At 62.1% G+C, this 93,895-nt stretch carries 79 protein-coding genes and 2 pseudogenes; 26 read left to right on the top strand and 55 right to left on the bottom strand.

Features of this window, described 5'->3' with window-relative positions:
• Positions 1–27: 27 nt before the first annotated feature.
• Together H7C86_RS20740 and H7C86_RS20735 are read right to left on the bottom strand one after the other, a co-directional pair.
• Positions 28–798 (bottom strand): hypothetical protein, encoded by a 771-nt coding sequence (locus H7C86_RS20740; protein ID WP_182262161.1) that lies wholly within the window; start codon positions 796–798, stop codon positions 28–30.
• Between the two features lie 47 nt (positions 799–845).
• Complete coding sequence (locus tag H7C86_RS20735; RefSeq protein ID WP_030535686.1) at positions 846–2,402, bottom strand: acyl-CoA synthetase; 1,557 nt, start codon at positions 2,400–2,402, stop codon at positions 846–848.
• A 189-nt stretch (positions 2,403–2,591) separates the two neighbouring features.
• On the opposite strand from H7C86_RS20735, the gene H7C86_RS20730 reads away from it, so the two are divergent.
• On the top strand, positions 2,592–3,623 hold the full coding sequence (locus tag H7C86_RS20730) for an ABC transporter substrate-binding protein (protein WP_182262160.1): 1,032 nt from the start codon (positions 2,592–2,594) through the stop codon (positions 3,621–3,623).
• A gap of 56 nt (positions 3,624–3,679) precedes the next feature.
• Here the strand turns inward: H7C86_RS20730 and H7C86_RS20725 are convergent, their stop codons facing one another.
• Positions 3,680–4,156: a MarR family winged helix-turn-helix transcriptional regulator gene (locus H7C86_RS20725; RefSeq protein WP_020905958.1), complete on the bottom strand. Its 477-nt coding sequence runs from the start codon at positions 4,154–4,156 to the stop codon at positions 3,680–3,682.
• A gap of 119 nt (positions 4,157–4,275) precedes the next feature.
• Here H7C86_RS20725 and H7C86_RS20720 point away from each other — a divergent pair, with 119 nt between their 5' ends.
• Both H7C86_RS20720 and H7C86_RS20715 read left to right on the top strand, forming a co-directional pair.
• Positions 4,276–5,889, top strand: coding sequence for a DHA2 family efflux MFS transporter permease subunit (locus H7C86_RS20720; RefSeq protein WP_029254323.1), 1,614 nt, complete (start codon positions 4,276–4,278; stop codon positions 5,887–5,889).
• Between the two features lie 92 nt (positions 5,890–5,981).
• The gene (locus H7C86_RS20715) at positions 5,982–6,650 is read left to right on the top strand and encodes a DUF6891 domain-containing protein (RefSeq protein WP_182262159.1); all 669 of its coding nucleotides are present in this window, start codon (positions 5,982–5,984) and stop codon (positions 6,648–6,650) included.
• 5 nt (positions 6,651–6,655) lie between these two features.
• On the opposite strand, the gene H7C86_RS20710 is transcribed toward H7C86_RS20715, so the two are convergent.
• The 3 genes from H7C86_RS20710 to H7C86_RS20700 all read right to left on the bottom strand — a co-directional run bounded on the left by H7C86_RS20710 (position 6,656) and on the right by H7C86_RS20700 (position 10,007).
• The gene (locus H7C86_RS20710) at positions 6,656–8,422 is read right to left on the bottom strand and encodes a cholesterol oxidase substrate-binding domain-containing protein (RefSeq protein WP_182262158.1); all 1,767 of its coding nucleotides are present in this window, start codon (positions 8,420–8,422) and stop codon (positions 6,656–6,658) included.
• 96 nt (positions 8,423–8,518) lie between these two features.
• Positions 8,519–9,322 carry a metal-dependent hydrolase gene (locus H7C86_RS20705; RefSeq protein ID WP_007732353.1) on the bottom strand — a complete coding sequence of 268 codons (804 nt, stop codon included), beginning with the start codon at positions 9,320–9,322 and terminating at the stop codon, positions 8,519–8,521.
• Positions 9,323–9,542: 220 nt separating this feature from the next.
• Complete coding sequence (locus tag H7C86_RS20700) at positions 9,543–10,007, bottom strand: hypothetical protein (protein ID WP_029254320.1); 465 nt, start codon at positions 10,005–10,007, stop codon at positions 9,543–9,545.
• Between the two features lie 167 nt (positions 10,008–10,174).
• On the opposite strand from H7C86_RS20700, the gene H7C86_RS20695 reads away from it, so the two are divergent.
• Both H7C86_RS20695 and H7C86_RS20690 read left to right on the top strand, forming a co-directional pair.
• Entirely contained in the window at positions 10,175–10,879 is a 705-nt protein-coding gene (locus tag H7C86_RS20695) for a response regulator transcription factor (protein ID WP_182262157.1), read from the top strand.
• Entirely contained in the window at positions 10,876–12,255 is a 1,380-nt protein-coding gene (locus H7C86_RS20690; RefSeq protein WP_030535690.1) for a sensor histidine kinase KdpD, read from the top strand. Before H7C86_RS20695 ends, H7C86_RS20690 begins: the two co-directional genes overlap by 4 nt.
• On the opposite strand, the gene H7C86_RS20685 is transcribed toward H7C86_RS20690, so the two are convergent.
• The 8 genes from H7C86_RS20685 to H7C86_RS20650 all read right to left on the bottom strand — a co-directional run bounded on the left by H7C86_RS20685 (position 12,152) and on the right by H7C86_RS20650 (position 20,778).
• Positions 12,152–13,141, bottom strand: coding sequence for an LLM class F420-dependent oxidoreductase (locus tag H7C86_RS20685; protein ID WP_020723628.1), 990 nt, complete (start codon positions 13,139–13,141; stop codon positions 12,152–12,154). The genes H7C86_RS20690 and H7C86_RS20685 overlap by 104 nt on opposite strands.
• A 6-nt stretch (positions 13,142–13,147) precedes the next feature.
• Entirely contained in the window at positions 13,148–13,834 is a 687-nt protein-coding gene (locus H7C86_RS20680) for an HAD family hydrolase (protein WP_030535692.1), read from the bottom strand.
• A gap of 269 nt (positions 13,835–14,103) precedes the next feature.
• The gene (locus tag H7C86_RS20675; protein ID WP_019746589.1) at positions 14,104–15,555 is read right to left on the bottom strand and encodes a catalase; all 1,452 of its coding nucleotides are present in this window, start codon (positions 15,553–15,555) and stop codon (positions 14,104–14,106) included.
• Positions 15,556–15,586: 31 nt separating this feature from the next.
• Complete coding sequence (locus H7C86_RS20670; protein ID WP_019746588.1) at positions 15,587–16,141, bottom strand: Fur family transcriptional regulator; 555 nt, start codon at positions 16,139–16,141, stop codon at positions 15,587–15,589.
• A gap of 288 nt (positions 16,142–16,429) precedes the next feature.
• Positions 16,430–17,077, bottom strand: coding sequence for a hypothetical protein (locus H7C86_RS20665; protein WP_021334227.1), 648 nt, complete (start codon positions 17,075–17,077; stop codon positions 16,430–16,432).
• Positions 17,061–18,776 carry a GMC oxidoreductase gene (locus H7C86_RS20660; protein WP_070385879.1) on the bottom strand — a complete coding sequence of 572 codons (1,716 nt, stop codon included), beginning with the start codon at positions 18,774–18,776 and terminating at the stop codon, positions 17,061–17,063. The genes H7C86_RS20665 and H7C86_RS20660 overlap by 17 nt, the downstream gene beginning before the upstream one ends.
• Entirely contained in the window at positions 18,773–20,257 is a 1,485-nt protein-coding gene (locus H7C86_RS20655) for an NAD(P)/FAD-dependent oxidoreductase (RefSeq protein ID WP_020905936.1), read from the bottom strand. Before H7C86_RS20655 ends, H7C86_RS20660 begins: the two co-directional genes overlap by 4 nt.
• Positions 20,254–20,778: a TetR/AcrR family transcriptional regulator gene (locus H7C86_RS20650; protein ID WP_020968240.1), complete on the bottom strand. Its 525-nt coding sequence runs from the start codon at positions 20,776–20,778 to the stop codon at positions 20,254–20,256. Before H7C86_RS20650 ends, H7C86_RS20655 begins: the two co-directional genes overlap by 4 nt.
• Before the next feature lie 183 nt (positions 20,779–20,961).
• Here H7C86_RS20650 and H7C86_RS20645 point away from each other — a divergent pair, with 183 nt between their 5' ends.
• The 5 genes from H7C86_RS20645 to H7C86_RS20625 all read left to right on the top strand — a co-directional run bounded on the left by H7C86_RS20645 (position 20,962) and on the right by H7C86_RS20625 (position 24,745).
• The gene (locus H7C86_RS20645; protein WP_182262156.1) at positions 20,962–21,666 is read left to right on the top strand and encodes a LuxR C-terminal-related transcriptional regulator; all 705 of its coding nucleotides are present in this window, start codon (positions 20,962–20,964) and stop codon (positions 21,664–21,666) included.
• A 166-nt stretch (positions 21,667–21,832) separates the two neighbouring features.
• Positions 21,833–22,099: a response regulator transcription factor gene (locus H7C86_RS20640; protein WP_019746582.1), complete on the top strand. Its 267-nt coding sequence runs from the start codon at positions 21,833–21,835 to the stop codon at positions 22,097–22,099.
• Positions 22,042–23,298 (top strand): sensor histidine kinase, encoded by a 1,257-nt coding sequence (locus tag H7C86_RS20635; RefSeq protein WP_259349257.1) that lies wholly within the window; start codon positions 22,042–22,044, stop codon positions 23,296–23,298. The genes H7C86_RS20640 and H7C86_RS20635 overlap by 58 nt, the downstream gene beginning before the upstream one ends.
• Positions 23,295–24,392: a hypothetical protein gene (locus H7C86_RS20630; RefSeq protein ID WP_021334222.1), complete on the top strand. Its 1,098-nt coding sequence runs from the start codon at positions 23,295–23,297 to the stop codon at positions 24,390–24,392. Before H7C86_RS20635 ends, H7C86_RS20630 begins: the two co-directional genes overlap by 4 nt.
• A gap of 47 nt (positions 24,393–24,439) precedes the next feature.
• A complete protein-coding gene (locus H7C86_RS20625; protein WP_182262155.1) occupies positions 24,440–24,745 on the top strand; it encodes a hypothetical protein in 306 nt (101 codons plus the stop codon).
• 6 nt (positions 24,746–24,751) lie between these two features.
• On the opposite strand, the gene H7C86_RS20620 is transcribed toward H7C86_RS20625, so the two are convergent.
• The 4 genes from H7C86_RS20620 to H7C86_RS20605 form a co-directional block, all read right to left on the bottom strand.
• Positions 24,752–25,663: a hydroxymethylglutaryl-CoA lyase gene (locus H7C86_RS20620; protein WP_182262154.1), complete on the bottom strand. Its 912-nt coding sequence runs from the start codon at positions 25,661–25,663 to the stop codon at positions 24,752–24,754.
• 1 nt (position 25,664) lies between these two features.
• A complete protein-coding gene (locus tag H7C86_RS20615; RefSeq protein WP_019746577.1) occupies positions 25,665–26,879 on the bottom strand; it encodes a CaiB/BaiF CoA-transferase family protein in 1,215 nt (404 codons plus the stop codon).
• A gap of 36 nt (positions 26,880–26,915) precedes the next feature.
• On the bottom strand, positions 26,916–28,574 hold the full coding sequence (locus H7C86_RS20610; RefSeq protein ID WP_259349258.1) for a multicopper oxidase family protein: 1,659 nt from the start codon (positions 28,572–28,574) through the stop codon (positions 26,916–26,918).
• A 164-nt stretch (positions 28,575–28,738) separates the two neighbouring features.
• Positions 28,739–29,578: an alpha/beta fold hydrolase gene (locus H7C86_RS20605; RefSeq protein ID WP_029537443.1), complete on the bottom strand. Its 840-nt coding sequence runs from the start codon at positions 29,576–29,578 to the stop codon at positions 28,739–28,741.
• Between the two features lie 65 nt (positions 29,579–29,643).
• On the opposite strand from H7C86_RS20605, the gene H7C86_RS20600 reads away from it, so the two are divergent.
• Positions 29,644–30,420 (top strand): TetR/AcrR family transcriptional regulator, encoded by a 777-nt coding sequence (locus H7C86_RS20600; protein WP_182262153.1) that lies wholly within the window; start codon positions 29,644–29,646, stop codon positions 30,418–30,420.
• Positions 30,421–30,469: 49 nt separating this feature from the next.
• Entirely contained in the window at positions 30,470–31,780 is a 1,311-nt protein-coding gene (locus H7C86_RS20595; protein WP_182262152.1) for an HNH endonuclease signature motif containing protein, read from the top strand.
• Positions 31,781–31,861: 81 nt separating this feature from the next.
• On the opposite strand, the gene H7C86_RS20590 is transcribed toward H7C86_RS20595, so the two are convergent.
• Both H7C86_RS20590 and H7C86_RS20585 read right to left on the bottom strand, forming a co-directional pair.
• Positions 31,862–32,794, bottom strand: coding sequence for an oxygenase MpaB family protein (locus H7C86_RS20590; protein ID WP_133728600.1), 933 nt, complete (start codon positions 32,792–32,794; stop codon positions 31,862–31,864).
• Between the two features lies 1 nt (position 32,795).
• Positions 32,796–34,577, bottom strand: a complete 1,782-nt coding sequence (locus H7C86_RS20585) for an acyl-CoA dehydrogenase (RefSeq protein ID WP_182262151.1) — start codon at positions 34,575–34,577, stop codon at positions 32,796–32,798.
• 159 nt (positions 34,578–34,736) lie between these two features.
• On the opposite strand from H7C86_RS20585, the gene H7C86_RS20580 reads away from it, so the two are divergent.
• Entirely contained in the window at positions 34,737–35,378 is a 642-nt protein-coding gene (locus tag H7C86_RS20580; RefSeq protein ID WP_020905924.1) for a TetR/AcrR family transcriptional regulator, read from the top strand.
• A 43-nt stretch (positions 35,379–35,421) separates the two neighbouring features.
• Positions 35,422–35,763 carry an Imm51 family immunity protein gene (locus H7C86_RS20575; RefSeq protein WP_021332919.1) on the top strand — a complete coding sequence of 114 codons (342 nt, stop codon included), beginning with the start codon at positions 35,422–35,424 and terminating at the stop codon, positions 35,761–35,763.
• A gap of 62 nt (positions 35,764–35,825) precedes the next feature.
• On the opposite strand, the gene H7C86_RS20570 is transcribed toward H7C86_RS20575, so the two are convergent.
• Genes H7C86_RS20570 through H7C86_RS20555 form a run of 4 tightly spaced genes read right to left on the bottom strand, consistent with a single transcriptional unit; the run spans position 35,826 to position 39,500 of the window.
• Entirely contained in the window at positions 35,826–36,860 is a 1,035-nt protein-coding gene (locus H7C86_RS20570; RefSeq protein ID WP_019746568.1) for an aspartate-semialdehyde dehydrogenase, read from the bottom strand.
• A 6-nt stretch (positions 36,861–36,866) separates the two neighbouring features.
• Entirely contained in the window at positions 36,867–38,132 is a 1,266-nt protein-coding gene (locus H7C86_RS20565) for an aspartate kinase (protein ID WP_019746567.1), read from the bottom strand.
• A 49-nt stretch (positions 38,133–38,181) separates the two neighbouring features.
• Positions 38,182–39,135, bottom strand: coding sequence for a hypothetical protein (locus H7C86_RS20560; RefSeq protein WP_182262150.1), 954 nt, complete (start codon positions 39,133–39,135; stop codon positions 38,182–38,184).
• The gene (locus tag H7C86_RS20555; protein WP_182262149.1) at positions 39,135–39,500 is read right to left on the bottom strand and encodes a hypothetical protein; all 366 of its coding nucleotides are present in this window, start codon (positions 39,498–39,500) and stop codon (positions 39,135–39,137) included. Before H7C86_RS20555 ends, H7C86_RS20560 begins: the two co-directional genes overlap by 1 nt.
• Positions 39,501–39,770: 270 nt before the next feature.
• On the opposite strand from H7C86_RS20555, the gene leuA reads away from it, so the two are divergent.
• Both leuA and H7C86_RS20545 read left to right on the top strand, forming a co-directional pair.
• Positions 39,771–41,579, top strand: coding sequence for a 2-isopropylmalate synthase (leuA, locus tag H7C86_RS20550; RefSeq protein WP_019746565.1), 1,809 nt, complete (start codon positions 39,771–39,773; stop codon positions 41,577–41,579).
• A 248-nt stretch (positions 41,580–41,827) separates the two neighbouring features.
• A complete protein-coding gene (locus H7C86_RS20545; protein ID WP_020968226.1) occupies positions 41,828–42,205 on the top strand; it encodes an SHOCT domain-containing protein in 378 nt (125 codons plus the stop codon).
• A gap of 95 nt (positions 42,206–42,300) precedes the next feature.
• On the opposite strand, the gene H7C86_RS20540 is transcribed toward H7C86_RS20545, so the two are convergent.
• The gene (locus H7C86_RS20540) at positions 42,301–43,194 is read right to left on the bottom strand and encodes a LysR family transcriptional regulator (RefSeq protein ID WP_070385886.1); all 894 of its coding nucleotides are present in this window, start codon (positions 43,192–43,194) and stop codon (positions 42,301–42,303) included.
• Positions 43,195–43,284: 90 nt separating this feature from the next.
• Between H7C86_RS20540 and H7C86_RS20535 the strand changes: the two genes are divergently transcribed.
• The 3 genes from H7C86_RS20535 to H7C86_RS20525 are packed head-to-tail and all read left to right on the top strand — an operon-like array spanning position 43,285 to position 46,211.
• Positions 43,285–44,226, top strand: coding sequence for an EamA family transporter (locus tag H7C86_RS20535; RefSeq protein WP_182262148.1), 942 nt, complete (start codon positions 43,285–43,287; stop codon positions 44,224–44,226).
• Between the two features lie 25 nt (positions 44,227–44,251).
• Positions 44,252–45,505 carry a MurT ligase domain-containing protein gene (locus H7C86_RS20530; RefSeq protein ID WP_003943457.1) on the top strand — a complete coding sequence of 418 codons (1,254 nt, stop codon included), beginning with the start codon at positions 44,252–44,254 and terminating at the stop codon, positions 45,503–45,505.
• Positions 45,498–46,211, top strand: a complete 714-nt coding sequence (locus H7C86_RS20525) for a type 1 glutamine amidotransferase (protein ID WP_019746560.1) — start codon at positions 45,498–45,500, stop codon at positions 46,209–46,211. Before H7C86_RS20530 ends, H7C86_RS20525 begins: the two co-directional genes overlap by 8 nt.
• 6 nt (positions 46,212–46,217) lie before the next feature.
• On the opposite strand, the gene H7C86_RS20520 is transcribed toward H7C86_RS20525, so the two are convergent.
• The 11 genes from H7C86_RS20520 to H7C86_RS20470 form a co-directional block, all read right to left on the bottom strand.
• The gene (locus H7C86_RS20520) at positions 46,218–47,381 is read right to left on the bottom strand and encodes a low temperature requirement protein A (protein WP_020905917.1); all 1,164 of its coding nucleotides are present in this window, start codon (positions 47,379–47,381) and stop codon (positions 46,218–46,220) included.
• Positions 47,382–47,447: 66 nt separating this feature from the next.
• Entirely contained in the window at positions 47,448–48,575 is a 1,128-nt protein-coding gene (locus tag H7C86_RS20515; protein ID WP_182262147.1) for an acyl-CoA dehydrogenase family protein, read from the bottom strand.
• Position 48,576: 1 nt separating this feature from the next.
• Complete coding sequence (locus tag H7C86_RS20510) at positions 48,577–49,782, bottom strand: acyl-CoA dehydrogenase family protein (RefSeq protein ID WP_182262146.1); 1,206 nt, start codon at positions 49,780–49,782, stop codon at positions 48,577–48,579.
• 17 nt (positions 49,783–49,799) lie between these two features.
• A complete protein-coding gene (locus H7C86_RS20505) occupies positions 49,800–52,010 on the bottom strand; it encodes an acyl-CoA dehydrogenase (RefSeq protein ID WP_182262145.1) in 2,211 nt (736 codons plus the stop codon).
• 27 nt (positions 52,011–52,037) lie between these two features.
• Complete coding sequence (locus tag H7C86_RS20500) at positions 52,038–53,168, bottom strand: steroid 3-ketoacyl-CoA thiolase (protein ID WP_182262144.1); 1,131 nt, start codon at positions 53,166–53,168, stop codon at positions 52,038–52,040.
• On the bottom strand, positions 53,165–54,001 hold the full coding sequence (locus H7C86_RS20495; protein WP_019746554.1) for an SDR family oxidoreductase: 837 nt from the start codon (positions 53,999–54,001) through the stop codon (positions 53,165–53,167). Before H7C86_RS20495 ends, H7C86_RS20500 begins: the two co-directional genes overlap by 4 nt.
• Before the next feature lies 1 nt (position 54,002).
• Complete coding sequence (locus H7C86_RS20490; RefSeq protein WP_113683513.1) at positions 54,003–55,211, bottom strand: DegT/DnrJ/EryC1/StrS aminotransferase family protein; 1,209 nt, start codon at positions 55,209–55,211, stop codon at positions 54,003–54,005.
• A 32-nt stretch (positions 55,212–55,243) separates the two neighbouring features.
• Positions 55,244–56,425: a lipid-transfer protein gene (locus H7C86_RS20485; RefSeq protein WP_182262143.1), complete on the bottom strand. Its 1,182-nt coding sequence runs from the start codon at positions 56,423–56,425 to the stop codon at positions 55,244–55,246.
• 4 nt (positions 56,426–56,429) lie between these two features.
• On the bottom strand, positions 56,430–56,834 hold the full coding sequence (locus H7C86_RS20480) for an acyl dehydratase (RefSeq protein WP_182262142.1): 405 nt from the start codon (positions 56,832–56,834) through the stop codon (positions 56,430–56,432).
• Entirely contained in the window at positions 56,831–57,259 is a 429-nt protein-coding gene (locus H7C86_RS20475) for a Zn-ribbon domain-containing OB-fold protein (RefSeq protein ID WP_003943933.1), read from the bottom strand. Before H7C86_RS20475 ends, H7C86_RS20480 begins: the two co-directional genes overlap by 4 nt.
• On the bottom strand, positions 57,256–57,834 hold the full coding sequence (locus H7C86_RS20470; RefSeq protein ID WP_041814552.1) for a MaoC family dehydratase N-terminal domain-containing protein: 579 nt from the start codon (positions 57,832–57,834) through the stop codon (positions 57,256–57,258). The genes H7C86_RS20475 and H7C86_RS20470 overlap by 4 nt, the downstream gene beginning before the upstream one ends.
• Positions 57,835–57,899: 65 nt before the next feature.
• On the opposite strand from H7C86_RS20470, the gene H7C86_RS20465 reads away from it, so the two are divergent.
• Entirely contained in the window at positions 57,900–58,613 is a 714-nt protein-coding gene (locus H7C86_RS20465; protein ID WP_182262141.1) for a TetR/AcrR family transcriptional regulator, read from the top strand.
• On the opposite strand, the gene H7C86_RS20460 is transcribed toward H7C86_RS20465, so the two are convergent.
• From H7C86_RS20460 to H7C86_RS20445, 4 genes are all read right to left on the bottom strand, one after another.
• A complete protein-coding gene (locus tag H7C86_RS20460) occupies positions 58,600–60,072 on the bottom strand; it encodes an MFS transporter (protein ID WP_182262140.1) in 1,473 nt (490 codons plus the stop codon). The two genes, H7C86_RS20465 and H7C86_RS20460, sit on opposite strands and share 14 nt — an antisense overlap.
• Positions 60,073–60,158: 86 nt before the next feature.
• On the bottom strand, positions 60,159–60,728 hold the full coding sequence (locus tag H7C86_RS20455) for a TetR/AcrR family transcriptional regulator (RefSeq protein WP_007731538.1): 570 nt from the start codon (positions 60,726–60,728) through the stop codon (positions 60,159–60,161).
• Positions 60,728–61,348 (bottom strand): recombination mediator RecR, encoded by a 621-nt coding sequence (gene recR, locus H7C86_RS20450; RefSeq protein WP_003943917.1) that lies wholly within the window; start codon positions 61,346–61,348, stop codon positions 60,728–60,730. Before recR ends, H7C86_RS20455 begins: the two co-directional genes overlap by 1 nt.
• Positions 61,349–61,360: 12 nt before the next feature.
• Positions 61,361–61,699, bottom strand: coding sequence for a YbaB/EbfC family nucleoid-associated protein (locus H7C86_RS20445; RefSeq protein ID WP_003943929.1), 339 nt, complete (start codon positions 61,697–61,699; stop codon positions 61,361–61,363).
• Positions 61,700–61,808: 109 nt separating this feature from the next.
• On the opposite strand from H7C86_RS20445, the gene H7C86_RS20440 reads away from it, so the two are divergent.
• From H7C86_RS20440 to H7C86_RS20430, 3 genes are all read left to right on the top strand, one after another.
• Positions 61,809–62,609, top strand: coding sequence for an Rv3717 family N-acetylmuramoyl-L-alanine amidase (locus H7C86_RS20440; RefSeq protein ID WP_047888073.1), 801 nt, complete (start codon positions 61,809–61,811; stop codon positions 62,607–62,609).
• 84 nt (positions 62,610–62,693) lie between these two features.
• The gene (locus tag H7C86_RS20435) at positions 62,694–62,990 is read left to right on the top strand and encodes a hypothetical protein (RefSeq protein ID WP_020905903.1); all 297 of its coding nucleotides are present in this window, start codon (positions 62,694–62,696) and stop codon (positions 62,988–62,990) included.
• A complete protein-coding gene (locus tag H7C86_RS20430; protein WP_182262139.1) occupies positions 62,990–64,501 on the top strand; it encodes an alpha/beta hydrolase in 1,512 nt (503 codons plus the stop codon). Before H7C86_RS20435 ends, H7C86_RS20430 begins: the two co-directional genes overlap by 1 nt.
• Before the next feature lie 54 nt (positions 64,502–64,555).
• Here H7C86_RS20430 and H7C86_RS20425 read toward each other — a convergent pair whose 3' ends face one another.
• Complete coding sequence (locus H7C86_RS20425) at positions 64,556–64,990, bottom strand: SRPBCC family protein (protein ID WP_019746544.1); 435 nt, start codon at positions 64,988–64,990, stop codon at positions 64,556–64,558.
• A 338-nt stretch (positions 64,991–65,328) separates the two neighbouring features.
• Between H7C86_RS20425 and H7C86_RS20420 the strand changes: the two genes are divergently transcribed.
• A complete protein-coding gene (locus H7C86_RS20420) occupies positions 65,329–66,732 on the top strand; it encodes an FAD-binding oxidoreductase (RefSeq protein ID WP_019746543.1) in 1,404 nt (467 codons plus the stop codon).
• Entirely contained in the window at positions 66,729–68,030 is a 1,302-nt protein-coding gene (locus H7C86_RS20415) for a class I SAM-dependent methyltransferase (protein WP_003943932.1), read from the top strand. The genes H7C86_RS20420 and H7C86_RS20415 overlap by 4 nt, the downstream gene beginning before the upstream one ends.
• A 23-nt stretch (positions 68,031–68,053) precedes the next feature.
• Here the strand turns inward: H7C86_RS20415 and H7C86_RS20410 are convergent.
• The 7 genes and pseudogenes from H7C86_RS20410 to H7C86_RS20380 form a co-directional block, all read right to left on the bottom strand.
• Positions 68,054–69,126: pseudogene (locus H7C86_RS20410) on the bottom strand (hypothetical protein).
• An 87-nt stretch (positions 69,127–69,213) separates the two neighbouring features.
• The gene (locus H7C86_RS20405; protein ID WP_003943799.1) at positions 69,214–71,355 is read right to left on the bottom strand and encodes a 3-hydroxyacyl-CoA dehydrogenase NAD-binding domain-containing protein; all 2,142 of its coding nucleotides are present in this window, start codon (positions 71,353–71,355) and stop codon (positions 69,214–69,216) included.
• 45 nt (positions 71,356–71,400) lie between these two features.
• Positions 71,401–72,615: an acetyl-CoA C-acetyltransferase gene (locus tag H7C86_RS20400; RefSeq protein WP_003943886.1), complete on the bottom strand. Its 1,215-nt coding sequence runs from the start codon at positions 72,613–72,615 to the stop codon at positions 71,401–71,403.
• A gap of 222 nt (positions 72,616–72,837) precedes the next feature.
• Positions 72,838–74,715 (bottom strand): multicopper oxidase domain-containing protein, encoded by a 1,878-nt coding sequence (locus tag H7C86_RS20395; RefSeq protein ID WP_182262138.1) that lies wholly within the window; start codon positions 74,713–74,715, stop codon positions 72,838–72,840.
• A gap of 88 nt (positions 74,716–74,803) precedes the next feature.
• Complete coding sequence (locus H7C86_RS20390) at positions 74,804–76,390, bottom strand: hypothetical protein (protein WP_182262137.1); 1,587 nt, start codon at positions 76,388–76,390, stop codon at positions 74,804–74,806.
• Positions 76,387–82,497, bottom strand: coding sequence for a type I polyketide synthase (locus H7C86_RS20385; RefSeq protein WP_182262136.1), 6,111 nt, complete (start codon positions 82,495–82,497; stop codon positions 76,387–76,389). The genes H7C86_RS20390 and H7C86_RS20385 overlap by 4 nt, the downstream gene beginning before the upstream one ends.
• 677 nt (positions 82,498–83,174) lie before the next feature.
• Positions 83,175–85,421 carry a DNA polymerase III subunit gamma and tau gene (locus tag H7C86_RS20380; protein ID WP_182262135.1) on the bottom strand — a complete coding sequence of 749 codons (2,247 nt, stop codon included), beginning with the start codon at positions 85,419–85,421 and terminating at the stop codon, positions 83,175–83,177.
• Positions 85,422–85,583: 162 nt separating this feature from the next.
• On the opposite strand from H7C86_RS20380, the gene H7C86_RS20375 reads away from it, so the two are divergent.
• Entirely contained in the window at positions 85,584–86,897 is a 1,314-nt protein-coding gene (locus tag H7C86_RS20375; protein ID WP_003943791.1) for an ammonium transporter, read from the top strand.
• Positions 86,898–86,903: 6 nt separating this feature from the next.
• Here the strand turns inward: H7C86_RS20375 and H7C86_RS20370 are convergent, their stop codons facing one another.
• The 7 genes and pseudogenes from H7C86_RS20370 to H7C86_RS20340 all read right to left on the bottom strand — a co-directional run.
• Entirely contained in the window at positions 86,904–87,275 is a 372-nt protein-coding gene (locus tag H7C86_RS20370) for a carboxymuconolactone decarboxylase family protein (RefSeq protein ID WP_020905896.1), read from the bottom strand.
• A gap of 8 nt (positions 87,276–87,283) precedes the next feature.
• Positions 87,284–88,873 (bottom strand): long-chain fatty acid--CoA ligase, encoded by a 1,590-nt coding sequence (locus H7C86_RS20365; RefSeq protein ID WP_092765401.1) that lies wholly within the window; start codon positions 88,871–88,873, stop codon positions 87,284–87,286.
• On the bottom strand, positions 88,866–89,489 hold the full coding sequence (locus H7C86_RS20360) for an alpha/beta hydrolase (RefSeq protein WP_019746533.1): 624 nt from the start codon (positions 89,487–89,489) through the stop codon (positions 88,866–88,868). The genes H7C86_RS20365 and H7C86_RS20360 overlap by 8 nt, the downstream gene beginning before the upstream one ends.
• The gene (locus tag H7C86_RS20355; protein ID WP_133728617.1) at positions 89,489–90,850 is read right to left on the bottom strand and encodes an MFS transporter; all 1,362 of its coding nucleotides are present in this window, start codon (positions 90,848–90,850) and stop codon (positions 89,489–89,491) included. The genes H7C86_RS20360 and H7C86_RS20355 overlap by 1 nt, the downstream gene beginning before the upstream one ends.
• Positions 90,851–90,946: 96 nt before the next feature.
• Complete coding sequence (locus H7C86_RS20350) at positions 90,947–91,999, bottom strand: 3-keto-5-aminohexanoate cleavage protein (protein ID WP_182262134.1); 1,053 nt, start codon at positions 91,997–91,999, stop codon at positions 90,947–90,949.
• A gap of 51 nt (positions 92,000–92,050) precedes the next feature.
• Positions 92,051–92,950: a TauD/TfdA family dioxygenase gene (locus H7C86_RS20345; RefSeq protein WP_020905892.1), complete on the bottom strand. Its 900-nt coding sequence runs from the start codon at positions 92,948–92,950 to the stop codon at positions 92,051–92,053.
• Positions 92,951–92,980: 30 nt separating this feature from the next.
• Positions 92,981–93,841 (bottom strand): annotated as a pseudogene (locus tag H7C86_RS20340) (quinone oxidoreductase family protein); the annotation flags it as partial.
• Positions 93,842–93,895: the final 54 nt, after the last annotated feature.

The raw sequence follows: 93,895 nt of genomic DNA, 5'->3' as shown, positions 1-93,895 counted from the left end.
AGCATCGGGACGATCTCGGCGACCGCGCTACACCACTATCCGGGACTCAACTTCGTCCTCCGTTTGCAACTCCTTCGACAGCAGTTGCGCACGGTCGAGGACATTGAGCTCAGCAAATTCCGCGCTGCTCACACCCGGCAGCTCCTTCTGACGAATTGCCTCGAGCAGGCTGTCCCATGACGGCAATCCGGCGGGAATGCTAACTCCCGCACCCAATAACAAGGAGGCTTCACCAGTTTGCAACCTATCTGCCAATTGCTGGACCTGTGGAGGGATGCCTGCACTCAACAAATGCCCCCGCCGAATCGATTGATACGCGGCGTAATCGGCAGCATTGGCAACTACAAATGCGATGTCGAAGTCGTATTTGTCAGCACATTCCACCGCAGTCTCGATCAACGCCTTGATGACATGGCCACGAACCATCCCCTGCCCACCTGAGCCGACCCCGAAGGTCGGCAAAGCAACGAGCGGTTTGACTCGACGACCTCCAGGTCGAATATCGGCAGATGCGATCGCGTCGAGAACCTCGTAAACGCCGTCCACCAGCCAGGACACCGATATGCGAGAAGCAACATTCAACAGCCATGCTGGCCGCCCATCCTTCGGAAATGAGCGCACCCTGTTGCCACCTGCCGGTGCACGTTCCACTGGACTCGTGAGGCCGAGCGCCGGCCACCAATGCTCACGAGGCACGAAGTTGCCGCTCGTCGACACGACCGCCGCATCCCAGTCCACTGATTCGAGACGTCCACGGACGACAAAAACATGACCAGCACCTGCATCATTCCCAGTCACACACACTCCCCACTCGTACCCATTACAGGTTCCGGGACACTACATGCTCACACTCCCGCTACGGTTTCGCGAGCCCAACGGTAGTCGGCCTTCCCACTGGGCGAGCGGAGGATGCTGGGTACCAGCACGATCGACCGGGGGATCTTGTACCCAGCCACGTGGGTGCGGCAGTGCTCCGACAATGATTCCGTCGCAACATCTTCGAACCCCGGTCGAACCTGCACGACAGCGGCAACCTTCTCACCGAATCGTGCGTCGGGCGCGCCCGCTACCAAAGCGTCGAAAACTGCCGGGTGAGTTTTGAGCGCCTGCTCCACTTCTTCGGGGTAGACCTTCTCGCCGCCGGAGTTGATGCACATCGAACCGCGCCCGAGCAGCACGATGGTTCCGTCGGCTTCCATCGTGCCCATGTCCCCGAGTACCGCCAGACGCACCCCGTCGACGACAGGAAAAGTTGCAGCAGTCTTGGCGGGGTCGTCGAAGTAGGCCACGGGGACATGGCCGGCCCTGGCGATGAAACCGGTTGTGCCCGAGCCTGGTTCGATGCGACGAAATTCGTCGTCGACAAGAATCATGTTGGGGTTGGATCGAATTCGCTTTGAACCGTCCTCACCGAATTCGACGACGCCGTCGTTGCCGGATTCCGAAGCACCGAAGGCATCCTTGATCACCAGTCCCGGTAATCGGGTTGTCAGTTCTGCCTTCAGGTTCGGGGAGAACAATGCGCCACCCGACCCGATCAGTTTGAGAGTCGAAAGGTCGTAGCGCCCTTCGCTTGCAGCGATGGCGTCGGCGATCGGCCGAGCAATCGCATCGCCGACGACGGTGATTCCGGTGATCTTCTCGGCCTCGACCAGTCGCAGCACTTCCATCGGATCGAAGCTGCGGGTCAACACTCGGGGCGCTCCCATGAGGAAAGCCGTGAGCAGTGAATAGATCGCGGCTCCATGCATGAGCGGCGGGATGAGTAGCAGCACAGTCGGATTGATGTTCGCCACCGCCGCATCCACAACCTCTTCGAGACTCCGACGCGGCGGCCCGCTGAGGTTCGCTCCGGACAGCGCGGCGAAGAAGAAGTCCTCGTGCCGCCACACCACGCCCTTGGGCATTCCGGTCGTGCCGCCGGTGTAGATGATGAAATGGTCGTCGTTGCTCCGCGGGCCGAAGTCGCGAGTATCAGTCTGCGCGGCAAGGGCGTTCTCATAGTCGTCGCCGACGATCAGCACGTGGGAGATCTCCGGACACTGCGGAACCACGGCCAATGCCGTCGGCGCGAATTCCTCTTCGACGAGTAATGCCACCATTTGAGAGTTGGTGTAGATGTACAGGAGTTCTGCATCGGTATAGCGGAAGTTGACGTTGATCGGCACTGCTCTGATCTTCAAGCAAGCCAGGAGCGCTTCGACGTACTCGACGCAGTTACGCATGTGAATACCGACGTGCTGCCCCGGCTCGACGCCGACGGACTGCAGATGATGTGCGAGTCGGTTCGATCGCAGTTCGAGTTCGGCGTAGTTCAACCGCGCGTCTTCCAGAATCAAGGGAACCCGATCGGGGATCGCATCGGCAACGGCCTCGAACAGATCGGCAATGTTCAGGGTCATCGAAATCCTCACTACACGCGTCTTCGCTTACCAGTACAGGTCTTTCGCGAAGCTAACACGTTGGTCGCACCCTGTAGTCCGAATTGCGTAGCGGTCCCGCTGAGCGAGACCTGACGCGCTGCTCACCTGGCATCAACGGTGCGGATACCTCTCTGACCAAGCCCGATAGCCGGAAGGTAGGGTAGCCTAATGCATTCACGCACCACTCTCCGGAGCCGCACGTCGGTCCGGGTCGCCATGCTTGCCCTGGCGACTGTTTTTGCCGCTACGGCCTGCGGTTCTTCCGACGCCGGCGGCAACGCAAACGGCAACACCGATGTCGCAACCGGCGGCAAGCTGTTCAGCACCGCCGACACGGAAACCGCGAAGCTCGGCAGCGATGCTGCGCCCGGCGAGTTCCCACGCACCATCACCCATGCTCTGGGCGAGACCACCCTCGAGGCCAAGCCGACCCGCGTCGTCGTCCTCGACAGTGGCGAACTCGACGAGGTCCTCTCGCTCGGGATCACCCCGGTCGGCATCGCCAGCCCGGAAAGTGCCGCCGGTCAGCCGTCGTACCTGGCTGACAAATTGGTCGGCGTCCCCGATGTCGGCACGACCAACAACCTCAACCTCGAGGCGATCACCGCACTGCAGCCAGATCTGATCCTCGGCAGCAAGTTGCGCCAGGACAAGCTTTACCCGCAGCTCGCGGCAATCGCGCCGACGGTCTTCAGCATCCGCCCCGGCTTCCCGTGGAAGGAGAACTTCCTCCTTGCCGGTGACGCACTCGGCGAGGAGACCAAGGCCGAGCAGGTTCTCAACGACTACCAGACGCACGCGGATCAGGTCCGCGAGTCGATCGACGGCTCCCCCACCATCTCACTGGTTCGCTTCATGTCCAGTCGGCTACGCCTGTACGGCAACCTGTCGTTCATCGGCGTCATCTTGAAGGACGTCGGCCTGCCACGCCCGGCGATCCAGGACATCAACGAGTTGGCCGTCGAGGTCAGCCCGGAAACGATCACCGAGGCAGAGGGTGACCGAATCTTCTACTCCAGCTACGGAAATCCCGCCGACACCGGTCAGACCACCGTTGTCGCCGGTCCGCTGTGGGCAAGCATGGACGCAGTCAAGGAAGGCCGCGCCACCGAGGTGAGTGACGAGACCTGGTTCCTGGGCCTCGGCCCGACAGGCGCAGGCCTGGTTCTCGACGACCTGCAGGCCAAGCTCGGCAAGTAGCCGTCACCGACACAGAAAACGCCGCCCGACTCTCCGGAGTCGGGCGGCTTTTTTGTTCAGCGGTTGTCCTGCTCGAGGTGTTCGTTCATCGTCGAGTGCAGGTCGACGAGAAATTCCTCGAATCGACTGAGCAGTTCGGGCGGGTATTTCTCCATCATGGCGTCGAGTCGCACGGCAAGTGGACCGAAGAACTCGTCCGCGAGGTCCTGCACATGCGCACTGCTGTGCAGCGTGACCACGCGACGGTCTGCATTCTCACGGGTCCGGACGATATGTCCCGCCTTCTCCAGGCGGTTGAGCAACGCGGTGGTTGCGCCCGACGTCAGCGAGATCCGCTCTCCGAGGCGGGCGGGCGAGAGCGGCGCCCCCTTCTCCTCGGCAGCTGTGATTTCCATCAAGGCAGTCGCGTCGGTGGAATGCAGGCCGAGCCACGACGCAAATCGATGACTGAATTCGGTGAACGTCCCACCGTACGCGCGGAATTCGTCCATCAGCCGCTCCCGCTCCACGGAGATGTCGCGCGGTGCTTCCACCCCGTGATCCCACCTTTCCTGTGCCAGACGGCGGCCGGTCGAGCCCAGCGCGCACGTTGACAACTTACCGCCTCAAATATACCTTCACTGTGAAGTTACTTCACAATGGAGGTTTATTCGTGAACATCTCACCCACCACTCGCAAGTGGTTGGGCCTGATCGCCATCGCACTCGGCGTGGCACTGATCGTCGTCGACACCACTATCGTCAACGTCATAGTTCCCTCGATCATCGAAGATCTCGGGATCAACTCCGTTCAGGCTCAATGGATCCAAGAGTCCTACGCAATCGTGTTCGCGGCGCTCCTGCTATTGGTCGGCAGAGTTGCGGACCTGGTCGGCGCCCGTCGTATCTTCATCGCCGGTGTCGTCGTGTTCGGCGCAACGAGCCTACTGGCCGGACTGGCACCGAACGGCGGCCTGCTCATCCTGGCGCGATTCCTGCAGGGCGCCGGCGCGGCCATGATCCTGCCCACCTCACTGTCGCTTCTGAACGCGATGTTCACAGGCAAAGCCCGCGGCCAGGCCTTCGCAGTCTGGGGTTCCACCATCGGTGCTGCCTCCGCCCTCGGCCCACTACTCGGCGGCTGGCTTGCCGAACATGCCTCATGGCGTTGGGCATTCGGCATCAATATTCCGCTTGCTGCGCTCATTCTGATCGGCGCGGTGCTGTTCATCGCGCCCTCACCCCGCACCGCTGGACGCATCGACGCCACCGGAGCGGCACTGTCCATCGCCGGCCTTGGCCTGCTCGCCTTCGGCCTCGTCGAGGGACGTACGTACGGGTGGCTGACGACGAAGGAACCCTTCGATCTGTTCGGCCTGTCGTGGTCCAGCGGACCGTCGCCGGTTCTGGTGGCGTTGGTTCTCGCCGTTCTGTCGCTCGGTGCGTTCGCCTACCGTCAAACCATGCTCACCCGCAGCGACGATCCGTCGCGGGCGCTGATGGACGTACGGCTGTTCTCCATCTCGTCGTTCCGCAACGGCAACATCGCGACGCTGATCATCGGGCTCGGCGAGTTCGGAATCGTTGCGGTGCTTCCCCTCTGGCTTCAGTTCACGCTCGGGTACAGCGCACTCCAGGCAGGGCTCGCGCTGGTTCCCATTGCCATCGGCAGCTTTGTCGCCAGTGGTGCGAGCTTCGGAATGGCGTCGAAGGTCTCGCCGTTGGGCTTGGTCCGTATCGGTTTGGCCCTCGAAGCGCTCGGTCTCGCCGGTCTCGGATTCATCGCTGCAACAGACAGCCCCTGGTGGACTATCGCCGCAGTGCTCTTCTTCTACGGCATCGGTGTCGGTTTTGCGACTGCGCAGGTGACCAACGTCGTGCTCGAGGAGATTCCCGAGCAGAGCGCCGGTCAAGGCTCCGGCATTCAGAGTGCGTTCCGCCAACTCGGATCCGCACTGGGCATCGCTGTCCTCACCACGGTCTTCTTCAGCACTCTCAATTCCACGCTGAACAACGACCTCACCGAGTCCGGTGTCGACCAAGCTCAGGCTGATCAGTTGACGCGTGCTGTCACCGACAGCGCGGGCGCCGCCATCGACTCGCTGGCCGGGTCACCGAGCACCGCTTTCGTCGCCGACGCTGCACAGTCTGCAATGACTCACGGGATCACACTCGGCGGATACCTTGCGGCCGGATTTGTCGTGGTCGGCCTGATCGCCACCGCGCTCATCCCGAACAAGCCTGCCCCGTCGACCGAGGAGGAAACAAAGGCAGCAGCCGACGCCTGACGGCCGGATCGGTGCAGTACGGTGCCGGTATGCGATTGCCCTGGTCACGGTCAGCACCGTCACGGTCAGCACGGTCACGTCAGCCTGCAACGGTGCTCAGCGCGGCCGACATCGTGGCCGTCCGTGAGCAAGCACGCGAATTGGTAGTCCCCGGGTTCGCGACGTTCGATGAAATCTGCGAAGCCGCCCGAGACTGTGTCGAGGGCGGTTTCGAGAACGATGAACTCGGCAGACAGATCGACGCAGTAGCGCGTGAGGTCTGGGACCGAAGGCTCGGGGAGCAGACCCAGTGGACGGGTCCCGGCGACTTCGAGCGCGTATCCGCCGCCTTCGCAGAACTCGAGCGCAACGGCATCGTGGCCCGCATGAACTTCACCTGCTGCATGCAGTGCGGCACTACCGAAATCGACGACGAACGCACGCCGTCCGAACCGGACGAGAACGGGTATCCCTTTGCTCAGTGGGCGTACACGTTCTTCCACATGCAAGATGCGGAGCGTCTCGGCGACGAGCCGTCCGATCTTTACCTGTCCTACAGTGCTTTTCGTCCAGCCCACGATCTCGATCCCGCGCTGGTCTCCGCCGCGTTCGGCGGCAACGAAACCGCCAAGGCACAGATGATCGCGCACACCGATCAGACCGTTGGGCGCCAGGTAGCCGACGCACTCCGAGCCCAGGGACTGAGCGTCGACTGGAACGGTGACAACAATCAGCGCATCCGCATCTCCGACGTGCGCTGGCGCAAACCACTACCGCAGTAAGAGATTCAGCTGGGTGGCAATACGCGGTCGATGAACGTATTGCTGAAGACGCGGTGCGGGTCGTGTTCGTCCAGAGTGGCGAGAGCGAAGTCCCAGTTCCCGTCGCCACCGGCACGGAAGGTGGCAGGCACTGTGCTGGTGAGGAATTCGTCGTCCTGGTACGCAGCTTGATCGGTGAATGCCCATCCCTTGGACCACTCCGGACGGAAAGTCGCGTAATCGCCGGAGTAGTTCGCGACCATCCACCGTTCCATCTCGCGAAGGAACGCGGGCAATCCCGCGGTGCCGGGAATCGAGACCACGTTCATCCAGATCGCCGTATCCCAGTCCTGACGATCTGCCCGGGGCCGCACCGCTGACAGATCCGGCACGCCGGCGCTGTCGACAAGGACTTCGCCACTGTCATCGACACCACATAGACGCACTTCGAACGGCATGTTGACGGGATACTGCCCCAGCGACGCGTAGTGCGTCATTCGCTCGTTCAACCAACTCGTCATCTCGTGGACGACTCGGCCGATGTTGGACCGCTTGGTGATCACCGCGCCGCCGCCCGCTACTACGCGCAACGTCGTGTGCCGCAGGTAGAACAGAACATCTTTTGACCAGCCCCACAGATCGTCGGTGTCGGTCAGCGCCAATCCTGCTGCTACAGCTCCGAACTGAGAGGCGCCGAACAGCGGTGTCGCAGCTTGAAGGCCCTGCGCCACCATCCCCAACGGGGTGGTGACTTCTTCGGGAATCGCGTCGGAGAAGAAGTAGTTGTACGGCCCGCTCACCTCTCGGGACTCCGGTGGTTTGACCGGGGTCGGCGTCCAGACCTTGAGCCACGGTGTTTGCGTGAACGGGAACCAGATCGCCTCCACCCGTCCGGATTTCTCGACAAAACTCTCGTAGGTACGCCCTGGCGAACCGGGAGCAGCAAAGAGTTCTTGCCACGGAATGTCGGTGAAACTCTGGCACCGCAGCCGATAATTCTCCCCGGCTTGCAGTGTCACGGGGGTGACGAAGGTTCGGCCCAGGTGAGTCAGGAAAGCCGTGATCTCGTCATCTGATCGGTGAAAAGTCTTAAGCCCGTATCGATTGCGGCCTTCGTCCCACGCCACCACCGTGATCTCGGTGATCAGATTGCTCAGCGAACCATACGATTGACCAGGGGTGATCGTCTCCCCCACCGCCGGATAGGTTGCCCCGTGAGCGCCGATCGCCAGCGCGCCGGCGATGGACAGCTCACCGATCGCCGGAGCGTTGGCCCAGCCGAGCCCCTCGCGCTCGAGCGCTGTCAGAATCGCTTCGATACTGGCGCCGGCGCCCGCCGTGACGGTTGCGGGCGTGCCGTGCTGCACCACAACCGAATTCAAGTTCGCCATCGTATCGACCAGCAGAACTCGATCCGAAGGCGCGCCGGGCACCACCGTCAACGGACTCCACCCGTGCATCGTTCCCTTCGCACGCACTGTGTACCCGTTGTCGAACGCCCAGTTGGCGAGGGTGACGACGTCGTCGCTGTGACGCGCCGTCGCCGTCCACACACTCTCGAGCATGATTTCTCGCGACCAGTTCGCGTATGCCTGCTGCGACAACGGAATGTCCGACGGAAATCCGGGCGGTGGCGCGATGGTCGATGCCGAGCCCCAGGGAACAGCTCCCGCCGGTGCCCAGGAAATACCCGCGAGAGCAGCTGCGCCGACACTCGCTGCGAGAAATCCGCGCCGGCTCACACCGTCTTCTCTCGAGCTGTGCTCCGCCTTGCGCTCTGCTTGATGCACCACTGCTCACTCCGTCAGCCGACTCGGTTCATGTCAGGGACGAACGTAGAACAAATATGATTACGATGCCAGTGGTTCCGTAATAAAAGATTTAGATGCTCACTGCACCATCGGAGCGAAGACGGCGTAGATCGCTTCCGGGGCGCCGTCGAAGGCACTGATGATCAACCAGGCAGTCAGGACCGTCAGCGCCGGCCCGATTAGAATCTTCTCGAGGTTCCCACCTGCGCGGATGGACAGAAATGACGGCAGCCGTTGTTCCCACCACCGCTTGCCGCCGAGCGGAATCAGGGGCGCGAGAAACGGCACCCCTTCCTTGGTGATCGCATCGCCGAGACAGTGTGTGGCGCAGCCCAGTGCCACTGCAACACCTAGCCCGGTGGATCCGGCCTCACTCGGATACCACTGCCAAGTGAGGGCCGAGAGCACCAACGCAACGGCGGAGACCGCGAGCCAACCCTTCTCCTTGGCCAATTCACCCGCCAATCCTCGGATCGCCAACCCGAGGCAGAAGAACAGCGTGATGATGATGGCGGGCTTCCCGAACTGAACAACCAGCGCCGAGACCCCGGCACCAAGACCGGCGGCAAACAGTGCGGTGTGCGTGAGCGTCCGATGCCCACCACGACGCTTGCCGTCCTTCTTGCCTTTGGTGATGCGGTAGAAGGTCACCGAAATTGCGTCGATACCTTTGGCCAGCGCTTTGCTGAGCGGACCGAATGATCGGGAAACCGTCGACTGACCGGTATCGAGGTCGGGAAGCAAGGCGGCTCCCGCGCACACACCGGCAAAGGTCAAGGTTTCAGCGGTGGATGTGGGCCCTCCCCAATCGAGAGGCAACAACTCTGCAACCACCAACCCCACAGCAGCACCGGACATCGCGTGGGTGGGGCCCATGACCATGAAACACAACACCTTTCGAAACGCGCCCCGCATCAGGCCGTACCGGACCCTCTGCAAGACACCACACACATGACGCCGTCGGCGACGGCCCCGGCATGCTCGCCGAGACCGCCCCGAACGTAGCAAGTGCTACCGACAGGGTTGACCAACCTCCGGACCCGGTTGAGTACGGCCGTACCGTTCCAGGTCAAAGCGGTTCATGCGGAGCTTTTTTCGCTCGTCAGCCCGCAGCAACCGCGCATGACAGGGCAACGCCTTCCTCCAGCGGAGCGACGCCTGCCATGTTGAGCACCTCTGCCGGAACACCCTCGATCGCCGGAGCCCATTCGACGGTCGGCAACGCCGGCACCCCTTCACGCGCAATGAATGTCGCGGCGTCGCCAGGGACTTCGATCGTGATTGCGGCTGTACCCGCCTCCTCGGCGCGCACAACCTTGCCCTCGTCGATGAGCTTCTGCAGTTCCTCGTCGGAAATCGGCGTCGCGGCACCACACGCTACTTCCGGTGCCACACCCGCCTCTGACGGAGCGGTCGCGATCGATCGCACCGCCACCGGCGACCCTTCGGAAATCGGGTTGGAAGCCCAGGCGATTCCCGGCGCCACGGCCATACCGAGGACCGCCACCGACGCCACCACCACACCGGTCCGGCTGGCCCGCTTGCCGTTCACTTTCAATCGCGTCATCGTTGTTCTCCTTGATCGAACGTTCTCGAATTCTCGGCGCGGTCGCATCCGAGAAACCCGAGGTTATGAAGCCAACACTGCAGATCTGTTGTCGGTTTCTTAGGAGTTGATGAGAATGCGGCGGCCCTCGCTCCGAGCGAGGCCCCAGGTCGCAATCCGGTGGCACCATGGCTGGAGTGAGTACACGCGAGCGCATCCTGATCGTTGACGACGACGCGAAGGTTCTGAATTCGCTCGAACGTGGACTCCGATTGTCGGGCTTCGACACGGCAACTGCCGTCGACGGACGATCGGCCTTGTCATCGGTGAACAAGCAATGCCCGGCCGCACTCGTTCTCGACGTCAACATGCCCGGCCTCGACGGCGTCGGGGTGGTAACCGCCCTGCGCGCAATCGGCAACGAAGTGCCGATCTGCGTACTCAGCGCCCGAAGTTCCGTGGGTGACCGCATCGCGGGGCTGGAGGCGGGCGCCGACGACTACCTCACCAAGCCCTTCGAATTGGCCGAGCTCGTCGCCAGACTGCGCGCATTGCTACGACGCACGACGCGAGCCACTCCGTCGGTCGACCATCCGATCACGGTGGGACTGCTGACGGTCGATCTCCGTGGCCATCGAGCGCACATCGGCGGTAGGCGAATCGAACTCACCAAAAGAGAATTCGACCTGTTGTCGGTACTCGCCGAGCATGCCGGTGTCGTACTCAGTCGCGCACAACTCCTGCGACTCGTCTGGGGTTACGACTTCGCGGCCGACACCAATGTCGTCGACGTCTTCGTCACCTACCTACGCAAGAAACTCGAAGTCGACGGGGCGCCCCGCGTGATCCACACGGTGCGCGGAGTGGGCTTCGTCCTGAGGGCCGAACGATGAAGCGGCCGCTGTCACTTCAGACCCGGGTAGCCATCGCCTCGGGCCTGGCCGCCGGAATCGTGATTGCCGCGATCGGAATTGCGTTCGCGGTCTTCTTGCGCGTCAACGGATCCGAACAACTCGAACGCACTCTCGATTCCGTCACCCTGGGCGTCGCAGCGAGTGCGCCGAGCCCGCTATTCATCGAAACACCAACTGCAACCACAGAACCATTCGTGGTCAGCCCTGGATTCAATGCCACAACCGTGAGTGCCTTGGCTACCACCGATGTTCGCAGTCGGGACGTTCTCGTGCCCGGCGACAGCGGCGCCGCACTGGCCGTCAGCATCCCTGAAGACCCACTGACCCAGGCAATCCGTGAGCAGCAGTTCCAAGTGGCTGCTGCGGCAGTGGTCGCCATCCTTGCCGCGGCCGGGCTCGGCTGGTTCCTCACAGGCCGAGCCGTCCGGCCTCTACAGCAATTGACCGAGACCACCAGTTCGATCGGCAACAACCTCGACGTCGAAGGACTCTCGCGCCGGGCACCGTCGGTTCGTGGAACGCGCGAAGCCGAAGAACTGTCGGAGGCAATCCACAGCATGCTCAGTCGCATCGAAACCGATAGAAGCCGCACCGAAGAGGCGTTGGAGTCGGCGCGCGATTTCGCTCGCGTCTCCGCCCACGAACTACGCACACCTCTCACATCGATGCGTACCGATCTCGAAGTTCTCGCAACACTGGATCTCACGGAAAGCCAACGCCGCGAACTGTCCAGCGAGTTGTTGGAGGCGCAGCGCCAGATCGAGCGCACCCTGACCGATCTCGAGACGCTCGCCCTGGGTGAAGTGGCCGATCCGGAGGATTGTGCCGACGTCGATCTCGTGGAGGTTGCCGATCGTGCCGTCGCTGACGCAGGCCGTCTGCACCCTCAGGTCGACGTTCGTTTGAAAGCACCGGAAGAACTCTCGGTTCAGGCCTTTCCCGCGGGCATCCGTCTGGTGTTGACCAACGCCGTCACCAACTCCGTTCGGCACGGCAATGCCGACGAAGTCGAGATCACCGTCCGATCAGGGGCTGCCACCGGTTCGGCGACGGTATACGTCGACGACAACGGCACCGTGATCGCGCCGTCGGAACGCGAAGCGATGTTCGAACGATTTGTTCGTGGTACCGGCACCGGCGACGCCGGAAGCGGTTTGGGGTTGGCCCTCGTCGCGCAGCAGGCGCGACTGCACGGCGGTAGCGCGCGACTCGACGCGAGCCCCCTCGGCGGAACTCGATTGATTTTCTCGATCAACCCAATTCGACGTGCAGAGCCTCGAGCAGTGGCTTGGCTGCCTCGTCGAAGAATCGGTCTTGGGTATCTCCACCGATCTGTACCAGCGCCACATCGGTGAACCCGGCATCGGTGTACGCCTTGACTGCCTCCACGATGACATCGAGATCAGGACCACACGGAATACTTTCCGCCACATCCTCTTTGCGCACGAACTGAGTCGCACCTGCGAAACTCGCCGGTGTGGGTAGTTCGGAGTTCACAGACCACCCTCCACCGAACCACCGGAACTGCTGATGAGCGCGAGCGATCGCCGTGTCGCGATCAGGATCCCACGAGATCGGAATCTGACCGATGGTCCGGCCTGCTGGCGCCAACCCGTACGCCCGGCCGTGAACATGCTTCCACTGGTGCACCAGATCCGAATCCGGTTGCACGGCAATCAGGTCATCGGCCATCGGACCGAAACGCTCGACGGACTTGTCGCCGGACATGGCCAGCGCCAGGGGAACCGGGTTCTCCGGGAGATCCCAGATCCGCGCGGACTGAACGTCGAAGTACTCCCCCTTCCAGCTCACCAGATCTCCGGCAAGCAGTGCACGAATAATGCTCACTGCTTCCTGCAGCATGTCGTGCCGGGTGTCGACGGACGGCCACCCCTCACCGACCACATGCTCGTTCAGGCTCTCGCCACTTCCCAATCCCAGTGTGAAGCGCCCGTCCGCGAGGATCTGGATCGTCGCGGCTTTCTGCGCGACCACGGCAGGGTGGTACCTGACGGTCGGACAAGTCACATACGTCATCAACCCGACTCGCTCGGTGGCATGGGCAACTGCTCCCAGCACCGACCATGCGTAAGGCGCATGCCCCTGCTCGGTCAGCCACGGCGAGTAATGATCACTCATCACTTCGAAGTCGAAGCCGACTTCTTCGGCCCGAACTGCATGGCGGACCAGTTCTTTCGGGCCGGCCTGTTCGGTCATCAAGGTATAGCCGAATCGTGCCATCACTGATCAACTCCCGGTATCTTGGCCTGAAACGAGTTCGGAAATCACACTGCCGTCGAGGTGGTCGAGAAGGTCGCGGGCGTCGTCGTACACCTCCGCCGCACCCGCGCCGTCGAGTTCGTCGGTCGACATGCCGCCGCTGCGCACTCCCACAGCGACAACGCCTGCCGATGTCGCCGCCTTCATGTCCCAGACGGCGTCTCCGACCATGACCGCATCGCCCGCGTCGACACCTGCCTTCGCGAGCGCGATTTCGATCAGGTCCGGATCAGGCTTGGCCTCGTCGACGGATTCCGAAGAGGTCGCGGCGTAGATCATTTCGTCGATGTCGAGCGTCTGGCGCAACAACTCCAGTTCGTCGTCGGGCGCCGAGGTAGCGAGCACGACGTGCAGTCCGAGCGAGTGAACTCGGCGGATCAACTCTCGCGCTCCCGGCAGTACTCGGAGACGGTCAGCCGACTGCCGGTAGTACTTGGTGTGAAGTTCCTTGGCCCGAGGCCCGCACCCGTCGATGTCTTCGCCGAGCAACGTCTCCAGTAGTTGGTCTCCGTCCATGCCGATGCAGCGGTGCACCCGCCACGCGTCAACCGGGCGACCCACCTCGAAGAAGGCTCGCGACCACGCTTCTACATGCAGATAGTTGGAATCGACGAGCGTTCCGTCGATGTCGAAGAGAACTGCACCTGTTGCCATGGGAATTGACTGCCCAACACCTCGGTTCGCGAAACTTGTGCCCCGAGCATTCTCCGCTCGAGAAGCGGATCATGGAGAGTGCGGACAGCAGAAGTGCACGTCGAACAGGGGTGTCGTCATGGAGTCAGTGGTTGTGTTCCTTCTCGCATGCTTCGTCTACTGGTTCGCACTGCTGTAGTTGGGCAGACAAAAACGGACCGCTGCCGGGAAGTGATTTCCCTTGCAGCGGTCCGCATTCGGTAAACCTAGGCGATGCTCATGTCAGCGGGTCACTGACCTGCGCGTACACCTTCTTCGACGCGCTTACCCAAATCTGCGTCGACGTTCTTCCAGTACTCGAAGACACGCAGTAGAACTTCTTCGCTGACGCCGGCAAGGGCGTGGCCGACGATGTTGCTCACCAGGCGCTCACGAGCTGCGTCGTCGAGAACTTCACGGACCAGCGTTCCGGCCTGCGTGAAGTCGCCGTCCTCGGCGTGCTCGATGTATCCGGCGCGCACTGCCTTGCCGTCGAACGACCACAGGCCTTCGTCACCGGCAACAGACGGATCGGCGTGAGGTCCGCCGTACGAGTTGGGTGCGTACACCGGCGTCGACGGGGAATTGAAGCTGTACCGCATGGCGCCCTCCTTGGAGTAGGAGTTCACCTCGTTCTTCGGGGCGTTGACCGGCAGGTCGGCGTAGTTGGTGCCGATGCGGTAACGATGTGCGTCGGCGTAGGAGAAGACGCGGCCCAGAAGCATCTTGTCCGGGCTGAATCCGATGCCGGGCACCACGTTCGACGGCTCGAAGGATGCCTGCTCGATCTGCGCGAAGAAGTTCTCCGGGTTACGGTTCAGCGTCCACTTACCGACCTCGATCAGCGGGTAGTCCTTCTGGGACCAGACCTTGGTGAGGTCGAACGGGTTGAAGCGGTAGCCTTCGGCCTCGTCGACCGGCATGATCTGAACCTTGAGGGTCCAGCTCGGGAAATTACCGGCCTCGATGGCGTTGTACAGATCCGCGCGGTGGTAGTCGGGATCGCTACCGGCGAGGCTGTCTGCTTCTGCCTGTGTCAGGAACTCGATGCCCTGATCGGTCTTGAAGTGGTACTTCACCCAGAAGCGTTCACCCGCAGCGTTGACCCACTGGTAGGTGTGCGATCCGAAGCCGTCCATGTTGCGCCAGGTCTTCGGGATACCGCGGTCACCCATCAACCAGGTCACCTGGTGAGCCGTTTCGGGACGCAGAGTCCAGAAGTCCCACTGCATGTCGTGGTCACGAAGACCGGAGCCTGGCAGTCGCTTCTGCGAACGGATGAAGTCGGGGAACTTGATGGCGTCCTTGATGAAGAACACCGGGGTGTTGTTGCCGACGAGGTCGTAGTTTCCCTCTTCGGTGTAGAACTTCATCGCGAAACCGCGCGGATCGCGCCAGGTGTCCGGGCTGCCCTGCTCACCGGCGACGGTGGAGAAGCGGACGAGCGACTCGGTCTTCTTACCCGGCTGCAGGAACGCGGCCTTCGTGTACTTGCTGACGTCGTGTGTGATGACGAGTTCACCGAAAGCGCCGCCGCCCTTGGCGTGGACGATGCGCTCCGGGACACGCTCGCGGTTGAACTGCGCGAGCTTCTCGATCAGGTAGTGGTCGTGAAGGAGCACCGGCCCCTGAATACCCGCGGTCAGCGATTCGTCATCACTTGCGACCGCGATACCGAAATTGTTGGTGGTGGGCTTGGTCATGGCGAAGCCTCCTAGCGTTGTGGGCTGGGCGTCAGAGGAGCGGGGCTGCATCCGAGCCGAACGCATGGGCTGCATGCGAAGGGGCTGGCTCGGAGGTTCTGGACGCATCAATTCGATTCTGCGAGACCGTGTCCGACGCGGTGTCGGATTCGGCAGAATTCTTCAGGCAATCTTCGCAACGGCCCCAGAACACGACCTCGGCTTCGTCGATTTCGAAGCCGTGATTATCGGAAGGTTCGAGGCAGGGAGCTTGGCCGACAACACAATCGACGTCGACGACCTTGCCGCAGCCGCGACAGACGAGGTGATGGTGGTTGTCACCAGTTCTCGTCTCGAACCGTGCGGGTGAACCCGCCGGCTCGATGCGTCGCAGCAATCCTGCGTTCACGCATGCCTTGAGCACGTCGTAAACGGCCTGTGTGGATACCGATCCGAGCTGCTGCCGCACGAGTGCTGCAACAGAATCGGCGTCTGAATGCGGTTGGGCTGTAACCGCATCCAGCACGGCGAGGCGCGGAGCAGTGATCCTCAACCCGACGGCGCGAAGTTGCGCTCGGGGGTCGAAGTCATGCTCTCCGTCTCGCATGTTTCCCAGTATGCCGCTTTTCTGGAATTAGTCAAGAAAAGGATTGCCTAAGTTGAATCGAGACCGGCGTCATATACCCGGGACGGGAACAAATCCGGGGAGACCACCGTTGAACACCCTGTCGGCGTCCGAACAAGCCCCGGGCCCCACCCCTTTTGTCGCTGCGAGCGACCACCCGCCGAGAGGCGCCTGTGGGACGTCGACACCTAACTTTTTACACAACACGAGCAAGGCCGCCCAATCACCGACTGGGCGGCCTTGCTCGTTCTTTCGCAGGTCAACCCCCTGCTACCTGTGCTTGGCTGCTCCCGTAGTCATTTTTCCGCCCAGAATCACGGCGCCATGATGAGTGCCCGATGCCAACCAGTTCGGCAGTGTCGGCCCCTCTGCCTCGACGCTCACGCGCGCATATCGGAACGACCCCGTCAGTCTGGCCGACGCGATCGCCAGACCTCCACCGGATTCCGGCTGCGCAAATCCCAACGCCCCGGCAATCGGCAGACGCGGCCCGAGCATCCGCGTGTCCGAACGCACCCGCCATCCGTCGCCGGTTGCAGTGAATTTCTGCTGCACGTCTCCGTCGAACTCGGCCAGGACCTTGGGTAGTTGCCAGTGGAACCGTCCGCCGTGCACCGACGGTTCCGAATCCACCGCGATGAAAGGGACCGCCATCCGCGGCATCGGCCCGATCCGTTTCCCTGGCGCATGCAAGACCGGACTGGCGAGGATCTCGCGATACGGGCCGACCGGCGAATCGAGGTAGTCCACCATCATGGCCACCGTCACCGGAATCGTTCGATCGTCGGGCCCGAGTTCCCGCGCCGCCGGCGTACTGCGGTGCCACCACAGTGTTGCGCGAACTGAAGCAGGCCACGGCGGCGGATCGCTCACCGGCCAGTCGACGCGGTCACTTGTCGATTCAGGCACGCTCCACATCGGACACCTTCTCAGCTCGAACGGTCAGGGGAAGCCGCAAAGCACCTGGTGCATGCGTCGGCACCACCGGGTTGGACGGCAACGTCGGATCGATACGTACGTATGGTTCGCCGGTCTTCGGGCGGGCGTCTGCGGCACCTTTGTTCGGCCACATCGCGCACGCTCGTTCCGCCTGCGCAGTGATGGTCAGGGAAGGATTCACGCCGAGATTCGCGCTCACCACCGAACCGTCCATGACGTGCAGGCCGGCATGTCCGTAAGCACGGAGATACGGATCCACGACGCCACTCGCCGCGCTGTCACCGATTGCGCAGCCACCCAGAAAGTGCGCCGTCATCGGGATATTCACGATCTCGGCGATGGAACCGCCCGGGTCGCCGTCGATCTTCTCGGCGACCTTGCGAATAGCTGTATGGCCCTGCGGAATCCACTGGGGAGGCGGATCACCCGGTCCCGGCCTACTGGTGAGGGAACGCCCGAATCGTTTGGTGTTCTTGGAAAGCTCGAGGGAGTTGTCGTCGGTCTGCATCACCAGCGCGATGACGGTTCGCTCGGACCAGTTCCGTACCGACAAGGACCGGAAGAACGCACCTGGGTGCCGTGCCGCGACCGCCAGAGTCTTCAGCACCCGGGGAGTTCGCCCACCGCCGTCACTCAGGACGGTCTGCAGAAGTCCTATTGCATTGCTGCCCTTGCCGTATCGCACCGGCTCGATGTGCGTGTGATCATCCGGGTGAAAGGACGATGTGATCGCTACGCCCTGCGTGAAGTTCCGTCGACGCGACTTCGACGTTGCGGCCAGTACGGCTTCGGAATTGGTACGTACAACGGTGCCCAGAGTGTCCGACAGGTCAGGCAGGGCACCGGATTCCTTCATACCGAGCAGCAGTCTCGCCGTTCCGTACGTTCCGGCGGCTACCACCACCTGATCGGCGGTGAACCGAACTTCTCGCCGGCGGACGCCGTCCGTTCGCCTCGCGAGCAGGTGATAACCACCGCTTGCGCTCGGCCGAAGTTCGGTGACGGTCGTGAGCGGATGAACCCTGGCGCCCGCTTGCTCGGCGAGATGGAGGTAGTTCTTGACCAGCGTGTTCTTCGCCCCGACTCGGCACCCGGTCATGCATCCCCCGCATTCGGTGCAACCGGTGCGTTCGGGCCCTTTTCCGCCGAAGAACGGGTCCGGCACGGAAACTCCTGCCTCCCCGAAGAAAACACCGACGGGGGTGGACGTGAAGGTCTCCCCCACGCCCATCTCTTCGGCTACGTCTTTCATCACCGCATCGGCCGGAGTGAAGGACGGATTGGTGCGAACACCCAACATCCGTTTGGCCTGGTCGTAGTACGGCGCCAGTTCGTCGTGCCAGTCCGTGATGTGCGCCCACTGACGGTCTTCGAAGAACCGCTTGGGTGGCTGATACAACGTGTTGGCGTAGTTCAACGATCCGCCCCCGACGCCGGCTCCCGCCATCACGAGTACGTCCGGAAGAAGGTGGATACGCTGAACCCCATAACATCCGATCCACGGCGCCCACAGGTACTTTCGCATCCGCCAACTGGTTTCGGGCAACTCGTCGTCGGCAAACCGTCGACCGGCTTCGAGCACCCCGACACGGTAGCCCTTCTCCGTCAGGCGAAGAGCGGCGACACTGCCACCGAATCCCGATCCGATTACCACCACGTCGTAGTGCGTCGTGGTCATGCCTGGACGCTTTCGATCTTGCGAGCGGAGTAGTTCTCACGATCGAAATGCTCCAGCAGCGAACGGAATTTGAATGTGAACGTCGGCCACTGCACCGAGTTGCGCCCCTCCGGATCGATGTACCAACTCGAGCATCCGCCCTTGTTCCACACCGTGTGCTGCAACTCGTGCTGAATTCCCTTGTTGTAGTGCACCTGTACCGACTCGTTGACATCAAGAGCGTCCAGTCGCTCACGTTTCATGGTGTTCAACGCGTCGTTGACGTACTCGGCCTGGGACTCGAGCATGTACACGATCGAACTGTGTCCGAGGTTGGTGTTCGGACCGTACATGAGGAACAGATTCGGGAACCCGCTGACCGCAGTGCCCTTGTAGGCATTGGGGCTACCGTTCCAATGCGCGGCCAGCGTTTCGCCACGTTTTCCGGTGATCAGATGCGCCACAGGCGGTTCCGTCGGCGTGAACCCCGTGGCGAAGATGATGGTGTCGACCTTGTGCTCGACTCCGTGCCCGTCGACCACCCCGCCCTCGGTGACCGAGACGAGCCCGCTGTCGACCAGGCTCACGTCCGCGCGGTCGAGGGTGCGCAACCAGTCGTTGGACAGAAGCATGCGCTTGCAACCGATCGTGAAATCGGGAGTCAGTTTCCGGCGCAACTCCGGATCTTTCACCTGTCTGCGCAGATGGAGGCGCGCGGCCGCCTCGAAGGCCGGCAGGACCCACGTCGCATGTGACATCGCGGCACCGAGCAACTCGCGAAAACCGTAAACCGCTCCGCGAACAACTTTCTGCGTAGCGGGAATCCGCGAATAGACGGCCTTCTGCGCCGCAGGCAGGGTGCGATCCATTCGCGGAATCACCCAGGCCGGAGTTCTCTGGAACACGGTGACATGGGCAGCAGGGTCGGCAATTTCGGGAACGAACTGGACTGCCGACGCTCCCGTTCCGATCACTGCTACGCGCTCACCACGCAGGTCGTGTTCGTGGTTCCACGTCGCCGAATGGAAAGTGGTACCGGAGAATTGGTCGAGACCGGGAAAGTCGGGAATCTTTGGAGTCGACAACGCCCCGGTCGCAGCGACCAGCGTCTTGGCCGTCAATGCCCCTCGGGATGTCCGAACACGCCACAGCGCCGCATCCTCGTCCCACACAGCAGCTTCGAGTTCGCAGTTCAGGACTACGCGATCCACGATGCCGGTGTCTGCCGCCACCTTCTTCAGATAGTCGTAGATCTCGGGCTGACGAGCGAAGGTATGACTCCAATCGGCGCTCGGCGCAAAAGAATACGAGTACAGCGCCGTCGGCACGTCACAGGCGCACCCTGGGTAGGTGTTGTCGCGCCAAGTGCCGCCGATGTCAGCTCCGCGCTCGATCAACACGACGTCCGCCGCGCGATTGTCGCGAAGCATTCTGGCTGCCAAGCCCATACCGGCGAATCCGGCACCGACGATCAGCGTTTCGACATGTTCGGGAAGCTTCACTTCTTCTCCACTCGGGATTGCCAGGCCGGCAACAGTCGCGCTCTGAGCGCGTCGTCGGCTTCGGGTGTACGGAAAAGGGCTGAGACTGCAAGACCGCGGACGAGTTCGATGGTGAGTTCGACCGACTCGGAATCGAATCGATCGCCGAACAACTCGGCGCTACCGAACTCGAGTGCCTCACTGACCTTGCGTTCGAGGGGCACCGTCGCCGCATGCAGAACAGGATCGGTTCGCGCCGCGACCCACAATTCGAGCGCAGCGTAGAACAGCGGCCCGGAGAACGCGTCCGCCAGGACCTCGAGACCTCGGCCGCGATCCACTTCAGCGGTGAGGATTTCTTCCAGTCGCTTGTCGACCAGATACTCGACGGCGGCAACGACCAGCGATTCCTTGGTCGGAAAATGATGCAGTTGCGTACCTCGCGAGACGCCTGCGCGACGGGCGATCTCCTGGGTGCTGGTCCGGGCGTAGCCCAGTTCGACAAGCGATTCGACGGCGGCGTCGAGCAGGCGCCCACGCATCGCGGCAGTTCGTTCGGCCTGCGTACGGCTTACTTTCGCATCGGAAGTGGTCTCGGTCACAAGACAACTGTAGAGCCGAAACGTAAAACAGTCCAGGCTGACTTCAAATCTTGATACGTAACATACCGATCAGTCAGCTCTGCCTGATAACGTCCTCGCATCGAGCGGAGGGAAACAATCGCTATGCCAGAGCAAACTGCATTTCCACACCGCCGTGTCGGACTGGTGGAAGACCACGAGTCGGTGGCTATCGGCTTGTCCGTGATGCTGAAGGACGAGCCGGATATCGAGTTGGTGTGCATCGCGACCACTGTGTCCGAGATGCTCGCTCAGCACGTCAGCTTGGATCTGGCAATTCTCGACCTCCGACTGGCCGACGGCTCATCGCCCAAGAGCAACGTCGAGGAACTGCGGGCCGCGGGGCTCGAGACATTGATCTTCACCGGGGCGGAAAACCCGTTCCTCGTTCGCTCGGCCGCCCGTGCCGGCGTACTGGGCGTTGTGCGCAAGTCCGAACCGACTGCCGTCGTGATTGATGCAATTCGCGCCGCCGCGTCGGGAAGCCAGGTGGTGACGACGGAGTGGGCCGCCGCCATCGACGGGGATCCAGGTCTCGACGAGGTGGGTCTGAGCCCTCGACAACTCGAGGTCCTCGAACTTTACGCATCCGGAGAGAAGGCAGATCGCGTTGCGCGACTCACCGGTTTGGCGCCGCAGACGGTCAACGATTACCTCCAACGCATCAGGCAGAAATATGCGGCTGCCGGACGGCCGGCCCCCACAAAGACAGATCTGTACAAACGCGCGGTCGAGGACGGGGTGTTACCGATTCCGGAACGCAGGAATCTCGGTAGAAATCTGACCTTGACTAACAATGACCTTCAGTAATGAAAAAGTTCGGTAACGATTGATTTCGCTAAGGCTGCCCCTGGAAATATGGGCAGAGGAATTGATGTCTGGGAAAAATGGCCAACTTCGACTTACATTCACCTGGTAAGAAGACGGCACTGTCGGGGAGTCTGTCATTCCGCTAGACGAAAGAAAGACGAAACTCATGACCGTCACTGTGGAAAACTGCATGACACAAGAGCCTGTCGGACCGCACCTTTCGGAGCGCGAAGTCGAGGTTCTCAGGGAATGGCTACTGAGTGATTCGAAGTCACGCGTCGCTCAAAACCTCTACATAAGCGTGGGAACGGTGGGAACCCACCTGTCCCGGATTCGCGAGAAGTATGCCGACGTTGGAAGGAACGCACCGACGAAATGCGAACTACTCGTGCGAGCGATACAAGATCAGATAGTGACGATCGACGAACTCTGATCGACAAAGTTGCTTTCGACAAAACAGCCACTGCTTCTGACGAAATTCTCAGGCTCTTCGGCCGTTTCATCGGCGCAGGCTATGTCTGCTATCTGATATTGCTCGCCCCTGCCATTGCCGAAGCCACTGCGATGTCCGCGTCTTGGTGGACCCCGCTGGCAGTGGTCGCAACTTTCGGTAGTGGACTGGTATTGGGAGCATCGACGTTTCACGCAGACACCCGGTGGGTGAAACGAGCCGCGAGTGCAAATGCGCTCCTCTACGTCGTGGTCATCCTCCTGTGGTGGCCGGCCTGGAATGGTGAGCACGTCACGGATTTCACCTTGTGGATTTCCAATTTCCCCGGCGTCGCCAGCCTTGCGGCAGCTGCGGCTTGGCGACCGGCCGCTGCCGTCGTGCACCTTTTCGTGGCGGCAACACTCGCACAGTTGACCAATCACATAATCCGGACGAGTCCCACGACGCACCTACTTGTTCCCGACCTCGCCTTCGCCTGGACATTTTGCGCGGTATTCGTCGCAGCGGCCGTCATGGCCTTGCGTACCGGTCGAGTGCTGGATGCAACTATCGCCACCACTCATGCCGCTGCGGCAGGCGCCGCCGCGGCCGAGGCCAAGTCCGTCGAACGCGAGAGATTCGACGCACTCATCCACGACACCGTGATGTCCACCCTGCTCGCTGCTTCGAGAAACGATGCCGATCCCTCGGTCATCGCTCAGGCACGAAGGACTGTCGAGAGGCTTGACGAACTCCGCTCCGGAACCGATCACGAGACGAGTTTCGACTTCGACGGAATCCTCGCTCAGTTGCGTTCAGCCGCTTCGGAAGTGGACGAAAACATCACGTTCGAGACCGCCCTGTCAGTCGGGTCCGATCCGAGCGGATACGCGCCCGACTCGATTCGTGCGATGGCCGGTGCGATGGCCGAGGCGCTGCGCAACAGCGTCAAGCACGCCGGAAGCAGTGCACGGCGTTCGGTCACGGTCACGGCAACCGCCACCCACCTCGAAGTAGTCGTCGCGGACGACGGCGTCGGCTTCGATCCGAGCTCCGTCGAGACGCATCGCCTCGGAATCACTGTCAGCATCCGCGGCAGAATGCGCCAACTCGACGGCGGATCGGCAACCATTCGATCGTCACCCGGCCGCGGCACTTCGGTGACTCTGACCCTGAGCTTGCCCGCAGCGGTGATGGCATGACCAGACCGGACGGACGAGATGTCCGCGATCTCCTCGGTATGCACAGCCGTGCTGCTCGATTCATGGCTGCATGCTTCGCGCTCACCTGCGTGATCTCGGTCGCGTACACCTCCTCCGACGTCCGCGCAGTCTGGCCGATGGTCTTGGCAATTATCGTGTGCTCAACTGCGGCTTTCACACTCGTTCTGAGCCGAGGCGACCCGATGCCGCTGGGGCAGAGCGTTCTGGTGTCTCTGACTGGCGCCGTCACGAGTGGCCTTGTGTTGTCAGTGGTTCCAGTGCCCGTCAACGACATGACTCAATTGTGGATGTTCGGGATGTCTACGGCCGTTTTCACCTTCATGTGCGTTCGTGGGCGTACAGCACTCGCGTGGCTCGGGCTTGGGCTCATGGTGTTGGTGACCGCCATCTGGTCCTCCACTACCGGCCAGGGGGCCATGTACGGAGTGTCGTTGACGGTCATCAACGCGGGCCCTGTTCTGATGTCGACCTTCTTCGCGTACACCATCCGTCCTCAAGCCAGGGTTATCTACGAACTTCGGGAGCAGTCCACCCAACGAATTGCCTCCGCATCCGCTAGCGCTGCGATTCTCGAGGAACGCGACGCGCAACTCGACAGGCTCGATCTACTTGCGCGCCCACTCCTCGAACGGGTCGCTTCCGGGATTCCGCTGACAACCGCCGAGCGGCAAGAATGCGAACTCCTCGAGGCGCAACTCCGAGATTCGCTGAGGGCGCCTGGCTTACAACAGACAGATGTCATCGATGCTGTGCATGCCACTCGAAACCGCGGCGTCGAGGTAGTCCTGCTCGACGACCACGGAATGGATGGTGCTGACCCCGCCGTGCGCGACCGAATCCACGCGAGCATCGTCCGGGAACTCACCGCGATCACGCGAGGCAAAGTGACCATTCGGATCCTTCCACCTCGGCGCACCGCAATGGCCACGATGCTGGTCGACACTGAAGACGTTCGACGAATCGAGTTCGATCACAACGGAATGCAGCTGTTACGGCAGGGAGATCAGAGGGAACTCGGCGCCTCGTCCATGTCCGTCGATCCGACTACAGACAGCGCCGTCTATCCCGAATAGCTTTCGAGGAGAGTGAGATTCACCGCGTCGATCACCAGGAGAAATGAATGATCTTCGAACTGCGTCCAGCACATGTTGCACGCGCCCTTGCCACACTGTGTGCCCTTCCGATTCTGTGGACCTTCGCAGTCGAGGGAATCACCACGACAACGGAATACGACTACAGCACGGGCGAAGTATCCTCATCGAGCGACCTGGGCTCTCAGATCGGAAGCGTAGCGATCTGGATCGTCCTCGCGATCGCATGTGCCGCCGGTGCATGGTATCTGGAGAAACAGCGCATCGGTTGGCCGCCGGCGGCACACGAGCAGCTGGTCAAACTGCAGCTGGCATCACCCAACCGAGAAGAGTAAAGGTCCCTATCGCTTCCGATCGCCGGCGCGGAGAAGATTACTGGGAACCGTATGGCCCACTATCTCTTCTGCAACGGCAGCGGCACGAATGCTCGCATCCAGGTCGATACCTGTCGCAACGCCCATGTCTTCGAGCATGTAGACCAGTTCCTCAGTCGCGATATTGCCACTGGCACCAGGAGCAAACGGGCAACCGCCCAGGCCACCGGTGGACGCATCCAGGTTTCGAACTCCGTGCTGCACAGCCGCCAACGCACTGGCAAGACCAGCGCCACGCGTGTTGTGGAAGTGCACACCCAAGCCGAAGTCACCCACTCTTTCGCCGACAGCGTCGATCAACCGTCCGACGCGTCCCGGTGTGGCAGTGCCGATGGTATCCGCGATCGAGAACTGATCAGCGCCGAACTCTTTGGCCTGCTCCGCAATCCGCAGAACACGGTCCGGATCGGTTGGACCGTCGAACGGACAGTCCCAGGCTGTGGCCACGATGACCTCCACCCGTCCACCAGCCTCGTGGACGATCCGGACGACCTCTCCGATACGTTCGGTCGCTTGCTCCGTCGTCGACCGAGTATTGGCCTCGCTGTGGCTATTCGATGCCGACACCACATATTCGACGGTTTGCATTCCTGCAGCAACGGCCCGTTTCGCTCCACCGATTCCGGCGACCAATGCCGAGAACTCGATGCCTGGCCACTGGTGCAACTCTGCGGCCAACAACTCCGCGTCGGCCAGTGCCGGCACCGCACGCGGTGACACGAACGACGTCGCCTCGATGCGCGAAACACCTGTCGCAGCCAGAGCTTCGACAAGACGAAGTTTCTCCGCCAGCGAGACCGGGTCTTCGATCTGCAACCCATCCCGTGGCCCGACTTCACGAATGCTGACCGCGGGAACACCTGCTTCAGGTACCGACACGTCAGATCACGCCCTTCTTCTTCAGTTCTGTCTGCTCGTCGCCCGAGAGTCCGAGGAGCCCACCCCAGACCGAAGCGTTGTCGTACCCCGGCGACGCTGCTCCCGCGTTGCGAACGGATCCGGGTGTCTCACTGAATGTAGGCACGACGCCCAGGCCGAGGACGTTTTCCCCGATCCGCTCGTCGTAGTGGTCGACGAGCATCCCCCGTTCGATCAGCTGCGGATCCTTGACCACATCTTCAACCGTATTGATCGGCCCGGCAACAACTCCCACTTCGGTGAGGCGTTCCACGAGACTGGTGGGATCTTGGAGCGCAACCCAGGCGCTGATCAATTCGTCGAGCTCGTCCTGATGTTTGCCACGCGCAACATGATTGGAGAATCGGTCGTCTTGCGCTAGTTCCGGTCGACCCATGATGGTGCACAGACGCACGAAGAGCGTGTCCTGATTGGCCGCGATCACCACCCAGTTTCCTTCAGAGGTCTGGTAGATGTTGGACGGTGCGATACCCTCCAACCTCGTTCCCGAGGGCTGCCGGATGATCCCGCCCCGATCGTAGTCCGGGATCGTGGATTCCTGCACCGCCAGACAGGATTCCGTGAGGGCAACGTCGACCACCTGGCCACGGCCGGTCCGCTCTCGCGAGAGCAACGCCGCCAGCACTCCCTGAACGGCGAACATCCCACCGAGAGAATCTCCGAGTGAAAGGGCAATACGCGGGGGTGCCTGCCCTGGATAACCGTTCAGATGCCGAAATCCGCTGACTGCTTCGGCAACCGAGGCGTAGCCGGCGCTCTTGGCTTGCGGTCCGCTCTGCCCGTAGCCGGATACCCTGGCCAACACCAACTTCGGATTGCGCGCGCTCAGCACGTCGAATCCCAGACCCCACTTCTCGAGGGTGCCCGGCCGGAAGTTCTCGACCACCACGTCGGCATGTTCGATCAGATTCAGAAACAGGTCGCGGCCCGCGTCGACGCGAAGGTCCAACGTCACACACCGCTTGTTGCGGGCGTGAACCGTCCAGAAGAATCGATGACCGTCCTGCTCTGCCTGACCCCAGGTACGAAGCGGGTCTGGACGGTCCGGTGATTCGATCTTGATCACGTCGGCTCCCATGTCGCCGAGCAATTTCCCGGCGAAGGGCCCGGCGATCAAGGTTCCGAGTTCAATCACCCGATATCCGTCCAGGGGCCCGGTGGGCGCACCTTCCGACACAGCTGCCTCCTCTGGGAACTTTTCTCCCTTTGAAGGCTACGTCACCACCCGGTATCGCAACATCATGTCGTGGTCTTCGTGATCGAGCATGTGGCAGTGCCAGACGTACCCCTGCAAGTCCCCCATGCCAGCTTCTCCGTGCGCCGAGTGATCTGCCATGGAACCTCTCGCGAAAGTTGCATCCGGATCGAAGCCCAACTCGTCGGCCGTCGGAAAGCGCACGATCACGCGAGTGATCGAGTTGGCATCCACGATGACCGTGTCCTTCTCCCCCGTTTCCCACACTTCGGGAGGCCGCAGCGAAGAGGTCACGAATTCCTCCGCCGACGGCGTCCACCGGACCCCCAAGTCAGGCACCGGATACCGCTGCATCAGTGCTGCAGTGTCGAGGCTCTGGCGTCCCACAACGCGGAACGCCACCAGGTGCAGATGAATCGGATGTGGTTCCGTGGTGATGTTGATCAGATTCCATTGCTCGACGGCCCCCTGACGTGGCAGTTCGATATCCGAATCGGTGAACCTCAAATTGTTGAGCGACATAGTGATCGACGGGTAATCCGACGGACGCGACAGCTGCATGATCGTGAGATTTCGCACCACATCCGGGGACGCCGGTTCGGCGGCAACGGAATTCAGCTGCTGCGGGATCGAGCCGGTGAATCCCTTTGCGCTGCCCACGTCGAACCGACAGAACACCGGCATCACCTGCGTGCCGCGTTGAGCCACCGCAAGGGGTACCGGTTCGTCGTTGCGCAATTCCACCGTTGTGCCCGGCTCGAGCATACTGAAGTCGACCAGCAGATCAGCGCGTTCACCCGGACTCAACCGGACGTGATCCGTCGGCGCCGGAGCGGCCAGTAAACCGCCTTCGGACCCGATCACCCAGAACCGCATACGATTTGCGAAATGCAGATTCCACACCGAATAGGTTGCGGCGTTGAGCAGTCGCAATCGATACAGGCCGCGGGCAACCTCCACTTTCGGCCACACGACGCCGTTCACCACGCCAACGTCACCGGGGGTCGCCGGATCCCATGAACCTTGCGGAGTGAGCCACGTGGAACGGACACTCTGTTGACCGTCGGAGGTGAAGACCTTGTCCTGCAGAATCATCGGGAGTTCGAACTCACCGGACGGCAGGCCGAGAGAATTCCCGGCGGCGCCCGTGTCAACGTCGTCACGGAGAAAATACATCCCGACCAATCCGGCATAGACGTTGAGGCGCGTCATTCCCATGGCGTGATCGTGGTACCAGAGATTGCCGGCGGCACGACCATTCGTGTATTCGTGGACCAAACCTTCGCCCGGACGCTGGATCAACTCCGGATGTCCGTCGAACTGTGGTGCAGTAACTCCTCCGTGCAGGTGAAGCGAGGTGGGGACCTGTGTGCGGTCGAGGTCGCTGACGCCGTGCAGACCCGGATCGACATCCGCGGCAAGCGGATACGCAGAAATGTCATTGGCATATCGGACTGTGACGAGCTGATCGACGTGAGCTTCGATGGTGGGGCCCAGATAATCCATTCCGCCGTAACCCAGCGACGGCGACGACGGTAGGTCCGGATGGAAACGGTGCATCGACGAAGCCGCGCGAAGCTCCAGGTTGCCACCCGAAATGCCCGGCAGGACAGGAAGGGTCTCCCGAAACGGTTCCAGCCGGGGTGACGGAAGTTGGAATGGGCGTAGCGGATCGATGTCAGGGGGTCGAGCTGTCGCTGATCAAGCGGACAATGCACTCAGGCCGGCCAGCAAGCCAAGCCCTTGAACAAACGATCGTCGACGGATCTTGTGTGACTCGTCCACTCACGGCCCCCTCACGCTGACGGCATCCGGAGCGGGTTACCCGTGTGCTCGCACGGTCAAACACCGACCACCTTCTCCAACCAACGTTTGAGAATGGGTAGAACATGAGCCGGTTGCATTGCCTGCGTGTGATCCAGACCGTCTAGTACCTCGATATCCCACCCTGCTGACCGAGCGGCGTCGAGGTCGAGATCGGCCGGCGCGACCCGTACCCCACCCCATCGGTCACCGTATTCGATGACGTCTTGCGAACCGACGAAACACATTCGCGGACAAAGGATGCGCCCTTGAATCGTTCGATCGTCGAATTCACCAAGTGCGAGGTACAGCGTCACGAACTGCCGGGTCTGCGCTCCGGTCAACGCGATGTCGATGGAGTTCCAATCGAACTCGTCCGGCGATGCCGTGGGCTGCGATGTGCGCCGGGGCGGTTCACTCGTCATGCGGTGTGTAGCTTCGGTAACCTGGAGCATCGCCTTGTACGGCCCATCCACCGGCGGGAAACCACCCATGACCAGTGCGGTCAGACGATCGGTGCGCAGCGCCAACTGCAATCCGCACAGAGCCAGCCAGGAGTATCCGTAGTAGGCGAACTGGTCGATCCCAGCCGAATTCGCCACAGCCAGAATGTCGGACGTGATGTTGTCGGGAGTGAGCGTGTCCGGAGCGGGCGACGCCATCCGGTGCCCTTCGTAGTCGAAGGCAACCACAGTGAAGTTCGACGCCAACCCTTCCATGAACGTTCGACCGAGCGAGGGGTCAACGCCCCAGGCGCGCAGTTCGTCAGCCTTAATGCCGGTAGCCGAAATCGGATTCACGGGCATCAGCACGGCGGGGCCATGTCCGAGAACCTCGACATCGATAGTTGTCCCGTCGTGAAGTCTTGCCTCAACCATGCCCACTCCCAAATCTTTACACTGTAAAGTAATTAAGAATAGCGCGACTCCACGAAAGCGACAAGATGAACAAACAGGCAGACCGACGCGATATCGCACGCACGATTTCACTTCTGTGGCGTCAACCCGAGGCGCCTTCCGGCCGCCGAGGACCGAAGCCCGCGCTGTCCACGGACTCAGTCGTTGACGCCGCGATCGAAGTCGCCGACGCCAACCCCACGACACCGTTGTCGATGCGCATGATCGGCGACCACCTCGGCCGCACTGCGATGTCTCTGTACACCTACATACCGGGAAAGGACGAACTACTGGACCTGATGTACGACCGGGTGCATGCCGAGCTACCGCCGATCGCAGACACCGGCGACTGGCGCATGGCACTGTCCGACTGGGCCGCCGCACTCTTCGCCCTACATACACGCCATCCGTGGACATTGGATGTCTCGTTGGCGCGCCCCGTCCTGGGTCCGCACGAGCAGGCAGGACTCGAATCACTCCTGTCCATTCTCTACTCCACGGGTCTCGACGCTCCGATCATCCGCAGATCGGTGAGCATGATTTTCCATTTCATCCGGGGGTCCGCGCGGACCCTAGCTGAGATCCGGAGCGCCTCGACCATCGGAGATTCCGAATCTCATTGGTGGGCAGAGTCTTCTGCTGCACTGGCCGATGCTGCACCGGATTTCGCGAACGACTTCCCCCACACGATGCAGTTGGGTCGGGAGGCCCCACCGGTACCGGGCGGCGACTTCTATCTCGAACGAGAAACCGAAGAGTCATTTACTCAGGGCCTACAGATCCTCCTTGACGGGATCGAATCGAGGATTCGAAAACACTCTTGACTCGAACGCATGTTCGAGTATTCTTGTGTGTAGGGGATCGGGGGATTCAATGAGTGTCTTGTTGTCGGATGTGGTGTCTGGTTCTGCGGTGGGGTTGCGCGGACGCCTGTGGCGGTTGACGGCTGCGGAGTTGCGGGCCGCTGCGGTGTCGGCGAGCGCGGAGATTCTGCGCCTCGAGGCCGTGCGAGTGGCCGTGGTGGACGAGTTGTCGTTGCGGCCGGATGATCAGGTGATTGCCAGCCGCGGGGTGGGTTGCTGGTTGGCGGCAAACACGATGCTGCAAATCCGGGACGGGAAGAAGATCGCCGCCCCGGGTGCGGCGCTGCGGCCGTTTCCCGCGGTGGCGGCCCGGTTCGATGTCGGGGACTGCTCCTTCGAGCACGCCGTGTTGATCGTGGCGTTCTGCGAATCACCACCGAAGGGCATGCCGGACGAAGCGTTACCGAAGTGCATCGACCTGTTGCTCGCTGCTGCGTCGGGCGTGGAGGCGACGACCACGAAGGTGCGGAGTGTTATCGCGACCTTGGAGCGAGTGTTCGAGTCCGATGAGATTCCGCCTGCCGAAGATATCGACCGCAACGAGTTGCGGATCGCATCGACACTGAACGGTCGGGTGGTGGTGCGCGGCGATTTCGACGCCCTCACCGGCGAAATGCTGCTCTCCGCCCTGTCGAATCTGACGATGCCCACCCCGGCACCCGATGGAACCCCGGATTCTCGGTCGGCAGCGAAGCGGACCGCGGACGGGTTCACCGAACTGATCCGCCGTTACCTCGACTGCGCCAAAACCGGTGTCGATGGTGGCCAGCGTCCGCACGTGAACGTGCACATCAACGCGCGTGATTTGGCTGAGCACCGGGACTGCGCCGCAACATCCGCTGCTCCTGGTGGTGGAGTGGCTGTGGCTGTGTCGGATCTCGATGTCGGGCACATGCCCTGGCTGGGGCCACTGTCCGTCTCGCAGACCAGACTCCTCGGCTGCGACTGCTTCCTGTCCACCGTACTGCTCGACGACCACGGCGCACCGCTCGATGCGAAACCCGGAAAGCGATTAGTGTCCGCCGAACAGCGAGTGGCGCTGATCGCCCGAGACAAAGGCTGCGCCTTCCCCGGCTGCACATGTGTGCCCGCGTGGACCGATGCACACCACATCCGGCACTGGGCCAACGGCGGCCCGACCGTGATGAACAACCTTGTCCTACTGTGCCGTTCACATCACCGGCTGATGCACCGGAAATCGGGTTTCGTCGGAAAATGGGTAATCCGCATCGGCGTCGACAACAAACCCTGGTTCATCCCACCACCCTCGATCGACCCGCAACAGCACCCCAGGCCGGCGAACACCACCTTCAAAACCTGAGAAGAACCTCAGGCACAACAGAACACGGCCCAGCACCGCATCGAGCAGATCTCGATGCGGTGCCGAAAGCCGTGAATTCCGTCAGACCGCCTGCGGAACTTTGGTGGCGCGTGGGAATCGCTCCCGAATCTCCGCTGGCGTGACAACTCTCGGGTCGAGGGGTTGCTCGTCACGCAGGTGGCGCTCCAACACCTTGCCAGTCATCGGCGCGATGACCTTCAGAGCAGTGGTCATGTTCTTCGGTGAACTGCCGACCCGGACCGCAGTTCGCACCGCGGGCGCAATTGCCCTGTCCAACAAAGCGGGTTGATCGAAGCCGCCCATGGTTCGCATCCAGCCCGGCAATGTTGCGATAGTGGCCGGCGCGACCAATCGGCTGAACGTCGCGAACTTCGTCTTCCCCTGCGCCCTTGGCGTTCTCAACAAGTAGTGCATCGCCCGGTTGGCACGCTCGGAGGTACACAATCTGGGCCTGACTTCAGCGAAGTACTCCCGTACCTCATCTCGCGAGCGCGGAACGTCGGACGCTTTGCATGTCTGCAGTTCGGCAGCGATCACGCATTCTTCCCAGTACCGCTGCTCTTCGACGGCGGAGAGTGGGCCCGGCCCGTACATCTCGTAGCACTTGAGCACCGAATGCCAACCGGTCACGTGGATCCACAGTTGTGCCGCCGGATTGTTTGCACTGTAACGAGTTCCGGTGATCGGTTCGATACCCGTGGCCTGAGCGTGAACCGTCATGAGATGGTCGGACAACGCCAGTGCCGTCCGCCCGTCGGCAGTGGCGACGGTCAGGAAGTACGCCAAGGTTCGGTCGAGTCGCCCGGCGGGATCGCTGTAGATCCCGCTCATATCTGCCACCGCGGCAGCAAGGAAGGGGTCGAAGTGCTCGAGCACCACTGACCGCTGGAAACCGATCAATGCTGTCGGAGCCGCCCAGATCTTCCAACTGGGTGATCCTGGGCCGAAGAAGCCGTAATCCTCACGCGGTCGATTCATCGTCAGTTCAGACATTTCATTCCTCCCCGTTCGTTGACCCTGCACCGTTCATTTCGTAGGCACCAGACAAGGCGACTACTTGCTGCCAGACGTACTCGAATCGCTCGGCCGCGAATTTGGGGCGCCGAATAGATGCGAGAGCCAACCGCTGCTGATCTTCACTGGCGCTGGGTTTTCCGTGCAACTCCACCGCTGCAGCACTGAAGTCGCGGACCAGGACGTCGAAGATCTGATCCAGCACCCCATCGCTCCGCTGCCCCTCGTCCAATCCCAAGATCTCGGCTTGTTCGAGGATCAACTGGCCGTAGACGACGAGGGTGAAGAGTTCGGTGATCGCCAGGCCGAAGTCCAAGTCGACCTGCTGCGCCGCATCCGGTGCAGCTTCGGCAAGGAGGGTCACGAGAGCTTCGGCCTGCTCCACGAACAGTGCGACGTTGGGAACATCCGCAAACTTCGCGTACACCGCTCGCCAGTCGTCGAATCGAACCTTGGACAACCCCCGTGCCGGGCCCTGACGGAACAGGAACTCGTCGTCGGCTGCGTCGTTACGCGTCGGAACCGCCGGAAATGACTCGGGGGCAAAGAGGTACGCCGGCATGAACTTGGCGATCAGGGCGAGATTGACGGCGACGGTCCCCTCGAGCTTGGGCAGCCCGTCGACATCCATCTTGGCCACCGCGAGGTAGCTGTCCTTCTCGAAGCCCTTTGCCGCAGCGATGTCGGAGAGCAGTCCGATCACCTTCTGTGCCTCGGTTGTCACCTTCATCTTGGTGACGGGATTGAACAAGAGGTAGCGGCGGTCCTCGGGCGATGCGGTGCGGAAGTAGTCCACCGCACGATCCGAGAAGAGCCTCATCGCCAGCAGGCGCGCGTACGCGTCGACGAATTCACGTCGTACGTGTGGGAACGCCGTGACGGGATTGCCGAACAGGATTCGATTGTGCGCGTGGGTAATCGTCTCGTACAAGGCATGAGTCGACATACCGATTCCGCCGAAACACAGGTTGAATTTTCCGATGTTCACGGTGTTGAGTGCGGCACTGAATGCTGCCTCGCCGGTATGCAGGATATCCTCTGCCACAACGGGATATTCGGCGAGTGAGAACTCCGCTACGTACATCTGCGCCGGAACGATGTTCTTCACCACGGTGAATGCCGGATGGTCCGAGTCGGCGTAGAAGAAGACGTACTGATCGGCGCCCTCCACTCCGTCGACACGACCGAAGACAGAGACCGTGTTGGCGCAGTTGCCATTTCCGATGTAGTACTTCGAACCGCTGGCCAGGTACCCGCCGCTGCCGTTCGGCGTCAAGACCATGTCGGTGGAGTAGACGTCGGCGCCGTGCTCTTTCTCGGACAATCCGAATGCCGCAACGCCTCCGGAAGCCAAAGCGGAAGCTGCTCGCGCCCTTGCAGTCTCGTTGTCGCTCTGCCACACCGGCCCGAGGCCGAGAATGGTCACCTGCCACGGGTACCAGTAGTTGAGTCCGTAGAAGCCGAGGATCTCGGACAGCGCGGCGATACGGCTGGTATCCCAGCGCTTGTCGGAGTCACCGCCGCTGTCGCGGGCGGGGGTCAGGAAAGTCGCGAACAGGCCTTCCTTTGCCGCGAAGTCGACGAACTCGGAGTAAAAGGTCTTGTCGTGATAGTCGGCCAGAAGTCGATTCTTTCCACGCGCCTCGAACCAGTCGACGGTCGCGCCCAGCAGTCTCCGCGTGGTCGCGTCGAATTCCGGCCGATCGTAAGTGGAGGGATGGAGCAACAGATCATTCGGCACTAAAGAGGTCGACGCTGTCATCGCGGTTGTTCTCCTAGAGATCTCGGCAGAGGCGCCTCACTGACCGCCTCTTCGAATACAACGCCACCGTAACAATTGATGACGACGAATACAACGGTTGCGTATGATTCACGAAGAATTGGCAGGCAGATTAGGGTGGGAGCGGAGGTGAGGCACACGATGACCAGGTCACAAGCTGACGCAACGGATACACCGCGACGCAAATACGCCCCTCGCATGGCGCCCGAGCAACGACGCGAACAGTTGCTCGACGCAGCATTCGAGGTCACCGGCCGCGTAGGCCTGCACAACCTCAGCATGGAATCCGTCGCTGCCGAAGCCGGCGTCGGCAAGCCCGTCCTCTACACGATTTTCGATACCAGGACCGATCTCGTCGCTGCACTCCTGCGCCGCGAGCACGAGCGAGCCATCGCTCAGGTGCTCGAAACCATGCCGACAGATCTGAGCGAACTCGGCCCAGCGGCGTCATACACCGGAACCGTTGGCGCCTTCGTCGACGCCGTACTGGAGAACCCGACGCGCTGGCGCCTGATCCTGACGTCTGTCGAGAACGCCCCCAGCGAGTATCACGGCTTACTGAAGCTCTCTCGCGGAGCTGTCTTCGCCCGCGCCGAAGAACTGGCGCGTGCCGGGATTGCCCTCGAACCGAAGCTCGAAGGCCTTGATCCGGTTCTCCTCGCACACACCATGATGTCGTTTGCCGAAATGCTCGGACGACTGGCCGTCAGCGACCCCGAAACCTATACCCGAGAAAGACTTTCCAGTTTTGCCGTTGCGCTCGCTCAGTCGGTCGGGCGTTAGCAGACCACTGAAACCTGTCGGTCGGATCTGCTTCAATACACGCATGACATCACCATCGATCGAACCGCTACAGCTTTTCGAAACGTCTCCGGGCAACTGGTCACTGATGCTCACCGACCAGCATTTCGGCAAGGTAGCAGCGGTATTCGAGCAGGTAGAGGGTTTCGAAGGCTCCGGCTACGACTGGGCGTCGGTCGCCCACGCAGTGGTAGGCCGCGATGCACCGCATCTGGAGGGCCGCTTCGGCACCGATCCCGAAGCGGGCATGTTTGTTGCGTACGGCAGCGACAACGAAGCTCTTGGTGAACTCGGAGTGCTTCTCGCCAAAGCGTATTCGGATGCCGAGTACCTCGGCGGCCTGGTCGCCATTTCCGAACTCGACTAGAGCTCCTGCTGAAACGACACCGGCCCCACACCTAGGTGCGGGGCCGGTACCGAAGGAAAGATCTAGCCGACCAACAGCTCGGCAATCTGAATCGTGTTGAGAGCGGCGCCCTTACGGAGGTTGTCACCCGAAACGAAGAGCGCGAGTCCGCGTCCCTCCGGGACACCCGGATCTTGACGGATACGACCGACCAGCGACGCGTTGCCGCCGGCAGCGGCCAGCGGCGTCGGAACCTCGACCAACTCCACTCCGGGAGCGTCGGCGAGGATTTCCTTCGCACGAGCGACCGAGAGCGGGTTCGCGAACTCTGCGTTGATCGCGAGCGAGTGTCCGGTCACGACGGGAACGCGCACGCAGGTGCCCGAAACCAGCAGATCAGGAAGTCCGAGGATCTTGCGGCTCTCGTTACGGAGCTTCTGATCCTCGTCGGTCTCGCCGCTTCCGTCGTCGACCAGCGAACCTGCCAGCGGCAGGACGTTGAACGCGATGGGGGCGACGTAGTTGTTCGGGGCCGGGAAGTCGACGGCGCTGCCGTCGTGAACCAACTTCTCGGCGTCACCGACAACGGCGCGCACCTGGCCGAGGAGTTCCTCGACGCCGGCGATTCCGCTACCGGACACAGCCTGGTAGCTGGAAACGATCAGACGCTGCAGACCGGCTTCGTCGTGCAGAACCTTGAGCACCGGCATCGCTGCCATGGTGGTGCAGTTGGGGTTCGCGATGATGCCCTTGACCAGGTTCTTCGTGTCCTGCGGGTTGACCTCGCTGACCACGAGGGGAACCTCGGGATCCTTGCGCCATGCGGAAGAGTTGTCGACAACCGTCGCACCGGCCGCGGCAAAGCGCGGAGCCTGCGCACGAGACAGCGTCGCACCGGCGGAGAAGAGGGCGATGTCGATGCCCTTCAGATCCTCGTCGGACGTTGCTTCGGCATCCTCGACAACGATCTCTTCGCCGCGGAACGTCAGCTTCTTACCGGCGGAGCGTGCCGATGCAAAGAACCGCACCTTGTCCGCGGGGAAGTTACGTTCTTCGAGCAGAGTGCGCATGACGATGCCGACCTGACCGGTCGCACCGACAACAGCGATTGTTGTCATCAGAAATTACCGTCCTGTTCCTGCGTGTACTACGGCTTCTTCGTCGCCGCCGAGACCGAAAGCGGCGTGGATAACGCGCACGGCGTCGTCGAGTTCGGTGTCCTTGACCAGCACGGAGATGCGGATCTCGGAGGTCGAGATGAGATCGATGTTGATGTCGGCCTTGGCCAGTGCCTCACAGAACGTGGCCGTGACGCCCGGGTGGCTCCGCATTCCGGCACCGACCAGGGAAACCTTGCCGATGTGGTCGTCGAACAAGATCTGTGTGAAGCCGATGTCTTCCTGACGCTTGGTCAGGATCTCGACGGCGCGGGGGCCGTCGGCGGTCGGCAGCGTGAAGGTGATGTCCGTCTTGTTGGTCTCCACCTTGGAGATGTTCTGCAGCACCATGTCGATGTTGATCTCGGCATCGGAGACAGCGCGGAACACCTTGGCAGCATGTCCCGGTGTGTCCGGCAATCCGACAACGGTGATCTTGGCTTCGCCGCGATCGTGCGCGACTCCGGTGATCAGGGCCTCTTCCACAGGAATGTCCTCCATCGATCCGGACACGATTGTTCCGGGCTTGGTGGTGTATGACGAACGGACGTGCACAGGCACGTTGTAACGACGGGCGTACTCGACACACCGGAGCATGAGCACCTTGGCACCACACGCTGCGAGTTCGAGCATTTCCTCGAAGGAAACCGTCTCGAGGCGGTGAGCGTCAGGGACGATGCGCGGATCGGCGGAGAAGACGCCGTCGACGTCGGTGTAGATCTCGCAGACGTCAGCGTTGAGTGCAGCTGCCAACGCCACGGCGGTGGTGTCGGAGCCACCGCGTCCGAGCGTCGTGATGTCCTTGCTGTCCTGGCTGACGCCTTGGAATCCGGCGACCAGAACGATCGAGCCTTCGTCGAGGGCGGTGCGAACACGGCCCGGCGTGACGTCGATGATCTTGGCGTTTCCGTGGCTGCCGGTCGTGATGACTCCGGCTTGTGAGCCCGAGAACGAACGAGCTTCGGCGCCGAGGGAGTGAATTGCCATCGCTACCAAGGAGTTGGAGATGCGCTCACCCGAGGTCAGCAGCATGTCCATTTCACGGGCCGGCGGGGAAGGGCACACCTGCTGAGCCAGGTCGAGCAGCTCATCGGTGGTATCGCCCATCGCTGACACCACGACGACGACATCATTGCCGGCCTTCTTGGTCTCGACGATCCGTTCAGCGACTCGTCGGATGCGCTCGGCGGTTGCCACCGAGGATCCGCCGTACTTCTGGACGACGAGAGCCACGCGTTTCTACCTCCAGGTCGAAATTGTTTACAGATACCAGAGGTCGAGCTTACCGAGGTGGTCCTGGGACTTCCCGATGCGTACTGCTGTTCGCCTCAGATCCGCGCGGGATCAGTTGCGAGATCCGCGCTCGCATCAACGTCGCAGAACGCGAACCACCGGCAACGTAACCGACCACCGCGACGGCAACTCCGCAGGCGAGAAGCACGCGGATACTGCTGACCAGGGAAACTGCCAGCGCGTCGTACACCGCCACAGCCGCCTCGGACGACGGTATGTCTGAATTCTGTAAATAGACCCGGCGCACGACGGCCAGCGCCACCAGCAGGGCGATCATCGCCACCGCCGTCGCCAGCCCGACCAGGGACAGCGCGCGCATTCGCCCCGGCGCAACTGCGACGGCCGCAATCGCGCAGGCCACCGACGCCCACGGCAACCAGGTCGCTGCTCGGTCGAGAGTGTTCGAGAAATCCTGGGCCCGCACCAACTCGTCGGATCGCAGGATCTCGAACTGCGGATCGAGCGCCGGGAGGCGATCGATCACGGTGAATCCGCGATCGCGGAGGTTCGTCCTCAGTTCCGTCATGACCGGTTCGAGGGAGACGGTGACCGTTCCGCTGTCGTCGGCCCGAACTATGCCGTCGGCGGCTCGGCCGGTCACCATCGCGGCAAGTTGCGCGTGCGCTCGACGGTTGGCCGCGGTCCAGAGCGTCGCAAACTGGTCGCTCGAGACCAACGACTGAGCGGCCTCACGAACAAGTCTCTCGGCCTGTCTCGTCACCACCTGCGGAAACTCGTCCAACCGCTGCGTCAATTCCTCGGTCAGCCGATCAACGGCCGCCGATTGGACAGCGGGGTCGGCAGCCAGCGGGGCAACGGACTCGACATAGCTGTCGGTGTCGTTCACCTGGGTGTGGACGAACAGCGCGAGCACCGAGCCGGCAAAACCGAGACCAGCGAGAACGATCAGCAGTGAACAGACGATCCAGCGGATCGAGCGCATCACGCGCGCTTGGCGCGCGCCGGTCGAATCTTCGCGGTGATGTGGTGAATGCGGTGATCGTCAGCGGGTATCCGGAAAGTCTCGGTAACCCGAACGGTCATCAGGTTGCGCCCGAACAACCCGGCGTCAAGGAGGTAGTCAGCCGTCAGGTCGTCCCCGTCGACCGTCCACTCCACCTCACGAATGTCGCGGATCACGCGATACTGAGGGCCTCCGGAAAGGCTGCGCCGCAAATGATTCCCCGAAAATCCGGTCTTCAACCCGACCTCGTGACGTACCGCGTCCGGAGCCAGCGGTACGGAACTGCCATCGTGACTACGGAGCGCGTCGAGGTACGTGCTCGCCACGGCGATTCGGGGATCCATGGACGACAGTCCACCATTTTCGAGGCCGAAACGGCAGCACAATTCGGCGACAAATTGGACATGAGGGCGAACCCCACCGATTTCTCGCGAAATCCAGGAGTAGAGTGCTGTGCATGCAGCGCGCACTCCTTCTTGGTTGCCGCGACGGGGTCTGATCCAGACTGGCCTCCCGCCGCGGGGTTTTTGTGCGCCGGTCGACCAAGCCTTCCGGACTCATGGTCTTGACCAACAGGTCATCAGGCCAGGTCCACAATCCTGGAGATCACACCAATGTCCCCCGCTGACGCATTCACCACCGGCACTCGCACCATTACCCCGCCCACGAAGCCGGCACCTTCCGACCAGCCTGCGTGGAACACGCAGAAGAACTCGTCGATGCCGACGTTCCGCTACCGCCCGTTCGCCGAAGAGGTCGAGACGGTCACGCTGCCCGACCGCACCTGGCCGGACAAGATCATCGACCGAGCACCCCAGTGGTGTGCCGTTGACCTGCGCGACGGCAACCAGGCGCTGATCGATCCGATGAGCCCGGCGCGCAAGCGTCGTATGTTCGATCTCCTGGTCCGTATGGGCTACAAGGAGATCGAGGTCGGATTCCCGTCCGCGAGCCAGACCGACTTCGACTTCGTTCGCGAGATCATCGAGGATGGCGCGATCCCGTCCGATGTCACCATCCAGGTGCTGACGCAGTCGCGTCCCGAACTGATCAAGCGCACATTCGAGGCGTGCGAAGGTGCCGAGAACGCGATCGTGCACTTCTACAACTCCACCTCGATTCTGCAGCGCCGCGTCGTGTTCCGCGCCGACAAGGACACGATCAAGAAGATCGCCACCGACGCCGCCGAACTGGTCCTGGCCGAGTCGAAGAAGTACCCGGACACGAACTGGCGCTGGGAATACTCGCCCGAGTCCTACACCGGCACCGAGCTCGAGTACGCCAAGGAAGTATGTGACGCCGTCACCGAAACCCTGGGTGCGACGCCTGCCAACCCGGTCATCCTGAACCTTCCCGCCACCGTCGAGATGGCGACACCCAACGTGTACGCCGACTCCATCGAGTGGATGCACCGCAACCTGGCCCGCCGCGATTCGGTCATCCTGTCGCTGCACCCCCACAACGACCGCGGCACCGGCGTCGCTGCAGCCGAGCTGGGCTACCAGGCCGGCGCAGACCGCATCGAAGGCTGCCTGTTCGGCAACGGCGAGCGCACCGGCAACGTCTGCCTGGTCACCCTCGCACTGAACATGTTCACGCGCGGCGTCGACCCGCAGATCGATTTCTCGAACATCGACGAGATCCGTCGCACGGTCGAGTACTGCAACCAACTGCCCGTCCACGAGCGTCATCCGTACGGCGGCGACCTGGTCTACACCGCGTTCTCCGGCAGCCACCAGGACGCGATCAACAAGGGCCTCGACGCCATGAAGGTCGACGCCGACAACCAGGACTCGGACGTCGACGACATTCTCTGGCAGGTCCCCTACCTGCCGATCGACCCCAAGGACGTCGGCCGCAGCTACGAGGCCGTCATCCGCGTGAACTCGCAGTCCGGCAAGGGCGGCGTCGCGTACATCATGAAGGCCGATCACGGTCTGGTGCTGCCGCGTCGTCTGCAGGTCGAGTTCTCGCAGTCGGTCCAGAAGATCACCGACGGTGAGGGCGGCGAGGTCTCGCCGAAGGAAATGTGGGACGTCTTCCACGAGGAGTACCTCGCCCCCGTCACCCCGCTCGAGCGGATGAAGCAGAAGGTCACCGCGTCCGAGGAGGACGGCGGCACCGACGCCATCACCGCCATCGTCAAGGTGAACGGCAAGGAGCAGGAGATCTCGGGAACCGGTAACGGCCCGCTCGCTGCCTTCGTCGACGCGCTGGGAAGCATCAACTTCGACGTTCGTGTCCTCGACTACTCCGAGCACGCAATGTCCGCCGGCGACGACGCCCAAGCCGCGGCCTACGTCGAGTGCGCCGTGACGGGCCCGGACGGTCAGAGCACCGTCGTCTGGGGTGTGGGTATCGCCACGTCGATCACGACGGCGTCGCTGCGCGCCGTGGTTTCGGCAGTGAACCGCGCGAGCTGACACTCACGCAATACGAACCCGGCTCTTCAACAAACCCTGGTCTCACCCGATTTTCGGGTGAGACCAGGGTTGTTTTCACGGCACAGAAGTTCTTCGGTCCGTGTTTTCGGTTCGGCATGACATAGGTCCCGAAAGAGTCGCTTAGCGAAGTTAACAAACAGGATTCACCCATCGAGGATGATGCAGCCGACCCCGGCACGTGAGATAGTCACCTCAGACAAATCCGACTTGTGAAATGGGGCTCGACAATGGATTCCTTTTGGGACTTCCTCTGGCTGATCATCATCAGCTTCGCGTTCATCGCGTACCTGATCCTGCTCTTCTCGATCATCACCGACCTATTCCGTGATCACAAGACTTCCGGCTGGGTAAAGGCAATCTGGATCGTCTTCCTGTTCTTCATTCCGCTGCTCACCTCGCTCGTCTATCTGATCGTCCGAAGCGACGGAATGGCCCAGCGCTCCATGGAGGCTGCTCAGCAGGTCAAGAATGCACAGGACAGCTACATCCGTGAGGTTGCCGGAAAGTCCCCGGCCGAGTCCATCGCAGATGCAAAGGCGCTTCTCGACGCCGGCACCATCAGCGAAGAAGAATTCGCAGCGCTGAAGGCCAAGGCCCTCGCCTGATTCAGGCCCTCACTAATCAGTGAGGATTGCACTACCGAAACGGGAGCGACACTAATCGTGTCGCTCCCGTTTCGTATTCATTCACCAACAGCCGTTCATTCACCGACCGCCCGGGCGACGTCGCGAAAAGCGTCGAGAACCACTCCGATAGCCGGGCTGCGGTCGATGTGTAATCGAGTTGCCAATTCATAAACGCGAGCAGCGCGCACGCCTGCCACCGGTTTCCTCGATACTCCAGGATGTGTGATCGCGTAACGCGGCATCAAAGCCACACCGTGGCCCGCCGCCACCAACTCTTCGATAACTCGGAAATCGTTTATCCGATGAGCGACTCGAGGTTGGACCCCGGTGACGGACGCAACCGACAACAGAACGTCGTCGACCGGAAACCCGCCGCGCACGCTGATCCAGTTCTCGTCGGCCAATTGTTCCAACCGGACCGAATCCTGCTCGGCGAGTGGATGATCAGGCCGCAGCACCAGGTCGATCGGTTCACGCATCAGCGGTTGCACGCTGACCCGGGGAAACGAGGTCTCGGCGCCGCGTTCGTCACGGTGAGTGAGGATCACGTCGTGATCGGCCAACAGTCCAGGGACGGCCGACGCCGGTTTGTCGACGTCGTGTGCGTCGATGTCCACGTCCGAGTTCTTCAGCGCCGTCAGGACGCCGGGCAGCAGGAGAGCTGCTCCGGAGGGAAAGAACGCGACTCGCACCTTGCCGCGCGGCGAGCCTCGGTACGACGCCATCTCGTCCGCTGCCCGGTCGAGCGCCGCCACCACGTCGTCGGCGCGGAGCACCAGCGCTCGACCAGCGTCGGTGAGGCGCAGCGTGCGCCCGTCCGGCTCGAGGAGCAAGACCCCCGCCTCTCGGCCGAGGATCTTGAGTTGTTGCGAGACGGCGGACGGTGTCATCGAGAGAGCGAGAGCAGTAGCGCCGACGGTTCCTCGGTCGGCGAGCTCGCGGAGAATCCGCAAGCGCGTGGCATCCATACGGTGACGAATATCCATGTAGCAAAACTACATGGATAGTGCATCTATATTCGCTTGTTCTGATGCTTCGTACGGCTCACGATTAACGTCATGACTCCCCGCGACCGTCTCCTCGGCCTGACCGTGATCGTCTTGTGGGGTCTGAACTTCCTGGCCATTCGCGTCGGCCTGGATCATTTCCCGCCGTTCTTCTTCGCTGCACTCCGGTTTCTGATCATCGCGATTCCGGTGGTCATCTTCGTGCCGCGTCCGCAGGTACCGCTCCGTTGGTTGCTGCTCTACGGATTCGGTTTCGGATTCGGCCAGTTCGTCTTCCTCTTCTGGGCGATGCATTCGGGGATGCCGACGGGTCTCGCATCACTGGTCCTGCAGTCGTCCGCGCCGTTCACCGTCCTACTCGGCGCGTTCCTGCTCCGCGAGAAGCTCAGCGTCTGGCAGGTCTCCGGGATCGCCGTCGCCGTAGTCGGTATGTCGTTGATCGGCTGGGACCGTTCACACCACGCGGCACTGCTGCCCGTGATCCTCACGCTCCTCGGCGGCCTGTCCTGGGCGTTCGGCAATCTCGGCAGCCGCTTGGCCGCGGCGAACACCGTCGGCGAGCCCGCACCGATGCGCTTGATGCTGTGGATGTGCGTCATCCCGCCGTTGCCGATGCTCGCCCTGTCCGCGGTGGTCGAAGGCCCCACCGTCGGATGGCACGCGCTCGGTACCGCGTTCAGTGCCGACGCCTGGCAGTCACTGGTCGGGCTGGCCTACATCATTCTGCTCGGCACCATCGCCGGATCCGGGCTCTGGACGATGCTCATGGGCCGCTATCCCGCCGGCATGGTGGCGCCGCTCTCCTTGCTGGTACCGGTAGTGGGAATCGGCGCGTCCTGGCTGTTCCTGCACGAGGATCCGAGCCCGTTGTCACTGGTCGGAGCAGTCATCGTGATTGCCGGTGCGAGCGCCGCACAGATGAGGCGCAAGCCCGCGAACACTGTTTTCTCGGACACACCTGCAGCCTCACCACCGGCGCGACTCGGCGTCTGACGACGCCCTGTGCCAAACTCGGGCCGTGGGAACTGGACTATCGATCACAGCGCGCGGAAAGCTCGCCATGCGAGCTGCCGCAGCAGCATCTTGGGCATCGCAGAAGGCCGGGCGCGGCAAGGGCTCGATGATCGGCGGGTTGATCGCCCTCAAGATCGACCCGACGCTGATGACTCAGCTCGGACGCGGCAAGCGCACCGTCGTGGTCACGGGCACCAACGGCAAGTCGACGACCACACGTATGACCGCCGCAGCACTCGCGACACTCGGTGACGTCGCCACGCAGGCCGACGGCGCCAACATGGATGCCGGGATCGTGGCCGCTCTGGCCGCGCGTACGGACGCAACGCTGGCAGCACTCGAGGTCGACGAACTGCACGTCCCCCACGTAGCCGACGCCGTGAATCCGGAAGTGATCGTGCTGCTCAATCTCAGCCGCGATCAGCTCGACCGGGTCGGCGAGATCAACATGATCGAGCGGAAGCTCCGCGCGTGCGTCAATGCGCATCCGAACGCGGTGATCGTCGCCAACTGCGATGACGTACTGGTCACCTCCGTGGCATACGACGCCACCAACGTCGTGTGGGTTGCTGCCGGCGGCGGCTGGGCCGGCGATTCCGTCAGCTGCCCGCGCACCGGTGAACCCATCGTGTGGGAGGGAAAGCACTGGCGCAGTACCGGTTCCGACTTCGCGCGGCCCGAGCCGACCTGGTGGCTCGACGACGACAATCTCTACGGCCCCGACGGCCTGAAGATTCCGATGACGTTGACTCTCCCCGGAAAAGCCAACCGCGGTAACGCCGCTCAGGCCGTAGCTGCTGCGGCTGCTTTGGGCGCAGATCCGGTCGGGGCAGTTGCCGCCGCGTCGACGGTCCAGGAAGTCGCCGGCCGCTACAGCACCGTCGAGGTCGGACCGCACTCCGTCCACATGCTGCTCGCGAAGAATCCCGCCGGTTGGCAGGAAGCGCTGTCGATGATCGATCCCACGGTGGACGGACTGGTGATCGCGGTGAACGGTCAGGTGCCGGACGGCGAGGACCTCTCCTGGCTGTGGGACGTGAAGTTCGAGCACTTCGAAGGCGTCAAGGTAGTGGCCGCCGGCGAACGCGGAACCGATCTCGCCGTTCGCCTCACGTACGCAGGCGTCGAGCACACCCTCGATCCGGATCCGTTGCGCGCCATCGCTTCCTGCCCTCCCGGACGCGTGGAGGTACTGGCGAACTACACAGCCTTCCGTGACCTCAACACCGCCATCGCGAAGGAGTCTCGCAATGTCTGACTCGACAATTCGCATCGGACTGGTTCTCCCCGACGTCATGGGCACCTACGGCGACGGCGGCAATGCCCTGATCCTGCGTCAGCGTCTGCGGATGCGCGGCTACGACGCCGAGATCGTGGACATCACCTTGAGCGATCCGGTCCCCGATTCGCTCGACGTGTACACATTGGGTGGCGCCGAGGATTCCGCTCAGCGACTCGCAACGCGCCATCTCGCGAAATACCCTGGCCTGCAACGCGCCGCCGAGCGTGGCGCACCGGTTCTGGCGATCTGCGCTGCAATTCAGGTGCTCGGCAACTGGTACGAAACCTCCAGCGGCGAACGCGTCGACGGTGTCTCGATGCTCGACGTCACGACCTCTCCGCAGGAGAAGCGTTCCATCGGCGAGGTCATCACGAAGCCCTTGATCGACGGGCTCACAGCACCTCTCTCAGGTTTCGAGAATCACCGCGGCGGAACAACTCTGGGTAGCTCAGCCTCTGGATTCGCACGTGTCACCCATGGTGTCGGAAACGGCGTCGGTGACGGATTCGAGGGCGTCGTACAGGGTTCGGTGATCGGGACGTACATGCACGGACCCGCCTTGGCCCGGAATCCGGAACTCGCGGACCTCCTGCTCATGCGGGCCTTGGGCGTCAACGAACTCGAACCCCTGCATCTGCCCGAGGTCGACAAGCTCCGCAAGGAGCGGCTCGCGATTCGCTGACCCGGTTCAGACGGTTTCGGATTTCCCCTCGGTCAGAACCAGTTCCACGGCCAACAGCGCGGCGCAGGCCAGTCCCGCGACCAGTTCGGGCACCGCGGTGTAGGTACCACCGAGCACGACGACGATCGCGACCGAGAATGGCATGAGGGTGCGTACCGAGGAGTCATGTAGTCGAATGTGGATGAACCACAGGGCGGCAAGGATGACCGCGACCGGAACGGTGACGGCAGCACCCGTCACCAACGCGCTACCGTCACCGTGATGAGTCCAGAAGTCGACGCGCGAGGCCAACCCCGCACCGATGGCGGCAGCGGCGGCGAAGATGAAGTAGTGACCGAACCCCCAGACGAAGGGTGAGACGTTGTCACCGCCGATCACTTCGCCTGCATTGCGTTGGAAGTAGAGCCACCACAGGCTGAAGACAATCAGAATGCCGCCGATCACGACGTAGGTGACCTGCGCTGCCGGATGCTCACCGTCGACCGCGTCCTGAATCGCGATGGTGGTCGAGAGGATCGTCTCGCCCAGAACGATGATGAAGAACAACGAGTACCGCTCCGCGATGTGATGCGGGTGCCACGGCGTCATGCCCGGCTTCTCCGACCAGATCGGTACCGCGAATTCGCACAGAACCAACACCAGGAACGTCGGGACGTAGATGGCGGATGGAACGAAGTAGAAACCGATCCAACCGATCTGGACCAACACGATTCCGAGAGCGTATCGACGAGCCGTGAGCGCATGTTCGGGGTCGTTCCGCGACACCCTGAGCCATTGGATGACCAGGGCTATTCGCATGATGACGTAGCCGACGATGATGAGCAGGGCGTCGTCGTTGAAGAAGCGGACGATGCCGGCTGCAAGGACCAGCGATCCGAGGATCTGGAAGATGGTCAGCAGCCGGGCGATTCCGTCGTCGTTGTCGTACGCCGAGGTGAACCACGTGAAGTTCAGCCACGTCCACCAGATCGCGAAGAATGCCATCGCGAAGTGCCCGACGCCCGAAGCCGCGTGCCCTTCGCTGATCGCGTGGTGCAGACCGGTGGCCGCTTGAGCGACCGCCACGACGAAGCAGAGGTCGGTGAGCAGCTCGAGCGGCGTCGCCACCCGATGCGGCTCGTGCGGATCCCGCGGAACCAACGGCCGGATGAACGAACTGGTGCGATTCACGAAGGGCAGAGTAGCGCGATGATTGCCGACGCGCTGCCCGTGACTGCAACCTGTCGTCTCAGATATTCACGCCGACGCCCCGATCTGGGCTCGGATTTCCAACTGATCGGCGAGTTCGGCGCCTATCGCCCCCGCGCTCCCCAAGGTGAAGGCGATCTGCCGTCCCCACAGGAAATAGCGGTGAATCGGATAGTCGACATCCGCTCCGATTCCGCCGTGCAGGTGCTGGGTCGCGTGCACCACGCGCAGGCCGCCGCGCGACGCCCACCATTTGGCGACCAGCGCAGCTGCTTCCGCTTCACTCTCGACTCCGCTGTCCATCAGCCAGGCAGCGCGGTGCGTGGTCAACCTTGTGCTCTCGGTGTCGAGGTATGCGTCGGCGGCCCGGACGGCAACTGCCTGGTTGGTCGAGAGTGGACGACCGAATTGCACTCGCTCGGAGGTGTATTTCGCCGTCATCGCCAGCGCTTCCTCGCAGACGCCGGTAGCCAGGGCCGCAAGAGCCACCCGTGCACGCCGCAACGTCCAGTCTCGAACCACCGCGCCGTCTGCGGGAAGTGCGTCAGCTGCAGTAACCGCAACCCCGTCGAACTGCACAGCACTGTTGCTCTCGCGGTTCGTCACCGCAAGCGGTGCACGCACCAGCGCGTCCCGGTCCGTGGGCACGATCATGACGCTGACACTGCCGTCCGGCATCGTCACCGGAACGACCAGCGCGGCCGCGAACTCCGCGGCAGGCACGGAGTCGACGTGGCCTGACAGAACCCAACCGTCAGGCGCCGGTTCGGCGCGAACCGCCGTCTCGGCGTTGTAGCCGGTGTCGAATGCGCCGGTGACGATCACCGAGCCGTCGAGCAGTCCCGGAAGCCACGACGCTTTCTGCTCCGTGCTGCCGAACTCGGAAATCGGCAGCGCCGCCGTGGAAATCACCGACCAGAGCGGCACCTGGGCGACCCGGCGGCCCTGTTGTTCGAGCACCGCAGCCAGGCCGAGCATTCCGAGTCCCGCTCCCCCGACATCTTCCGGCAGAGCGATTCCCAGAACGCCGGAGTCGGCGAGGAGCTTCCACAGTTCGGCGTCGAAACCGCTGGTGCTCTCCACTTCCCGCAGTCGGTCCACTCCGGACTTCGCCGAGAAGATCGATTCACTCAGATCCCGCACGGCGGACAAGTTGTCGTCGAATTCGAATTCCATGTCAGCTCTTTTCGTTCTGTGCAGCGGGCCGGCGACGCGCAGCAAGCGCCATGCCCAGGCATTTTGCGGCGACAATTTCACGCATCACTTCGTTGGTACCACCGCCGAAGGTGTTGTTCTGGGCGCGCCGACCCAGGTTCTCGACCCGCCCTTCCAGTACCGCTCCGGGTGTATCGGGGCGCAGTAAGCCCTTGGCGCCCAGCACTTCCTGCAGCATGCCGTACGCACTGACGACGGCTTCGGTACCGAAGATCTTGGCCGCGGCCGAATCCCCGCCCCCCAAGGTGTTGGCGGCGACGTCCGCCACCAGTCGCAGGTTCATCAGGTCGGCGGCGCTGAGCAGCGCGTAGACTTCCGCCAATTTCTCACGTACCCAGCCGATGTCGTAGACGTGGCCGTCACCGGCGGGTTCTGTCTTTGCCCACTCGACCACCTCGGCGAAGAGCTCGTTGGCGATGCCACCGCGTGCTGCCAGGGCAACACGTTCGTGGTTGAGCTGGTTGGTGATGAGCTTCCACCCCTGATTGAGCTCACCGACGACATTGCTGATCGGCACCCGAACATCTTCGTAATAGGTTGCCGAAGTGCTGATTCCGCCCACGGTGTGAATTTCGGTGACCGAGAACCCAGGCGAATTGGTCGGTACCAAGACCACGGAAATGCCCTGATGCGTCGGCGCGTCAGGATCGGTGCGAACGGCAAGCCAGACCCAGTCGGCAAACACACCCGCACTGGTGAAGATCTTGTTGCCGTTGATGACAAGCTCGTCGCCCTCGATGCGGGCGCGTGTTTCGAGTGCCGCGAGATCGGTGCCCGCATTGGGTTCGGTGTAGCCGATGGCAAAGATCAATTCACCCGCCAGGATCGGACGCAGGAAGAAGTCCTTCTGAGCTTGCGTCCCGTGCTTGATCAGAGCGGGTCCGACGGTGTTCAGCGTGACCAGTGACAGCGGCGCATTCGCGCGAATCACTTCGTCGTAGAACACATACAGAGCTTCGGGGTTCTCACCCCGACCGCCGAATTCCTCCGGCCACCCCAAGCCCAGCCAACCGTCTTTACCCATCCGGCGCAGGATGCGATCGAAGACGGGGCCGCCTTCGGTCTGATCCACGAGAGCACGGCGGTCTTCGTCGTTGATGATCTCTGCGAAGTATGCGCGCAATTCCTTGCGCAGAGTCTTCGACTCCTCCGACAAATCCAAGTACATGGTGAAGCTCCTAAGATCTACGAACGCGGCAGGCCGAGTACGCGCTGCGCGATGACGTTGAGTTGGATTTCGACGGTTCCGCCGCCGAACAGAATCGAGGGAAGTCCGATGTGGTCTATCGCGTAATTCGCCGACGGGTCGACAACTGCGGCGCGCGGTCCGAGCAGTCGCAACAGGTCCCGCGAGCCCTCGCGCTGCGCCAGGGCGTTGTACACCTTCGACACGCTGATCTCGGCGCCCGGTTCCTGACCCGCCAGTCGCGCCGACACTCCGCGCAGATTCATCGCGGACAGTGCCAACTCACGAGAGATACTGCGGCCGAGGCCTTCCACTGCATCTTCGCGGGGGCAGTCGTGGCTCGCGTCGGCAATCACCTGACGGAACAATCGACTCGAACCGTGGTGCAGCGTGCTGCCCATGCTCAAGCGTTCGTTGGACAGCGTTGTCGCAGCAAGTTTCCACCCTTGCCCAGGTTCGGCCACCAGGCAGTCGTCCGGGACGAAGACGTCGTCGAGGAATACCTCGTTGAATTCCGACTTGCCGGTGGCTTGCTTCAGCGGACGTACGTCGACGCCCTTCGAGGTCATGTCGACCAGGAAGTACGACAGCCCACGATGCTTCGGAGCGTCCGCGTCGGAACGCGCCAGGCATACTCCCCAATCTGCCTCGTGCGCACCCGAGTTCCACACTTTCTGACCTGACAGGACCCAGCCACCGTCGACCTTGCGCGCTTTCGTGCTCAGACCGGCCAGGTCTGATCCCGCGCCCGGCTCACTGAACAGCTGGCACCAGATGATGTCGGCGCGCAGCGAAGGCTCGACGAACCTGTCCTGCTGCTCGGCGTTGCCGTGTTCGAGAATCGTGGGCAGCACCCATTCCCCGATCACCGTGGACTGTTGAGCCCAACCTCGCATCGCGAATTCATGTGCGATGACGGCCTGTTCCCTCGGTCCCGCTCCAAGCCCGTACGGCGCCCGATAGTGCGGGGCAACCAGTTTGGCGTCGGCAAATCGGGCGCGTCGAGCGCTCCCCTTGGCCGGCGCCCAACTCGCGCTGGTGGTTCCGTCGTCGGGCAGCAGCGCAACCTCGTCCAGAACCCTCCGAACCTGCTCTCGTAACTCCGGCAGCATTTCCGGGTCGACAAAGGAGAAATCCCGTTCCGAATCGGCGGACCGGTCTCCCAATGTGTGTGCCCACTTCACCTCGGAACCCGCCACTGCCGCGATACTGATCGCCCGGCGCCAGTACAGATGCGCGTCATGCTCCCAAGTGAATCCGATTCCGCCGAGCAAAGTTACACATTCGAGGGCGTTCTCGATGCCGACGGGCAAAGCGGCCAACGCAGCTTGAGCCGAGACAAGTTTCTGCTGATCCTCGTCGTGCTCTTCGGATCGAGCGGCGTCCCACGCTGCGGCACAGGCAATCTCGGAGTGAACCAACATCATGGCCGCCTTGTGCTGAACTGCCTGGAAGCTTCCGACCGGACGGCCGAACTGCTGCCGGGACTTCACATAGTCGACTGCGGTCCGTAGCGCCCACCCGGCGATACCGCTCGCCTCCGCAGCCAACACCGTGTTGACGATCAGTTCGGTTCGGTGCGCCTGGAGGCCGTCGACGATCAGCCCAGCCTCGACCTGGTGATCGGTCAACGTCAGTGTTCCGATCGACCGTGTCAGATCCACCCCGTCTTCGATCACCACCGCAGCGGAAGTCGACGGTTCGAGCCGGAACCACAACTCGCCGTCTTCGCTGTTCGCCCGCACGAGAACGACATCAGCTCCGGGCAGACCTAGAGCTGGGTCGGCAGAACCGCTCACTGTCCACCCAGCGTCGCTTCGAGCCGCGCGCAATCCCGCGCCTGTACAGACTGCTCCGGTTGCACCGGTGGCCAATTCGGTCAGCATTGTTTCCGCAGCCGGGCCCGCAGCTGTTGCGAGAATGCCGCTCGCGATGACCGTCGGAACGTACGGTCCCGGATAGAGCGCATCACCCAATTGCTCGACTACCACTGCAAGTTCGGCAAGACCCGCCCCGTCACCGCCGTACTGCTCCGGCAGGTGCACTGCGTGCAGGCCCTGACGGACCAACCCATCCCACGAGTCCGGTCGATCACCGGCGGTGTACCGCTTGACGTTGCTCCGCGTATCGGCGATTCCGCCGAAGCGGTTCGCGAATGCGGCTACCGCTTCCGCCAGGTCACGGTGATCTTCGAGCAGGGGTAGTGCCATGGCAGGTTCCTCAATCTTCGGTTCTTGTCAGATGCGTTCGAGAATCAGGCAGGTGGTTGCGGCGGACGCGCAGATCGCGATCAGTGCGATGGACTTGTTCCGGCGTTCCAGTTCGTCGATGACATTGGCCAACAGTCTGATTCCGGTTGCACCGGCCGGGTGGCCCAGTGCGATTGCACCACCGTTGACGTTCAGCAATTCGGGATCGACGCCGTGAACCTGCGCGAACGACATCGGTACCGAAGCAAATGCCTCGTTGACCTCGAACAGATCGATGTCGTCGATCGTCAGACCGGCGCGTCCGAGCACGATGTTTGCCGCGTCGACGGGACCGTCGAGCATGAACTCGGTGTCCCCGCCGATAACGCACTGCGCCAGTATCTTTGCCCGTGGCCGCACGCCGAGGGCCTTGGCTCGATCCTCTGACATCAGCAGAGCTGCACTCGCACCGTCCGAGACCTGCGAAGACGTTCCAGCGGTGTGCAATCCGCCCTCTTGAACGGTGCGCAGCTTCGCGAGCCCTTCGAGACTCGATTCGCGCAAACCCTGATCCCGATGAACCGGAACGTCAGAGCCCGGAGCGACCACATCGATGATGTGCGAGTCGAATCGGCCTGCCTCCCACGCCGCCGCCGCCCGCTGCTGCGAGCGTAGCCCGAAGGCGTCGAGATCCTCGCGGCTGAAACCGCGCTTGACAACAATCCGATCGGCCGCGGTGTACTGGTCGACGGTATCGAGTGACCACGACTCCGGACGTGGTGTTCCCAGGCCGGTACCCACCTTGTACGTCAACGGAGCTCGGGACATCAACTCGACACCGCACGCCACACCCACGTCGACTGCACCGATGGCAATCTGCCCGGCGATCAACTGCACCGACTGCTGTGCAGTTCCGCACTGCGCGTCGATCGTGGTGCAGCCCGCTTTCAACGGAAGGCCCGCATGCATCCAGGACGTACGCACGATGTTTCCGAACTGCTCACCGAGAGGCGTCACACAGCCGCCGATGACCTGGTCGACCGCGTCAGGATCCACGCCCACCCGATCCAGCACGCCTCTCTGCGCATAACCCAACAGTTCCGCCGCGTGGACTCCGGACAGCCAACCCTCACGCTTGCCGAACGGCGTTCGTGCTGCGTCCACGATGACGGGCTTCATGCCAACTCCTCGGTTCGTAGTGCCGTTCCGTCCAGACCGCGTACGGTCAGGGACCACTCGTCGATCAGGTCCAAGCTGACGCTCGAGCGCGCGGTGAACTCGGTGTCGCAATCACACAGCGCTGTGACCGCTTCCACCATTTCTTCCATAGATTCGACCTGATCCGGCCGGATAGTCTCACCGACCAGGACTTTGGCGCCCTCACTGAGCACCGCTGCCCGCGGTTGAACCGTGTTGACGCGAACCCCCTGGCCGTAGAGTTCCACGCCCATGCCGTTGCTCATCCTGTTGAGCGCTGCTTTGGAGGCGCCGTACACGGTCATGGCAGTTCCCGGTTCGACCCACGTGAACGGCGGGCCCTGCCACGGTTTGACGGTGCCACTGGACACGTTCACGATCCAGCCGTATCCGTTTGCCACCATCCCCGGCACCACGGCTTGCATCAGATCGAGCGGTGCATGGACATTTGCCTCGAACATCAAACGTCGTCGCCGCAGTGGGTAATCCGACAGCGGCTGATAGATCGCCGCTGCCGCGTTGTTCACCAGGATGTCGATCGTCCCGCCAAGCTTCTCGATCGCCAGCGGCACAACGGTGTCGCGCTGCTGCTCGTCCGTCAGATCTGCGACAACTATCTCGACTTTGGTTCCGTACTTGGCAATTCGAGCCGCAGTCTCTTCGAGACTGCCCGGCAGGGTTGCATGCGTGCCGAGCGTCCGAGCCACGAGGGCGACGTCGGCACCCTCGGCTGCCAGTCGCTCTGCGACGCCCGCACCGATTCCGCGACTGGAACCGGTGACAAGCGCTCGGCGGCCGTCAAAGCGCCTCGTCATGCTATTTGAACTTCGAGGCGAAGCGATTGATGCTCTCCGCAATCCGTGCAACTTCGTCTTCACGCAGGCCGTGACTCATGCCGAGTGTCATTCCTCGGGCAAATACCGCGTCGGCTTCCGGCAATCCTTCGGCCGGCTGACGGAACTCGATGTTGTTCATCATCGGGTGACGAGTGACGTTGCCGCTCCACACAGTTCGTGTGTCGATACCGTCGGCCTCGATGGCTTCCTGCAGGTCGCTGCGCGTGAAGGGGGCGTTCTCGTTGATCATCACCGGGTAACACAGCCACGCCGTATCGAGACCGTCGAGTTCTACCGGCGTCGTGAAGAATTCAGGATGGGCGCCGTATGCCGCCGTGAAGGCCGCAAACGTTGCCTTACGCGTCTTGTAGTTCTCTTCCAGCTTGTCGAGCTGCACGACACCGTAGGCTGCGCCGAGTTCGGAGGGCTCGAAGTTCCATGACATGAGCTCGAAGATGAAGTCGTTGTCGTAGTCGACGCCGTCGAGTTCTTCACGGAAGACTCGGCCGGACTTGGTACTACCGAACAGATTCGGCTCACTGCGACGGCCCCAGCGGCGAAGCAGGAGCGCCTTGTCGCGGCTGGCTTCGTCGTCGACGCACACCATTCCGCCGGTTCCCGCGCACGTGATGATGTGTGCCATCGAGAAACTGGTGACGACGATGTCCGCCCGGGAGCCGGTGGGAGTGCCGCGGAGCGTGGCGCCGATCGCGTCACACGAATCCTCGATCACCTTGAGTCCATGGCGATCAGCGATATTACGAATGACGTCCCAGTCCGGGCAGTTGCCGGCGAGGTTCGGCATCAGGATGGCACCGGTCTTTTCGGTGACCATTGCCTCGATCTTGGTGACGTCGACGTTGAACGTGTTGGGTTCCACGTCCACGAACACCGGCACCAGACCGGCACGCACGATCGGTGCGATGTCGGTGGAGAACGTCAACGGCGACGTGATGATCTCGCTTCCCGCAGGCAGTCCGAGCAGCTCGACTGCCAAGTACAAACCCGAGGATCCCGAGTTGCACATGACGCCGAACTTCTTGCCTGCCAAGGCCGCGATGCGTTCTTCCATCTCGAAGACGTTCTTGCCGATGCGCAATCCTTGATGCCCGCTGCGCAAAACGTCGACAACCGCCTGTATTTCTTCCTCGCCGTGTGTAGCCCTGGCGTAGGTGATCCGCTCACTCATCTTGTTCCTGCTTTCTCGAATAGGCGGCAGATTCAGCGATCTGCCGAGAGGACGAGCGCACTGTGCGGGACGGGAGAGCCGCCGGTCACGAGCACGTTGTCCAAAGTTTTGGTGGGTTGGTTGGTGGAGGTACCGCGGATCAGGCGAACACCTTCGGCAATACCGTTGACGCCGTGGATGTATCCCTCACCGAGTTGACCGCCGTGGGTGTTGATCGGCAGGCGACCGTCCAGCTCGAGATTGCCGTCGGCGATGAAGTCTTTTGCCTCGCCTCGACCGCAGAATCCGTACGCCTCGAGTTGAAGCAGAACCATCGGGGTGAAGGCGTCGTAGAGAATTGCGGCATCGATGTCGTCCGGGCCGATACCGGCCTGGTCCCACAGTTGGCGCGCCACGAGTTCGACTTCCGGCATGCTGTCGATGTCTTCGCGGTAGTAGCTGCTCATCGAAATCTGTTGTGGACCTACACCTTGCGCAGCACCGCTGATGATCGCTGGTTTGTGCGGCAGGTCGCGGGCGCGCTCCGCGCTGACGATGACCAGCGCCTGTCCACCGTCACTTTCCTGACAGCAGTCGAGCAGGCGGATGGGGTCGGCGATCATGCGCGAGTTCTGATGATCCTCGATGGCGATCGGGCGTTCGTAGAACCAGGCCTTCGGGTTGTTCGCGGCATGCTTGCGTGAGAGAACCGAGATCTGACCGAAGTCGGCGCTGGTTGCCCCGTACTTGTGCATGTAGAGCTTGGCGAGGAAGGCTTCCTGCTGCGCCGGCGTCAGAAGCCCGTACGGGTTGATCCAGTTCCGATACTCCTGGTCCGTCGACGCGTTGTACGCAAAGGGTGGCGGCCCGGCGCCGAATCGGTGACCTGATCTTTCGTTGAAGGCACGGTAGACGACCACAACGTCGGCGACACCACTGGCGACGGCAAGCGCGGCTTGTTGAACCGGTGCGCAGGCGCCGCCGCCGCCGTGTGGAATACGACTGAAGAACGTCAGTTCCGGGATCCCGAGAGCGCGTGCGACCGCAATCTCGGGATTGTTCTCCATCGTGAACAGCGCAAATCCGTTCACCTCTTCTGCCTCGATGTGAGCGTCGTCGAGCGCGGCGATCACGGATTCGCACGCCAACTGCCATTCACTGCGGCCGGAGTTCTTGGAGAACTCGGTGGCGCCGATCCCGGCGATGGCGGCTTGCCTCGAAAATCCTCGTGTCATGCGATTACCTTTCCGCCGGTTCGAGAGTCACGTCGGCTGTCACGTGCGTTCCGCGAGCGTTCTTGCCGAGAACCGTCACGGTGAGCGCCCGGCCGTCGGAGTCGATCACCTTGCCGGTCAATGTCATGGTGTCTCCGGGAAAGTTCGGAACACCAAGCCGTAGTGATGTTTTGACGATTCGCGATCCCGGGCCTGACCAGTCGGTGATGTAGCGGTCGATGAGCCCGTTGGTGGTGTTGATGCTCATGAAGATGTCGGGAGTTCCGCGATCCTGCGCCTTGCCCGGATCGTGATGCACGTCCTCGAAATCCTGAGAAGCGATCGCCGTGGCGACGATGAGCGTTCGGTCCAACGGCAGTTCGAGGCTGGGAAGGGTCGAACCTACCTCGTAATCAAAAAGATTCGTCACTGCGCCGATCCCCGTCGCCTCAGTTGCGGCAGCATCTCGCCGTGAGCGTGCTCGGAGAACGCCACTTCGAGTTCCATACCGAATTCGAGTTCCTCGTGATCGATGCCCGCGATGTCGGCAACCAGACGCGTGCCTTCTTCGAGATCGACGAGTCCGACGGCGAGCGGGTACTCGAAGGCAGGATCCTTCGGGTGATGAATGACCGTGAAGCTGTGCAACGTGCATCGCCGCGTGGATTCGACTGTGTCCCAACTGAACGAGCGGCATTCCGGGCAGGCGGGCGCTGGCGGGTGGCGCAGTGTCTTGCAATCCGCACACCGTTGGATTTCGAGGCGACCCTCTTTGGCCGCAGAGAAGAAGAAATCGTTGTCGTCGGTGACGGTGAGTCTCGGCACCGCGGTGTGGCGGGAGCCAGTCTCGCTCATGCGATTACCTCCTGGGCTTCGGGCTTGGTATCTGTCTGGGCATCTGGTTTGAATCTGAGCAGTCGAAAGCGCTCTTCGACCAGCGTCTTTCCGTCCTGGTCCACGTACTTCTTGAACAGAGTGATGAAGCACCCGTGACCGAGAGCCGTCTGTTTGAACGGTGAGATCGCTTCGATGGTGAAATATGCGGTGACGTGGTCTCCGGGACTCAACTCCGCGAAATACTCCTGCTCGACGTTGGTCGCGACTACGGACGTGTAGCCGGCCTCGTCCAACAGCCCGAGTAGTCGTGAATAGGCGAAATCCTCGGAGGCTCCGTCGGCGCGAAGTTGTTGGACCTGCCGATAGCGGCGGTAGCCCGCCATCACCCAGGTCGAGATCATCGCGGGTGGGCAGACGACGTCTCGACGACCGGTGCTGCGAGCAGCTTCGGCGTCGACGTAGATCGAGTTGCGGTCGTCGTGTGCCTCGACCCAGTTGCGGATCATCGCCTCGTTGACGGCGTAGCGGGCGACGCGGGGTGGTTCGGCCTCTGCGCCGATGAAATTCGGAAACTGCGTCTGCAGGCTCTGCACTGAAATCCTCCGTGAACGAAAGTTGAGCAATCGCTTGATTTTGAAGCTAGCATAGGAATCCGGAAGTGGAAACACGCGATCTCACCGACGAATTGGTTCGAGCCGGAGCCATCAGGCAGGATTGCGCTACGTTCGACGCCGGCAGCCCGGCACCCGCGAAACCCTGCCCTGAGCAGGACCGACAACCAGTGGAGATTTCAGTGGCATCACCAGATCGTCGGGAGAAGATCCTGGAGAGCTCAGCCGAGCTGTTCGCCAGGAAGGGTGTCGCCACCACGACCGTTCGCGAGATCGGCGACGCTGCTGGAGTGTTCTCGGGCAGCCTTTACCACTACTTCAAGTCGAAGAATGCGATAGTCGCCGAGCTCATGCGCGGCTTCATCACCGACATTCAACTCCGCTTCGATCAGGTGGAGAAGACGGCGAACGACCCCGAGGACGTCCTACGCGGCCTGATCCGCGAGACCCTGGTCGTCATCGAACTGCACCCGCACCCGACGGCGATCTACCAGAACGATCGGGCGTATCTACGCGACAACGACCTCCTGCAATCCGTCGACGGTCCTTCCCGCCAAGTCCGCGAGCACTGGATGAAAGCGATCGCCGAAGGCGTCGATCAGGGAATCTTCCGCAGAGACGTGGCCCCCGAGATTTTCTATCGATCGGTTCGCGACACCCTGTGGTCGACCACGCATTGGCCGGACCGCCAGAAGTACACCACCGAAGAGTTCGCGGATCTGATGATCACACTCTTCCTCTCGGGATTCAGGGTCGCCTGACGAGATCCGGCAGGTCCAGATGTTTCGGGGTTCGCCCCTGCGGCAACAGGATCGACACCGCGAATACGACCACCGCGCAGCCCGCGCACACCAGGTAGGCGACGGAGAATCCGGTCCACGACGTGGAATGTTCCGAACCGCTGATCACGAACGCGGCGAGGATCGTTGCCACCGTCGCGCTGCAGATCGTGCTTCCGGACGTCCGCAGAAGTGAGTTCACCCCGTTGGCTGCCGCCAGTCGCTGTCGAGGCACGGCAACCAGAATCAGCAGCGAGAGCGTGCTGTAGACGATGACGGTCCCGACTGCTGTGATACCCAGTGCTGCAACCACTCCCCACAGCGGCTTACCGGCAACGGCGTGAATCCCGTACCCGCCGGCGAGGAACACGGCACCGGTCAACATCGCGGTCCGTGAACCGAAGCGGTCGGTGATCCGCACCGCAACCGGTGAGAACAGCACCATCGCGATACTCGCCGGAATCTGGCAGAGCGCTGCTGCGATGATCGACAGGCCGTACCCGGCGCCCGGCCCCTTCATCCCCTGCAGCAGTTGCGTGGTGATCAGTGTGTTCCCGAAAAATGCGAACCCGACCAGCAGAGCCGCCAGATGCGGGATCAACACCGCACGTTTCACGAGAGCACGGACGTCGACCAGCGGATTGACGTTGCGCCGCTGTTGAATTACCCAGAGCGTGAACAGCACCGCCGACGCGGCCAGCATGGAGATCACCGCTCCGCTGGTCCATCCCCAACTCGATCCCTGAGTGATCGGCACCAGTAGCGCGATCATCGCGGCGCTCAGACCGACAGCCCCGACGCCGTCGAATCTTCCCGACGGATTCGCCTCGGACTCTCGAATGAACAGCACCGCAGCAAGAGTCACGGACAGCCCGATGGCGGTGGTTACCCAGAACAGGACGTGCCAGTTCGAGTACTGCGCGATCATCGCAGAAAACGGTATGCCCAAAGCGGTTCCGACGCCGAGCGTCGAACTCATCATGGCCACTGCGCCGTTGACCTTGTTGCGTGGCAATTCGTCACGGAGCATGGAGATTCCGATGGGGATGACCGCCGACCCGGCCCCCTGCAACGCTCTCGCGAAGATGAGGACAGCGATGTCCGACGACAGCGCACACAACATCGAGCCGAGAGTCATCATCGAGAAGGCAACCAGAAGCATCTTCTTCTTGCCGAACATGTCGGCGAGCCGACCGAAGATGGGGGTAACCACCGCGCCGACCAGCAGCGTTACGGTCACCAGCCAGGACACGGCCGTGCGTCCAGCGCCGGTGAAGTGCGGCAACTCCGGCAGCAGTGGAACGATGACCGTCTGCAGAACAGCCTGGAACACGGCGGCGGCGACAACGATGGGGAAGAGAAAGCGGGAGCGCGACTGCGCGAGACTCGCGTCGGGGGTGGTGGCTGCAGGCGTGCCTGGCGGACGGTCGAGCGTCGTCACCCCACACCGCCTGTTCCCACTAGGTAAATATCCGTTCACCTACATTAGGTGAACGGATATTTACCAAGCAAGAATTGTGATGCCGCTCACCCGTCGAGCAGCTTTTGGACAAGTGGTGCGTACAGCGCAACCACTTCGTCCTGGGTGCCGGTGGCATGGCCGGCCATCATCCGTCGGCGCATGATCGCCACTCCGACCACCATCGACATCGCCAGTTCCGCGCGCAATCTCGCGTCGGGGCCGGACAGGCGAGCGGCGAGGGTGTCGATCATCTGCGTCGAATAGTTCTCGCGCAGCTTGCGGTTGCTCTCTTCACTGACGCCGCTCATGAACAACAAGCTCATGGACAGCGGCTTGTACGACTCCAACGGCTTGGTGAACAGCGAGACCATGCGCTCGCCGAGCGAGTCGTTCGGGGCGTCGAAGACCGTGACCGCTGCTGCCCGGAAGTCGACCAACTCGTCGTACAACTGCTCTTTGGAACCGAAGTACTTGATGATGAGAGGAGCGCTGACGCCTGCGTCTTCGGCGATGTCCTTGAGCGTGATTTCGCGGTACGGCCGAGTCGCGAATGCTTTCCCGGCCGACGCGATGATCTGCGCACGCGTCTGCTCGGACGTACGACGCACCTGCTGACCTTGCTCCGTGCCGCTCATCAAGCGTTCCGCGACAATTCACGACGGCCGGACAATGCCCGACCCAGCGTCAACTCGTCTGCGAATTCGAGATCGCCACCCATCGGAAGACCCGAAGCCAACCGAGACACCGTCAGCCCCGGAATGTCTCGCATCATGCGAACGAGATAGGTAGCTGTCGCCTCACCCTCCGTGTTGGGGTCGGTGGCGATGATGACCTCGGACACGTCGACGCCGTCCTCCTGATTTGCGATGCGAGCCAACAACTCCCGGATGCGCAACTGGTCCGGCCCGATCCCCGAGAGCGGATTGAGCGCACCGCCGAGCACGTGGTAACGACCCTTGAACTCACGGGTGCGCTCGACAGCCTGGACGTCCTTCGGTTCCTCCACGACGCAGATCACCGTGCGATCGCGACGCGCGTCGGCGCAGATGCGGCACTTCTCCTGATCGGACACAGTTCCGCACACCGTGCAGAACTGAACGCCGTCACGGATGCGCTGCAATGCATTTTTCAAACGGTCGATCTCGGGAGGCTCCACGGAGAGCAGGTGAAAAGCGATGCGTTGAGCGCTCTTCGGCCCGACTCCGGGAAGCTTCCCGAGTTCGTCGATCAGATCCTGAACCGGACCTTCGTACACGCGTTCTCGTTTCTAGAAGCCGGGGAGACCGGGAAGGCCTCCGCCGAGTCCGCCGGCCAACGGGCCGAGCTTCTCAGCAGCGACTTCCTGTGCTTTGCGCGAAGCGTCCTCGATCGCGCCGATCACCAGATCCTGCAGCGTCTCGACGTCTTCAGGGTCGACGACCTTGGGATCGATCTGCAGACCAACAACCTCGCCGGTGCCCTTGACCGTGGCGACAACCAGTCCGCCACCGGCCTGACCGGTCACTTCGGCCTGAGCCATTTCCTGCTGCGCCGCCATCAATTGCTGCTGCATCTGCTGAGCCTGAGCCAACAGAGCAGACATGTCGGGTGCTCCACCTGGTTGCACGAGCGGTCCTTTCTACAGAGTTATCCCCACCAGCGTAGTCGGTGCGCGCTACCGTGAGCGGGTGCGCCGGAACCAGTCAGACACCGTAAAACCGTCAGGTAGGTCAAACATGGCATCACGTGTGTTCCGCTCCACTGCCCTGATCGCCGTGGTCGGGGCTGGGCTTCTGAGCGCTGCGTGCACGATTCCGACCGAGACTGCCGAGGCCACGACTTCGGTCGAGGTGTCTCCGCTCAGCACTGTGGCCGCTGACGTCCCCGCTGCGCTCACCGGCAAGGTCGTCTTCCTTGATCCCGGGCACAGCGGGGCGAACGACGACAGCATCAACACCCAGGTCCCCACGGGCCGCGGCGGCACCAAGAACTGCCAGACCACCGGCACCAACACCGATGCCGGGTTCCCCGAGCACACCTTCAACTGGGAAGTCGCGAGCCTGGTCAAGAGCGAGCTCGAAGGCCAAGGCGCAACTGTCGTCCTGAGTCGACCCGATGACGTCAGCGTCGGATCATGCGTCGACGCACGTGCCGAAGCTGCCAATTCCTCCGGCGCCGACGTAGTGGTGAGCATTCACGCGGACGGCGCAGCGGCCGGGGCCGAGGGCTTCCACGTCTGCTACTCCGCGCCCCCGCTGAATACGGTGCAGGCCGGCCCGTCCGTCGCCTTTGCCGAAACCATGCGCGACTCACTCGTCACCGCCGGGCTCACCCCGTCGACCTACATCGGTGACGACGGGTTGGCGCCACGCGCCGATCTGACGGGTCTCAATCTGTCGCAGCGGCCGTCGATTCTGGTCGAACTCGGCAACATGCGAAATGCCGACGAGGCAGCGCGCATGACGAGTCCGGACGGTCAGCAGGAGTACGCAACCGCCGTCACCAGCGGAGTCACCGCCTTCCTGACAACCCCCTGACCTCGCTACTGTGGAGAAATCCCGATTGTCCACAGGAAACTCGGCACCGTCCCGCTAGCCAGCTCACCTGGATACGGTTCTGCCATGGGGCCGATACTTCAGGTAGATTTCGCTGCTCTGCAGCAACTTTCAGCTGATCTGTCTCGAATTGCGGATCAGATCTCGGGGATCGATTCCGCCGGCCCGATTTTCGAAGCCGCGGCGGCCCTGAACTCGTCCGCTGTCGCGGCTGTGTCGACTGGGAATGCCGGAGTCATCGCCGACGCGTACCGGTACCTGGCTACGCAATTGGGACTCATGGCGTCGGGAACCGCTGCCGCAGCACGTCTGTACGACGCTGCCGAGGGCGAAGTGGTGTCCGAACTGCGCGGAGCCTACTGATGCAGCCCACCGTCTCTCAGCTTCGAACGTGGTCACCGGAGAAATTGCGCACGAGCACTTCGGAACTGATCGACATCGACCGGCAGATCGAAGCTCTCGGCAATGACGCCGGACGCAGCATCGACGCCGTCCGCGAATTCTGGCAGGGACAAGCGTCGAGCGCGGCGGCAGTGCAGTGGTCTGGCATCTCGCTTTCCTCGTCGCGGCTGTCGATTGCGGTTCGCGTAGTTGCGGATCTGTATGGCGGGGCGGCCAATACGATCGGGGCGGCGCGAAAATCAGTTCTGGACCTGGTCGAGGAGGCGACTCTCGAACACGGATTGACGGTGTCAGACAGTGGAGCTGTATCGGCGCCTGAGACGAAGCAGCCGTGGAATCTGGCCGACGTCATGCAAGATTCCGAAAACGCCACGGCTGCAGAGATTTTTCAGCAGAGGATCTCCACTGCATTGACGGCACTCGACGATGAAGACAACCGGGCCGCGACTGCTCTGGGTGAGGCATTCCGGGAGATCGGATCACTCCTTGGCAATCAGACTGATCGCCTCAACCGCACTGTCGTCGACATCATCGATGGGAGGTCGACACTCCCCGGGACACCAACGGAGTTACACCGACTGTGGGAATCGCTCACTCCCAACGAGAAAGACGCGTTGGCGAGGTGGGATCCGTCCATCGGTAGCCGCGACGGCCTTCCCGCTCTAGACCGGGACTACTACAACCGGCGGTACCTCTCTGCGCTCGAGCAGTTGCCGGATCGAACGGTAGCTGCCGGATACACGGCCGTGCGCGGCGAACTTCGACCGGACACGTTCCTTCTCTCGGTCACGGATGGGCACGCCGTCGTGGCATTCGGTAATCCCGATGCCGCCGACAACGTCGCAACACTGGTTCCCGGAACCGGCTCCGGGCTGTCGGGCGTCGGTGGAGATCTGCAACGAACCAAGGCCATGTACGACTCGGCGGTGAGGGCGGCGCCAACGGAAGCCACATCAGTGATCCTGTGGTCCGGATACGACGCTCCCCCAGGCATTCCCGATGCAGCCTCGGATCAGTACGCCAACTCCGCGGCACCGAGGCTGGACAGCTTCCAGGACGGGTTACGAACCTCGCATGACGGTCAGCCGTCGCACAACGTGGTGATCGGTCATTCCTACGGCAGCACCGTCGTCGGTGCTGCGACTACCCGTGGCGCTTCTCTCGACGTCGACGAACTGGTTTTTGTCGCAAGCCCGGGCGTCGATGTCGAGCGTGTGAACGAACTGAGCCTGGACGGCGTCGACTCGGACGAGGTGGCGCGCCATGTTCATTCGACGACGGCCTTCTGGGATCCGGTCCAATTGATCCCCAAGATCCTCGGACTCCACGGGTTCGACCCGTCGGATCCGGAATTCGGCGCGCAGATATTCGCCGGATCACCCGGGCAGCCTGGGTTCGGAGTTCACAGCGACTACTGGGAAAGCGGAAACCCCGCACTCACCGAATTGGGGCGGATCATTACCGGCCCATGAAAGAAGGCGCCGTACCGGTGAAGGTACGACGCCATCTCGGTGATGCAGGATCAGTTAGACGAGTTCGCGCTTGAGGTTGTCCAGGACCTGGGCCTGGATGCGCTGCAGACCCTTCGGGGCGAACGTGCGCTCGAAGAAACCGCCGATACCGGTGGCACCCTGCCACTGGGTGAGCGTCGTCACCGTCGTTCCGGTGCCGTTAGGGGCAACGGTCCAGGTGGTGACGAGACTGGAGTTCGCGTCCTTCTCGGTGATGACGTTGCCGTCGACCGTAACGGTGGCCTTGACGTTGCGCGAGCGCTTTTCCGTCGCCTTCAGCGTCCACTGCGCGACGGTGCCGTCACCCTGGCCGCCTTCGACGACCTTGTAGTCGAGGTACTGCTCGGACAGGATCCGCGGGCGAACCGTCTCGTAGTCCGCGAGCGCCGCGAGCACCTTGTCGGGTGCTGCTGTGACGACTATCGAACTCATTGCATTGACCTGACCCATATGCCCTACGTCTCCTTGCTCGACCAACGCGGCTCGATACCGCGAATGACTACCCGAATCCGCACCTCGAACTGCGCAGATATTCCTTTCCATACTGCCTGCTGCGCCCGGGTATCTCGACCATCTACCCATTCCGTGTGAGCTGGTTCACCACTCGGAGCATTTACCGAGTTCGATTGCAACAACTCGATCAAATTCGGGCATTAATACCCCTCCGGATAGCTTGCACACGCAACTACCGATAGCGTCAGGGTGTGACTCTCTCGTTCAATGGGGTAGTTCAGAAGTTAGATCGAATCCGGACAAAGCAAGGCCCGGGTTCCGATGCTGCGCGTGAAATGGGGTTCGAGCAGCACAGAGAAGGCGTCGAACGCCTACTCGCGTCATACCGCGCCATTCCCGCCGATGCTTCTGTACGCCTGGCAAAGAAGACATCCAATCTGTTCCGCGCTCGCGCCAAGACGTCGGCCCCCGGCCTCGACGTCAGCGGTCTGGCAGGTGTCATCGCCGTCGATGCGCAGGCGCACACAGCCGACGTCGCCGGCATGTGCACCTACGAAGACCTCGTCGACGCGACACTGCCCTACGGTCTGGCGCCACTGGTCGTACCTCAACTCAAGACCATCACCCTGGGCGGTGCGGTGACGGGCCTGGGCATCGAGTCCACCTCGTTCCGCAACGGCCTGCCACACGAGTCGGTGCTCGAAATCGACGTACTGACCGGCAGCGGCGAGATCATCACCGCTACGCCGGACGGCGAACATGCCGAACTGTTCTTCGGTTTCCCCAATTCCTACGGCACACTTGGCTATTCGACGCGATTGAAGATCGCACTCGAACCCGTCAAGAAGTACGTCGCCCTGCGTCACGTGCGCTTCGATTCGTTGAAGAAGCTCGAAGAAACGATGGATCGCATCGTCACCGAGCGCGAGTACGACGGGATCGCCGTCGACTACCTCGACGGGGTGGTCTTCACCGATTCCGAGAGCTACCTCACACTCGGCGTACAAACCGACGAGGAAGGCCCGGTCAGCGATTACACCGACCAGGACATCTTCTACCGGTCGATCCAGCATCCGTCACTCACACAGCCCAAGACGGATCGCTTGACCATTCGGGACTACCTGTGGCGCTGGGACACCGACTGGTTCTGGTGCTCACGGGCTTTCGGTGCACAGAACCCGAAGATTCGACGCTTCTGGCCCAAGCAGTACCTGCGCAGCAGCTTCTACTGGAAGCTGATCGCCCTCGACCACAAGTACGACATCGGAGATCGCCTCGAAAAGCGCAAGGGCAAGCCCCCGCGCGAACGCGTCGTCCAGGACGTCGAGGTACCCATCGAACGAACCGCGGACTTCGTCTCTTGGTTCCTCGAGGAAATTCCGATCGAACCACTGTGGTTGTGCCCGTTGCGTCTTCGTGAGCCCAGCCCGGCCGCTGCCTCAGCTTCTCGGCCGTGGCCCCTCTACCCCCTCGAACCCAAGCGCACCTACGTCAACATCGGCTTCTGGTCTTCGGTGCCGATCGTTCCCGGCGAGCGCGAGGGGGCAGCAAATCGACTGATCGAAGAAAAGGTCAGCGATTTCGACGGACACAAATCGCTCTACTCCGACTCCTACTACTCGAAGGAAGACTTCGAGGAGCTGTACTACGGCGGCGACCGGTACATCGGACTCAAGGAACGCTACGACCCGAAATCCCGTTTATTGGATCTATTCTCTAAGGCGGTGCAACGTAAATGACCACGTTCAAAGACTCCAAAAGCCAGGACAAGCTCTCTATTGCCGAGATTCTCGAGACGCTTTCCGACGGCATGCTGCCGCTTCGATTCACCGCGTACGACGGCAGCACCGCCGGCCCCGAAGATGCCGACTACGGACTGCACCTCAAGTCGACTCGCGGAACCACTTATCTCGCAACGGCGCCCGGCGATCTCGGCATGGCCCGCGCGTACGTCTCCGGCGATCTCGAAGCCGAGGGTGTTCACCCCGGTGATCCGTACGAGATCCTGCGCATCATGGGTGACGAACTCCACCTCAAGCGCCCGTCGGCACTGACACTCGCAAGCATCACCCGCTCACTGGGCTGGGATCTGTTGCGGCCCATCGCCCCGCCGCCCCAGGAACACCTTCCTCGCTGGCGTCGCGTCGCAGAAGGACTGCGTCACTCCAAGACTCGTGACGCCGAAGTCATCCATCACCATTACGACGTCTCCAACACCTTCTACGAGTACGTCCTCGGCCCGTCCATGACGTACACCTGTGCCGCCTACGACAATGCGGAACAGACGCTCGAAGAAGCCCAGGAGAACAAGTACCGCCTGGTGTTCGAGAAGCTCGGACTCCAGAAGGGTGATCGACTTCTCGACATCGGTTGCGGCTGGGGCTCGATGGTTCGCTACGCGGCCCGACGCGGCGTCAAGGTGATCGGCGTGACTCTCTCACGCGAGCAAGCGGATTGGGCACAGAAGGCCATCGAGGACGAGGGCCTCGCCGATCTCGCCCAGGTCCGTTTCTCCGACTACCGCGACGTGGCCGAAACCGGATTCGACGCAGTGTCCTCCATCGGCCTGACCGAACACATCGGCGTCGGAAACTACCCGGCGTACTTCGAGTTCCTCAAGGGCAAGCTGCGTGAAGGTGGGCGTCTGCTCAACCACTGCATCACCCGTCCGGACAACCGAAGCAGTGCCAAGGCAGGCGGATTCATCGATCGGTACGTCTTCCCCGACGGGGAGCTCACCGGTTCGGGTCGCATCATCTCCGAGATCCAGAACGTCGGTCTCGAGGTGCGCCACGAGGAGAACCTGCGCGAGCACTACGCACTGACGCTCGCCGGATGGTGCCAGAACCTCGTCGACAACTGGGACGCCTGCGTCGCCGAGGTCGGCGAGGGAACCGCACGCGTCTGGGGCCTGTACATGGCCGGCTCACGACTCGGGTTCGAGCGCAATGTCGTTCAGCTGCACCAGGTTCTGGCCGTCAAGCTCGGCCCCAAGGGTGAGGCGCATGTGCCGCTTCGCCCGTGGTGGAAGGCCTAGGGAGCTCCGCTCCCTGTGAGTGGTTAAGGAGTCTCTGCACTCCTTAACCACTCACAGGCCCCGCAGGGGTTCTCCCCTCTTCTCCCCCAACCTCCCCGCCGCAAGACCGTCTCCACCTCGTGCGCAACCTGGCACGGGGTCTTCATCACCTCGTCGAATCCGTAGACCAACCGCGGACGACCTGCCAGCTCTGCCGCGTTGTCACGACGGCGATCACGGAATGCCACTTCGGCCATGGAATGCGCCCACCGACCGTCGAGACGCACGATCAACGGCACACCCACTTCGCTGTAATCACAATCCTCGTACAGCGTGCGACCGTCGACGCGAACCGGTGATTGGCGTCTGGCCGCGGGCAACCCGTGTGCTTGCTCCACATCCACCGCATAGTGATATTCGAGAGTCGATTGCACCCCGTCGGCCAAAAGCTTCACCGCACTTTCGAGGGCTTCCGGTATCTACGGGGTGAGCGCTCCTCCATGCGTCGGCGGACGTCCGTCAAGCGGATGCGGCCGTTGGTGACTGTGGTGATGAGGCTGACATAGGCCTCACGCGGAGTCGGTTCTGCGACGGCCAGATCGAGTGCTGTATCAGCCTTGCCGGTGCGCGGCATCTGCGCGTCGACGCCAATGTGACGATGAGCCCTCGAACGGTGGACCACAACGCCGGGATGGAGGCCAGTGCCGATCAGGGGTGATGGATGTCGGTCGGCGCCGAGGCCACGAACGAAAGTGGCGGCCTGAGAGATCGCAGACTTCCCGTACGGAACGGTGATATGCACGGGTGCAGTGCCATCCGGCCGACGCATCGACCATTCCTCAGCGGCGGTGTGATGGCTGAGCATCGAAGACCCGCCACCGTACAAGAGCGCGGCCTCGAGTACGGCATACCTGGTCAATGGACCCGTGGTGACGGAGTAGACGCCGCGAAGAACAGTTTGCCAGCGTCCGACCTCAACTCGTTGTTTCACGCGAGAGCGAGGAAATCCGATGGTGTGAAGTTGAGTGTGAGTGACCAGTCCGTGCTGAGCATCGACGACGGTCTGCAATGCATCGATTTCTGTATGTGAAGGCATACGACGAGCCTGCAAATACATACAGAAGGATTTCGCCGAGAAAACCAATCTGTGGATAAAGCTGTGCGCGGTTAGGAAGTGTTGAGACTCCCTAACCGCGCACGGGGGCTATGCCCCTAGCGAAGCCGGCGGGGTGAACCGCGGGCCGTACTGCGCAGCGAGTTCCTTTGCGCGAGCGACGAAGCCGGCCGTGCCGCCCTCGTATCCGACGATGAACTGGTGAACGCCACCGGTCCAGGCCGGGAATCCGATGCCCATGATGGAGCCGATGTTGGCGTCCGCCGTGGTGATCAGGACGTTCTCGTCGAAGCACTTCTGCGTCTCGATCGCCTCGATGAACAGCATGCGGTCGATGAGGTCCTGGATCGGGGCGTCGGAGGTTCCGGAGTTGAAGTTCTCGCGGAGTCCGGACCACAGGCCGGTGCGCTTGCCCTCGGCGTAATCGTAGAAGCCGGCTCCACCGAGCTTGCCCTTACGATCGAACTTCTCGACGAGGGTGTTGATGACCTCGCCGGCCGGATCTGCCGGCAGTTCCTTGCCCTCGGCCTTGGCGGCGTCGGCAGATTCCTTGCGGATCTTCTGCATGAGGGTGAGGTTGAGCTCATCCGAAAGCTGAAGCGGCGCAGCCGGGTAACCGGCCTGCATACCGGCCTGCTCGATGGTGGCAGGCTCGACGCCCTCGGCGAGCATGCCGATGGCCTCGTTGATGAAGGTTCCGATGACACGCGAGGTGAAGAAGCCACGCGAGTCGTTGACCACGATCGGCGTCTTGCGGATCGCCTGGACGTAGTCGAATACGCGAGCCAGAGTCTCGTCGGAGGTCTTCTCACCGCGGATGATCTCCACCAGCGGCATCTTGTCGACGGGCGAGAAGAAGTGGATGCCGATGAAGTCTTCCTGACGCTTCACGCCGGTGGCGAGACCCGTGATGGGCAGCGTCGAGGTGTTCGAGCCCAGCAGTGCCTTGGGATCGACGATGTCCTCGATCTCCTGGAACACCTTGTGCTTGAGTTCCTGGCTCTCGAAGACCGCTTCGATGACGAAGTCGACGCCGGCGAAATCTGCCGGGTCAGCCGTCGGGGTGATCTTGGCGAGGAGTGCGTCGGACTTCTCCTGCGTGGTCTTGCCGCGCGAGAGTGCCTTGGCCTCAATGCCTTCGGCGTACGCCTTGCCCTTGTTGGCAGCCTCGATGCTGACGTCCTTGAGGACGACGTCGAAGCCGGCCTTCGCGGAGACGTACGCGATGCCCGCGCCCATCATGCCCGCGCCGAGGACGCCGACCTTCTTGATGGTGGACTTCTCGATGCCTGCCGGACGTGAACCGCCGCCGTTGATCGACTGCAGGTCGAAGAAGAACGCCTGAATCATGTTCTTCGCGACGCGGCCGGTCACCAGCGAGGTGAAGTAGCGAGCCTCGATGAGGAGCGCGTTGTCGATGTCGACCTGCGAGCCTTCGACGGCTGCGGCCATGATGGCGCGCGGAGCCGGCATCGGAGCACCCTTGAGCTGCTTACGCAGGTTCGCGGGGAACGCCGGAAGGTTGGCAGCGAATGCCGGGGTGGACGGGGTTCCGCCAGGGATCTTGTAGCCCTTGACATCCCACGGCTGAACGCCGCCTTCGGGGTTGGCCTTGATCCATGCCTTCGCAGCCGGAACCAGTTCTTCTACCGAGCCGACGACCTCGTCGATGAGGCCGACTTCCTTGGCCTGAACTGGTCCACGCTGCTGCCCCTGGAGCAGGACGCCCATGAGCGCGTTCTGCAGACCGAGCATCCGCACGGTGCGCACGACGCCGCCGCCGCCGGGCAGCAGGCCGAGGGTGACCTCGGGCAGGCCGATCTTGACGCCCTTGACGTCTGCCGCGATGCGGTGGTGGGTCGCGAGAGCGATCTCGAGGCCGCCGCCGAGCGCCGCGCCGTTGATGGCGGCGACTACCGGCTTGCCGAGAGTTTCGAGGCGACGCAGGTCTGCCTTGATCTCGACGCTGTGGTTGTAGATCTCCTCGGCCTGCTCGGGGCCGACCTTGATCATGTTCTTGAGGTCGCCACCGGCGAAGAAGGTCTTCTTGCCTGAGGTGATGACGGCACCGGTGATGGAGTCCTTCTCGGCGACCAGACGGTCGACGGTGGCCTTCATCGACGCGATGTACGCGTCGTTCATGGTGTTTGCGCCCTGGTTGGGATCGTTGATGGTGAGCACGACGATGCCGTCGGCGTCCTGGTCCCAGTTGATGATGTTCTGATCAGTCACTTTGCTTGACTCCTGGTAAGCCTCGTTGGAAGGACGGACGCCGCGTCAGACGCGCTCGATGATGGTGGCAACGCCCATACCGCCGCCGATGCACAGGGTGATGAGGGCGCGCTTGCCGCCACGACGCTCGAGCTCGTCGACCATCGTTCCGGTGATCATCGCGCCGGTTGCACCGAGCGGGTGACCCATGGCGATCGCGCCACCGTTGACGTTGAGCTTCTCGTCCGGGATGTTCAGGTCCTTCTGGAACTTCAGGACGACGGACGCGAATGCCTCGTTGATCTCGAAGAGGTCGATGTCGTCGACCGTCAGGCCGGCAGCTGCCAGAACCTTCTTCGACGCCGGCGTCGGGCCGGTGAGCATGATGGTGGAGTCGGCGCCGCTGGTGGCGGTGGCGACGACGCGAGCGCGCGGCGTCAGACCCATGTCCTTGCCGGCCTGCTCGCTACCGACGAGCACGAGTGCAGCGCCGTCGACGATTCCCGAGCTGTTGCCGCCGTGGTGAACGTGGTTGATCTTCTCGACCCAGTGGTACTTCTGCAGCGATACGGCGTCGAATCCGCCGATTTCACCGATCACACCGAACGCGGAAGCCAGGCCGGCAAGGTTCTCGGCCGTGGTGCCCGGACGCATGTGCTCGTCGTTGTCGAGGATGGTGATGCCGTTGATGTCCTTGACCGGCACTACCGACTTGGCGAAGTATCCGCCGGTCCACGCCTTGGCGGCGAGGTCCTGCGAGCGCACGGCGTATGCATCGACGTCGTCACGCGAGAAGCCCTCGATGGTGGCGATGAGGTCTGCGCCGACGCCCTGCGGCACGAAGTAGTTGTCGTAGTTGGTGGCGGGGTCGAGCGCCCACGGTCCACCGTCGGATCCCATCGGAACGCGGGACATCGACTCGACGCCACCGGCGATCACCAGTTCGTCCCAGCCGGACCGAACCTTCTGAGCTGCCATGTTGACGGCTTCGAGGCCGGAAGCGCAGAAACGGTTGAGCTGAACGCCGCCGACGGTGTCCGGCAGTCCCGCATCGTTGACTGCAACGCGGGCGATGTCCATTCCCTGATCGCCAACGGGGGTGACGACGCCCAGGATGAGGTCGGAGATCCGATCCTCGTCGAGGTCGGGAAAGCGCACGCGCAGTTCCTGGATCAGACCCGTGACCAGCGAGATCGGCTTGACCGAGTGCAACGACCCGGTCTTCTTGCCGCGGCCTCGCGGGGTACGGATGGCTTCATAAATGAATGCCTCTGTGGTCACTGTGAGGTGTTCCTTCCGTGTAATTCGTCGAACCGGTCTGCAGATCGTCCGCGCCGCCTTCGGTGGTGGCGCATGGCCGAGGTACAGACCTCAGCCCTTTCACTGTAGAACGTGTTCCAAATTCATGGGAAGGACCGAAGCGATCCTGCTAGGTGACCGAGGTGATCCGACGCGCGAACGCCTGCCCGCTTCGGTTCATTTCGAGAGCGCCCCCGGAAGCACTCACGGCACGATGCGATACGGCAACATCATGTCGTGATCTTCGTGATCGAGTAGATGGCAATGCCACACGTATCCCTGGAGCCGACCGGTGTTACTCGCGTCGTGGTTGCCCATGCCGTGATGCCCGTTTCCCTGATGCGCCTGATCACCGCCCGTCATCCCACCGTCCGTCATCCCACCGCCCGTCATCACAGCGCTCGTCATCACAGCGCTCGGAAGACGATCGAACATCGCGTCGGGATCGAAACCCAGCTCATCCTCGGTGGGGAATCGCACGATGATCCGGGTGACAGTGCCGCCGTCCACCCTGACGGTGTCCTTCATCCCCGCTTCCCACGGCGCCGGCGCGATCATCGGCCCCGCCTCGAACCCGTCGGGCGACGGAGTCCACTTGTTGCCGATCACCGGCTGCGGATGGCGGATCAAGTACTCCAGCGTCCGCATCGGTGTCCTGCCGAGAATCCGGAAATTCACCAGGTGCAGGTGTATCGGATGCGGGTCCGGCGTGGTGTTGACGATGTTCCACTGCTCGACGGTGCCTTGCCGCGGCCTCTCGACGTCCGTGGTGCTGAACGTCAGGTTGTTCAGCGTCATCTGAGCCGGTGGATTCCGCAGTTCCAGTTGCTGGCTCACTGTCACCGTGCGAATTACCGTCGGCTGCTCCAACGGGGCGAGAACGTCACGTTGTCGGCGCCCACCGCGCAGTTGCGACGGAACACCACCGGTGAATCCGCGCCTGGAGTCGCCGCGGAACCGGCAGAACAGCGGCATAGTCACTTCACCGATGACAGCAGCGGGCAGCGGGGGCGCCTCGTCGTTGCGAAGCTCCACCGTCGAACCCTCCGACAGTCCGGTGAAATCGACGAGGAGGTCGTACCGCTCCCCCGGTGCGCAGCGGAAGGCATTGACCGCGACGGGTGCGTCGAGCATTCCGGCGTCGTTGCCGATCACCCAGAACGTCATCATGTTCGAGAAGTGAAGATTCCACACACTTGCCGACGACGCATTGACGATGCGGAAGCGGTACAGGCCCCGAGCCACAGACAGTTCCGGCCACACCTTGCCGTTGACCAAGCCGACGTCGCCCACCGCGCCGCCTTCCCACGATCCTTCCGGGATCAAGATGGTGGATCGGCCGTTCTGGGCGCCTGTCGGCGTGAAGATCTTCTCCTGCAGGATCAACGGGATCTCGAATTCCTCGGCCGGCAACCCCAACGGATTTCCCAGTTTGCCGGTGTCGAATTCATCCCTGATCAGATAGTTGCCGATCAGACCGGCGTAGACGTTGAGCCGGGTGATGCCCATCGCGTGATCGTGATACCAGAGGTGGGCGGCTTCCTGACCGTGCGAAAAGTGATGCATCGCAGCCTGTCCCGGCATCACCAGCAGTTCCGGGTGGCCGTCGCTCTCAGGTGAAGTGACTCCACCGTGCAAGTGCAACGACGTCGGCGGTTTCGCACGAAAGTCGGCCTGCATTCCGTGCAGCGTCATATCCATGTCCGCTGCCAACGGATGTCCGGTCAGATCGTTCTCGAACGTCAACATGATCGGCTCGCCGGAATGCGCTTCGACGGTCGGGCCCAGATAACCGCCACCGATCTCTCCGCTGCGGTACGACAGTGCCGGGGACGATGGAAAGTCCCGATGAAAGGCATGTTGCCCCACTTGCGCTGTCAGCGTGATCTCGTTTCCGGAAAGCGTCGACAACGAGGGTAGTTCGTCACAAAACGGCTCGAACTCCGGCGAATGAAAAATCAACGGCGACTCGATGTCCGCGCTCCCGGTTGGAACAGCACTTGCCTTTGTACCCAATGCAACCGCCACCGTGCCGACTGCCGACCCCTTCAGAACCGACCTTCTCGAAACCCCGATACCCATACATTCCCCTCCCCATCGAAACGGGTTGCGTTCTCCGGCAAGGAAAACGCAACCCGTCTCTCCACTTCGATCTCGGAAAATCCCCCGTCTACTTTCCGTCGATCGCCTCCAGCACCGAATCGATCAGTGACTGCGGAAGTTTCGACGGCGGAGAGATTTCCAGTTCCCCCGGAGCGCCCGGCATCGTCCAGACAGTTCTGTGCCGAGCGATCGCGAGCTTCTCCCGTGATCCGTCCTCATTGACCTTGAAGTACTCGAACTCGAGGTCGATCCCCCTCTCGTAGAGGGCAGCCAAGGACATCGTGACCAGGACGTCGTCGAACGGCATGACCTCGCGCAGATGCTCAACCCTGGTGTGCACACAACGCAGTTCCCCGAGAGCGCCTCTGGCCGCCATGGCCTCACGCTGAGAACGGGCGAGGAACTTGTCCCGAACCCTCGACTGCCAGATGTAATAGTTGCCGAAGTAGATGTTGCCCACGACGTTTCCGTCCTGCATCGTCGTCGAGAACACCTCGGATTCGAGCAGGTACGGATTGCGCGGCACCATCGGAGCCGAGCGGATCAAGGAACCACGATCGATGTCCTTCGGTTGTGTGGGGACAGCGATGTTCTTCGCCCCCGTCGGAATCGTCATCGGCTCGATGAAATCGTGGAAGTACTGCGGCATCGGCCGTGCCGCCACCACACCGTGGGAGAGGATTTCCACCCACGTCGTCTGCATCGCACTCCACCCGATGTGAGTGCGCGTCTCGCCGTCGACCCGGCACCATTCGACATGCAGATTGGTGGTTGCCCGATCCGGACCGGTGAGCTCGGTGATCCAGATCGTCCCCTCGACAATGTCGTCGGTGTACAGGTTCGCATCGATGAACACCTCCGAGTTGTTGGTCACCATGCCCCAACGACCCGTCGCCATGTCCTCCACGATCTGCTTCGAGATCGGTCCGGTTCCCCTCTCTCGCAAAGCGCCCAACCACAGCGCGAAGCTCGCGAACCCCACTGATCCACCGACGTTGCACGCGTCCCGGAACCCGACGGGGAATCGGATCGACACCGCCGGATAGCCGCTCCGGGCCACCACATGCACGTCGGAGCCGTAGGCCATCGGGTCGAACTGCGCGAGAGACTTCGCCGACAACGGGCCGGTGTCGAACTGTGGTGCCGGGTCCTGCGCCGACTCTTCGGCATCCTCCTCGTCCGAAACACGCTCTTCGGCATCCGCCTCATCGGTCACGAAAGCGAGAATCCGCTCCTCGTTGTCTGTCAACAGAGCCGGAAAGGTCAGAACCACCACGCTTCCCTCTGCGCCGCCGCGGAAGGTCACTGCGTCGTCCTCCCTGGCGCCCATCGCCAGAGAAACCGACATCTGCCCCGTGGCCTTTCGGATCGCCTCGGCCGCCGCCCACAGCCTGGTGCCCGCACGATCGAGTGATTCGCCGCCTGCGATCAACTCGTCGAGCAGCGGAATCCGCGCCGAACCCAGAAGCGCCTTCCACTGCACGACGGTTCGGGAGCGAATCGGTTCGATGTCACACCCCTGAGGCCAGTCGCCGGCCGAACTGAGTGACTTGCTGCCGTCGTGCGAGAGCGAGACATCCACAGAGGGTGGAATATCACCGACAACGACGGGCTTTCCGGTTTCCTGCCATTCGATGGCAAAGGCATTACTCATTTGATCACCACATCCTCATCGAGATGAATGTTCACGGCCGCCTCGGCGATCGGTTTCTCCTGCTCGTGGCGTTCCGACTTGGTCAACTCGTGAATCCCCGGGGTGTGCGCGACCACAACCCGCGGGCTCTTCACTCCCAACGCCCGGCTGTGTTGCGCGAGCTTGTCGAGAATGATCTGTGCGTCGCGCGCAGTCGGATCCGCGATTTCCTCAGCCGTAGGACGGCTTTCGTCGTGGGAGAGAATCTGGGAGCGATATCCCTCGAGCTGCATCACCACTCGTCCGTCCTTCACCACCGCCACGTCGGCTTGCATGTGGGTCTCTGTCTGCACCTTGTCGTAGGCGTACGCGGTGAACGAACGAGCCTCGAATCGTCCGTCGTACATGTCGATTCGCGCAATGTTGACCGGAAGGCAGATCTCCCGCGGAACCATGATCTGGCCCGATTGGAGCAGGGAATCGAGGAAATACGGATCACCGAGGAGGTGCTGCTTACGGTCGGCTCGCGAAATAGCACTGAAGAGAATGTGCTCGGAATCGAGGCTCGAGATCTCTTCGAGTCGGCGGAAATCGCCCTCCTGGAACAGCAACCACGAGTAGAGGTCGTCCAACGGATCGATGTCGAGCACCGGTCGCGGCAACTCCTTCTCGAACTCCGGCAGTGATTCGTCCAGCCCGAAGATGAAGTCGGCCGAGAAATGGGGCCGCCCGTACCCGGTCCGTTCGGTGCCGATCGTGACATGCACCCGCGTTCCTGCGACATCACGATCCTGCTCCACGACGCTTGCCTTGATCTCGACTCTGGTGCCCTCGACGGTGTCGACGACGATCGGTCGATCCAGTTTGATGTCGTCGATGCGGACGCGACCCAGGGTCACGCGTCCGGTGACATACGCTGCCGCCTGCGACATCGCCTCGAGCCCGAACACCGTCGGAAGCAGCGCCGATCCCTTCCAGACATGATCGAGGACAAAGGGATCCGCCGAGGTGGACAACGTCGTCCGGGTCACCAGTTCTACCTGCGGCTCGAATGTCACCACTTGGTCGATGTAGCGCGACACCGCCGGCAGAGCCGGTGCTGCCGGCGCCCAGGTGTCGAGACCGCCGAGTCGACTGGTCACGACGATACGACTCGCCTCGGGTCCGCTGTCGACCAGGCGAAGGAAATGATCCACTCCCGCAGCCGTCGAAATCGGCATGACACCCATCTTCGCGAGGTGGTTGACACTGCCCATGCGGGCGCCCATCCCGGTCTCTCCCCACACGCTGTACGCGAGCGAGAACGTCCGAGTCTTCGGGTGCCCGGCGGCATACCGCACCACCATTTCGTCGAGAAGCTCGTTTCCGTATGCATACCAACTGTTTCCGGGCATACCCGTGAATCCGATGATGGAAGAGAAGCCCACGAACAGCTTCAAGTCACGATCAGCGAGCGCTTCGACGAAGTTGGCTGCGCCCAGGACCTTAGGTGCAACCTCCTTGAAAGCCGCAGCGCTGTCGACTCTCTCGAACCGCCGCGGAACATTTGCCCCCGCACCGTGGACAAACCCGGTGATCGGCCCCACCTCGACCTCGATCTGGGCGACGACGCCGGCCACCGCCGCGGCATCCGTGACGTTGCAGCGATAGTAGTGAGCGCTCAAACCGGCAGACGTGAAGTCCGCAAGAGTGGAGGCGATTTCGTCGCCCGCTTGTCGCTGAGAGCTTCCGATCAGCACCAGTTCGGCGCCGGTCTTTCGACCGAGGGCCAGAGCACATTGGGCCATGATGCCCTTCGCGCCACCGGTCACGACCACGACATCCGAACTTCCCAATCCGCTTTCGCGGACGGTGTAGTCGTTCGAGGCGAGAACCCGCGGTTGCAGTGCCGTGCGTCCCATCTCGGCGTCGTAAGTCGCGAACACATAGGGTGCAACCGAATCCAACTCGGAGACGACAGTGGCTGCCACCTCCGCGTCCACAGTCGAGCCGTCGAATCCTATGACGCGCACATCCAGTTCGGGACGCTCGTGATGCACCGAAGCGGTGAACGCCGCCACACTCGGCACCGGCGCTGGATTGCTCAACTCGACATCGGTGAACTGAACCACTGCCAATGTGGTTCGCGCGCCTCCACTTTGCTGCGCCGGAACTATCTTGTACATGTGTTCGATCCCACGGCGCAAGCCGCTTTCGGTGACGGAATCATCGGTCACACGCGGCATGACGGCAACCACGTGGTGTGCATTCGCAGTAGTGCTGTCGGAGAATGTGCGAATGTCGACCTGAGCGCCACGACCTCGAAGTTCGGATTCCAACCTTCCGACCAAACCGGCGTCGTCACCGATGACGACAAACGTCGTGTCCGTGAGATCTCGGACTCCGTGCAACGCTGTCTCGCTCCGAACCTTTTCCAGGGTGTAATCGCGAACCCAGGTGAAACTGTCGGCTGATATACCCTTTGCCTTCGTCGGCAGCGCCCGCGCGGCCGGCTGCTGCTGCCCCGACTTCTCCTTCGCGGACCGATCGAGCACTTCGATCAGTTCACCCAGGCTGACGTTGACGAGTTCGGCCGGATCCAGGTCACCCTGAACACCCAACCGTGTTGCCACCGTGGCGATTGCATCGGCGGCCTTGATCGAGTCCATGTTCAGGTCGTCCAGAAGGTGGAGGTCGACGTCGAGAGACTCCACCGGAAATCCGGTGTCCTCCGCGATTACCTCGAGCAGTATTCGCGACACGTCCGACTGCGCCGAACTCGCTGCTGGAACGTCAGAACCGGGATGCGGTGATGCCGCAAGGATCAGCGATGCTGCTTCTCCGATGGTGGCGTTGGCCAACTCGGCAGGGTCGAGGTCGACAACCTCGAACTGATGTGCAACCTTCGAAATAGCCTCTGCCGCACTGATCGAGTCGAGATTCAGATCATCGAGCAGACGCAGATCCGTCGTAATCGACTCGGCGGGGAATCCCGTCGTATCGGCAAGGATCCTGATCAGCTCACTTTCCACGGACCCAGCGCCCGCGACAGCCGGCTCTTCGACTACCGGAGCCGAAACCGGCGACGGAGCTTTCGCTGCTACAGATTCGTGGCCGTTGGTGACTGCCCGCGAAGTCGGAGCAGATGGAACAGATGGAGAAGTCGCTCCACTGCCTACATCTGCGCGAATGACGTCGACGAGGAATGTCCCGCGTCGGCTCAGGTAATCGGCCAGCGCCGCAGCCGGATCCCCGCCGGACGTACCAAGTGCGAGCGGTTCGGGAGCAGAGGTAACCGTCAGCTTCGCCTCGGCCAGGTTCTCGATGAACACCTTCTGATCGGCAGGAACGAATTCGCGCACGAACCGGCCGTCGAAAAGTTCGTTCCAGCGGACCTGAGCGCCGTGTACGTACATCGCGGCCAGTGCGACGTTGAAGTCCTCGTCGCGTCCGGACTTGGACGCAACGGGGAAGCAGCGCACGCCGTCGGTCCCATTGATCGCCTTGGTGAGCCCGGTCAGCACACGGCCGGGTCCGACCTCGACGAGCAGGTCTACTTCCTCCGAGATCCCCCTTACCGTCTTGACCCAGTCAACCGGTGAGACAACCTGTTTGGTGACCAGTTCGCGAAGTGCCAGTGGCGTCTGTACGCGTTCCCCTTCGACGCAGGAATACACGGAGCAAGTCAACGAATCGACTTGCTCGTCAACGGGCGCAGTGGACTTCAGCTCCCGTTCGGCCTCGTTCATCATCTCGGAGTGGAAAGCATTCGACACGGCAAGCGCCTGAGCCGACACTCCGCGGGTCTTCGCGATGGCAACCACATCGTCGACCGCGTCTTTGGTACCCGAAACCACACTCTGCGTGGGCGTATTCAGATTCGCGACGGTCGCGTAACCCTTTGCCTCCGCGATGATCGCCTCAGCCGTCGATCGGTCGCAGGTCAGGCTCGCCATTGCGCCGTTTCCACCACCACTGACAGCCATGGCCGCACCCTTCGCCGCAGCCAAGGTGATCAGCGTCTTCTGGTCGTAAGCTCCGGCCGCGTAGAGCGCAGTCAACTCCCCGAGACTGTGGCCGGCGACAGCACTGGGTGTGACACCCAATCGGCGGAGGTACTCGAACCAGAGCAGCGACGCCAAGGCGACGGCGGGCTGGGTGAACTGTGTCTGGGCGAGGTCCCGCTTCCACTTCGCCAATTCCGCAGCGTCTGCGCTCTTGACCGGGTTCCGCAGAATCCGCGGCGTGATCGCCTCCGCTCCAACTCCCTCCAACCAGCCGTCCGCCTTGGTCGCCAGTTCGCGCGCCCACTCGAAGCGCTCGATCAGCACGCGAGCCATCTCGAGTTGTTGGGATCCCTGTCCAGGGAACAGGAATCCGATGTCGTGGCGGACGCTGTTCGAAATCGAGATCTCGTTGCTCACCACCTTGACCTGGCCGGAAGCTGGAGCGGAGTTCTCGCAGATCACGGCAAGCTGACGCATGCGTTCGGCCAACTGCGCGGGACGTCCGGCCACCACTGCGGCACGGAAGGGCGCGGTCGGCGAGATCACTCGCGAGAGTTTCGCCGAAAAGTCCAGCAGCTCCGCAACACTCAACGGAACCGCCAGATCTGCAACATCCCGCGCTCGGGTCGCCAAGTCCACCGCGGAATCTGCAGAGAGTACAAATACCTCGGTGTCCTGATACGACGCCATCATCGTGCGGACGTCTTGCGAGGGTGTCAGCTTGCTGGACGGTGCATCAGCCGATTCGATCGCGACGTGGCAGTTGATACCGCCGAAACCCATGGCTTGCGCACCGGCACGCATCTTCTCCGACGGATCTCTGATCTCGCCGTTGACAAGCGGAAAGAGTGCCGGTGCTTCGGTTCCGAACGCCGGGTTCGGGTCGGTGCAACCGGCGAGCGGCGGAAGGATTCGTTGATTGACGGCCATGGTCGCCTTGATCAGCGCAAGGATGCCCGACGCCGCCTTCGTGTGCCCGATCAGCGACTTCAGTGAGGTCATGCCGATGCTACGAGCCTCGACTGGTCCGTCCGTCTGCGCGGCCTGCTGGACGCCGGCCAATTCGACAGGGTCCCCGACGGGAGTACCAGTTCCGTGTCCTTCGACAAAGGCAACCTCGCTGGCCGCGAATCCCGCTCCCGAATATGCGCGACGGATCATTTCGGCCTGAGTTTCGGCGCGGGGCTTGGTAATTCCACCCTTGCCATCGGTAGAGATGCCCCAGCCGCGAATCGTCGCGTACACGTAGTCGCCGTCCGCCCTGGCGTCCTCGAGTCGTTTCAAGGCCACGAATCCGCAACCTTCACCCGGGATGAATCCGCTTCGGCTTGCGTCGTACACGTTCATGTCGCCGCGTGTCAGTGCACCCAAACGGGCGAATCCCACCAGTTCCAAAGGATCCAGGCTGACGTCGACTCCACCTGCCAATACGAAGTCGGCCGCGCCGGACGCCAGCTTTTCGGCTGCAGTCGCCACCGCGAGCATTCCGGACGCGCACGCACCGTCCACGACGTACCCGCCGCCGTTGAAGTCGAGGTAATTGCAGATACGGCCGGCGATCGTATTCGACAACATGCCGGCCAGAGTGTCTTCACTCGGCTCCACCAACGGGCCTTTGTAGACCTCTTCCATCGTCTCGGCGAGAGCATCGGCGACGGAACTGTCCAACTGGCGCGCTTCGGCTGCCACAGCGAGTGCGCGCTTGACGTAAGGCCAACGCAAACGCATCGACCACATCCGGGATTCTTCACCGGTGAGGGAGTTGCCGACGATTGCGGCGCTGCGTCCAGTTGGCACCGATCCTCGGCTGTAGCCCGCGTCCGTCAAAGCCCCGAGTGCTGTTTCCAGCGCCAACCAGTGTGTGAGATCTGTCGACTTGAAGGTTCGCTCCGGTATCCGGCGACCGACCCAGTCGAATTCGAAACCGTCCATGAACGCGCCGCGGTCGGCGTATGTCTTGTCGACGTCGTCAGGGCTCGCGCTCCAGTAGTCGTCGAGCGACATCCGCGACTCGGGAAACTTTCGGAATTGCATCCGTCGCGCGAGGACGTTCTCCCAAAATCCTTGCAGATCATGGGCACCGGGAGACCACATGCTCATCCCGACTATCGCGATCGCGGGATTAGTTGAATCTTCAGTCATCTTACACTTCCTATTTTCGCGCGCATCCACGGGAGACTCAATCGACCGAAGACTAACCACGCGTTCAGCCGTGTGTAAAACGCAGATTCACCTCAAGGCATAAACAAATAACAAAGGTCGTTCAGCTCCGTGAACATGTATCAGCAATTTGACAGCAATCGAGAGTTAGCTGTAACTCGAAGTTACTTATTTGCTTCGTCGCCGGTCAAGCAGTGGTTTGAACATCCGTACCGGACACCGGTTTCACTGCCGCCATTTCCTCGAGATCGGCAAATGCTCAGTTGAGTACGCACCGAAATGCCGCAATGCCGAATATGTGGCCAATTCGCCGAATGTCCCAAATTGGTCGATCACCGCAAAACAAACATCCGACAACTATCAATCTGAACATTCGTGACACACCGAGAATTAGCAACAGCACGCGAATGTCGATCAGACAACGAGAAATTCCAGATATTCTTCGGCGACCATCGTCCGAATCGATGTTTCGTTACACCGGAATTGAGCGAACGAATGTGCCAGCAAACCGGCCACACACAATTCAGCTTTGCCGGGCCGAGTCGGTGCCCTTTCGACACGTGCGCACACAAAAGGAACGGCACTTATAACAATTCGATCACACAGTGGTGCCGCGGCATTCCGACAGCCGTTTCACGCGCACGGACCGAGTCGGCAACTCAGCTTTCGAGGCGGCGTGCCCCGAGGACGTCCTTGAGGAGTTCCTTTGCAACGTCCTCGGGATCACGTCTGGCAGTCGGATCAGCGGGCTCAGCCGCCTCCGCGAACATCTCGTCCTCGTCCTCCGGCGTTGCAGGCGGAGGAGTTGCCTCGTAGTCGACCTCAGGAGCAGGGGCCGGTCCAGGGTCTTCCGGATAGTCGGGGGCCTCAGGCGGCGGAATGTCGTCCGAATCTCCGCGCTGGGGCTGCGGGGCCTTGGGCTGCTGCGCTGCACGCTCCTGACTGGGGCGCGAGAAGCGGGGCGCAGCGGCCGGGCGGCTCGCAGCTTCTGTCGCCTTGGGTGCGCTCGATGCTGCCGGCGCTGTGGACGCACCTTCTTGGTACTCGACTTGCCAAGTGCCACCGAACATCTCGGCAAGGACCTCGCAGATGACCGCCGCGTTGTGCGGTTGCGTCACACGAGCACCCAGGACCGGCGAGCCGTGAGCGATGACCACAACATGTCCACGCACGTCGTGAACCGTCGCAGCGGACAGCATGGCCGGAAGAACCTTGTTTCGTTCACCGACCTTGTTGCGCAAGGTGTTCCACGATTCACGGAGGGTCTCGACTGTGGGGCCCGCCGAGACCGGCGCAGCTTCTGCAGCCGCCGGCTCCTCGTACTCGGGCTCGGGCTCGTAGTCGGGTTCCGGCTCGGCAAGCCCGATCAGCTCTTCCGCTTCGACCGGAGCAGGAGCCGGTGGTTCAACCACAGGAGCTTCAACTATTGGAGCTTCGGCAACCGGAGCTTCAACTATTGGAGCTTCGGCAACCGGAGCTTCAACCACTGGAGCTTCGGCAACCGGCGGTTCCACGATCTCGACGGTGGGAGGCTCGACCGGGGGAACTGCCGCTACCGGAGGTTCGACGACAGGAGCCTCGACGACCGGCGGCGCCGCCGGAGCCGGGGCGGCTGGTTCCGGCCGTGCCTCAGGCTCGGCCTTGCGTTGGGAGGGCCGTTGGAACTTGGAAGCAATCTCCGGTTCGAGCGGCGGCACGGTCGGTGCCGGCGTTGCTGCCGCGCGAGGGGCAGCGGCAGCCGCGACTCCGGCAGCCGGAATACCTTGTTCCAGGCGCTCGAGCCGCTGCAACACAGCCGACTCGGTGTCGGAGGCCGAAGGAAGCAGCATTCTCGCGCACATCACTTCGAGCAGCAGCCGCGGCGCCGTCGCCCCACGCATTTCACTGAGACCAGCGTGGACGGTTTCGGCGAAACGGGTGAGCGTGGCCGGGCCGACTCGCTGAATCTGTTCACGCATCGTGACCAGCTCGGCCTCCGGCGCATCGACCAACCCTCGTTCGCTGGCATCGGAGACTGCCTGCATCAAAATGAGATCGCGTAGACGTTCGAGGAGATCGAGCGCGAATCGGCGTGGGTCGTGACCGGCGTCCATCACCCGATCGACAGTGCCGAACAATGCGGCTCCGTCACTGGCAGACAGGGCGTCTACTGCTTCGTCGATGAGCGCGACGTCGGTGACTCCGAGAAGAGAGAGCGCCCGCGGATACGTGACACCTTCTTCGCCGGCTCCCGCGAGCAACTGGTCGAGGACACTCAACGAGTCGCGAGGCGAACCGCCGCCAGCCTTGATGACCAGGGGATAAACAGCAGGCTCGACCGGTACGCCTTCCTGGGCGCAGATCTTTTCCAGGAGTCCGCGCATGGTCGACGGCGCCAACAGGCGGAACGGGTAGTGGTGTGTACGCGAACGGATGGTCGGGAGAACCTTTTCCGGTTCCGTCGTCGCAAAGATGAAGATGAGGTGCTCCGGCGGCTCTTCGACGATCTTGAGCAGCGCGTTGAAGCCCGCCGCCGTCACCATGTGTGCCTCGTCGATGATGAAGACGCGGTAGCGAGAAGCGGCGGGGGCGTGGAACGCCTTGTCTCGGAGTTCTCGGGTGTCGTCGACGCCACCGTGACTTGCGGCGTCGAGTTCCGTCACGTCCAGGTTGCCTGTGCCGCCCGGGCCAAGCGAAACGCACGAGTCGCATACATCGCACGGCGTCGACGTCGGTCCCTGTTCACAGTTCAGCGAACGCGCCAGGATTCGCGCCGACGACGTCTTTCCACAGCCGCGCGGGCCGGAAAACAGATAGGCATGGTTGATGCGTCCGGTGTCGAGGGCCGTGCTGAGCGGTGCGGTGACATGCTCCTGCCCCACCACCTCGGCGAAGGACGCGGGTCGATACTTCCGGTACAGGGCCACGCGCAAAGACTACCGGCGACCCACGACAGGTGATCCGGTGCGGGTGCAACGCCGACTTCTCCCGAAACATGTTCGCAACACAATCGCAGTGCGGAGGAAACCGCACGCACCCATCGTGGGTTCCGTGCACGCGGGCTGGTCCGCATGCGTGAGGAGAAAACTGTGCCCGCCACCATCGATGCCGGAGCAACTGCCTGGTTGCTCGTCAGTACTGCACTCGTACTTCTGATGACGCCAGGACTCGCGCTCTTCTACGGCGGCATGGTCCGCTCGACCGGCGTACTCAACATGATCATGATGAGCTTCGTCTCCATCGCACTCGTCACGGTCGCGTGGTTGTTCGTGGGCTACAGCCTCGTGTTCGGCGACGATCACGGTGGCATCATCGGCGGACTCGAACACATCGGCATGGCGGGCATCGACCCGTCGACCGTGCACGGGAATGTCCCGGAAGTGTTGTTCGCAACCTTCCAATTGACGTTCGCAATCCTTACTGCAGCACTCATCAGTGGTGCGATCGCCGACCGCGCGAAGTTCTCCGCCTGGATGATCTTCGTCCCCATCTGGTCCTTGCTCGTCTATGTCCCCGTCGCTCACTGGGTGTGGAATCCGCAGGGATGGCTCGCCCAGATGGGCGCACTCGACTACGCCGGTGGCCTCGTGGTCGAAATCGTGTCCGGAGCGTCAGGCCTGGCATTGGCACTGGTCCTCGGCCAGCGGATGGGTTTCAAGGCCGAGTCGATGCGTCCGCACAATCTGCCGTTCGTCCTGCTCGGCGTCGGTCTGCTCTGGTTCGGTTGGTTCGGATTCAACGCCGGGTCGGCCCTTGCGGCTGACGGTATGGCCTCGCAGATCTTCCTCAACACACTCGTCGCCGGCTGTACCGGACTACTCGGCTGGCTGTTCGTCGAGCAGAACCGTGACGGACACCCCACGACGTTCGGCGCAGCTTCGGGCGTCGTAGCCGGTCTGGTCGCGATCACCCCGTCGTGCGGAACGGTGAACATGTTCGGTGCGCTCGTCATCGGTCTGATCGCGGGCATCGTCTGCTCGTACGCCGTGGGATGGAAGCACAAGCTCGGCTACGACGACTCCCTCGACGTCGTCGGCGTGCACCTCGTCGGCGGAATCGTCGGCTCGTTGCTGATCGGACTCCTCGCGACGGCCGTGATGACGGGCGGTCCGGAAGGTTTGTTCTTCGGCGGTGGATTCGCGCAGCTGGGCAAGCAGTTCGTCGGTGTCGTCGTGGTCGCGCTCTATGCCTTCGGTGTGACCTACGGTCTCGGAAAGCTCATCGACAAGACCTTCGGCTTCCGTATTTCGCGTGAAGACGAGGCCCGCGGAATCGACGTTGCCCTGCACGCGGAGTCCGCCTACGAGCACGGAGTCCTCGGCCACGGTCCGATCGGCGGACAGAACCCGAGCCCGTTCCTCCAGCGTCAGCGTGAGGAACGGGAGAACCGCGAGCGGGACTGACCGCCGTCACCGGTTCGCGATTTCCTCCATCAGGATCGGAACGCCGACATTGCAGGAGTGAATCCCGACGACGGTGGTCAGTTTCAGCACCTCGAGAATCTCCTTCGGGGTCACTCCCATGTCGAGCGCAGCGCGAATATGGCGTCGTACGCCGGGTGCGTACATGTGCGTGCTCGCCGCATCGACGGCTATACACAGCAACTGGATCACCTGAGGTGACAGCACCCCACTGTTCCAGGGCTGCATTGCTGTCTTCATGTACAGCTCGGTCCACTCGGGATCCAGCTCCGAAAGTCCGTCCCACAACGGATTCCAGCCACCCGAATCCTTCATGGCCTGGGTCACGGGAAAAGCTTCACTTGCTCGAACGTCAGTCATCGATCTCCTCAGACAATCGAAAATGCTTGATTCAGTTCACGTTTGAGAATCTTTCCGGTTGCCGTCATCGGCAGCGACGGCACGAACTCGATGCGGCGCGGATATTTGTAGGCGGCCATCTGTTCCCGCGACCATTCCACGAGATCCGATTCGGAGATCTCTTCACTCGGCTCTCGGATCACGTAGGCGACAACTTCTTCGCCGAGGCTCGTGTCCGGCACCCCGACGACAGCGACGAGTGAGACGGCTGGGTGGGTGAGCAGAACCTCTTCGATTTCGCGCGGGTAGACGTTGAATCCTCCCCGCACGATCATGTCCTTCGCGCGGTCGACGATGTAGTAATTTCCGTCGGTATCGACCCGTGCCAGATCCCCGGTGCGAAACCATCCGTCGCACATTACTTCCGCCGTCGCCTCGGGTCGGTTGAAATAGCCCTTCATGACGTTGTGCCCGCGAATGGCCAACTCACCCACTTCATCGGGGCCGGTGATCGTACGCCAAGAGTCATCGACAAGCCGCGCTTCGACGCCCCAGATCGGCACGCCGATCGAACCGGGCCGGGGGTCGCTCTCCGGGTCACTGAACAAGGCCAACGGAGAGGTCTCGGACAACCCGTACCCTTCGAGGATCTGAACACCGAAGCGTTCCCTGAACTGTGTCAAGATTTCGACGGGAAGCGCTGCACCACCGGAGATCGCGCACCGCATGTTCTGTGCAACGGTCTCGATATCCACCCCGGATTTCACTACCTCCTCCAGCACGCCGAGCAGTCCCCAATACATGGTCGGGACGCCCGCGAAGACCGAGATCTTTTCGCGTTCCATGATCTCGAGTGCCGCGGTCGCATCGAAGCGCGGCATCAACACCAAAGTGGCACCGACGCAGATTCCCGCATTCATGGTCACTGTCTGGCCGAACGAGTGGAACAACGGCAAAGTCAGGAGATAACGCTCATGCATGGACGGAACGCTCTCGAACAACCGGTTGGTCGACAGTGCATTCAAGACCATGTTGCAGTGAGTGAGTTCGGCGCCCTTGGGCTTTCCGGTCGTGCCGCTGGTGTAGAGAATGACCGCGGTGTCCGTCGGTTCACGAACAACCGCGGCTGCAGGCGTTTCCGTGCCGGACACGGATGCCAGTGCTTCGCCTAGAGTCTCGACTCCGAGGATCGACGACGGTGCACCCGGCTCGGTGCTGATCACGATCAGGGCCGAACAGGTCTCGCTCTGCTCGAACCCGGCGATGGCGTACTCGGCGATCGGTAATTCGGGACTTCCCTCGAAACAGAAGTACAGCTTCGCTTCCGAATCAGCCAGGTGATAGGCAATTTCGCGCCCCTTGAGCAGGATGTTCAGAGGAACGACGACGCCACCGGCCTTGAGAATGCCGTAGTAGACGATCGGGAACTCGAGAACGTTCGGGCAGGACAACGCCACCTTGTCACCTGGCTCGACACCCCGCGAGACGAGCAGATGGGCGATGCGATTCGCGTACGCGTCGAACTGCGCATACGTCAGCCTCGCTTCCCCGAGAACCAGCGCATCCCGTTCCGGGTACCGCCGGGCCGAGTCTTCCAGCAGAGCAGCAAGATCAAGCATGACTGTGTTCCTCCTGCGCATCGGAATCCGTGGCATGAGACGAGGCAGCGCGCGACACCGACTCGAGCAGTTCCCGCACCAACGATTCCGCCCGCGGCCAATACCCGTATCCGGACGCCGGATTGAGATGTCCGACCTCACCCAGATCCAGCAACCGACTCCCCCATCCTTCAGCCAAACCCACAACTCGGCGATACCCGGCGAGCGGATCGTTCCGACTCGCCGCGACCGTGCTCGGAAAAGGCAGACGCTGACGCGGTATCGGTAGCCACCCGTTCCGATCGAGCTCCTCGAGAGACGGATAGGACTCGGGTAGAGGAAGTTCGAGATCCGCCGGCGTGACCAGAAGTGCGCCGGCAACATCTCGATGATGCGCCCTCGCCCAGTGGGCAACTGTCATGACTCCGGCGCTGTGCGCGACCAGGACCACCGGGCTGGAAACACTTGTCAACACCTCGTCCAATGCCGCAACCCTGGCATCGCGACTGAGCTTGTCGGTCTCGAGGGGAGGAACCGTCAGAACGTTGTCGAGCCTGCGCGCGAGGTGAGTCTGCCAATGATCCTCGACATGATCGCGCAGACCGGGAACTATTACTACCGTGGGTGATTCATCCATCAGGAACTCCGAACTTCTGCTACTTCAGTGGCGCCGGGGATCTCGGGCCGATTCTGCAACGTCGCCAGCCGCCTCATCCCGGCGGGATAGGCACGCTTGCCGGCTACCAACGCGAGGGCCGCGACGACATAGACGAAGGGCGAAAGCTGTAGAGCGCCAAGAAGACCCAGGTGATCGGCGAGGATGCCGACCACGAAGGGACCGAGCGCCAGCCCAAGAAGGTTGTTGGCAACGGTGAGCGTTCCCATGGCCGACGCTCGAATCGAGTGATGGGTAAGGTTCGCGACCATAGCTGCCGTCGGCCCCGACGAACCGGCGGAGAAGAATGCACCGATACCGAGCAATACGAGTTGCGCTGTCCCCGTGCCCAACCGGAGCCCGATACTCAGCGTCACCAACGAGATGGCGCAGTAGACGATGGCGGTGGTCCATTTCCGCGCCGAATCGTCGCGGCTGAATCTATCTGTGATGAACCCGCACACCACCATCCCACTTCCGACCAGGAGGACGAACACGGAAGCTGTGACGCCGGCCTTGTCCGGGGCCAAATCGTAGTAGCGATTGAAGAAGCTCGGCAACCACGCCAGAAGTACAGCGGCGGTGAACATCTGGAGACCACCACCGATGTAGGCGAACAACACGGCGGGATTGGTGAACAGCGAGGACACCGGCGCACGAAAACCGTCGTGTCTCACCGCTTCCCCGGCGGCATCCGGCGCGGCCTCGACGGCGTAAGCGGTGAGCTTCTTCTCGGTGACGAGGGCACGGAACAGCGCAACCAGAATCAGACCGAAGATCGCCATGGCGGCAAAAGACCACCGCCAACTGAACTGGACTGCGATGAACCCACCGATTGCCACACCGATGACCGAACCGAACGATCCACCGGCCATGAAGGCACCGGCAAGAGCTGCGTGCACGCGGGGCGCAAACACACTGAGGACCACGGCGATACCCACGCTGCCGTACGCCGCTTCACCGACACCGACCAGGAACCGGGCGCCCAACATCTGTTCGTAGGTCTGAGCGATTGCGCACAGCAACGTCGCGACACTCCACAACACCGCCATCAAGATCAAGCTCTTGACGCGGCCCCAGCGGTCCGCGAGCAGCGACAACGGGAACGTCAACAGCCCGACCATCAATGCCACCACGCTGCTCAGGGAGGCGAGGTGCGAATCGGAGAGATCCCAGTCCGCTTTCAGGATCGGGAAGACTGCACTGAGCACCTGCCTCGACATGTAGTCCGAGAGCAGAAGACCGAAAGCCAGGGCGAAAACGATCCACGGGTATAACTTTCGTCGTCCGCCGATTCCGAGCGCGGTGTCCACACGTGGCGTGGCGGGAGCTTGCAGTCCCATGACTCTCCTAGAAGTACTCGAGGTAGACGGGGGGATTCGGGGGTACGAACCGTCGCGGTTCGTACCCCCGGAACTGTTGTACGAGAGGGTGCGAACTCAGGCGTGCTGCGTGAATCCCAGCTGGCCGATCCGGCGGTTGGGCGCGTAACCCAGCTTCGCCAACGTCTCGTCGGTGTCGGCATACGTCTCACCGATCCGGTAGATGTCCCGAGCTTCCTTCGCGGTAGCCACCTCGCGGCCCAATTCGCCTGCAATGCGCACCAACTGCTCGATCTGCTGCACCGACGTCATCTTCTCGCCCTTGCGGCCCCAGATGGTGTCCTCGTTGCCGCAACGAGCGTGCAAGCCCATCGCGATGGCCATCGTGTTCACCGGCAGGACGCTACGCATCAGCGTTTCCAGCGTCAGGCACGCACCGTCGGGAACACGCTGGACGAAGTTCATCATGTTGTACGGGTTGGGGCCGTCGAAGCCGCCGCCGATTGCCACCCATGTGAGGTTGACCGGGCCGGTGTAGATGCCGCGTCGGATCAACCGCTCCACCGTTTCGAGCTGCGGGATACTGGACAACTGGAAATGCGGCTGGATTCCGGCGGCCTGCAACCGGCGCAGGTGCTCTGCCACCCACTCCGGACCGGCGGGCACAGTCATTTCCCGATACGTGTCCGCCAATTCCGGACGCTGCATCGACGTACCCGCGATGTCGTCGTCGGTCATCAGTTCCATGATGTTCATCTGGCTGGTGTTGATCGCGATCGTCACCTGATCGGGAGCCGGCTCCAATTCCGCAAGCATGTGACGCACGTCGTCGGACAACCACTTCGCATCGGCGCCTTCCCCCTCCGGGGCAAACGAAATCGAGCCGCCGACCTGCAGAATCATCTCGGGAACGGCCTCACGCAAGCGGCCGAGAAGCTCGTTGAACTTCGACAGTCGCTTCGAGCCCTTGCCGTCGAGTTCACGCACGTGGATGTGGAGAACGGTGGCACCGGCGTTGAAGCAGTCGACGGCTTGCTGGACGTGCTCGTCCATCGACAGCGGGAGGTCTTCTGCAAAATCGTCCGGCTCCCACTCCGGTCCGTAGGGAGCGACGGTGATGACAAGCTTGTCCTGGGTTTCGGGGAACAGTGAATCGTCGTGGAAATACATAGTGTGACTCCGATCGAGTGAATGAATTATCTTCGGGGCTGGGAAGAGGGATCAGAACGGTGCGTCGCCGATGATTCCGGCGCGTTCCATCTTTCGAACCGCGGGCCAGTAGTCCTGCACCGCGTAATGCTGTGTCGAACGGTTGTCCCAGATCGCGACGCTGTTCTCGGTCCAGCGCCACCGAACCTGGTACTCGGGAATCTGAGCCTGGCTCGCCAGGTAAGTGAGCAAATTCCCGGCGCCGGGGGCGTAATCGATTCCGTAGCGGACGTTCTCGGGCGTGTGATAGTTCACGAGGTGTGTGGCGAACGAATTGACGAAAAGAATCTTCTCGCCGGTCTCCGGATGTGTTCGTACCACGGGATGTTCGGCGTCGGGAAAGCGTTCCTTCAGCTGGTGCCGCTGATCGATCGGCATCCGAGCGCCGAAGGTCGACTCGATACTGTGCCTGGCACGCAGGTCCTTGATCTGCTCCTTGACCCGCGCCGGCAGATTCTCGTAGGCGAGTGCCATGTTCACCCAAATCGTGTCGCCGCCGACCGGAGGTGTTTCCACACAACGCAATACACATCCCATGGGCGGGTTCACGCGCCAGGTGGCGTCGCAGTGATACGCATTCTCGAAATGCTCCGGCGGGCTGTCCAGGTCTTTGTAGATGCGGACCAGGCCCGGGTGGTCGGGGTCGCTGCCCAGGGCCGGATGATCCTCGAGTTCACCGAATCGCTGGGCAAGCTCTACGTGCTCGGCTTTGGAGAAGTTCTGGTCGCGAAAGAACAGAACCTTGTGTTCGAGCAGCAATCCCTTGATTTGGGCAAAGAGTGCAGCATCTCGCGCGACCTCGCCGAGATCCACCCCGGACAACTCTGCCCCGATCGAACAGGTCAATTTCTCGACGCGGATCGTGCTGGTCGACGAGGGAAGGTTTTCTGTCAACGTTGCGGTGTTGGTCATGACAATTCCTCTGGGAAGTGCTGTTTCGGTTCAGACGGAGAAGACGGAGGAACCGATACTGCGACCGGACTCCATGTCGTGGTGCGCACGCACCGCATCTTCGAGGGGGTATCGCTGGTTGATCTCGATCTTGATTCGCCCGGATTCGACGTGTGAGAACAGTTCGCCCGCCAATTCGGCACGTTCCTCGGGATCTGCGATGTAATCGGCAAGTGCCGGACGTGTGAGGAAGAGAGATCCCTTGACGGCCAACTGCATTGCCTGAATCGGCGGAGTCGGCCCGGACGCCGTTCCGAAGCACACCAGCAGCCCGCGCCTGGCAAGGCAATCGAGCGAGATGTCGAACGTGGATTGCCCGATACTGTCGTAGACAACCGGCACGCCGACGCCCCCGGTGATCTCCTTGACACGCGCTACGACGTCCTCGCGGGTGTAGATGACGACTTCATCGCACCCGTGAGCACGGGCAACGCTCGCCTTCTCGTCGCTCGACACCGTTCCGATCACTTTGATTCCCAACAGTTTTGCCCACTGGGTGAAGATCAGTCCAACCCCGCCCGCCGCAGCATGCAGCAACACGGTGTCTCCCGCTTTCAACGGGTAGATGCGACGCAGAAGGTAGGCGGCGGTCAGTCCTCGCATGGTCATGGCGGCCGCGGTGTCGAAGGCGATGCCGTCGGGTAGCGCGATCAGGTCGGACGACGCCATGATCCGCTCGGTGGCGTACGCACCCAGCGGACTGCCGGTGTAGGTCACACGGTCCCCCACTGCAAAATCGACTACTCCCTCGCCAATCTCTTCGACCACACCGGCGCCCTCAACGCCCATCCCGGCAGGCAATTGCGCAGGATAGAGGCCACTTCGAAAGTAGGTGTCGGCGAAGTTCAACCCCCCGAATTATCTGCACGCAGTTTTGACATATCTCAAAACCTTGCTGGTAGGCCC

The sequence above is a fragment of the Rhodococcus sp. UFZ-B548 genome (genome assembly GCF_903819475.1).
GTDB lineage: Bacteria > Actinomycetota > Actinomycetes > Mycobacteriales > Mycobacteriaceae > Rhodococcus_F > Rhodococcus_F erythropolis.
The sequence above is the reverse complement of the archived record's forward strand: the minus strand, read 5'-3'. Positions and strand labels throughout refer to the sequence as shown.

Excerpts from the sequence above, each read along its gene's own strand:
- H7C86_RS20735 (WP_030535686.1), bottom strand. The coding sequence starts at position 2,402 with ATGACCCTGAACATTGCCGATCTGTTCGAGGCCGTTGCCGATGCGATC.
- H7C86_RS20730 (WP_182262160.1), top strand. The coding sequence starts at position 2,592 with ATGCATTCACGCACCACTCTCCGGAGCCGCACGTCGGTCCGGGTCGCC.
- H7C86_RS20705 (WP_007732353.1), bottom strand. The coding sequence starts at position 9,322 with ATGGTCATGGGCCCCACCCACGCGATGTCCGGTGCTGCTGTGGGGTTG.
- H7C86_RS20700 (WP_029254320.1), bottom strand. The coding sequence starts at position 10,007 with ATGACGCGATTGAAAGTGAACGGCAAGCGGGCCAGCCGGACCGGTGTG.
- H7C86_RS20695 (WP_182262157.1), top strand. The coding sequence starts at position 10,175 with ATGGCTGGAGTGAGTACACGCGAGCGCATCCTGATCGTTGACGACGAC.
- H7C86_RS20690 (WP_030535690.1), top strand. The coding sequence starts at position 10,876 with ATGAAGCGGCCGCTGTCACTTCAGACCCGGGTAGCCATCGCCTCGGGC.
- H7C86_RS20685 (WP_020723628.1), bottom strand. The coding sequence starts at position 13,141 with ATGGCACGATTCGGCTATACCTTGATGACCGAACAGGCCGGCCCGAAA.
- H7C86_RS20680 (WP_030535692.1), bottom strand. The coding sequence starts at position 13,834 with ATGGCAACAGGTGCAGTTCTCTTCGACATCGACGGAACGCTCGTCGAT.
- H7C86_RS20675 (WP_019746589.1), bottom strand. The coding sequence starts at position 15,555 with ATGACCAAGCCCACCACCAACAATTTCGGTATCGCGGTCGCAAGTGAT.
- H7C86_RS20670 (WP_019746588.1), bottom strand. The coding sequence starts at position 16,141 with ATGCGAGACGGAGAGCATGACTTCGACCCCCGAGCGCAACTTCGCGCC.
- H7C86_RS20665 (WP_021334227.1), bottom strand. The coding sequence starts at position 17,077 with ATGTGGAGCGTGCCTGAATCGACAAGTGACCGCGTCGACTGGCCGGTG.
- H7C86_RS20660 (WP_070385879.1), bottom strand. The coding sequence starts at position 18,776 with ATGACCACGACGCACTACGACGTGGTGGTAATCGGATCGGGATTCGGT.
- H7C86_RS20650 (WP_020968240.1), bottom strand. The coding sequence starts at position 20,778 with ATGCGTGGGCGCCTGCTCGACGCCGCCGTCGAATCGCTTGTCGAACTG.
- H7C86_RS20645 (WP_182262156.1), top strand. The coding sequence starts at position 20,962 with ATGCCAGAGCAAACTGCATTTCCACACCGCCGTGTCGGACTGGTGGAA.
- H7C86_RS20640 (WP_019746582.1), top strand. The coding sequence starts at position 21,833 with ATGACCGTCACTGTGGAAAACTGCATGACACAAGAGCCTGTCGGACCG.
- H7C86_RS20635 (WP_259349257.1), top strand. The coding sequence starts at position 22,042 with ATGCGAACTACTCGTGCGAGCGATACAAGATCAGATAGTGACGATCGA.
- H7C86_RS20630 (WP_021334222.1), top strand. The coding sequence starts at position 23,295 with ATGACCAGACCGGACGGACGAGATGTCCGCGATCTCCTCGGTATGCAC.
- H7C86_RS20625 (WP_182262155.1), top strand. The coding sequence starts at position 24,440 with ATGATCTTCGAACTGCGTCCAGCACATGTTGCACGCGCCCTTGCCACA.
- H7C86_RS20605 (WP_029537443.1), bottom strand. The coding sequence starts at position 29,578 with ATGGTTGAGGCAAGACTTCACGACGGGACAACTATCGATGTCGAGGTT.
- H7C86_RS20600 (WP_182262153.1), top strand. The coding sequence starts at position 29,644 with ATGAACAAACAGGCAGACCGACGCGATATCGCACGCACGATTTCACTT.
- H7C86_RS20595 (WP_182262152.1), top strand. The coding sequence starts at position 30,470 with ATGAGTGTCTTGTTGTCGGATGTGGTGTCTGGTTCTGCGGTGGGGTTG.
- H7C86_RS20590 (WP_133728600.1), bottom strand. The coding sequence starts at position 32,794 with ATGTCTGAACTGACGATGAATCGACCGCGTGAGGATTACGGCTTCTTC.
- H7C86_RS20585 (WP_182262151.1), bottom strand. The coding sequence starts at position 34,577 with ATGACAGCGTCGACCTCTTTAGTGCCGAATGATCTGTTGCTCCATCCC.
- H7C86_RS20580 (WP_020905924.1), top strand. The coding sequence starts at position 34,737 with ATGACCAGGTCACAAGCTGACGCAACGGATACACCGCGACGCAAATAC.
- H7C86_RS20575 (WP_021332919.1), top strand. The coding sequence starts at position 35,422 with ATGACATCACCATCGATCGAACCGCTACAGCTTTTCGAAACGTCTCCG.
- H7C86_RS20570 (WP_019746568.1), bottom strand. The coding sequence starts at position 36,860 with ATGACAACAATCGCTGTTGTCGGTGCGACCGGTCAGGTCGGCATCGTC.
- H7C86_RS20560 (WP_182262150.1), bottom strand. The coding sequence starts at position 39,135 with ATGCGCTCGATCCGCTGGATCGTCTGTTCACTGCTGATCGTTCTCGCT.
- H7C86_RS20555 (WP_182262149.1), bottom strand. The coding sequence starts at position 39,500 with ATGGATCCCCGAATCGCCGTGGCGAGCACGTACCTCGACGCGCTCCGT.
- leuA (WP_019746565.1), top strand. The coding sequence starts at position 39,771 with ATGTCCCCCGCTGACGCATTCACCACCGGCACTCGCACCATTACCCCG.
- H7C86_RS20545 (WP_020968226.1), top strand. The coding sequence starts at position 41,828 with ATGGATTCCTTTTGGGACTTCCTCTGGCTGATCATCATCAGCTTCGCG.
- H7C86_RS20540 (WP_070385886.1), bottom strand. The coding sequence starts at position 43,194 with ATGGATGCCACGCGCTTGCGGATTCTCCGCGAGCTCGCCGACCGAGGA.
- H7C86_RS20535 (WP_182262148.1), top strand. The coding sequence starts at position 43,285 with ATGACTCCCCGCGACCGTCTCCTCGGCCTGACCGTGATCGTCTTGTGG.
- H7C86_RS20525 (WP_019746560.1), top strand. The coding sequence starts at position 45,498 with ATGTCTGACTCGACAATTCGCATCGGACTGGTTCTCCCCGACGTCATG.
- H7C86_RS20515 (WP_182262147.1), bottom strand. The coding sequence starts at position 48,575 with ATGGAATTCGAATTCGACGACAACTTGTCCGCCGTGCGGGATCTGAGT.
- H7C86_RS20510 (WP_182262146.1), bottom strand. The coding sequence starts at position 49,782 with ATGTACTTGGATTTGTCGGAGGAGTCGAAGACTCTGCGCAAGGAATTG.
- H7C86_RS20505 (WP_182262145.1), bottom strand. The coding sequence starts at position 52,010 with ATGGCACTACCCCTGCTCGAAGATCACCGTGACCTGGCGGAAGCGGTA.
- H7C86_RS20500 (WP_182262144.1), bottom strand. The coding sequence starts at position 53,168 with ATGAAGCCCGTCATCGTGGACGCAGCACGAACGCCGTTCGGCAAGCGT.
- H7C86_RS20495 (WP_019746554.1), bottom strand. The coding sequence starts at position 54,001 with ATGACGAGGCGCTTTGACGGCCGCCGAGCGCTTGTCACCGGTTCCAGT.
- H7C86_RS20490 (WP_113683513.1), bottom strand. The coding sequence starts at position 55,211 with ATGAGTGAGCGGATCACCTACGCCAGGGCTACACACGGCGAGGAAGAA.
- H7C86_RS20485 (WP_182262143.1), bottom strand. The coding sequence starts at position 56,425 with ATGACACGAGGATTTTCGAGGCAAGCCGCCATCGCCGGGATCGGCGCC.
- H7C86_RS20475 (WP_003943933.1), bottom strand. The coding sequence starts at position 57,259 with ATGAGCGAGACTGGCTCCCGCCACACCGCGGTGCCGAGACTCACCGTC.
- H7C86_RS20455 (WP_007731538.1), bottom strand. The coding sequence starts at position 60,728 with ATGAGCGGCACGGAGCAAGGTCAGCAGGTGCGTCGTACGTCCGAGCAG.
- H7C86_RS20440 (WP_047888073.1), top strand. The coding sequence starts at position 61,809 with ATGGCATCACGTGTGTTCCGCTCCACTGCCCTGATCGCCGTGGTCGGG.
- H7C86_RS20435 (WP_020905903.1), top strand. The coding sequence starts at position 62,694 with ATGGGGCCGATACTTCAGGTAGATTTCGCTGCTCTGCAGCAACTTTCA.
- H7C86_RS20430 (WP_182262139.1), top strand. The coding sequence starts at position 62,990 with ATGCAGCCCACCGTCTCTCAGCTTCGAACGTGGTCACCGGAGAAATTG.
- H7C86_RS20425 (WP_019746544.1), bottom strand. The coding sequence starts at position 64,990 with ATGGGTCAGGTCAATGCAATGAGTTCGATAGTCGTCACAGCAGCACCC.
- H7C86_RS20420 (WP_019746543.1), top strand. The coding sequence starts at position 65,329 with ATGGGGTTCGAGCAGCACAGAGAAGGCGTCGAACGCCTACTCGCGTCA.
- H7C86_RS20415 (WP_003943932.1), top strand. The coding sequence starts at position 66,729 with ATGACCACGTTCAAAGACTCCAAAAGCCAGGACAAGCTCTCTATTGCC.
- H7C86_RS20395 (WP_182262138.1), bottom strand. The coding sequence starts at position 74,715 with ATGGGTATCGGGGTTTCGAGAAGGTCGGTTCTGAAGGGGTCGGCAGTC.
- H7C86_RS20390 (WP_182262137.1), bottom strand. The coding sequence starts at position 76,390 with ATGAGTAATGCCTTTGCCATCGAATGGCAGGAAACCGGAAAGCCCGTC.
- H7C86_RS20385 (WP_182262136.1), bottom strand. The coding sequence starts at position 82,497 with ATGACTGAAGATTCAACTAATCCCGCGATCGCGATAGTCGGGATGAGC.
- H7C86_RS20370 (WP_020905896.1), bottom strand. The coding sequence starts at position 87,275 with ATGACTGACGTTCGAGCAAGTGAAGCTTTTCCCGTGACCCAGGCCATG.
- H7C86_RS20365 (WP_092765401.1), bottom strand. The coding sequence starts at position 88,873 with ATGCTTGATCTTGCTGCTCTGCTGGAAGACTCGGCCCGGCGGTACCCG.
- H7C86_RS20360 (WP_019746533.1), bottom strand. The coding sequence starts at position 89,489 with ATGGATGAATCACCCACGGTAGTAATAGTTCCCGGTCTGCGCGATCAT.
- H7C86_RS20355 (WP_133728617.1), bottom strand. The coding sequence starts at position 90,850 with ATGGGACTGCAAGCTCCCGCCACGCCACGTGTGGACACCGCGCTCGGA.
- H7C86_RS20350 (WP_182262134.1), bottom strand. The coding sequence starts at position 91,999 with ATGTATTTCCACGACGATTCACTGTTCCCCGAAACCCAGGACAAGCTT.
- H7C86_RS20345 (WP_020905892.1), bottom strand. The coding sequence starts at position 92,950 with ATGACCAACACCGCAACGTTGACAGAAAACCTTCCCTCGTCGACCAGC.